The sequence below is a fragment of the Pilosibacter rotomagensis genome (genome assembly GCF_045062245.2).
GTDB lineage: Bacteria > Bacillota > Clostridia > Lachnospirales > Lachnospiraceae > Pilosibacter.
In genome coordinates this window covers 1,060,172-1,175,514 of the sequence record NZ_CM170323.1, presented here as the reverse complement: position 1 = coordinate 1,175,514, position 115,343 = coordinate 1,060,172, and the positions used below count along the sequence as shown (strand labels likewise).

Sequence of the window (115,343 nt, the reverse complement as noted above, 5' to 3'; positions counted from 1 at the left end):
TCCCTGCCTGTCTGCCATCTTCATCCGGCCGGCGATCCCGGACCGGAAAAACTTCGCGATCATGCCGGGTGACACCAGGCGGACCGCATCCGGCTGCATTCTCTTTTCAGAGAGAACCCGGTCAAATTCTTTTTTCACATCCTCATACCCGGAAATATCCGAAAAATGGATCAGTTCCAGCATCCGGTGGCAGGCGGTACCGCGGTCTGTTGCCTGTTTCTGACGTGCCCTCTTCTCAGCGGCAGACAGACGTTCTTCCGCTTCCGGAGATTTCTCCGGCTCTCCCTCTGGCCCCCGTTCCGTTTCTTCCGCCGGATCTTCCCGCTCCGAACGGACCAGGAACGCGCTTTCCGCATCATCCGTGAACTGTCCCTGCATCTTCAGTTCCGAGACGGACATCTTCGCATGCAGGGAAAGATCTGTCTCAAACGGATACGGTTTCCGAATCAGTTCCGGAATTTTTTCCGGCTTTTCCCCGCGGAGTTGTTCCAGTTCCAGGTAAAGTTTTGCCTTCTCTTCCTGATTTTTTTCTTCCTCCACAAGGAGATCCTTCATCGGGACATTTTTCACATCGATCGTTCTTTTTGCGCCCCCGGCTGCCATCAAGATCCAGTCCAGATAGGAGGACGCCGCGCTCAGCACGGTAAACGGCAGTGCTCCCACTGATCCGGTCATTCCCCATTTTTCGATCTTGTTCTCCAGGTACTTGTCCCCCGCCGTGATGATGAGCTTTTCTTTTGCACGCGTCATCGCGACATAGAGGATTCTCAGCTCCTCCCCCATGTTTTCGAGGTTGGAGCGCCTTGCGAGCACATTTTTCTTTAAAGTAGGCGCCTTGACTTTCTTCACCGGATCCAGAAAATCTGCCGCGATCCCGAGCTCTTCGTCGATCAGGATCCGCCCTCTTGCATCCTGGCGGTTAAATTTTTTTCCGCATCCGGCGAGGAATACGACCGGGAACTCCAGTCCTTTACTTTTGTGGATGCTCATGATCCGCACCGCATCATCATGTTCCCCGGACCGGGATGCCTCTCCGAAATCCGTGTTGTATTTCTTCAGTTTTTCGATATAGCGGATAAAGTCAAACAGCCCCTGATAGCTTGTTTTCTCATAATCTTCCGCCTTCTGTACCAGCATGGCAAGGTTTGCCTGCCGAGTCTTCCCGGCCGGCATGGCAGCCGCATATTTGTCGTATCCTGTCCGATCAAAGATACGGCCGATCAGTCTGGAGACCGGAAGATACAGGGATTCTCTCCGAAGCTCCGCAAGCAGATCCATAAAGGTCTGCAGCTTCCGGAAGATTGTCTCTTCTTCGCTCTCTTCCCCGGTCCGGACCGATGCCATCGTTTCATCATGTTTCCCATGTTTTTCCAGATAGTGCTTCACTGCCCCATAGAATCCGATATCTTCCCCGCGGTCCGGATCCCGCTTAAAGTCCGCCATCACAATGGCAAGCTCCCGGTCCTTCATTCCGCCGATCGGAGATTTCAGCACTCCGGCTAACGGGATGTCCTGCATCGGATTGTCGATGAGCGCCAGCATATTTAACATCGTCTCAACTTCCACCGCTGTAAAATACCCGGTCCTGGACTCCGCATACGCCGGGATTCCTGCTGCACCGAGAACACTTAAAAATTCCTCCGACCATCCGGAAAGACTCCGCAGAAGGATCACGATATCCTTTTTCTTTAATCGTTCATACTGCCCGGTCTTTCCGTTATAGATCTGCATTCCGGATTCCGGATCAGTCAGCTCTCGGATCTTTGCAGCTATCAGTCTCGCCTCCGCTTCCCGTGCTGTGTAATCCGCTTTTTCCTCATCCATGCCGTCAAAAAGAGGATCTCCCGTATTTAAGAGCAGGACCTCCGTCTTTGCCTGGCCTTCTTTGGGCGTTTCCGGAAATTTTGCTCCCGCATACAGGGCCGCATCGTCCGTGTAGCAGATATTTCCCAACTGCTTTGTCATGATCTGATAAAACACATCATTGATGCTTTCAAGGACCTCCCGTCGGCTCCGGAAATTTTTATGGAGCTCGATCTTCTGGTACAGATCATCCTCATCCCCGTAAGATTCATATTTTTCCAGAAAAAGCTCCGGCTTCGCCAGTCGGAACTTATAGATGCTCTGCTTCACATCGCCGACCATAAAAACATTCGGTGTCCCGAACCGTTCTCTGGATACACAGCGGATCAGTGTCTCCTGGACCTCATTGCTGTCCTGATACTCATCTACGAGAATTTCTTCATAGATTCCCGAAAGTTCATCCGCCACTGCTCCCGGTCTGTGATCCGGACTGCCGCCTGTAAGGATTTCGAGTGCAAAATGTTCCAGGTCATTGAAATCCACCAGATTCTTTTCTTCTTTTGCCTCCTGGAACCTGGCGGAAAACTCTTCCGCAAGTTCCAGAAGCATCCGGATCGGTCCCCGGCAGGCATCCATGTCGGAAAACACAGAATCCACATCACCCGGAAGATAAAGGGCTTTCATCTTTTTGATGCCGTCCTTTGCGGCATTTCTGAGCGCTACCGCCCGCTCTTTCTTCTCCGGATCCACCTGTTTTCCCCTGACAGCCGCCAGACGTCCGAATTTCAGTCCGGCAATCCCATCTGCGATCTCCCGGTAAGTCTCCGCTTCTTTCAGTATTTCCATTGCCCGGATATCTTCCGCCAGCATCGGGGCATACGCCTGCGGTCCGTCCTCCTCAGCGGCAAGTTCTGCTGCCTCATAAAGACCATCCAGAAATTCCTCCGCCTGGCGTCCCACATCCCGGATCAGGAATTTCATCCAGGCCGGTTCCTTTCCGCCTTTTTCCCCGGAACTTTCCTCACTGCTCTCCGAAAGCTCGTCCCGGCAGGCGGCGATCCACTCTCCCGGCCACGGATTACTCTGTGAAAACTCCCATACTTTTAAAATATAGTCCTCGAGACCTCCGTCCGTCCGCCCTGACGCATAAGTGTCCACAAACTGCAGGAACCGCTCATCTTCTCTCCCGTAATATTCCTCCAGGAGCTCTTTCATCACATCGGCTTTTAAGAGCAGAAGTTCGCCTTCGTCCGCCACCCGGAATCCCGGATCCAGATCCAGCTCGTGGAAATGTTCCCTCAGTAGATTCAGGCAAAAGCTGTCGATCGTGGTGATCTTCGCATGGTGGATCAGCGTGCTCTGCCGTTCCAGATTTTTATTTCCCGGGTCTTCGTCGATAAGTGATCCGAGAGCCGTCTCCACACGCTCCCGCATCTCCGCGGCCGCCGCGTTGGTGAACGTCATGACGAGCAGTCTGTCAATGTCCACCGGCTGATCCGGATCTGTGATCATGCGGATGATTCTCTCAACGAGGACCGCAGTCTTTCCGCTTCCTGCGGCCGCAGAGACAAGAAGATTCTTATGCCTCGTCTCAATGACCTGTAACTGTTCATCCGTCCATGTTGTCGCCATCACATCTTCTCCTCTCCGTCCTTGCGTCTCCCCGGTTCCGGTTTTCTGTTTCCGCTTTCCTGTTCCTCTGTCTCATTTTCATCTGATTCCTCCGGATCGATCTCCTTCCAGATCTCCTCCGCCTTCATCGGGCGGAAACGGCGGAATCCATATCCGTCTGTCTTCAGATCAAATCCGCAGACACTGTGGTATGGACAATAGTCACATGCTGTCCTGTTTCCCTGTTTATACGGATTGACCGCCACATTTCCGTCCAGGATCTCACCTCCCATAGTCTTCAGCTGTCCGTTCACAAAATCTGCAAGTCTGGCAAACCGCTTTCCCCCGGCAACAGAGGACTTTACCTCCTGGACATATCCGTCCTTTAACGCAACCGGGATCACATCGGATTCCTTTTCGATGTCCCGGTCCATATGGCGGATCACATCCAGACTGCTGTTCACGAGTCCGTTCATTCTGAGCCTGCGCAGGATCCCGGCTTCGATCTCCTCGTCCGTCATCCCGTCCTCGCGGTCGATCACAGGGTCATCGATATGATAATAAAAGATCCCGGCCGGGACCGCCTGCTTCCCCGGATGCCGGTTTTCCTGCATTTTCAGCGCCGCATCCATATAGACCACGAGCTGAAGCTGCAGTCCGTGATATAAAAGCGCCAGATCAAAGGATGTGCTTCCCGATTTGTAATCCATGATCTTCACATAGACCTTATCCTCATCCTCAAACACATCCATCCGGTCGATCCTTCCCCGGAGATTCAGCGCCTCCCCATCTTTCAGCGGGATCCTCGTGCTGACATCTACCTCGAACTCTTCCGGCTCAAAATCGCCCTTCCGGATCTGGTAGATCAGTGCCCGCACGGTCCGGTCCGTGATCCTCTCCACTTTCTTTTCGAGATATGCATTTCTCGCAGAGCTTTTCATGATCGTATTCCGGTACTTTGCAGAAACCTCCTCCACCGCTTTTCTTACCAGAGTCCGCCGCTCCGCATCCGTGATCGTTCTGAAATCCTTCCCGTGATCCCGGATATTTCTGAAAAACGTATCGAGCGACTGGTGAAACAGATTTCCCATATCGGAAAGATCAAGCTCATACTCTTTTCCTGCACGCAGTCCAAGTCCGTGATTCAGGAAGTGGGAATAGGCACATGCCGCATATCCCTCCATTCTCGTGACACTTCCCCGAAGCAGCGTCCCATAGAGTTCCCGCGCAGCCGTTCTGCCGATCTCTCCTTTTTTATAAGAATAGGCGACAGCTTTTGCAAGATTTTCCATCTCGGCCTCCGTCTCTTTCTCCGAGGAGAGAAAGCGGTAAAGCACTCTCGGCTCTTCCTGCGCCGGATCCATCATTTTCTCCGGCTCCTGCAGCCAGGAAAGCACGGATTTTTTTGCTGCCGTCACGGATACATCCGGACATTTCTCCTCCCCGCTCTCATGGATCACAAGATCCGGGAATCTCTTTTTCATCTCCCCGATCATGCCGGATGGACGGATCTCTTTTCCTTCCGCCGTCACCGCCGGCCAGGAGAGGATCAGCTGGTCGGACGGCTTTGTCATCATGAGATACAGATAAAACCGCTCCATAAAGCCCTCTTCCCTGGCGGTCGGTGCAAGCTCCATGGAATTCTTTTTTAAGATCTCCCTCTCATTGTCGCTAAATAGTCCGCCCTTTGAATGGTCCGCCGGAACAATTCCCTGGCTGACTCCGAGGAAAAAGAGGACTTTGATCTTGTCGAGACGTGTTCTCTTTAAGTCTCCGCAGACCACACGGTCCGCGCCTGCAGGGATCATCCCGACAGAAAGTTCTGAAAAACCGGCGGAGAGGATCTCCGCGTACTCTCTTCTGGCCACATATTCGTCCCCCAGGAGACTTTTAAATTTCTCAAAGAGTTCCGTGACAAGACCGAAAATTTCCTCATACTCTCTCGCCTCGCGGTCCATACCGCAAGTTTTAAACTGCTCCGACAGTTTTTCCAGCTTTTCCTCCGCGCCGAGCATCTCCAGAAGCTCCGCCAGTGCATCCGTGACTGTCTTTACCGGAACTCCCCGGCCGCCGCACTGTTCCCGGAGCAGCCGCAGTGGCGCCATGATCTCCTCTTTAAAAGCATTCATTTCAAGAAGATTCAGATTTTCTCCGCCATCAAACGTCCGGTCCCAGACTGCATCCCATTTGGCAAAGCCGCGGATTCCCATCGCACGCACATAGATTTCCATCCGGTCCACTTTCTCAGTCTGATCTGTTACAAGTCCCGTTCGGAGATATCGGAACATGCTCTCGTAATCAAATCCTTTCTGCAGGATATCGAGAGCACTCTGGATCAGGCGGATCAGTGGATTTCCGGAGACATCCCGGTTCTCATCGAGGAAAAGCGGGATCCCGTTTTCCTCAAAGCTCTTGGTGATCTCACGGCTGTATCCTGGAAGATCCCCGCATACCAGAGCAATATCGCGATACCGGTATCCGTTCTTTTTTACAAGAGTCTCGATCCTGTTTGTTATAAAGTCTGCCTCGTCCTCAGGATTTTTCGCCTGCACGAGAAGGATTTCTTCCGTGCCGCCGCGGTATCTGGGATACGGATAACGGAAAAACGTCCGTTCCAGATGGTCGAGCGCAGGACTGTTCCGGAAGCGCACCAGCGGACGTTTGTAAAAGATCAGATCGCGGTAGATTTTTATGCCGTTTTCTTCCGCCAGTTTTTTCAGTTTTCCGGTCATCTTCCTGCTCATATCAAAGAGATCGGTCTCATCGGACTCCGCAGAAAGATCCAGTCCCGGCTCCATTGTCGCAGAAACCGTCACAAAGAGATCCCGGCAGATTTTTAACAGGATTCCGATCAGCCGGTACTGGATCGGGGTAAAACCTGTATACCCGTCGAGAACCATAACACTGTCCTTTAAAAGCTCCGACCGCTCCGCCACCTGACAGAGCACATCCAAAAGTTCCTCCAGAGTAATGTACTTTTCCTTTGTGAACTCCCGGAATGCCTCAAAGATCACCTCCATGTCGGAGAGCTTTGCCGAAAGGATCTGACCGACACCGTCTCCTGCCGACTGGATCTTAAGGTCTTCCGGAGTTGCCCCGTACTGGTAGAGTTCCGAGAGCATGGACTTGATCTCCCCGATAAACCCCGGGCGGTTCAGATGAGACGAAAACATGGTAAGTTCGTCCTTCTTCTCCCCCGCAAGTTTCCGCAGGATCATATTTTTTCCCGTATCGTCCAGGACCTCCGGCTGCGGAATCGACAGTTCTGAAAAAATCCGGTAAGCCAGACGTTCAAAGCTCACAACATCAATGTTCATCGTTCCATGATTCGGATGCAGTCTCACGATCTCCTTCTGGGCCTGCATCGTCGCCTGTTCAGGCGTCACCACAAAAAAACGGCCATCCGGCTCCTTCATGGACAGCTCGATGATCTTCCTATAGATATATTCTGTTTTCCCGGCTCCGGAACCGCCCATCACCATGCACAATCCCATTCTATGTCCTCCTGCTCCCTGACCGCATTTCCGCCGGTCAGGCATTATTCAATTTCAGATATGTAAACCGTATATGTTCCGGACAAAAATGTCAAGTTTTTTGTCCGGCTTCCGGCCCATGCTCCGGGCCATGCAAAAGGAATGCCATGTATTTTTTCTCATCCGCTCTCATATGATTAATACAAACCATCCCCAAAAGGATCTATTATTCTATGAGTTCAAAAACAAAGATCATCGTCCTCAGGATGAAGGAGATCATCTACACGGCTCTTTTTATCGGCTTCGCCATCGTCCTCATCATGCTGTTTCTCTTTATGTTCCGCCCTAAAAAGGACAACATCTCCCATGATGCTCCTGATCAGGCATCGGAGAGCTCCTCACAGGCCGCTCCCGCCTCTGTTACATATGTTCCGGGACTTTATTCATCTCCCATCGTTTTAGGCAGCGAGAACGTCAATGTGGAGGTCGCTGTGGATCACACGGGGATCCGCTCCGTGTCCCTTGTCCCTTTAAGCGACTCCGTTGAGACTATGTATCCTCTAATGGCTCCTGCCATGGATCTCATCTCAGAACAGATCCTCGAAAACCAGAGTCTGGAAGGTCTGGAATACCCCGCCGGTTCCCAGTACACCTCCATGGCGCTCGTATCGGCGGTGAAAACGGCGCTCTCCAAGGCATCCGCGAAGTAGATCTCAAATTTTTTTTAATAACCCACTTGACAAATCTCTTTTCCTCCTGTATACTCTTCACCATGATAACAATTTACCACGCTAAATCAAAAGTTCATTAGCATGTTGAATCAAGAGCATACAAGGAGGAACCATCCATGAAGAAATTCAATCAGCTTTTCATCTTAGGTACGTCACTTTTATTATCCGCTGCGGCACTCACCGGATGTTCCGGTTCCTCCGCGATGGGCGCTACGATCCCGCAGACAACGGCATCTGAGACAACAACTCCGCAGACAGACGCAGGTCTGGTAGCAGCAGAGACGACCGGTTCCGGCAATCGTTTAAACGACATTCTGGAGCGCGGATACATCGAGATCGCGACCGAGCCGTACTTCGCTCCGAACGAGTTCATCGATCCGACAAAGAGCGGAGATGACGCCTATGTAGGCTCCGATATCGAGCTTGCGAACTATATCGGCGAATCCCTCGGCGTTGAGGTCCGCATCAAACCGATGGACTTCACAAGCGTTCTCGGAAGCATCACGACCGGCAAATATGATCTCGCGATCTCCGCTCTGGCTTACACACCGGCAAGAGCTGAGACCATGAACCTCTCCAAAGGTTATTACTTCGGAGACGAAGATCCGCAGACTGCTTACGGTATCCTGGTCCGCAAGGAAGATGTCGACAGCATCAAATCCTTCAATGATCTCTCGGACAAGGTTGTCGTTGCACAGAACGGTTCCCTTCAGGAACAGTTCGTACAGGAACAGATCCCGAGCTATAAAAAATACAACCGTGTTTCTTCCACAAACGATGGTTTCCTGATGGTCCAGACCGGCAAAGCCGATGTCATGGTCGCTGCTCTCAGAATGGCAAGATTATATCTGGAATCCAACCCGGACAGCAACCTCGTGATCGTTCCGAACCTCTACTTTAAAGTTGATCCGGAGACACAGGGAACAAGAATCGGTATCCCGAAAGGGGAAGATGCCCTGACAGACAGGATCAACGAGATCATCGATGAAGTTGTTGATCAGAATCTCTACAATGAATGGTACGACGAGTATACGGAGTACGCTAAGAGCCTTGGCATTATCGAATAATTCGATCCTTTGATATAACCCCGCGGCCGCGGTCAGGCCGTACCCCTTCACCGGCGTCTTCCCCAGATGCCGGAAGTCATCTCATGAGAGTTCCCCCAGAACTCCCGTGACGAAAAAAGGCGATCCGCAAATTACCTGGCGGATCGTCTTTTTCGTTTCTTTATTTTTTACACTTCCCAGTCAGAATCAAGGAATCCTTCCCCGTAGACTTCCTGAGCCTCGGATACGATCATGAATGCGGTCGGATCGATCCCGTAGACGATCTTCTTCGCACGGTAGAACTGTTTTTTATCAAGCACGCAGATCACCGTCTCGCCTTCCTCTTCCCGGTAGGCACCGCGGCTCTTTAGCAGTGTGCAGCCGCGCTCCAGATTCCTCATCAGCTCCTTTGCGATCTCCCCGGATCTCGGGCTGATCACCGTGATCATCGTGCTCTTATTCATACCATAGAGGATCACATCGATCACATACGTTCCGACTACCATATTGATCAGTCCGTAAAGACCCGATTCAATATTCCGGAACACCGCCATGGACAGGAGAATGATCACGAGATCCGTAGCCATGACAGCTTTTCCGGTCTGCATGTGCGGGCGGAACTTCTGTAAAAGCTTCGCGGCGATATCGCCGCCACCCGTTGTGGAACCGCGCATAAATACGACCGCCAGGCTGATCCCCATGAGCACTCCCCCGAAAAGGCAGGACACCATCTTGTCCCCCGAATACACCGGGAAATACGGCGTCACCAGTCCATCAAGGATCACCGTCATGATCGCCACGGTTTTCAATGTCTTGATCGTCTTTTCCTTCCCCAGATAGATCCAGGACGCGATCAGAAGCGGGATGTTGATCAAAAATGTCAGTGTACCGATCGGCAGGCTCGTCAGACGGTTGAGCAGGATCGCCATACCGCTGGCGCCTCCCGGCGCGATATCAATGTTGTCGATAAAGCAGTGCAGCGCAACAGCCTGGATAAAACCGCCCGCCACATCTGCCAGAAAATCCAGGGCAAATTCTTTTCCACGTGTCTTCCCCATAAGATTACCCCCTCATATCAAATGCTGCAAAGTCCGATTTTCCGGCATTCCCCACATGCCGGAGCGTGTCTGTCCGCCCTGTCAGCGTTCTCTGTCTTCCGGCTTTCTGCCCGTCCGGACAGAAAGTTCCCGATGCTGACCGGCCGGTCCGCTAGTCCTTATACAGCTCTTCAAACAGTTCCACAGGAACATATGCCTTCACATGGATCCCGTCGTCCTGGTATTCCTCCGAGAGAAGCTGTCCGCTCTTCCGGATCGTCTGGATCCGCCCGGCATTTTTGTATGCAAAGACCTTCTCAAAATAGATCCTGCGGTTTCTTAAGATCACGGCAAAAAGATCGAGCAGTTCCCCGATGCCCTCTCCTGTCTTTGCCGATAACCGTACCTTATAGTCCGCAGACATGTCCCGGCAGGCAGTGTCCGCATCCGGACGGTCCACCTTGTTGAACACGGTGATGATCTCTTTGTCCTTGATGTCCAGTCGGCGCAGCGTCTCGTAGACTACATGCATCTGCATGTCCATCTGCGGATTCGAGCAGTCCACCACATGGAGGATCACATCACAGTACCTCGCTTCTTCAAGCGTACTCTTGAATGCCTCGACAAGGTGATGCGGAAGCTTCCGGATAAATCCGACCGTATCCGTCAGAAGGACCTTCTCCCCACCCGGAAGCACAAGCGCTCTCGTCGTCGGATCCAGAGTTGCAAAGAGCTTATCCTCCGCCAGGATCCCGGCGCCGGTGAGCTTATTTAAGAGTGTGGACTTTCCTGCATTCGTATAGCCGACAATGGCCGCCGTCAGAGTTCCGCTCTGCTCTCTCTGTTTCCGAACCACATCCCTGTGGCGCTCCACATCATGAAGCTCCGATTTTAACTGGCTGATCCGCTCATGGATCCGTCTGCGGTCCACCTCGAGTTTCGTCTCACCAGGCCCCCTCGTGCCGATTCCGCCGCCGAGTCTCGACAGAGAATTTCTGAGTCCGACAAGACGGACGGCACGGTATCTGAGCTGCGCCAGCTCGACCTGGATCTTTCCTTCCCTGGTCTTCGCGCGGGCCGCAAAGATATCAAGAATGATCATCGTCCGGTCCATGACCTTTGTGTCCAGGGCATCCTCCAGGTTTTTGAGCTGTGCCGGGGAGAGCTCATCGTCACAGACAACTCCGGTCGCTCCGCTCTCCCAGACCATCTCCTTCAGTTCCTGGATCTTTCCCTTTCCAAGGTAGGTTCCCGGATGGATATTTTCCCGGTTCTGGATCACGGTCCCGACGGTCTCCGCTCCCGCGGTCTTTACAAGCTCTTTCAGCTCCTCCACGGATTCTTCCGTGTCATCGGAGTCGTTCGTGCTGGCGGCAAACAGGATCACCCGCTCCTGCTGCTCACCGATCTCTATCAATTCTGCCATTCTTTCTCCTATCTCGTCACAAGAAACGCGATCTCATGATCCGCTTTCTCATCCTGTCCGTACTGTTCCTCATAGCTCCGGAACAGCTCCAGCGCTTTCTCATACTGCCCCAGGTACTCGTAACACACCGCCTGGTTGAAGGCGATCTCCTTCTTCGCCCTGTCATCGGAGAGTGCAAGTCCCGCTTCCCCGTGCTGCAGTGCTTCCTCGTAATCGCCTTTTTTCATCGCCGCCATCATCCAGCGGTTATAGACTTCCGTGCTGGAAAATCCTTCTTCCACCAGCGTCTGGTAGATCTCATCTGCCTTCGTCTCATCTCCGGCCGTCATATAAGCCGCCCCAAGAGCTTCCATCGCTTCAGCATAGCCGGCAGCTGCATGTTTTTCGTCCGCCTTTGTTCCGGACTCCAGACGGTTTTCAGCGCCTTCCGCATCGCCGGAATTTGCGAGACTCACCGCGCCCAGATAATAGTATTCCGCTCTCGGTTTATCCACCTTCACCAGCGTATCATATGTGTACGCCGCGGCACCGTAATCTCCCAGCATAAATTCTGCCTCACCGCGGTATTTTAATACATCGATCTCAAAGGATGAGACATGCTTTGTCTGATCGATCAGGCTGTCAAACTCCGCGACAGCGCTCTCATAATCGCCGTTCTCCATGAGAGCGATCCCGTTTTCCTTCCCCGCCTTCATCTCCTCTGTCACATGACCGCAGCCGGTAAGGAGAAAAAGCATGCCAGCGATGAGAAGAGCTGATGCGATATGCTTTCGAACTTTCGCATGGAACTGCCGGTCTTCACAGACGACCGCAGCCGGCGCGTAGTTCAAATTCAGTACATCTTTTTTTGATTTTTCTCTTTTTTCTGATTTTTGATAATATTTATACATTTTCAATTATATGTTTAATTTTGTTCTTTCTGTGATACTTCTGATTCTTCATCCTCCGCGCCTTCGGAAATATGCTCTGTCTCCTACGCGCGTGTCGTACTTCCGAATCCACCGTTTCTCACTTCATCGGCCTCGTCATCCACCGTGATGCCGTACTCCACAAAAATTCCCTGGGAAAAACCGGTTCCGGCTTCCACTTCCACAGTCTTTCCTTCACGGCTGTCGTTGGTGAGCTTCACCTGGATGTGGCCCTCGTTGTCGGATCCGTAGTAATCGCTGTCGATGATCCCGACGGTATTGTTTAACTGCAGGCGGAACTTAAATCCAAGTCCGCTTCTCGGATAGAGCTTTAACACCCAGCCATCGTCGATCCGTGCGCGGATCCCGGTAAGGATCTTTGTCATCTGACCAGGTTTCAGTGTGAATGCGGCCGGTGCGAAGAAATCATATCCGGCGGAACCTGCGGTCGCCCGTTTCGGGAGACGGATCCCGTCATAGATCTCCTTTATCATATCGTCTGTATCCTGCGGGTGTTCCCCCTGCCAGTCTTTTTTAAACTGCTCAAAGCTTACTTTTTCAAATTTCGCGATTCTCTGCATGTTGTCTCCTCTTACTCTCATTCTGACGCCCCGCTCTTCCTTTCCGGATCGGCGTGCGCTCCCGGATCATTTCTCCTGTCGGACCATCCGGATGTCTCCCACTACTATACCAAGAGCCCGGTCCCATTTCAAGCATTTCAAACGAAAAATCCGGCAGAACATACCACGTTATCGCGGCAGTGTGTCCACTGCCCGCAGTATATTCTGCCGGATCAATCCGTCTGTGACGTACAAAATCATCTTAAACTCAGATTCTCCGCTGCTATTGCAGCTATCGTGATCGGCATTCGCCGTTCGCCATAAATCTGCAAGCAGTTTTCTGGCTCTCTTGCGCTCATTTCATCATATACGACAGCATCTCCATCCCGAAAATGATCACATAGAAAAGAAATCCGGGATTCAGATACACATATTTTTTATACGATGTCGGCACTCCGTTCTGCTGCCCCATCTGCCACCAGTAACGGCGTCCGTCCCGGAAGAAGAAATAGATCCCTGCCGCGATGAGGAGCAGGACCATAAGAAAACTGGCAAACGAAAACGCCGCTGCCGCCCAGGAAAGCCCCAGCGCATAGAGCCCGTCCTCCACCATCACGAGCAGCATCGAAAACGAATTCACTGCCATATGGAGCAGGACATTGTAAAGGATCCGGTTCGTCCGCACCGCGAGATAACCGAGTACCAGTCCGATCACCACCGCATACAGGAACTGGTTCAGATTCCCATGCATCAGCCCGAACATGACCGCCGTGAATACGACCGCCGTCCGGTCTCCAAATCGTCTCGCTTTTCTTAACAGCACTCCCCTGAAGAGCAGTTCCTCCATAAACGGAGCCACCAGGCAGGTATAGATCACCATTCCCGGCGTCAGTGCATCCAGTGCGTCCATCACCGGGTTCATATCTCCAGCCGGAACACCGGTAAATATGGAAATAAACGAGTCAAGAAAGACTCCCAGGAAGTTAAAGATATAGCCGAGTCCCAGCGCCATGAACAGCGCAGAAACCCATACTTCCGCCGAAAGTTTCTGGGCCGGTCTCCGGTCTGACCGCAGAAACCAGGTCATCGGGATCACCGCAAGGAACGGAAGTCCGATGCTGAAGACATACTGCACGAGGACTCCGGTCCACGGGGACGAAAAGAGCCCGGAGAGCAGACGACCCCCGCCGCTCTCCAGGCTGAACACCCAGTGCCGCACCATGAGATAGAACGCACTGCCCAGGTACTGAAGACCTGAGCAGGCACACATGGCCAGACATAAAACTGTAAATGTGATCAGAAAATCTCTTCTCTTATGCACCATATTCTTCCTTCATGATCTCACTGCTTCTCGCAATGAACTTTGTCATACGCTCCGGAGAAAGACTTCCGTGAGCAAGTTTCGCAAGGTCATAGAGCTGTTCGCAGAGCATCGGTGTCTTCTCTCCGTCCTTGTTGGCAAGAACGTATTTTACAAGACCGTTGTTTGCGTTGATGACTAATGTCTCCTCAGCCGGGAACATATCGGAACCGCCGCCGTACATGCTGTACATCTTCATCATATCCTGCATTCTTCGGCTCTCCTCGGAGACTGTGATCATGGAAGCGAGACCTTCATTTTTCAGCTTCTCGACTTTCACGTTCAGCTTGTCGTTTCCGATCGCCTTCTTAAATACCTCAGCGAGAGTCTCGGCGTCCTTCTTCTCCTGCTCCTTCGCGGCCTCATCGGTCTCCTCCGTCTCTTTGAATGTCTCGTTGACATCCGCATCGATACGCAGGAACTTTAAGCCCTCATTCTTCTGCTCCACATGCTGCATGAACGGGGAATCGATCGGGTTCGGAAGGATCACAGCGTCGATCCCGGCTTCCTTGAACATGTTGATGTACTGGCTCTGCTCTTTCTCGTCCGTTACATAGAAGATCTTGTTCTCGTGTTTCTCCTTGTTCTCCTCAAGGCAGTCAGCGAGTGTCAGATATTTGCCGTCCAAGTTCTTATAGAGGATGTAATCTTTCATCTTCTCATCGAACTTCTCGTCCTTTAAGCAGCCGAATTTGATGAACGGATTGATATCATCCCAGTATTTCTCGTAGTTCTCGCGATCTGTCTTGCACATGCCGGAGAGCTTATCAGCAACTTTCTTTGTAATGTAATCGGAGATCTTCTTTACAAATCCATCGTTCTGAAGAGCACTTCTGGATACGTTGAGCGGAAGATCCGGGCAGTCGATCACGCCTTTTAACAGCATCAGGAATTCCGGAATAACTTCTTTGATGTTATCCGCGATGAATACCTGGTTGTTGTAGAGTTTGATCTTTCCTTCGATGCTCTCGTACTCCATGTTGATCTTCGGGAAGTAGAGGATTCCTTTTAAGTTGAACGGATAGTCCATATTCAGATGGATCCAGAATAACGGCTCCTTGAAGTCCTGGAATACCTTGCGGTAGAACTCCTTGTACTCCTCATCGGTGCACTCGTTCGGATGCTTGTTCCAGAGCGGGTTCGTATCATTGACCGGAACCGGGCGTCTTGCGATCTTATATTTCTCTTTCGCAGGGCTCACCTCAACAGTCTCCTTCGATCCGTCCTCTTTTTCCTTCTCCTCGGTCTTTGCCGGCTCAACGATCGTCTCGATGATCGTATCCTTGTCGGTCAGTTCCTCTTTCTCGATCGTATCGTACTGCGGCTCAGCAGTCTCATCGTTTAAGTAGATCTCGACCGGCATAAATGCACAGTACTTGTCGAGGATCTCTCTTGCGCGGTACTCATTCGCAAACTCAGCGCTGTCCTCATTTAAGTACAGGGTGATCAGGGTTCCGTGGCCTTCCTTAGTGCCTTCCTTCATATCAAACTCGGTACCGCCCTCAGACTCCCAGTGGACCGGTTTTGCGTCCTTCTTGTAGGATAAGGTATCGATCGTTACTTTGTCCGCTACCATAAATGAGGAATAGAAACCGAGTCCGAAATGACCGATGATCTGGTCTTCATTCGCTTTATCCTTGTACTTGTTCAGGAAATCCTGGGCGCCGGAGAAAGCGATCTGGTTGATATACTCGTCAACCTCATCCTCTGTCATACCGAGACCGTTATCTTCGATCTTGATCGTCTTTTCCTTCGGATTTACAGTAACCTGAACTTTATACGTTTCATCGTCCGGGGTCTCATACTCGCCCATCAGAGCCAGTTTCTTTAATTTTGTGATGGCATCGCAGCCATTGCTGACTAACTCACGATAAAAGATATCATGATCGGAATACAGCCACTTTTTGATGATCGGGAATATATTCTCACTGTTGATTGAAAGACTTCCGCTTTTTGCCATGTTAAACCACTCCTTATTTCCATTCGCGCGTCGGGGGACGATCTGTATTGCCGCCCGACGGACCGCTTTTTTTTATTTTCTCTGTAACCGTTCCATTCTTAAACAGCTACTTTTTTCTTCTTTCAGGACAGCCGGTATCGCCCCGGATCTCAGGGATTTTTAACAGCTGTTCGATTCAACATGACATATTTTAATACCAGAAAATCAAAATGTCAATAAAATTAGCACTCATTTTTGATGAGTGCTAATAAAATTTTTATAAACTTTTTGATTTTTCTCTGTCAGTCACGGAGCTGCACTTCTGCTGCCCACTTTTACAGCCGCTCGCGGATCAGTTTTCACTCTCGATCGGAATAAACACGCGGGCCTGTTCGTCCTGCTGTTTTTTCTTCCGCTCCTCTTTCGCAGCATTGACTGCCATCTCGCAGAGTGCCATCTGGGAGCCGACCGGAAGTTTTCCTCGGCGATCCGGCTTTTCATATGTCCCGTCCGGCTGAAGCACATGGGCCTTTAAGTTGTCCTCCAGCTCCAGCTCCATATATCTGCGAATCCTGTCTTTGAGTTCCTCTCTCAATACCGGGAACATAATCTCGACACGGCGGTCCAGGTTTCTCGGCATCCAGTCGGCACTTCCCATGTAGATCTCTTCACTTCCGTCGTTCTCAAAGATAAAGATCCTCGCATGTTCGAGGAATTCTCCGACGATCGAGCGGACCTCAATGTTCTCGGAAAGTCCCGGGATCCCCGCCTTCAGACAGCAGATGCCGCGGACAACCAGGCGGATCTTCACCCCTGCGCAGGACGCCTCATACAGCGCGGCGATGATCTCCTTGTCACAGAGGGAATTCATCTTCGCGATGATCGATGCCGGCTTTCCGTCTTTTGCATGCTTCGTCTCCCGGTTGATCAGATGCAGGAATTTCGTTCTGAGCCACAGCGGGGCAACCGAAAGCATGTTCCAGTTTAACGGCTCGGAATATCCGGAGAGCATGTTGAAGACCGCAGTCGCATCCTCTCCGATCATCGGATTGCAGGTCATGATTCCGCAGTCTGTGTAAAGTTTTGCAGTGGAATCGTTGTAGTTTCCGGTTCCAAGATGGACATATCTCCGGATCCCGTCTTCCTCCCTGCGGACCACGAGTGTGATCTTTGAGTGCGTCTTTAAGCCGACGAGTCCGTAAATAACATGACATCCGGCTTTTTCCAGCTTTTTCGCCCAGATGATGTTGTTCTCCTCGTCAAATCTCGCCTTCAGCTCGACGAGAACCGATACCTGCTTTCCGTTCTCGGCTGCCGCCGCCAGAGCCGCGATGATCGGGGAGTTGCCGCTGACACGGTATAACGTCTGCTTGATCGCCAGAACTTCCGGATCCTTTGCCGCGCTCCGCACGAAGTCCACGACAGGATCAAAAGTCTCATACGGATGCATCAGAAGGATATCGCCCTTCCGGATGTTCGTAAAGATATCATCGTCATTCATCAGAGCCGGAACCGGCTGCGGCGTATATTTCGGGGTCTTTAAGTGGTCGTACCCGTCAAGCCCGTACATTTTCATCAGGACCGTCAGGTCGAGCGCACCCGGGATCTCAAAGATGTCTTCCTCGTTGACCTCCAGCTCTCTCTTTAAGATCTTTAAAAGTCTTTGGTCCGCCTTGTCCTCGATCTCCAGACGGATGACTTCGCCCCACTGTCTGCGCTTTAACTGCTTTTCGATCTCCTCGAGAAGATCCACAGCTTCCTCCTCGTCCAGGGAGAAATCGGCGTTTCTCATGATACGGAACGGATGGGACGTCACGATATCATAGTTTAAGAACAGCTGCTGCATGTTCCGCTCGATGATCTCCTCCAGGAAGATCACATTCCGCATCTCACGGTTGTTCTCATCGGTCGTCACCGGGAGGCTGATGATCCTCGGAAGGACAGCCGGGACCTGCACCATCGCGAACTCCAGCTCCTTGCCGCCCTCTTTTTTCTTTAAGAGCGCCGCAATATTCAGGGACTTGTTTCTGACAAGCGGAAACGGCCTTGAGGAATCCACCGCCATCGGCGTCAGGACCGGATAGACCTCCTCACGGAAATAGCGGTCCACAAATTCGCCCTGCTCCGGGGTCAGGTCCTCGTGATTCTCGATGAGGTTCAGTCCGATGCTCCGAAGAGCCGGGAGCAGCGACCGGTTATATGTGTTGTACTGCTGAGTGACAAGCTCATGGGTCCGCACACTGATCTTTTCCAGCTGCTCCGACGCGGTCATCCCCGCGATATCCGGCTTTTTATATCCCGCATGGACCATATCCTTTAAGGATGCGACCCGGACCATGAAAAACTCGTCCAGGTTCGATGCCGTGATGCTTAAGAATTTCAGCCGGTCAAAGAGCGGTGTCGTCTTATCTCTTGCCTCTTCGAGAACACGGCAGTCAAATTCCAGCCAGCTGAGTTCTCGGTTTACATAATTTTTCGGATCATTGAAGCGTGCCGGATCCTGCTCCTTCCGTTCTTTCTGAGCATTCCCCTTTTTTAACTCTTTTTTCATTTCTCTGCCTTCCTGTATCCGGCCGGTCCACGGTTCACGCTGTGCGCAGACGAAAACCGGCTCCGGACACCCTTTCACATCCTGAATTCATCGTGTTTCGCAGCAATATCCCTGTCTGCACTCCGGCATCTAGCTGTATTTTTTATGCCGCAGGACCGGCCGGATCCCGAAGATCTCCTCGAAGAATGCCGCCTTCTGTTCAAAGGATACCGCCTCCAGCGTGATATCGCCCGGATAATCCGTCGTGATCATGAGCTTTCCATCTTTTACTGCCATCTTGCAGTCCGCAAGTTTGTCCCCGTGGCCGCGGTCCATGGAATTTGCCAGACGCAGGATCGCCGTCAGCTTCGCGATCAGGAGCATGACCTCATTCTGCCCGCCGAAGCTGTCTGTCACAGCGTCCAGCTCGGTCTCCATCCGGACCATGTTGTAATCGAAATCCCGGATGTTGTAGCGGACCACATTTGCGATGATCTCACGTTCCAGGTGCGAGATCCCGATGATCTCCGTCGACATGATGATATTGTAGGCGCACTCGTTGGAGTTGCGGACGCTGATAAATTTTCCGCAGGCGTGGATCAGCACGGCAATCTGTAACAGAAGCCGCTCTCTCTGCCCCATTCCATGGTATCTCCGCATCGTGTCAAAGATCTGGAGCACATATTTTTCCACTGTCTCCGTATGACGGCTCATGCACTGGTAGCGCTTCGCCATCGTGCGCGAGGTGCTGATGATGTCATTGTCAAAATTGTGCCGGAATTTCAAGAGTTTCTTGTCCGCCGCGTACTCGGCCGCGATCCCGTCGCAGAGGCGGATCCCCGGGATCCAGATCATCTCCGCTCCTGTCATCTCAAGGAACTTTTTATAGATCACCACGCACGGAAGAAGCAGAGATGCATACTCCCGGCTCACACCGAATGCCTCCTCGATCTGTGTCTCATTCATCGTGACAAGGCGCGCATAGAACTCGTCAAAGCGCTCTCTCGTGACTCTGCGGAGCGGTTTTCCGTGATCCTCATACCGGAACAGATAGAGGATATTTTCTCCGATCCCGATCAGATGTTTGATCTTCTTATCCTTCAGGTACATCTTTTTATAGTTTTCCAGCTCATTGTCCACCATCTCTCCGATGAGATCCCGGTACTGCTCCACCGTCGTATTGACGTCCTGAAGAGTGCCGCGGATCCTCAAAACACCGAGCGGCAGATTTTCCGTGGTCACAAGAAGGTTCCTGTCGAAAAGCGAGATCTGCATGCTTCCAAATCCCACATCCACGATCGCGGTCCCCTGCTGGATATTCTCATCAAACTCATCATCCGAGACGGCGATCGCCTTGTATCCCAGGAATCGCTGCTCCGAGTTGCTGATGATACGGACCTGGATGCCGGTGCGGACGCGGATCTGATCGAGAACGATCCGGTTGTTTCTCGCCTCACGCATCGCACTCGTCGCATAGGCACGGTATTCCGTGACCTTGTAGGATTTCATGATCCCGGCAAACCCCGCAAGTACATCGCAGAGCTCTTCCACCATCTCATAGCTGATCTTTCCGTTGTTGTAAGTATCGCTCCCAAGCGCCGTGACATGGCGGATATGGTCCAGTTTCCGGATCCTGTTCCTGTTTGAGATCTCATAGATCCCCATCTCAACCTCAAACGATCCCACATCGATGGCTGCAAATGTAAGGGCTGCCATAGCTTTTCCTCCTCTTATAAGAATCGGTCCGGAAAATACCGGACCGTCTTTCATCAATAATTTCCTAAAATTCTCATGACGGAAGCTTCCGCCGCGATCCCCGTCAGGGCGTTGCGGACTCCCGCGTCGCTTAAATTTCCTTCAAAATCCACGAAGAAACGATATTCAAAGCTCTTCTCCGGGATCGGTCTGGACTCGATCATCATCATATTGACATTGTTGAAGATGAAGCTTCCGAGAATGTTGTAAAGAGATCCGCTCTTGTGCGGAATCTCAAACGCCACACTGATCTTTCCGGCTTTCTTTGCGTAGACCGGCTCTTTCCCGAGGATCAGGAAGCGTGTCGTATTTCCCTTTACGTTATTGACCTCCTCCGCGAGGACCTCCATTCCGTAGAGTTCCCCCGCAGTGCGGCTCGCAACAGCTGCCTGGGACGGATCCTGCTCCTCCATGACCTTCTTCGCGGCAACGGCTGTGTTTAAGACTGCGATCTGTTTCCATTCCTTATGGGCGGAGAGGAAATCAGAGCTCTGGGCCAGCGCCTGGGCGTGGGAATAGACTGTCTTGATATCGGAGAGCTTTGCACCCGGAACGCCGAGAAGCATGTGGGCAACCGGAACATAGATCTCGCCTACTATGTAATTCTTATATTTTAAGAGCAGGTCATAATTGTTGATCACGAAACCGGCCGTGGAATTTTCGATCGGGAGTACCGCGTAATCGGCGCGTCCTTCCTCGACCTCCTTCATGGTATCTTCAAACTCCGGAACATGGTAGAGATCCGCATCCTCACCAAAGTATGCTTTGGCCGCTGCATGGCTGTATGCGCCCTCAACGCCCTGGAATACGATCCGTTTTCCTTTTTTGGCGATCTCTTCTACCTCGGAAAAACCGGTATCCATTCCCATTCCATGGGCGGATAACAGACCATACTGATACCGGCGGCTGATCGACATCAGCTGGGAGAAGATCTCCTTCACTGCCTCTCTGTTAAAATCGCTGTGCGCCAGATCCTGGACTGCCGCGATCTTCTGCGCCTCTCTCGTCGCATCATAAACGGCTTTTCCCGTTCCGATCTTATATTCTGCAACATCTCCGCAGACGGACATGCGCTCTTCAAACAGGCGGACGATCTCTTTATCGATCACATCCAGCTTGTCCCTGCATTCTTTTAAGTCAAGATTCTTCATGTATTTCTATTGCCTCTGCTTTCTGTCATTTTACAGCACGCGGACCCTTTTTTCCTTAAACGTGATCCGCTCTTTTTCTTCCGGAATTTGTGAAGTGATCGACCGGTATGGTCTTTTATCACTTTTCTTCCTGCATCTCCTTCAGCATCCCGATCAGCACATTTCTCGTATATGCACCCGGATGTTTCCTGTCTTCCGGATCCAGCTCTTTAATATTGATCGGTTTTCCGTAATAAACGGTGATATGGGACGGAGTGATGAACGGAAAATGCTTTTCCAGAACTTCCGCAGTACCTGTCATCGCCACCGGGATCACCGGACAGCCGGATTTTTCCGCGATCTTCAGGCTTCCCTCTTTAAACGGAAGAAGCTCCGTGATATCTTCGTTCGTATTTCTCGTTCCTTCCGGGAAGATCCAGATGGAGATACCATTTTTCACCTTCTCGATCCCCTGAAGGATCGTCTTTAAACCTTCCTTGATATTTTTTCTGTCCAGGAAGAGACAGTTCACGTTGGCCATCCAGGTTCTGAGGATCGGGATCTTCTCCATCTCCTTTTTCGCCACAAATCCGAGCAGCGTCGGAACCGTCGTATAACCGGTCAGAATGTCAAAATAGCTTCTGTGGTTTCCCACATAGAGGACTGCTGTGTCCTTTGGAATATTCTCCTCACCCTTTACGGTGATCGTCACACCCGCAAGCTTTAACAGACACCGGAACACTGCCCGGACAACCCGGATCGACTCCAGATCTCTCGCATGCGGATCTTTTTTTCCAAGTGAAACCTGGGCCACCAGGAACGGATAACTGACGATCAGAAATCCGACCAGAACGACCAGGACCATAATCAATCGAATCATAAGTACAAACCTCCCTTGTCTGATCACAGCCGTCATTTTCCGCGGCTGTCTCTTGTTTCTTACTCTTTTCTGTCTTTTGCGCGCCCCGGAAATTCCGCGGACGTTCACACAGAACGGCGTGTGTTCCGGGTCACATTCCCGGGCACATTCTTTTATCCGGGACTCCCTTTTTTTCGTACACTTTAAAGAGTTACTGTGTTGAGGTTCATATGGATTTATTATACCGAATATGACCTTCATTTGCAACTCAAATACAGGTGAAATCCATCTCAAATCCATCTCAAATTGTAACTGTTCCGTACACTTCGGCCGGTGCTGAACGTGTGCCACTGGCACACAGCCCCTACGGCAACGGGCTTTTTGTCTTCCGGCCTGTCAGATACTCAAACAGGAGACCGGTCCCGAACCAGAACGGAGCGAAGTCCAGGCGGATCACCCCGTTGATCTGAAGCATTCTTCCGGTATAGTCCCATGGGCAGATCCCGAATCTTCTTAAAAGTGATCCGGTGAGATACTCCGTCAGAAAGATCAGCACCATATCAAGGATCCCATGGCGAATGATCCAGTCCCGCACAGAGATTTCCCCGAAGTCCCCGATCCACGCGTCCACTCCTCTTCCGATCGGTCCAAGCAGCACTCCCAGCCCATAGATCGGAAACATGTAGAGGGATGTTCTTCCCATCATTTTCCAGTCCCCGGCCGCAAGACTCTCCGCGGATGTGAGCAGGATCTCGAGTCCCCATCCGGTCAGCCCGCAGATGATAAAATTCTCCACATATTTTCTCCGGATCCCTGTCCGGGATCTCCCTATTTTTTTCGGTTTTCTCCGGCATTTCTGATTCCATTTATTCATGGAATCAGTATTGGTGATTTAAAGATGGACTATGCAGATTGTCTGTTGCTTTTCACAGGCAGAATTTTCCGGAGTGAAAGTTTGCCGATGCTGACGCTTTTCCCGCCTGCGGTTCATCTTCCTGCTGGTTTCTCACACATACTGGTTTTTCGCGCTGTCATATGCGTAATCGATCGACGCCATCGCCTCGTCCACCGTCTTCCGGTCCAGATCGAGAGCCCGGCAGAGCTCATCCATGTCCGGATAAAAGTCCCGCAGCTGGGTGTTCAGGTAACTCAAGAGCATCACGGGATCTTTTGGAATATTTGCCATCTGACTCTTCTCCTTCCTTTACTTTCTGATTCCTCCTGTGTTATACTATAACCCATATGTGAGATGATTGCAAACGAAAGGGGATTTTAAAATCATGAAACACCTTCTGCTGCTCGGAACAGGGGGAACCATCGCCTGCAAGAGAGGCGAAAACGGTCTGACACCGCTTCTTACCGGTGATGAACTGTTGTCTTATGTACCGGATGCAAAAAAGTTCTGTGAGGTGGAGACCATCCAGGTCTTAAACATTGACAGCACAAATATGCACCCGAAGCACTGGCTGAAGCTTGCTCAGGTTCTGGAAGAGAATTACGACAATTACGACGGCTTCGTGATCTGCCACGGAACGGACACGATGGCGTACACAGCTGCCGCCATGTCCTACCTCGTCCAGCACTCCAGCAAGCCGATCGTCATCACAGGCGCCCAGAAGCCGATCGACCTTGATGTGACGGATGCGAGGACCAACCTTTTAGACAGCCTGCGATTTGCCGCTTCCGACCGTGCTCACGGCGTTACGATCGTATTTGACGGAAAAGTGATCGCCGGAACCCGCGGAAAGAAAGAGCGCAGCAAGAGCTACAACGCGTTCTCCAGCATCAATTTCCCGTATCTCGCTGTGATCCAGGACGAGCACATTTTATACTATATCGACGATAAATGGCAGGACCGCGAGAGCGTCCGCTTCTACCACGAGATGGACAGCCAGGTCAGCCTCTTAAAGCTGATCCCGTCCATGGACTCCAGCCTGCTCGACTATATGGCGGAACATTACGACGCAGTCGTCATCGAATCCTTCGGTGTCGGCGGACTTCCGTCCTATGAATCCGGCGATTTCTACAGCTCCATCGAAAAATGGATCTCCATGGGAAAAGTCATTGTCATGACCACCCAGGTCACCCAGGAAGGCAGCAACATGTCTGTCTACGAAGTCGGCCAGAAGATCAAAAACGCCTTCGGTCTCATCGAATCCTACGATATGACCCTGGAAGCCACAGTCACCAAACTCATGTGGATCCTCGGCCAGACAAAAGACCACGACAAAGTCCGCGAAATGTTCTACGAGACGATCAACCATGATATTTTGTGGAATACAGGGAGACGGTAGATTACCGTGACTTTAAAAATGTATTTTAAAAGGGCATATCGGACAGGATTTTCTCCCATCCGATATGCCCTTCACTTATCACTTTCTCTTCCCGTTCAATATCTTTGAATTTCTTACAGCCTCTTATACCCCAATCTGGGGCAAAACATCCTATCATCCTCATAAAATTAAGGTGCTTCTGTGTTTTATTCCGCATCCTCCGCCAACGTATACGGAGTAACCTGGTAAACATAATAATTCAGCCAGTTCGTATACAGCGTGTTCGCCATATTTCTCCACAGGAGCGGCGGAACCGAGAACGGATCGTCGTGCTCGTAGTAGTGGAGCGGAAGTGCCGGATTCAGACCTTTGTTGAGGTCACGGTGATACTCATTGTTTAAGGTCATGCGGTCGTACTCCGGATGGCCCTGGACGAAGATCTGGCTGCCGTCCTGGTTCATCACGAGGAATACGCCTGCCTCGTCGGATTTCGCGAGGATCCGGAGTTCCGGATGCTTTAAGATATCCTCCTCGCGGACTTCCGTGTAACGGGAATGCGGGCACTTGAAGTAATCATCAAAACTTCTCAGGAGCGGAACCCGCTTGTCCAGCGCCTTCTGGGTAAAGATACCGGAAAGCTTCTTTTTCATCAGGTGCTTCGGGATTCCGTAATGATAATATAAGCCCGCCTGCGCGCCCCAGCAGAGATGCATCGTGGAGGTCACATGCGTCTTGCTCCACTCCATGATCTGCGTCAGCTCCGGCCAGTAGTTGACCTCCTCATACTCCATCAGTTCCACCGGTGCTCCGGTGATGATCATTCCATCGAAATGTTTCTTGCGGATCTCCGGGAAAGTCACATAGAATTTATTTAAGTGGCTCGCGGAGGTATGCGTCGACTCATGGGTCGACATCGTCATGTACGTACATTCCACCTGCAGCGGGGTGTTGGACAGCGCTCTGAGAAGCTGTGTCTCAGTGTCCTCCTTTAACGGCATGAGGTTTAAGATCAGGATCTCCAGCGGACGGATATCCTGGCTCTGGGCACGATCCTCATCCATGATAAATACGTTCTCACTCTCAAGGATCGCTCTTGCCGGCAATCCATTCTGTATTTTAATCGGCATTTTTTTCCTCTCCTATCATCTTCAGGAAATCCTCTTCGGAAAGGATCGGAATGCCAAGTTCTCTTGCCTTCTTATTCTTTGACGAATTGGATGTCACATCATTATTGATCAGATAACTGGTCTTCGCAGACACGGAGCCTGCGGCTTTTCCGCCGAGAGACTCGATCTTCTCCTGCAGTTCCTTGCGGTTCGCAAAATGTTCAACGGAGCCTGTGATCACGAAAGTCTTTCCGGCCAGCGTCTGTTCCTCATTTTTCACTTCATTTTCAAAAGTCAGATCCGCCAGCAGATGATCCAGTATCTCATTGTTCTTATCATTCTTAAAGTACTTCACCCACGCATCCGCGAGCACACCGCCGATCCCGTCGATGGAGCAAAGCTCCTCCGCGTCGGCCCCGCGCATGGCGTTCAGGTCAAACTCGAAATGGCGGCAGATCACTTTCGCATTCGCAAGACCGATCCCCGCGATCCCGAGTCCAAAGATCAGCCGCGGCAGCGTCGTATGGGACGCAGTCTTCGCCGCCTGAATAAGATTCTCATAGGATTTCTCCCCGAATCCCTCCATCGTCACGATGGCATCGCGGTGACGGTCCAGATGGAAGATATCATCGAATTCATGGATGAATCCCGCTGCGATAAACTTCTCCAGCGTCATCTCGGAAAGTCCGTCGATATTCAGCGCATCCCTGCTCACAAACAGGTCAAAGCTCTTGATCTTTTTCGCCTGACACTCCGGATTTGTGCAGTAGAGGGACTTCACATCATTCACACTGCGGATCTCCGTCGCCCCGCCGCAGACCGGACAGATCTTCGGGATATCACGGACGCCGCTTCTTGTCAGGTTGTCCGAGATCTGTGGGATGATCATGTTCGCCTTGTAGACCGTAATCCTGTCCCCGGCCCCCAGCTCCAGTCCTTCCATGATACTGATGTTATGGACACTGGCGCGGCTCACCGTCGTTCCCTCAAGCTCCACCGGTTCGAACACGGCGACCGGATTGATGAGTCCTGTTCTCGACGCACTCCACTCGATGTAGGAAAGCGTTGTCTCCTGGATCTCGTCCGCCCATTTGAAAGCGATGGAATCCCTCGGGAATTTCGCCGTCCGCCCAAGCGACTGTCCATAGGCGATATCATCATAAAGCAGTACAAGACCATCCGACGGGATATCGTAATGTTCGATCTTCTCCGCAAATCCGCGGACTGCATCGGAGAGTGTCTCCGCCGTCACCTCCACGAACTCGACCGTCTCAAATCCCAGGCCAGAGAGCCACAAAAACTGCTCTTTTCTCGAATTTTTAAAGTCAACGCCCTCCGCCCGCACCAGTGCAAACGCCATAAAACGGACGTTTCTGGATGCCGTGATCTCACTGTTCAGCTGGCGCACGGAACCGCTGCAGAGATTTCGCGGATTCTTGTACTTCGCATCCACATCTGCGATGGAATCGTTTAACTTTTCAAAATCTGAATAGCTGATGACCGCTTCCCCGCGCAGGATCAGCTGACCCTTATACGGGATCGAGGTCGGAATATTGATAAACGTCCGGGCATTCGGCGTGATCACCTCGCCGATCTCGCCGTTTCCGCGTGTAACCGCCTTCGCAAGGACCCCGTCCTCATATGTCAGGACCACAGTCAGCCCGTCCATCTTCCAGGACAAAAGTCCTTTCTGTCCGCCGAGCCATTCCCGGAGCTCGTCAACGCTTTTCGTCTTATTCAGAGAAAGCATCGGCCGCTCATGGCGCTCTTTCGGAAGTTCACTTAAGACTTCATATCCGACTTTCTGGGTCGGACTTCCGGCAAACACCGTCCCTGTCTCCTGTTCCAGTTTCAGGAGTTCGTCGTAAAGCCTGTCATATTCGAAGTTGCTCATGATCTCGCGGCTCTCCTGATAATAGGCTTTCGATGCCTCAGAGAGAAGCGGGATCAGCTCCTTCATCCTCTTGATCTTGTCGTCCATATTTTATGCTCCTTGCGCTCCGGCGCACCCGGTTTCCAGCTTTCCGGGGATGCGGGGGCTTTCTTTTCCGGCTTCTTTTCGCTGTCCTCGCGGACATTTCTCCAGACCTTTCCGGTTCCGCTCTTTTTCTCGAACGGCTTTCTCTCACCATTTTTTACAAACGGTTTCCTGTCGTTCTTCTTTCCCTGATATCCGGAGCGGGCTGTTTTTCCGGCCGCTTTTGCCGGATCCACCAGTTTTCCGATCTTCGCAGCTTCTCTCGCCGGAAGATTCGTCGAACCTTCCACCAGTTTCATCAGATCGCTCAGCTCTTTTTCCGTCAGCTCCCGGTACTCCCCGCGCTTTAATGTACCCAGCTGGATGTTCATGATACGCACGCGTTTCAGATTCATCACATGATAATCGAGCGCACGGCACATCCGGCGGATCTGTCGGTTTAATCCCTGCGTCAGGACGATATGGAACGTGTGGCTTCCGGTCTTCCACGCGCGGCATGGCTTTGTCGTCACGTCGAGATCCTCAATGCGGACGCCTTCGCACATCTGCTTTAAAAATTCTTCCGTCACCGGATGATCGACAGCCACCGCGTACTCTTTTTCATGCGCATTTCCGCCGCGCAGGATCTTGTTGACGATATCTCCCTGATTTGTCATCAGGAGAAGTCCCTCGGAATCCTTATCAAGACGTCCGACCGGATAGATCCTCTGGGGATAGTTTAAAAACTCGACGATATTTTCTGCATGATCCTTATCCGAAGTCGTGCAGACGATCCCACGGGGCTTATTTACGATCAGGAATACCGGTTTTTCCTTCTCTCCCACCGGCTTTCCGTCACAGACCACCTTCTGTCCCGGGCGGATCTGCATTCCCATCACAGCAACTTCACCATCCACCATGACTTTTCCATTCTCCACAAGCCGGTCTGCCTCTCTTCTCGAGCAGACGCCTGCATCACTCAGATATTTATTTAAACGAATCGTTCCTTCCAATCTACTTCTCCCTTTTATTCATAATTTATGATCCAAAATTTATCCTTTCGCCCATTATATCGTTTCTGAGGGGCGAATGCAAGAAAAAAACGCCTGTCAGTCCGGGACATTTCCCAGATCTGGCAGACGCTTTCCTGTCTCACTGCCCCGGTATCCCAGGACATCAGAAAATGCATCTGATAGGAATCGAACCACTGATATATAACCTACAACCACCGATAAATGCTGTGTTTTTAGACCACTGGTGTTGATTTGACCATAAATTTGACCATAACAACGTCAAACTGAATGGAAAAGAGGTGAATTATCAGATGCGAATCAAAAAAAATACCGATACACATCTAAGCAGATGCTGCCAGACCAGTCAACTGCTTCTCAACATTGTGATCCTCTTATTTTTAGCTCCCCTATTATGTAATACGCTGTACGATCTGCGGCAGATAGCCGCCGATTTTCCGGCACAGCTGCGCACCGCAGTCCGCCATTACATTTATAGCGAATAGCCACAACTACATCGCAGGCAAGGGTGATATCCCCGTCCAGTCAGCCCACACAGGCTCACGCCGTGCTCCGCGCACGAGTGATCCTGTCCGGGCATCCTTCCCGGGGAGGCGCTCCAAAGTCCTGCTCATTTTAGAGGGTGACCATGACTTTGCACCGCCAGGCCAGATACGTCGCCGGTAAAACCTGCAACCATCTGGCCAAGGGCGGAAACCGCCCTATGGAACCCACCCTTGCCTGCGATCAATGCATAATATGAGAGGTATCACATGAAATCTAAAACTAAAACCACCTACATCGGATTTAAGTGCGCGCCGGAGCAGAAAGAACAGATTATCTCCAAATGCAGAAAATATGGTCTCTCCATGTCCGAATTTATCCGGGTCTCCTGCGTCCGCAGCTCCATCAATATCATAAGTGGAATCCCAGAGCTTACGATTGAACTTTCACGCATTGGAAAAAATTTTAACCAGATCGTGCGAGCCGTCTATCTGCATCCGCAATCTCTGGAAGCAAGTGAGCTTGCCAGGATCGCCGATGATCTGGACGCAATCAAAGATCTTATCACAGAATTGAAGGAGAATACGATCCATGCCGATCATTAAGATCTATCCCAGTAAGCGACCAGTCCGGGGAATCCTGCAATACATTACCCGCGGTGATACTGTCCCGGAGGAACTGATCCGCACAAACGGCTGTGACATTCTGGATGCTGAACAGGAATTTTCCGATATCGCGCGTTACTACAATAAACCCACAGGTGCCGGAAACCGCACCTACTACCATATGATCGTCAGCTATAACACGACATATGAGAAAATCAGTCCCGAGGAAGTCCGCGACATGGTTAAGGACTTATGTCAGCGCACAAAAATTGACTGTTATCAATGGTATCTTGCGGTACATACTGACCGCCCAGATCACATGCATGCGCATGTTGTCATCAATAACGTCAGCTACCGCGGCGATCGTAAACAGCATGTTAAGGCTGGGAAAAGCTTTCAATCAACGGGAAAACTACGCCATGAACTGATGGAAAAAGGGAATGTCATCTGTAAAGAACACGGATATGAACACAGCCTGGTCAACACCAAAAGCAAAGCCCAGGAACGTCTGACACGGGCGGAGCTTGCACTTGCGGCTAAAGGGGAAATCAGTTGGAAAGACAAGCTGAGAAACCAGATTGAATACGCAAAGGAACAGGCATCCAGTAGCAGCGAATTTATCTGGCTTATGAAAGATAATTTTGGTGTCACAGTACAGGAACACAAAAATGCATACCGATATATCCCGGAATTTTTTACACGGAAAAATGCAGCATCGCCCAAGCCATGTCACGAGCGGCGTCTGGGTGGAGACTACACGAAAGAAACAATTGTCAACTATATCGAAAGAAAGGCTAAACATTATGACAACTATAAAAAAGAAAAGAGCCTCGTTCGCGGAGACCTTGCAAAAGCAGATGAACGCACCGTCAGCCGAACCTATGAACAAGATGACAGCAGAGAGCGATAATTCTTCGCCCTGCATCCGGCTGCGCAAAAATTTTGATGACCTTGATCCGCCCCAGACACCGGAGCAGATCCGCCAGACTGCTAAACGAGACAGGCTTAAGAGTGCTATGCTTTTAAATCTCAATAAAAATGCTGAGCATGCCAAAATCATGAAAGATCTTGAGACCCCTGTTTCAAAAAAGCAAGAAAACATTCCTATCTCAAAAATTGTGATTCCTGCACGTTTTCCCGCCGAAAGCCCTCTACCAGAAGAACGGAAGTCATTGCTGAATTGCTTTTTTGACTTTTCCGCATTTACAGGACTTTGGATCAGTGCCTCATTGATGGTCTCTTGTAGAATCCTTTTGCTGCCAACAAAACTACATGTAAACGCTCTTTTAGATCTGGCTGCCTTAGTGCCATCTGGTATGATTACCATACAAAATATCCGTAATCTAATTGCCGGAGAACGTGACTTTACATTTCTGTCACCATTTGATCCGAAACGCCGAAACGAGCGTTCTCTCCCTCTCGTAGAACGTAAGGAATTACGACCAGCACCAAATGCTCATCTCTATCTTAACGGGAACCCAGGGTTTTTATTTGGTCGTTACGGACGGCGTTATGTTGGTAAACAGCAGAATATGGACGGACATATTATTTGCATCGGAACACCCGGAAGCGGGAAGTCCGCAGCTGTCGCAATCCCTACGTTGCACATGTGGACAGGCGCACTTTTGGCCATTGATATCAAAGGAGAGTTGTTAAAAAATGCTCCCGTACGATATAACCGCCGTGTGATGGATCCGTATAATCCGGACAGTTATGGATATGACCCATTTGAATTGTTGTATCTTGCGCCAAAGTCAGAATTTACTCATGCGCTCAATGATATCCTGTATGCGATTATTCCTGATCGGGATACTGAGGATCCATTTTGGGAACAGGCAGCGCGTCACTATCTGGCTGGTGTCTATACCTGGGCTTATCATGCATCTAAAACATTTATCGAAGCCAATCGGATCATTTACAGCACTCCCGCAGAGGAACTTGTGGATAAAATTATAAGTACCACAGAGGGTGACGCAAGAGATCACATGCAGCATTTCAAGGGTCTCTCAGATAAAACTCTCTCATCCATCATGGAAACCGTACACAATGCGATAGAGCTGTTTGCCACTGATCCGGTCGTGCAGGAGTTTTTAACACGAGAACGTACAATATTGCCGCGTGATCTATTGGAAGGTTATCAGATCTATTATGAATTGCCGGAATCCAGACTGCAAAACTGGTCTCCTCTAACTGCCATGATTATCAACCAATTTTTGCATGCGATGACCGAATTTCCAGATAACAATCCTATTCGCACGCTTGTTCTATTGGATGAATTTCCGCAATTAGGGAAAGCGACTGCTGTGATTGATGGAATGGCAACACTGCGAAGTAAAGGCTGTACAATATGCTTACTGATGCAGTCATACAGTCAGTTAGACCGCACCTATGGACAAACTGCCAGAAGAGTCATTACCGACAATGCTGCTTATAAGCTTATCCTATCCGTGATGGATCCACAGACAGCGCAGGAAATATCATCCATGGTAGGACAACATTATCAGACCCAGGCTAGTGTCAGTACGCATGGATTATTATCCGACCGCCAGTATAGCAGCAGCGAACATAAACAATTAACCAATTTAATCCGACCGGAGGAATTACAAAATCTTGGGAATGAAGCGTTATTATTATCGCCTTATAGCTTTTGTAGACTTCAAAAAACATATTATTTTAGGGAGGGTTTTACGAATGTATCGGAAAATACATCTGCGCACTAATCCATATCTGATTAAAGATGGGAAATATTATCCCGAGACTAGAGACGATATCCATTTTAACTTTGCGAAAGACGAATGCTGCAAGTGCCATAATGGCACTTGCCCAATTGAAGGTCTTACGCTTGCTGATCTCTATTTTGTCAATGTCTCACCAAATCGAATCATGCCAAAAGAGTATGAACCAGACTATTGTATTGGAATGGCGAAAAAGTTGATTTGTGGAGATTATCAGTTTCCAGTAGATATACAGCTTTCAAGTCTGGACGGACATATTATCTGCTACGATGGGAGACATAGAATCTGTATCGCGCAGAAATTAAATGGAGAACATGAATTTAAAGTACCTGTGAAGGTAAACTTTATTGTAGGCTGATGATAAACGCAAAAGGGAGATGGAATCTGTTCTTCTCCCTTTTTAACATTTGATACGTTTTAATTTTATTGTTTTTGCAAAGCAGAAGAAATAAGCATTATATGGACAGCCCAAACTATACATGATATAATTTATATGTTAAAAAGACTTTTCACTTCGATATACATGCAAAAGGAGAAAATAGTATGAAGAATAAAAAACATAAGTTTATGCGTGTAGCGTCTCTTGCGCTTGCTGCAAGTCTTTCCTTCTCTACGATGACTGCGTTTGCAGACTGGAAGCAGGAGGGAAACACCTGGAAGTATCAGAATAGTGATGGCAAATATGCGACTTCGACATGGCAGTGGATCAATGGCAAAAGTTACTGCTTTGATTCCAATGGAAATATGTATGCCAATACCACAACTCCGGACGGCTATACAGTAAATACGGATGGCGCATGGACTGTAAACGGTGTTGTACAGACAAAGAATGAAACATCGAAGAAAACCTATTCTGATAATGATCAGTATCCGCTGGCACATTTGAAAGACTGGTTTGTATTAAATAGTAGGGGTAAACTGGTCTCAAAGTGGTCCATGGAATATATGTACGAGCAGCATCCAGAACTGGATGGAAAATGGAATGATAAATACAATTATAATGGGTATGCTGATTATATATATAGCAAAGCCGCAGAGTATCATAATGTTTCTCTCGCAAATAAGGGAGATATTATTGGAAAACCGTTTTACGCCGTAGCAAGATTAGCAGGGGTTGCAATGCCGGGATATGAAGCGGCGGAAAGCTCTGCTGAAACATTAGCAATTGAAAAGGAAATTAGAGACTTTTTAAACAGTTTTGACTGGAAAAATGCGTCTGATTATGAAAAAGCAGTACATATTGCAAGACGTGTAAACAAGGCTGAATATGACAACACAACGAACTCGTGCAACCTTGCATATGGATGTTTAGTTGAAGGAAAAGCATTATGTGATGGATTTGTAAATGCTGCTAATTTGCTAGCATGGTGTGTTGATTTGCCCTCAACTCCTGTGGTGGCAATTTCTGCGAACCACACATATATGGCATATTGTATCAATGGTGTGTGGTTAAGTCATGAGGCGACATCACATGATGAGTCATTTAGTATAGCAGATCCGCAAAAAGATATATATATGATTGGATCATTAAAAAAATATGGTTTGCTTGCAGATTATTGCGATCGCACCGGATACACAGTTCCGAGTAATGATGTGATCTTATCAAAACTTGCAGGACACGCAAGAGTCATCGATAATTTAGGGCGGATCACAGTAGATTTTAATTAGATTAGCGAAAAAAAAGAGAGCCTTATTTGGCTCTCTTTTTACATTAACTATTACAAAATTTTCAAATAAAAAATAAGTTAAGATATATTTATTTTCTTTCTTTTTTGATTGGCTTTTATCTTTTACTGATACGTTTAATTAATAATTTTATTAATATTATTCTTATTTAATTTTCCTTTATTTCCCTACAAAAAAACATATGTTATTTACTTAATTTTATTGTTATCTCATCAATATAGACATCCGGATCAATTGCTACATTTGCATCTAATTTATATTTTGCATTACTGGGTACTCTGATATTAATAGGTATTCCATTTAGATGTAGCAGTATAAGCAGATTTACATTTACTGGATTAATCAGTTTTGAATTAAACAACTGTGAAATGGTATCTTTACGCATATCATATCCTAAAAAATCCGAAATACAAAACGCATAAATATTATTGTTTAGTTGTTTTTCCAAATTTGCAATATATTTTCTTATAATTGCGTTTTCTTTATTCCTTAAATACGTAACACAAGCCACATATATCTTATATGTTAATTCCGAATCATCTTTCCCGTTGTAATATTCTTGAGTCCTACGTTTGGGTAATAATAACATATCTATCATAATTTTCACCTCCTTTGTTTTTAACGCTCTAAATGTGCTTGTTATAGCTTCTTGCAGACTATCTGTCAGTTCTCTCAATTCCATATGTTTTCTCCATGGAAACATATGTTAATTATTGATTCGGGATCCGGTATATTGAAAAGGGAAACAACAAAAAAGGCCATAATGCTTCCTTTCAGCACTATGACCCATACTCCATTTACACAACGAACAATAAACTATAATTAGTATAGCATATATCTTATCATTTGTCATGCATTTTTTTGCGTTTTTTTCAATATTTTTCTGCATTTTTTTACATCCTTTTTTGAGGTAAAACATATATACTAACATCATAAGCAATGCATTGTTTATAAAAAAAAGGAGAAAACGATAACGTTATCCAAAAAACAAAATGCAATTTATAATGAATAATAGACTTTACGATTCCGCATCATCAACAATGATCGGCGAGAACTGGAACGGTAAGACTGGCTTAACCTGCTATTGCGAAACCTTATATCGTAAGGATAACGGTGAATACTGGTTACATATTGTCGGCGGAGCTATGACAAGTCTTGCTCGACCTACCGGTATTAACAATCTGACCGGCGGTGAAAAAATTGTATCCCTTACTCGAGAAGAGGCACGTCAATGGTGTGAGCATAACCTGGATGCTGAGACCTATATCTCTATCTGGGGTACACCAGAGGAGTAATTTGCTAAACCGTCCCGGATACGCCATCCGGGACACCTCCAAGGAGGAATTTTTTGTGAAGAATAACTCTTTAACTAAAGATGCCCCAGATATCCCCCAATATCTGAACCAACATGATCTCCAACATATTTTCGGGTATGGCAGAGATAAAATGCGGCGTTTTCTCAACTCTGGTCTCCTCCCCGCTGTCAAGATCGGTAACAACTACTATATCTCTAAACAGCAGTTAGATGACTGGATGACAAAAAACGCCGGAAAAGAGTTAAACTTTTAGTTGCTTGAAGTGATGCGAAAATGCTATAATGACCACAATCAATACAGTGGTCTGATACATGGCATTATCGCATCATCGAAAGCGAGGACAACCATGAGCAAATCAGCAACCACAAATAACACAACAAAAAGATATGATGGAGAGGGCACGATCAACCAGCGCAAAGATGGTCGTTGGGAATACCGGGTATCACTCGGAAAAGTCAATGGGAGGTATGCTTATAAGAGCTTCTACGCGCCGACTGAACGCGAGTTAAAGAAACTAATTAAGCAGTATAACTCTGATCGTCAGAAATACCTCTGCGAGGCAGATAAGACGCCATTTTGGCAGCACGCTGAGCATTGGATGCGCGTTTATAAGTTTCCCAACCTTCGCGGCAACTCAATCGACCGCCTTGAAACGACCTATGAAGTGCATATTAAACCAGCCTTAGGCTTTCTCCCTCTCACGCAGATCAACAGTGATGATATCCAGATGCTGATCAACGCAAAAGCTCAGGAGCTGAGCTACTCGTATATTAAAAAGATCTACGAATTTCTCAACGGATTTTTCAAGTATGCGAAGCAGCGCGGTATCATCACCACGAATCCCTGTGACGCTGTCATCGTCCCAAAAGAGGAACATGTTGCCGTTAAGACACGCGAGATTGATATTTTGACTCCAAAGGAAATATCAAAGTTCTACGCCTTTAACAACAAGATTTTCAAGAATGACAATCAGTTTTATAAACATGTCCCAGCCTATCTCTTTCTCCTCAACACCGGGATCCGGTGCGGAGAAGCGATCGCGCTTGAATGGAGTGACATTGATTTTGAGAACCGCATATGTCGGATCAATAAAAATTTCACACTTGTAAAGAGCCGTGATAAAAATTGGAATGCTGGAAAGCGTCAAAAACTGGTCAGTGAGACAAAGACCGCCGCAGGTGTCCGGGAGATTCCATTAAACGACAGAGCTGTTGAGATGCTGGAACAGATCCAGAACTACAACAGGAAACGAGGAATCGAAACTCCTTATGTGATCTCCACCGACTCCGGTGCACAGATCTCCGAGCGATCACTATTCCAATCTCTGGAATACGCCCTGGGAGCCGCTGAGATCCATCATATCGGACTGCATGGACTTCGCCATACATTTGCTTCTACTCTGCTCCGTAAGGGCGTAGATATCGCCGTTGTGAGTAAGTTATTAGGTCATCGTAACGTGACCACAACTTACAACACCTATATTCACATCATTGAAGAGCAGAAACGAAACGCAATCAAAGCGATACCATCCATTTAAACATGCGGGTTTCGGGCAAAAAGTTTGACCCAAATTTGACCCAAAAGTTGACCATGAATCTGACCACAAAAAGTGCAGTCAGAACCAGTCAAAAACAGTCTATATCAGTCTATTCCGGTTTCCATGTGGATGCATAGAAAAATCCCGCAAACCCTTATTTCAAAAGGTTTACAGGATTCTAACCGCCCTGGCTTCCCAGGGCATAAAAAAATGCATCTGATAGGAATCGAACCTACGCACGCGGCTCCGGAGGCCACTGCTCTATCCACTGAGCTACAGATGCATCTCTAATAGTATACAATAATTTTTTGATTCATGCAAGGGGATGAGAATTATTTTTTTGTATATTTTTTCACTCAATTTTTCTAAACTAAGGATGCATGCGTCCTGGCACCTTCCGGAGTCCCGCGCGGTCGCTTACGATGATCTGCATCTTCGCATGAATGCGCGGCAGTTCCAGGTGCACTGCTTTTCCATTTCCCGGCTGCCGCGCTTTTCATATTTTTAATGCTTTCTTGAAAACAGATAGTAGGACGGAGTACGGTTTGCGCAGTCCTCTGCAAGAACTTTCAGGCTGCAGTAAACAAAGCCATCTACGGCTCTCGCTTTTCCATCCCTGCCCGGCTCCTCATATTTTCCTTCTTTATAGGACGGATCCAGAATGCACGCCTCATTGTCATCGGCCGATACAACGAGGATGTAATGTCCTCCATGAGTGAACACCCCGGTATACCCTTCCCGGTCTCCGCCGGAATTTGCGATGGCGAGTCCGCCTTTTGCCAGGTGCGCCTTCAGTTCATTCAGATCACTCGTTTCCCCATAATTCAGGTTAAACCTTTCCGCAACGACGGGGCCCAGGATCTTCAGGCTCGTTCCGATCTCACGGTTCGCGCCAACCTCATTGGATAATTTCAGGCAGTCTGTGAGTTCATAGGTTGACAGAGTCAGCGCATCCACCATCATGCACAGACAGCTCGGTCCGCAGCCTGCTGCAGCCACATTCCGCTTCTCCTCCGGCACTCCGCCGTGGTCCAAATTATGTTCATAGGGGATATCTCTGTGTTCTAACTGATTGATATATTTCATTACAACTGCTCCTTCCGATTGCCGCATGCACCATGCTTTTGATTTTCCTATCGTACCACCATAACCTTAAAACAACAAGATATATTTTTATTTCCCGGCTGATGTCCGAGCCTTTTGCAGATGATCACCGATTTTCCCCATATTCCTTCGCGCCTCATTGATTTTTCTTCCCGATTCTGCTACAATGGCATGGAACTTTTTGATAAAGATGCCAGACAGGAGATAGAGAAATGAATGTAACAGATTTTAACTTTGAACTGCCGCCGGAACTGATCGCACAGGATCCGCTTGAGGACCGTTCTGCTTCCCGGCTGCTTGTATTAGATAAAAAGACCGGAGAAATGGAACACCGTCATTTCCGCGATATTCTGCATTACCTGAAAAAGGGCGACTGCCTTGTTATCAACGATACAAAAGTTATCCCGGCGCGTCTCATGGGACATAAGGTCGGAACAGATGCCGGAATCGAAGTTCTTCTTTTAAAGAGAAAATCCGACAATGTCTGGGAAACTCTTGTAAAGCCAGGTAAAAAGATGAAGGTCGGTGCAGAAGTATCCTTCGGTGACGGACTTTTAAAAGGAAAAGTCATCGATGTCGTCGATGAAGGGAACCGCTTGATCCAGTTTGAATATGACGGGATCTTCGAGGAGATCCTCGATAAGCTTGGCCAGATGCCGCTCCCCCCGTACATCACGCACCAGTTAAAAGATAAGAACCGCTATCAGACTGTATACGCGAAGCATGAGGGCTCCGCAGCCGCCCCGACAGCCGGTCTGCATTTCACAAAGGAGCTTTTACAGGAGATCGAGGACATGGGAGTTAAGATCGCTCATGTAACACTTCACGTGGGTCTCGGAACCTTCCGCCCGGTAAAGGTCGATACCATCGAAGATCATCACATGCACTCTGAATTCTATATCGTAGAGGAGTCCGAGGCAAAGAAGATCAACGATACCAAGGCAGACGGCGGACGTGTGATCTGCGTTGGAACCACAAGCTGCCGTACCCTGGAATCTGCAACCGGCGATGACGGGATCTTAAAGGCTGGAAGCGGCTGGACCGAGATCTTCATCTACCCGGGATACAAGTTTAAGATCCTGGACTGCCTGATCACAAACTTCCATCTTCCGGAGTCCACGCTTGTTATGCTCGTATCCGCTCTCGCAGGACGCGAGCATATCCTGAATGCGTACCAGGAAGCGATCAAAGAACGGTATCGTTTCTTCAGTTTCGGAGATGCAATGTTTATTCATTGACCAATGATGTCAAAGATCCCTGTGTGACTTTCCGATCACACAGGGATCTTTTTGGGTTACAGCAACCTTTTTTGTTCTCCGGAAAATTTTCCTGCTCTCCTGCTGCAGGGCACCCGGCTCTGTCAGAGCACATCCTTTTTCCAGAGAATCCAGAATAACGATCAATCCAACGGAAATACCACAGTAAGCAGCATCTTGAAATCTTCTTTTGCAAACACTGCATGCGGTTTCTTCGCCGGCATAACGAGAACATCTCCGGCTTTGCAGATATGTTCCACACCGTCTACGGTGAACTGACCGACGCCTTCGATCACATGAACCATCGCATCGCCGGTAGAATCGTGCGTGCTGATCTCCTCACCTTTGGAGAACGCAAACAATGTCAGACTAACTGCCTTATTCTGGGCAAGTGTCTTGCTGACGATCTGTCCCGGTGCTGCTGTGATCTGAGAAGCAAGGTTTAAAACTTTTTCATGGTCGATATTTTTGATAAAAGCCATTTTTCTTTTTCCTTTCCGTCCGGATCTTACCATGATCCGTCTCTTAAACTGGATCAGTCTTGCCGGATTCCAGGGGCAAAGATCTTTCTGTGGGCAGACTTGCATCAGAGTTCTAACTTTTGCCCCCTGGGATTATATTATTGCTATTTTACCACGATATCTTCCTTTTGTATGTTGTAAATACAACATTTTTTCGTTCGAGTGTCAATTTCAGGGGGCAATTCTTGTGAATCATCACGATTGATTTTCGAACTGGATTTCGATAGAATACACCTATCCTTTTATTTACGCGAACAACGAGCCAAAGTCCGCGCTTACGCGAGACCTTGGCGACTGTCGCGATAACAAGTGAAAACTCGCGAAGCGTGTTTTCACTTGTTTTACATCCGTAACGGTCCAATCCTTTCCTTACAGAAATTTCCATCGGCAGCTTCTTCCCGATGTCTGGCCACCAACCTGTAAACTCCGGGACCAGCTTCATCCCCTGGATCCGTCCGGCTGGATCGTTACACACATTCTATTCTTACACGTCACAAATATCAAATCTATGAATCTGAAAACACATCAGGAGGTATTACAATGAACTACGAAGAATTCTGTGCTGCACTGCGGGAAGAGCTTTTTAACATGCTTGACACCGGCTATTCCATTCACCGGGAACACGTTCTGAAAAACAACGGGGTCGTCCTCGACTCCCTGGCTCTCTTAAAAGCAGGAAAACACTGCTCTCCCGTGATCTCCCTTGAGATGCTGTACGAACAGTTTGAAAAAGGACATTCTATGTCCGAGCTCTGCGATTACATGGTATCGATCACTGATACGGAACTTCCGCTCTCCGTGGCGGGTCTAACTTCCCTGAACCATTTTGAAGATTTCCGGGACCGGATCACCTGTCGTCTCGTCGCCCAGGATAAAAACGAGGAACTTTTAAAGACGATTCCCTGGATCCCCTGCCTTGATCTCGCGGTCATCTTCTCCCTGGTCATAGAATCTGAAGGGGAAACTCAGATCAGCTCCGTCATCACAAACGTGGTGTCCGCGTCCTGGAACTTGACGCCGGAAGATCTTTTTTCGCTTGCAGCGGAAAATACTCCCCGAATCTATCCGGCAAATTTCCGGCGCCTTGAGACAGTGATCGAGGAATACTTCCCCGGTTCCATCGATTTTGTTCCGGAAGACTGCCCGGTTCCGACGCTCTATGTCCTTACCAACAGTTCCGCTCACCACGGAGCCGCCTGCGTACTCTATCCGGACAAATTAAAAGACCTCGCGGATGCGTTTGGGAAAGATCTTCTCATCCTTCCCTCCAGCATCCACGAGGTCCTGATCATTGCTGATTCTGAAGCTTTTACGGAACGTGATTACCATGTCTTCTGCAATACGATCCAGAATGTCAACCGCGAGTCGATCCTGCCGGAAGACTTTCTCTCTGACCATCTGTACCGCTACCGCAGAGAAACCGACCGGATGGAGATCTACGCTGACAACTCCGAAGCTCTTTTGTAGATCCCGCCTGCCGCACGCCTCCCACAAAGCTTCCAACAAGCTCACCGCCTAATTTCTTCTCGCATGACTTCCTTCATGATAGAGATGTACGAGATTTACGACAGAATCTGTAATAAAGATCGCCAGGGCGATCGCTCCTGCGGTATGAAGTGTTGAGATCAGGTAATGCGTGGAAAGCGCCTGATCTCCCTGGATCAGATAATATACAGTCCGGTAAATCCCTGCTCCCGGAACTGTCGGAAGGATTCCCGCGATCAGGAAAACCGTCACCGGAGCTTTCTTGATCCTTGCCAGGATATGACTTAAAAATGCCATTGCAAGGATCGAAAAAAACGTTGCCTGAAGAGTGGAATGTGTCAGGTTATTGATCACCAAATACGCCCACCAGGCGAAACCGCCGGAAAATGCGGCATATGGTAAAAATCGCTTTGGAGTTTCCGTCAGGATCGAGAACATCGCGATCGCCCAGAACGCACTGAATACCTGTATGATCATAAAAGTCCTCCTTCCAGACTGCGTGCAGCGACAAGTCCTGCTCCGACTCCAAATGCTACCGCAAGTCCCACAACGATCGCCTCGAGGATCCGCGCAGAACCGGCAGCATAATCGCCGTTCAATGTATCACGAATCGCCGTCGTAAACGTCACCCCGGGGACAAGAGGCATAACAGCGCTGACAATGATCGTATCAGAATTCAGCCCCGGATAGGAATGACAGACCGTCATGGCTGAAAATGCCAGCACAAAGGCGCCAAAGGCATTAAAACAGAAATCGTTGAATTTCAGCGCCTTTCCGATCCAGGCCGCGACCGCAAGGCAGACACCGACTACGATCGATGCCAGAAAGTCTCCAAAGGATCCGCCGAACATGGGGGCAAAAAACGCCGAAACCCCAACGTACCCCAGTCCCTGTGTCAGCCAGTCATACTGGATCGTCTTCGGTGACTGGATCTCACGCAGCTGTCTCAGCGCCTCCTCCACGGTGATCTTTCCCTCACAGAAATGGCGCGACACATCATTCACCAGACAGATCCGGTTGATACTTGTACACCGGTCCGCGACACGTTTGACCCGGGTCAGCGGTTCCTTATTCGGATCGCTTAACGTGACAAAGATTCCTGTTCCATATACGATCGTCTCCGTCTGCTCATACTCGGAGCGTTTCAACATATGGTTCATAGTATCTTCCACTCTGTAGATCTCCGCGCCGCTGACAAGCATGAGCTCACCTGCCAGCACCACGGCCTCAAGCAAAGTTTTTTCGTTCATCTGTTACCCCTTTTACCCCTTCAGATTCTTGTTCCGATCCACGGTCAGTAATTTCACAGAGTCTGACATATCAGCGCAAACCTGACCGTGATTTGTTGCACTGTTCTCTTTTCACCCACTTATTCTTCTAATGACTGCTTCCTTTGAGTGCTCGTCAGAAGATGGGAGCTTCTCAATATTTTTGCTCTGTCAAAGATCACAGACGGCTTCCGATCTGGAATACGACAAATGCCGCCATCCAGGCGAGTACCAGCTGGAATACGACCATCCCCAGGGTCCATTTCCAGGACTGTGTCTCACGTTTGATCGTGGCGATCGTGGCGATACACGGTGTATAGAGAAGGCAGAATACCATCAGTGCATACGCGTTGACAGCCGTGAATCCCGTTCCCCCAAGGATTCCGGAAAGTTCTGCCATTCCTGCTGCCGAGTTGATGTTTGTGATCCCGTAGAGTACGGACATACTTGAAACAACAACCTCCTTAGCGGAAATTCCTGAGATCAGCGCTACCGCGATCTGCCAGCTTCCGAGTCCGACCGGTTTTAATACCGGCACCAGGATCTGACCGAATTTTGCAGCAAAGCTGTCCGCAACGTTTGTGATGAATCCGGTCGGTCCCACATTCATGACAAACCATAAAATGATCGATGCGAGAAAGATCGTTGTTCCTGCCTTTGTCAGATAATCCTTTACTTTCTCCCATACGTAGATCGCTACAGTTCTCAAGTTCGGGATCTTGTATTCCGGAAGCTCGATCAAAAGGGCATTTTCCGTCTTGCTGTCTGTCGTTTTGTGTACGATCAGCGCAATGATGATCGCCATCGCAACTCCGACAAGGTACAGGGAATATGCCACTAACATCGCCGACTTCGGAAAAAACATATCAGCAAGGAGTACATAGATCGTCAGCCTTGCTGAACATGACATAAATGGCGTGATGAGGATCGTCTTTAAACGGTCTCTCTGGTTTTCCAACGCTCTTGTCGCCATGACTGCCGGAACCGTACAGCCAAATCCTAACAGCATCGGAAGGAACGCACGACCGGAAAGTCCGACCATTCCCATCGTCTCATTCATGACATATGCCACTCTCGCCATATATCCGCTGTCCTCAAGGAATGCAAGTGCGAGAAAAAGAATAAAAATATTCGGCAGAAATGTCAGGATTCCTCCGACTCCAGCAAGTGCACCATCAACAACAAGGGAGATCACCCAGTCGGAGGCACCCGCAGCCTGCAGCCCTGAAAGTACACTCGACGATAAAAGTTCCAGTCCCTGTTCAAAGTAACCTTTCAGGAAATCTCCGACGGTAAACGTCAGGAAAAATACAAGTGCCATGATCCCGAAAAATACCGGAATTCCAAGAACCGGATGCGTCAAAAGACGATCCACCCGATCCGTCATCTGTGATTTTTCTTCTTTGTTAAAGAGACATTCGTTGACAACCGATTCCACATAGTCATACTTTTCATTGATGATCTCTTTTTCCAGAGTTTCCGGAACGATACTCTCAAATTCGATCGGATGGTCCTTCATGACCTCCTTATCGTACTCGAGCATCTTGATCGCATGCCAGCGAAGGTTCGTCAGGTCCGGATATTTTTCACGGAGAAGGTCCTCTACTCTCTGGATCCGGTCTTCGATCGTCCTGTCATAGTGAACGATCACCCCCTGCGGTCCTTCCTCATAATGATGTACCACTGCATGCATCAGAACATCGAGTCCTGTCCTCTTTCTCGCTGATACCGGAACGACCGGGATCGAGCCCAGCATCTCCGGGAGACGGTGAAGATCGATCTCCATTCCGCGCTCTTCGATGATATCCATCATGTTGAGTGCCAGAATTACTGGTTTCTTTAATTCCAGAAGCTGCAGCGTCAGATACAGATTTCGTTCCAGTGAGGACGCGTCAACGACGTTGATGATCACATCCACATCGTCCTCCTCGATACAGCGCCTTGTGACGAGTTCTTCCATTGTATAGGAAGTCAGGCTGTAGATACCCGGCGTATCGATCACATGGATCTTTCTGCCCTTATAGCTCGTCTCTCCTTCCACCCGCTCTACCGTAACGCCGGGCCAGTTTGCCACTTTTAATTTTGCACCGGTAAATGCATTGAACAAGGTTGTCTTTCCGCAGTTCGGGTTTCCCACAAAACAGACATTGATCGGTCTTTCTGTTCCACTCATGATGCCGCCTCCTCTTTAACTTCGATCCCGCCTGTGATCCGCCTTCCAAGCGCCAGACGGGTTCCGCGGACTTTGATGATCATCGTTCCGCTGTTTTTCTTGTTCATCACAAGAAGAGGAGTATTCTCATTTACACCCAGCGCCTCCAGACGCCGGTTGATCGCATCTTCCACATGAACCGATTCGACCAGGTACGTTGTGCCAATCTTTCCTTCATAAAGTTTCATCCTGTGTCCATCCTTCATTATCATAGTCGATAGCAGTCTTCCTGTCATCTGGAAATATTGTATTCTTATTGAGAATAATTGTCAATAATCGTATTCCGGTACATTCGTCCGCCCGGTGCGGGCAAAGGCATGTGTGCACATATCAAAAAGACTGAGAGCTTCTGTCTCCCAGTCCTTTTTCCTTTTTTATAGCAGTCACATACCTTCGTCTGTAAAATCCTTCCACAGCATTTCCCCGGAATACAAAATATTTCTTCTTCCTGCTGTGCGTTCTAATGATCCTCCAGTTCCAGCAGCATCTGTTTCACTTCCTTCATCCGGTCACGCAGCTTAGCTGCTTCCTCAAAGTTCAGTTCCGCTGCCGCCTGGCGCATCTTCTTTGTAAGTTCCTTTACAAGTTTCTCCAGTTCCCTTGCATCCATAGACTCCGGATCTTTCTTAAATTCTTCCTCATTCGCGCTGACTGCCTTTGAAATCGCGATCAGATCACGGACTGCTTTTTTGATCGTCTGCGGGGTAATTCCATGTTCCTCATTGTACTTCTGCTGGATCTCCCGGCGGCGATTCGTCTCGTCGATGGCGGCCCGCATGGAATCTGTGATCGTATCTGCATACATGATGACATGACCTTCCGCGTTTCTGGCCGCACGCCCGATCGTCTGGATCAGGGATGTCTCTGAACGAAGAAATCCTTCTTTATCCGCATCCAGGATCGCAACAAGCGTGATCTCCGGGATATCGAGTCCCTCTCTGAGAAGGTTAATTCCGACAAGGACATCAAAGACGTCCAGACGCATATCCCGGATGATCTCCGCACGCTCCAGCGTATCAATATCCGAGTGCAGATATTTTACACGAATTCCGGCTTCCCTGATATAATCCGTCAGGTCCTCCGCCATACGCTTTGTGAGCGTCGTGATGAGAACTTTATTGTGCTTTTCCACTTCTTTATTGATCTCGCCCACCAGATCATCGATCTGTCCTTCCACCGGACGGACAGAGATTTCGGGGTCCAGAAGCCCTGTCGGGCGGATGATCTGCTCCGCACGCAGGAGTTCATGTTCCGCCTCATAAGTGGACGGCGTCGCCGACACGAACATCATCTGGTTGATATGTGTCTCAAACTCCTCAAAATTCAGCGGACGGTTATCAAGTGCGGACGGCAGACGGAAGCCATAATCCACCAGTGTCTTTTTTCGCGATCGGTCACCAAAATACATGCCGCGGACCTGCGGAAGCGTAATATGGGACTCGTCCACGATGATCAGAAAATCATCCGGAAAATAGTCGAGCAGCGTGCACGGCGGCTGCCCCGGTGCGGAACCCACGAGATGGCGGGAATAGTTCTCGATCCCGGAGCAGAATCCAGTCTCCCTCATCATCTCCACGTCAAAGTTTGTCCGCTCAGCGATCCTCTGTGCCTCCAGAAGCTTATCCTCACTTTTAAAGAAGGTTACCTGCTCCTTCATCTCTGCAAGAATATTCTCAGTCGCACGCATCATCTTTTCCTTCGGAACGACATAGTGGGATGCCGGGAAGATCGCCACATGTTCCAACTGTGCCTTCACCTCTCCGGTCAGCGCCTCGATCTCTATGATCCGGTCCACCTCGTCCCCGAAGAACTCGATCCTGTACGCCTCACTTCCGGAGTATGCCGGAAATACTTCCAGCACATCTCCTCGCACACGGAAACTTCCTCGTTTAAAATCCATCTCATTTCTTGTATACTGGATATCGATCAGTTTGTGGATCACTTCATCTCTGTCTTTTTCCATTCCAGGGCGCAGCGAGATCACCATGTTCTTATAATCGATCGGGCTTCCCAGACCATAGATACACGATACCGAAGCTACAATGATCACATCATTCCGCTCAGAAAGGGCCGCTGTCGCAGAATGACGCAGCTTATCGATCTCATCGTTGATCGCGGAGTCCTTTTCAATATAAGTATCCGTCGACGGCACATAGGCCTCCGGCTGATAGTAGTCGTAATAGGATACAAAATATTCCACCGCATTATTTGGGAAAAACTCCTTCATCTCCGAATAAAGCTGTGCTGCCAGCGTCTTATTGTGCGCGATCACAAGTGTTGGTTTATTCAACTGCTGGATCACGTTCGCCATCGTAAATGTTTTACCGGATCCAGTCACACCGAGCAGTGTCTCAAACTGATTGCCTTCCCTGAAGCCTTTTACCAGCTGTTCGATTGCCTGCGGCTGGTCACCGGTCGGCTGATATTCTGATACAAGTTCAAAATGATCCATGGTTTCCTCCTGATTCGGTCTATTTCATCTTTTTTAGTTTCATGCTTCTTTCATATTATTCCGGTCTCGCATCCTGGAATTAAAAATATATTTAACTGCTTTTAAGTATACCATGTCTATATAGAAATGTACAGTTATTTTCGAACTTATGTTCTATTTTCCATTTGCTCCCGCTATCCTACGCCCCGCACGTATATTGCACGTAAAAAGGCGGCGTCCCCATTCTCCCTCTATCGGAAGTCGGAAACGCCGCCTTAGCGGTTCATATTATGGGAAACTGCTGTTTCTCATTTTTTAAATCAGTCGTCCAGCTCGTCCTCGCCTACAATCTCGTCGTACTCTTCAGTGTCGAGAAGTTCATCGAACGCATCAGCAACGATCTCGTACTCCTCGTCGCTCTCGATGTTCTGGATATCCGGAGTTCCATTGATCTCTGTGTAGCGGTATAAGTATACCTCGCCATCCTCAGCCTCATTTCCGTCTAACGGAAGAAGCGCGATATATTCCTTATCAGCCGCCTCAAAGATCGTAAGGACCACGCACTCTAACTCGGTTCCGTCATCCAGTGTCAGAGTCACGGTCATCTCTTCATCGTTTGCAGCATCCTGATTCATATTTTTGTCCTTTGCCATAAGCTCAAATTCCTCTCATTTCCGGCATCCTGCCGTTTCTTGCAGCGGTTCTTTTCTGTCACGGCTGCCATTTTTTATAGGATACCAGTAAACTGCCATAAAATCAATAGAAAGAATTGCTACTTTTAAAAAGAAGCGATCAGTACGTTACTGTACACGGTAGGAATTTTCTGAACTGAAAATTCCGTACAATACAGTTGTGACAGCAGATTTTGCCGATTCGGAATGCGAAGCATCGGCAAAATCCTGTTACAGTGCGCGGGCATGGAGTGCCCGTGTACTGTAACGTCAGTACTCAACTCCCCGTCTCGCCATGATCCCGCGGTCAAACGGATGCTTTCTCTTACAGATCTCCGAGACATAATCCGCTGCCGCGATCAGCTTCTCCGACGGATCTCTCCCAGTGAGAACGATCTCCAGCCCGTCCGTCTGATCTCTTCCGGGGCGGTTTTCAAGAAATTCTAGGACATCGCGTTCCGGAACCATCCCGTAATTTACAGCCGCCATGATCTCATCAAACACCACCAGATCCGCATGTTCCGCGAGTTTCACCGCTTCGCCAAACAGCTCTCTGTGGTATGACGCACATTCCCTTTTCGTCTCTTCATCCATCGACCGGACAAAGCCAAATGTTTTCCGGCACGGGATCAGCGTAACCTCCGGGATTTTCTTTAAAATTTCCACTTCCCCGGAATTGTCCGTCTTTAAAAATCTCGCGATCACCACGCGTTTTCCGCATCCTGCCGCCCGGACGGCCAGTCCGACCGCCGCGCTCGTTTTTCCTTTTCCATCTCCGCAGTAAATATGAACAAGTCCCATGTTTCTCCTCGCTTTTTAAAACAGAGTGCAAAGTGCAGTAATTCCGTGAGGAATTTGTCAACTTGCGCTGACCAGAATTGCTTACCAGGTCCCACGTACATTCGACTTGATCACAGTCCTGCTTCCTCCACAAACCGGGAAACATCCGTCTTCCTGTGATACCGCTCCTTCACCGCCGCTACATGAAGCCGGTCCTTCGCACGTGTCAGGGCGACATAGAACAGCCGTCTCTCCTCCTCGATATCCGCCGGCAGACCCGCTTTATGGTGTGGAACGATCCCCTCATTCGCATCAACCACAAAGACGACCGGATATTCCAGTCCCTTTGCACTGTGCATCGTTGACAGAGTCACGCGGTCTTTCGTCTCCTCGCGCTCTTCCTGATTCTGCTTCTTTAATTCTTCCTCATACCGGGCCGCATGTTCCTTCCACTCCACAAAGGTTACAAATTCCGCCGCGCTCTCCGCGAGCTTATCTGCCGTCTCGAAAAGTTCCTCCGGCTTCATTCGCCTGAATTCTGCATAGGACCGCAGATAGTCATCGTATCCGATCGCCTTCCGGATATAGTTGACTGCCGACACAGGCTTTAACGGCGCCATTGCGCGAAGATCCGCCTCCAGGTCACAGATCCGCTCCTCCATCCAGTCCCTATCCTGGTAAAAGGATTTCAGGCGGTCAAAGGATACGATCGGCGTATCAAAGGCATCCCTGCTGAAATACCGGTTTGGCCGGTTCATGATCCTGTAAAAATCGGATCTTTTCCTGCTGCCCGCCGCGATCTCCATGTAGGCGAAGAGATCCTTCGCGATCCAGTGGCTGTAAAGATTCGGGATCACATCCCGCAGCTTAAACGGAATATTATAGCCCATCAGCCGCTCCGCCATCAGGCCGGAATTTGCCCCTGTTCGGAACAGTACCGCGATCTCGCTCCACTGATACCCGGCATCATGGTACGCGCGGATACTCTGCGCCACCGTGTCCATCTCATGTCCGGGATTATCGAAAACCCGGAAATCCACCAGACGTCCGGATCCCCGGAACGGCTCCAGCTTCTTCTCAAACCGGACCTTATTGTGCTCAATAAGGCGAAGAGAGGTCTCCACGATTTCCTTTGTAGACCTGTAATTCGTTCCCAGAAGCACCCGTTTTGTCCCCGGAAAATCCTTTTCAAAGCCGAGCATGATCTCCGGCTTCGCCCCGCGGAACCGGTAGATCGACTGGTCATCATCTCCGACGATAAAGAGATTGTTCTCCGGCAGTGCCAGCATCCGGACAACCTGATACTGAAGAAGGTTAATATCCTGGAACTCATCCACGAGAATATACTTAAACTTCTTCTGCCATGCTGCCAGGATGTCCTTCCGCTCCGTAAACAGCTCATGGCACATGACGAGCATATCGTCGAAGTCGATCTTTCCCGTCGTTTTCAGCATCTCATCGTACCCGTCATAAAGCTTTTTAAACCACTCTTCCGGGCAGTTCTGGGAATAGTAGTACTTCAGATCCAGGCGCTCGCCTTTTACGTAGCTGATCTCATTGATGATGGAGGAGATAAATTCCGCCTCGTCCTCGACCTCCATCTCTGATTCATCGAGAAACTTCTTAAAATACTGGCGTTTTTCCTCCCCGCTGATCACATTTCCGGCAGGGAAACGGTACGCCCACTTTAAAATATGGTAAAAGACCGAGTGAAAGGTTCCAAAGCTCACACGGGAACCTGCCGCCTCCAGAGACGTCCCGCAGGCTTCGCGCCTCCGGGGACCAGGATCAGCAGTTCCAAAAAAGGGCTTTTCCGCCCCCGTCCGGCTCCCGCCTGCTCTCTGCTCCGCCTGTTTCCGCTTTTCGTCTTCTTCCCTCGCCAGTCTCAGAAACCGTTCCTTCATCTCCGTGGCCGCCGCTTTTGTGAACGTAATGACAAGAATGCCGGAGGGGTCAACGCCCGCCTCCAGCAGTCTCTTGATTCTGTGTGTAATTACTGTCGTTTTTCCGGACCCCGGACCCGCGAGGACCATCATCGGTCCATCCCGGTGTTCCAGGGCCGTCATCTGTGCCTGATTAAAATCCATTATTCTGCTGCTTCCAGAAGTTCGATTCCCTTCTTAATACGAGCCAGAGACTCCTCTTTTCCGATGATCTCCATGATCTCAGTAGCGCCTGCCGGAGTCATCTGCTTTCCGGACACTGCGGTACGGATCGGCCACATTACGAAGCCTGTCTTTACGCCCTTATCAGCAACGTATTTGGAAAGAGCCTCAAAGAGAGCGTCATTGCTGAAGTCATCCTGCGCCTCAAGGATCGGAAGAACTTCCTTCAATGTCTCTAAGGAGTTCTCTTTTGTTGTCTTCATCTTCTTATGAACATACATATCTGCGCTGTATTCCGGCATTTCCTCGAAGAAATCGATCTGATCCGCGATATCGAGCAGAGTCTCAATTCTTGTCTTTACCATTCCGGCGATCTTCTTTAAATTCAGCGGTTTCTTGATCACAGCCTCAAGGTACGGTTTTGCGATCTCGAAGAACTTGTCATCATCCATCTTCTTGATGTACTCACCGTTCATCCAGCGAAGCTTTGTCATATCAAAGACAGCCGGAGACTTGCTCATGTTGTGGTAATCGAACTCTTTTACAAGCTCCTCAAGTGTAAAGAACTCCTGATTGTTTGCCGGAGACCATCCTAAAAGGGCAACGAAGTTTACGATCGCCTCTGTTAAGAATCCCTGCTCAAGAAGATCCTCAAAGGAGGAATGTCCGCTTCTCTTACTTAATTTCTTGTGCTCCTCGTTTGTGATGGTCGGGCAGTGTACATAGATCGGAACCTGCCAGCCAAATGCCTCGTAGAGACGGTTGTATTTCGGAGAGGAGGAAAGGTACTCATTTCCGCGGACAACGTGTGTGATCTTCATCAGATGGTCGTCCACAACGTTTGCAAAGTTGTAGGTCGGATATCCATCGGATTTGATGAGGACCATGTCGTCGAGTTCTGCGTTGTCTACTGTGATATCTCCGTAGATCTCGTCATGGAATGTGGTGGTTCCCTCTTTCGGGTTGTTCTGGCGGATGACGAACGGCATTCCCGCCTTTAAGTTTGCCTCTACCTCTTCTTTGGAGAGATGCAGGCAATGCTTATCGTAAACCATGATCTCCTCACCGTTTACGGTCTTCTTTAATGTATTTAAGCGCTCCTGGGTACAGAAGCAGTAGTAAGCCTCACCTTTTTCCACAAGTTTTTTCGCATATTCCATGTAGATCCCGGCTTTCTGACGTTCACTCTGAACGTACGGACCGTAGCCGCCGTCCTTATCCGGACCTTCGTCATGGACCAGGCCTGTCTCTGCCAGTGTGCGATAGATAATGTCCTCGGCGCCCTCAACGTGGCGCTCCTGGTCTGTATCCTCGATACGGAGAATGAAATCTCCGCCCTCGTGCTTCGCGATCAGGTATGTGTAAAGAGCTGTTCTTAAATTACCTACATGCATCCGGCCGGTCGGGCTCGGCGCAAATCTTGTTCTTACTTTTTCCATAATCCATACTCCTGTTAATATATATTTATCCGCGGATAAGTCCGCAGACAGACATTCTTATCATTTCCATCCTCTACACCGTCATATCCAGCAGATGGCACGCCAGATTAAAGTACACCATCAGGCTCACCGCATCCACGATCGTCGTGATCATCGGCGACGCCATGATCGCCGGGTCAAGTTTTAATACTTTCGCCCCGATCGGCAGCGTGCATCCGATCGTCTTCGCGACGATAACGGTACAGAAAAGACTCATCACAACCGTCAGACAGATCATCGTATTTCCCGGGTACTGGATCATCAGGCGGATAAAATTGACCACCGCCAGCACAAATCCGACGATCAGACCGACCCGTACTTCCTTCCACACGACTTTCAGGATATCCTTCGGCTCGATATCACCGACAGCCATACCACGGATGATCATCGTGCTGCTCTGGCTTCCGGAGTTTCCGCCGGTATCCATTAACATCGGGATAAAGCTCACGAGAAGCGGGATCGCCGCAAAGGCATTCTCGTATTTTACAAGGATCCCACCTGTGATCGTACTGGAAAGCATCAAGATCAGAAGCCACGGGATCCTGTTCTTTGCCAGCGTGAATACGCCCGTCTTTAAATACGGCTTTTCACTCGGCAGCATCGCCGCCATCTTCTCGAAGTCCTCGGTCGCCTCTTCCTCCATGACTTCCATGACATCGTCGACCGTGATGATCCCGACCAGACGGTCCTCACTGTCCACGACCGGCATGGAGAGAAGTCCGTACTTGTTCATCGTATCGGCCACAAGCTCCTGGTCATCGGTCGTCTTCGCTTTGATGACGTGCGTGTCCATGATATCGCCGACCTGGCGCTCATACGGCTGAAGGAGAAGGTCCTTTACCGTGATCACACCGTCCAACATCCTTTTTTCGTCCATCACATAGCAGGTGTAGATTGTCTCGGAATCTACTGCGTGATGGCGGATGTAGGCGAAACACTGCTCCACCGTCATGTTCTTTTTCAGTCCGATATACTCGGCTGTCATGATACTTCCGGCACTGTTCTCCGGATAGTTTAAGAACTGGTTGATGAGCTTTCTCGTCTCCGGCTTCGTGTTCTGTAAAACACGGCGGACCACCGTCGCCGGGAGTTCTTCCACCAGGTCAACGGCATCATCCACATAGAGCTCATCCACGATCTCGGAAAGCTCCTTATCTGTGATGCTGTTGATGATGTGGCTCTGCTTGTCCACCGGAAGCTCGGCAAATACCTCGGTCGCCAGCGCCTTCGGCAGCATCCGGAACACGATTACGGTGCGCTCAGAGTCCAGTTCTTCGATGAACGATGCGATATCCACCTCGTTCAGTTCCACAAGCTCTTCCTTCAGCAGGCGGTATTTTTTTTCCTCTGCCAGCTCCAGAAGATGCTCCATGTCAAATGTTTCATTTCCATCATTCGGCATTTTCTTTTCCCCCACAATCTGTTATTTCTGCCCGGAATTTCCGGCAAAGATTCATGCGATCATGGAGACAAAGCCATTGCATCCGGTAAATCCAAAGACACCGGTTACAACTGAACAGATTGATTTCGGCAACACACATAACAGCAGCCCCCGGTCATGCGTATTGCCACCGGTTCAGGGTGTGCGTCTGCCTCCATCGTATGACTTCGACCTTCCATTATGTGTTCACTTCCTTTCTCTGTCCTTTCCATTATAAGAAAATTTTACCCAATTGGCAACCTGTTACGCAATTTTTCGCACAAAAAAGGGTAAAAAAAGTCCCAGGAAACACCTGGTTCCCTGGGATTCTGAAACTTGTTTTTGCAGATTAAGCTCTGGAAAGGTACTCACCAGTACGTGTATCGATCTTAACGCGATCACCCTGGTTTACGAATAACGGAACGTTGATCTGAGCGCCTGTCTCAAGAGTAGCCGGCTTTGTTGCGCCTGTAGCTGTATCGCCCTTGAAGCCCGGCTCTGTATCTGTTACTTCAAGCTCTACGAATAACGGAGCCTCAACAGAGAATACCTTGCCGTTGTAGGAGCAGACTTTAACAGTCTCGTTCTCTTTTACGAACTTTAATGCATCGCCAACAACATCTGTGGATAATGCGATCTGCTCGTATGTGTTAACATCCATGAAGTTATAAAGGTCGCCGTCTGCATACAAATACTGCATGTCCACACGGTCGATTCTTGCTGCCGGGAATTTCTCGGTCGGACGGAAAGTTCTCTCAACAACACCGCCGTTGATCACGTTTTTTAATTTTGTTCTAACGAAAGCAGCGCCTTTACCCGGTTTTACATGCTGGAACTCTAAGATCTGTACGACCTGTCCATCAATTTCGAGTGTAACGCCATTTCTGAAATCACCTGCTGATACCATAAATGATAATCCTCCTTAAAACTGTTTCCAATTATTTTATTTCACATTTCACGCTAATAGCTGATTCTATCCTATTCTATACTATTCTACTGCGGTTTTCAACTATTTTTTGCAAAAATCCCCGGCTGTCTGCCCCATTTTTTTCAATCGTTTCCTGTAAAACGCGAGAACTATCGCCTCGAGATAGCGTTTCAGGACGATCTGGATCTCCTCTTTGGGATTGATCGGCTTTACGAGGATCGAGTAGAGGCCTGTCCGGTTTGCGCCCCAGACATCCGTAAAAATCTGATCCCCGACGAACAATGTCGTGTCGCGGTCTGTTTTCATCCGTTCCATGGCCCGCTCATATCCTTTTCTCGACGGTTTTCCGCCCTTAAAAATATAGGGACTCCCCACCTTGTCAGCGAACGGAGATACCCGCGGCTCTTTATTGTTGGAAAGGATGCAGGTCGAAAACCCGATCGCGCGGAGCCGCTCAAACAATTCGATCGCCCGCGCATCTGCCGGTGCACCGTGGGGAACCAGCGTGTTGTCCACATCAAAGATGATCCCGCGATATCCTCTCTCATAAAGTTTTTCGTATGGGATCTCATATGCACTGTCCACATAGTTTCCCGGATAAAATGTCTCAAACATACTGCTGCCCTGCGTTCGGCTTGAATTTTTCAGCCCTTTGCAGTTTTCTCCCCATCTCTTATTTATTGTTCAGGAACTTCGCGAGCTCCTCCATAAATGCGTTCACATCCTTAAACTCCCGGTAGACGGACGCGAAACGGACATAGGCAACCTCGTCCACCATCTTTAACTTTTTCATGACAAGCTCACCGATCGTCACGGACGGGATCTCCCGCTCCTCCATACTGAAGATCTGTTTTTCGATCTCATCGATCATCTTCGTGATCTGTTCCGAAGAGACCGGGCGCTTATGACAGGAAAGAAGGATTCCATTCTCGATCTTCTCCCGGTTGTACGGTTCTCTGGAGTCGTCTTTCTTGATGATCATAAGCGGCATTGTCTCTAATTTTTCATACGTCGTAAAACGTTTCCCGCACTCTTCGCACTGACGGCGGCGTCTGATCGAACTGTTGTCATCCGCCGGGCGCGAATCGATGACTTTTGTATCCTGTGCACCACAAAATGGACATTTCATGGGATTTCCTCCTTTGTGCGGCTGTCTGTTATATTCCGGTCACAGCCGCATTTTTATATCATATCTTATCATATAACAATCCTGTTCTGCAAGCCTGTACACTCATTATTTTTCAGGCACCCGGATAAACATGTTACAGTACACGGACACTCCATGCCCGCACACTGTAACAGGATTTTGCCGATGCTCCGCATTCCGAATCGGCAAAATCCGCGACTCCAACGGTATCATACGGAATTTTCGGTTCCGAAAATTCCCAACTAGGAAAAAAAGCGGATAAACTTCTCGCGCATCTTCTGCTGTGCCTCCAGTTTTTTGATCTTCTCCGTGCTCTTCGCAGGCACCCAGGCCTTGTTGGCATTGTAATAAAAATTGATCTGCTTCCAGTATTTCTCCGGATACCGGAACAGATAGTAAAGCACCTGCCGTTCCAGCTCCGTGATCGGCAGCACGCGCTCATACGTCTCCATGATCTGTCTCCCCAGGCGCTCATTCCATTCATGTTTTTCCATGATCTTTCTGAGAAAATAGTACAGGTCCTCCATCTGCACACCCAGGTGCATCTGGTTGAATTCCGTCACTGCCGTATATCCGTTTCCGATCAGAATATGGTGGTAGTCCGGCTCCCCGTGGCAGACCGCATATCCGTTCATGATCTCCTCACCATGTTTTTCATACAGCCGTTCCATTCCCTGCTCCGCTTCCTCTGCCTGCACCGCGAAACACTCAAAATTCCTGATCACGCAGAGCTCAAACTCATTTTTCTTCCGCTTTCCCCGGATAAACGTTCTCGCCCTCCTGAGCTCCCGGTTATGGCGTCGCATCGCTTCAAAAAGCGGCGGCGAGACCATGGATCTCATATTCCATTCAGCCTGCCTCTTTACTTCGCGAAACTGCCGGTGCAGGAGCGCCAGCGCCCGGGCCGCCGAGAGGAGCTCCTTCTCATCTTTCAGATCACATTCCCGGTCCGCATACCATTGTTTCACAATATACCGGCTTCCATCCTCCGCCGAAGATAAAAGTTCTCCCTCGGAGTTTCTCACATACTGATCTGCCTTTACCGTCTCCATCCCGTCCAGAGACTGCAAAACCGCCTCCTCGAACTCCAGACGGTTCACGCTTCCCCGATATTCCTTTAAAAGCCGCAGCCCCTGATCCGTCTCCAGGATCCAGGACCCGCGTCCCCGCCGCAGTGTATTCACCTGAAATCCATACGTTTTCTCTGCCTCTTCTTTCCAGTCGATCACGATTTGATCCCCCCATATCCCGTTCTGACCTTTTCCAGCTTTCTGCACAAGATATGAGAAAACCATGGTGATTATTCCCACAAGCATACATCCGCAACAGCAAAAGACACCTGTCGGATTCCCGGCAGATGTCCTTCATACAATGTTCTTCTGGTATTATTTGAATTGGCTAATTTTTTCTAATAATATATCTTTTTTATTCAGTTCTGGATGTTCGATCACAATGTTCAAAAGATACAGGAGTCCGTCTCCGATCTCTTTTCCATGTTCCAGTCCCATCGCAAGAAGATCACCGCCATTGACCGCAAGCTGTTTCAGACTTACGCAGTCCCCCGCTTCCCTGATCTCCTCAAAAAGATGCAGGATCTCCGGGACATTCTGGTCTCCGTCCATTTTCTTTAACTGCATGGCACCGAGGAACTGGTACTCCGTAACCTTACTCAGGGCTCTTCTGATCTCGATCTTATCCGCACCAGGAGGTGTCTGAAAAACATTCAGCATGTTTTTCACGTTCCCGATCGTATCATTATCAAGTTTCAGGCCTCGTAAGATCTTCACCGCTTCTTCCGGCTTCATATGACGCAGAAATCCGGCCCACCGGTGGGACTTATCCGCCGTGAGGGAGGAAACGCCCTTCCAGCATGTTTTAAGGATCTCCCGGTCATTCCGTTTTTCCTGCATCATGCTTCCGCTTTCTGGCTCATTCTCCCGGAGTTTCCGCTCAAAGACCTCCGGAAATCCCGGGGCCACATACGATGCGATCCCGGTCTCCTCCACCATCCAGATCTTCTCAGGATGATCCGAGAGCAGGAGTTTCGTGAGCTCCACCTGGATCCTCTCCTTGCTGACATGGACCAGGTTCGGCGCGATCTCGGCGATCGCCCGGTATGTCTCATCATCGATCACAAAATCAAGCTGGGCGGCAAACCGGACAGCCCTTAGGATCCTCAGCGCGTCCTCCGTAAAGCGGTCCCTCGCACAGCCGACGCACCGGATCACCCGGCGTTTCAGATCTTCCATGCCCTCAAATTCATCCACGATCCCCGTCTCATGGCTGTATGCCATGGCGTTGATCGTAAAATCCCGGCGTTTCAGATCTTCCCTCAAATCCGGCGTAAATTCCACGGTCTCCGGATGTCTCCCATCCAGATATTCCCCATCGATCCGGTATGTCGTCACCTCATAGCCTTTTCCATGCTTGATGATCGTCACCGTGCCGTGCTTTAAGCCCGTATCGACCGTCTTTCCGAAGATCTCCTTCACCTGCTCCGGCTTTGCAGAGGTTGTGATATCCCAGTCCCCCGGGATCCTTCCGAGAACGGCGTCCCGGACACAGCCGCCGACGATAAACGCCTCATATCCGTGGCTTCGTATATTGTCAATGATCCATTCCGCCTCATAAGGCATCTCAATTCTCACTGGTCCGGTACCTCCTTTTTCTTTATCGGAAATTTCATTTCGAAACTCCACAAGGTTCTGTCTGCACTGCCTGCCCTGCCGAACCGTTGCTCAAAAGACCGACCCGGATTTTCTTCTTACTTTGCAAGCTTCCCTAGGATCGGGATCAGCCGTTTTGCAAGCACAGCCGCCAGAATACATAAAATAAAATCCTCACCGACCGTCAGGAGGAAACAGTTGATAAACACAAGCTTCCAGCCGACACTCACGCCGAGGACAAAATTGCTGCACACATAAAAATAGATCATTCCGCAGGCATAATCCGCGAGAAGTCCCCAGAACGCGGAAAACAACAGCCAGAAGAATGATGTGCTCTTTCTGATCTCATATACACGTCCGGTCACAAAAGCAGCCGCCGCAAAGCCGATCAGGAATCCGAACGTCGGTTTTAACAGATACGCCGGTCCGCCGCCCGTCGCAAAGATTGGAAGTCCGCAGAGTCCGATCACAAGATATGTGATCACACTCGCAAACGCCCGCTTTGATCCCAGGATCAGAGCCGCCAGCAGGACAAAGAAAAACTGCAGCGTAAAATGCATCGGCACCGGCTGGACAGGGATCGTGATCTTAAGAAAAGCCCCGACGGCGATGAGGGCTGTAAACAGCCCCCCGAGCGTCAGGTCTTTGATATCCCATCGTTTCATTAATATGCTTTGCCCCAGTAAACCATCTTGGTTGCCGGTTTGCCGCAGCATACGCAGGTATCAGCAAGCTTTTCCTGCTTGAACGGCATACATCTGGATGTAACGCCTACCTGCTCTTTTAACTTGTCCTCACACTCCTGGCAGCCGCACCACATTGCACGGATGAAGCCCGGCTTGTTGTCTGCGATGTCCTTCATCTCTTCCATGTTGTGGGCATCGTAAGTATGCGCGTCACGATGTGCTTTCGCACGCTCGTACATATCGTGCTGGATCGTCTTTAAGAGCTCGTCAACCTTCTCTGCGATCTCGCTTAATGCAACTGTGATCTTCTCGTGAGTATCACGGCGGACAAGAACTGCCTGTCCTGCCTCGATATCCTTCGGTCCGAGTTCTACACGAACCGGGATTCCTCTCATCTCGGACTCAGAGAACTTCCAGCCCGGGCTCTTGTCGGAATCATCAACTTTTACGCGGAAGTTGGAGAGAACCTCTTCCACTTCTCTTGCCTTCTCGAGAACGCCCTCCTGCTGCTGGCGGATCGGAACGATCACAACCTGTGTCGGAGCTACGTTCGGCGGAAGTACAAGACCTTCGTTGTCACCATGTACCATGATGATCGCACCGATCATACGGGTTGTCATACCCCAGGATGTCTGGTGAACATATTTTAACTGGTTATCTTTATCAGAATACTGGATTCCGAATGCCTTCGCAAAACCATCCCCGAAGTTGTGGCTGGTTCCGGACTGAAGTGCCTTACCGTCATGCATTAAGGACTCGATCGTGTAGGTTGCCTCTGCACCTGCGAACTTCTCCTTGTCTGTCTTCTGTCCGCGGACAACCGGGATCGCAAGGAAATCCTCACAGAAGTCAGCATAGAGATTTAACATCTGGATCGTTCTCTCCTGAGCTTCCTCAGCAGTCGCATGAGCTGTGTGGCCCTCCTGCCATAAGAACTCTCTGGAACGAAGGAACGGTCTTGTCGTCTTCTCCCATCTCACAACGGAACACCACTGGTTGTAAACCTTCGGAAGATCACGGTAGGAGTGGATGTCTTTCTGGTAGAAATCACAGAACAGAGTCTCGGATGTCGGGCGGACACAGAGACGCTCCTGAAGCGGCTCAAGACCTCCCTGAGTCACCCATGCTACCTCCGGTGCGAAACCTTCGACATGGTCTTTCTCTTTATCAAGTAAGCTCTCCGGAATGAATAACGGCATGTAAACATTCTTTACGCCTGCTTTTTTAAAGCGCTTATCAAGCTCATGCTGGATATTCTCCCAGATCGCATATCCGTCCGGTTTGATGACCATGCAGCCCTTTACGCTCGCATAATCACATAATTCTGCCTTTTTTACAACGTCTGTGTACCACTGCGCGAAATCGTCTTCCATGGAAGTGATGGATTCCACAAGTTTCTTGTCTCTTGCCATTGTTTTCTCCTTTATATAAAAATTCATTGTCTGCATGTCTCTCTGTTTCAGATGCGGAGAATTTCCTGTTAAAAAGGAATGTGTCCTGGCACATTCAGGCGTCTCGCGCGGTCGCTTGCGACAGCCTTCATCTTCGCGCGAGTGCGCATCTTAGGCACGCAGTGCCTTTTTGTTTCACAGGAAGTTCCATCGGAATTTCCTGTGAAACAAAAAAGGCTGCCGCTCCCCACGCAAGGGACCGACAGCCGGCGTTACCACCCAAATTAGCTTCCGCCTGTCGCGGAAACTCTCCTCTGATATCCGTTAACGCCGGATCTACGCTGTACTTAACGATGCAGTCGTTCCGCAGCAATCCCGATCTCCGTGATCTTAGCTGTCCATTACGACATTTTCCATCTCTCGCACAAAGCTCCGAGGCCGGTTCAACAACGCGCACATAAAAGCTCTCACCATCCGCTTTCTCTCTGGAATGCCGCCCTTCATCTACTTTCCCTCTTCAATGCCTGTCTGATATGCATATATGATGGATTTTAATGGATTTTCTCCCGTTTGTCAAGACTCCGCCGCGGATTTTACCGGTTCAGCAAAACTCTAAAAGATCAGCTTGATCAAAAGCCATACTGCCGCGATGCATAACAGCACCAGCGCAAACGCCGTAGAAAGTCCGAACACAACAGCTCCGATCGCGATCGATACGATAAATCCAAACAGACTGAGGACCGCACCAAGAAGCTTTCCGCAGACTCCGAGGACAAGACCGACACATTTAAAGATCAACACAAGGAATACAATTGCAAATAAAATTGACATTTTTTACCTCCCGCCAGACCGCCCTGCCAGGAAAGTCCCCTCCGGAACCAACGATTCCCGAATGCAAACCTGACAAAAAGCGGTATTTTTCTTCGGCTTATTATATTCCCGTTTCCTTAATTTGTAAATGAAAAGTGACATACTCCCTAGATGTGGGAGAATTCTTGCTGATTCTTGTTAAATCTCCAAATACCTGATCCTCTCCCCCGCATCTCTCTGATAAACCCGATGCGAGATTGAGATCACCGTCCGCCCCTCAGACGCACTCTTCAGCGCCCGGAGCACCATCTCCTCCGTATCTGCATCCAGATTCGCCGTGATCTCATCGAGAAGCAGGATCCTCGGTTCTCCGGCAACTGCTCTTGCGATAGACAAAAGCTGCCACTGTCCCTGAGAGAAGATTTCCGGTTTACATAACGTGTCATATCCCTGATCCAGCCCCATGATCGTCTCGTGAAGCCCCACAAGCTCTGCAGCTGCCTGAACCTCCGCATCCCCGATCGCCGCATCAAACAGCGTAATCTGGTCGCGCACCGTCCCCGGGACCATGTGGAACGACTGCTCCACATAACCAAACTTCGTCCGCTTCTCCCTGTCCGGGATCCGGTATGCCTCCTCGCCCTCGATCAGCGCCTCACCGGAATTCGGCCGGTAAAGTCCCAAAAGCAGCTTAAAGATCGTACTCTTTCCAGCGCCGGTGCGCCCCGTCAGCGTCACCTGCTCGCCTGGGTAAATTGCGAAACTTAAATTTTTCAAAACAACATGGTCATCGTAGCCGAAAGTAATATTCTTAAATTCTACACAGGGTTCTTCTTTCGATCCCCCGTGATCCATGCACGTTTCTCCCTCTGTGTTCTTCTTTTCCTTCCGCTTATCTCCGGTATCAGTCTCTCCGTCCTTTTCCTTTCCCGGCTCCGATTTTCCGGCATGGTCCGGCATGGTCTCCTTCATGTTCTCCCTCTCCGTTTTCGCCAGGAACTCATTGATCCTGTATACACCGGCAACCGCCGACTGGATCGTCTGGATCTCCATTCCGAGATTCTCGATCGGGGAGAACACCTGGGAAATATAATTGATGACTGCAACCGACGTTCCCACGGACATACCGAACAAAGCCAGGACCTTCGCATTTCCGGACGCGGCGAGCAGCATCACGGCCGCAACGGCGACCGCGTTGAGAAACAGGATCACCGGTGAGTAGACTGCATCATAGAAGTTTGTCTTCTCGATTGCAGAATAACTCTCCCCGATATAGTCATCATACCGTTTCTCCATGTACGTCTCTTTTCCCAGCGTGTGGATCGTCCGGATACAGCGGATCGTCTCCGGAACATGGTTTGTGACACGACTCACCGCCACACGGTTTGCAAGCTGCGCCGTGAGCATCCGCTTCTGTACGATCCTCGTGAACACAAAGATCACCGGGATCAGAATGATCAAGAGCAGTGCGAGTCCGCGGTTCTGGAACCAGATCACCGCAAAAATGCTGACGACTCTGCATGCATCCGCGAACATGCTGATGATCCCGGAGGTAAACAGCGCTTCCACGGTGTCAACATCGCCGACAAATCTGGAAACCACAGCTCCCGGTTCTTCCTTATTTAATGTGTCTGCACTCAGTCGGACAAGCTTATCGGAGAGCTCGCTCCTGAACGCATGCGTCATCTTCTGACCAAAGACAGTGAGGAAACTCTCTCTCAGGGACTCCAGCGCCCCGGTCAGGAAGATCAGCAGAAAATACTCCGCCGCCATGGAAAATCCCGAAAAATTTCCGCCGGCGATCCGGTCAATGATTTTTCCGAGAACAAGAGGCGGAAGCAGAGAAATGGCAACCGCTCCCGTCACCGTCAGAACGATCCCGATGGAAAGCCATTTTTCCCGCGTGACCGTTTTTCCGATGATCGATGCCGCACTGATATTCTTCTTTCCACTCATTGCTTTTTCCTCCTTTCCCCACCGTTTTCATTCCCATCAGACGATGATCTCCTGTTTTTCCGAATTTCTCCTGACGCCTTGTTTTCAGCTCCACATTCCTTTTTCTGCATCTCTTCTGCATCATTCGCAGACTCTTTCTCCGCAGCCTGCGCGTGATACAACTCGGCATACTGTTTATTTTCTGCCATCAGCTTCTCATGCGTGCTGCATGTTCCCGTCCCGTGTTCCATCCAGATCACCTGGTCGAACTCCGGGAACAGATACAGTCTGTGGGAGATCAGGAATACGATCCGGTCCTTCGAGAGCTCCTTCAGATGTTCAAACACCTGTTTCTCCGTGCTCCTGTCCAGAGCCGAGAACGGATCATCCAGGATCATCACCGGCTTTCCATGGCAAAGCATTCTCGCCAGAGCAAGGCGCGCCGCCTGACCGCCGGAGAGACGGACGCCGCTGTTTCCGACAACCGTATCTTCCCGGTCCTCCATCTCCCGGACCTCCTCATCAAAGCATACAGCACGCAGCCATGTCCAGACATCACTGTCATCTCCCAAAAGAACATTATTTCTGATGCTGTCGCCCAAAAGTTCCGGATCATGTCCGAGATATCCGATGAGTCTGCTCCGCTCCTGTTCCGTACAGGAGGAGAGTTCTCTGCCGCCATATGTCAGATGGCCTTCATACGGATATTCGCAGAGAAATGTCTTTCCGAGCGTCGATTTTCCGCACGCCACCGGACCCGTGATTCCGATGATCTGTCCAGGTTTCGCGGTGAAGGAAAGATCCTCAAAGATCGGCGCACTGCCCGGATAGCTGAATGTCAGATGATCTGCGGAAATGACGCCGTGTTCCGTATGACTTTCGCCTGTTTTTGCACTGAATTTTTCAGTCTGCTCTGCGATCTCATCCTCCTCCTCAGCCTGAGCAGCCCGCTCCATATACGGATGGATCCGCTTCCAGGACACCTGTGCCTTGTGGACCGCGTTGAAGAGTTTCGCCGCCTTCGAGGACTTGCCGGAAAGCTTCGTATAGCACGCGAGGAAGGTCGTAAATGCTGCGACATCCCAGCTCGTCCAGCCGCTTCCAAGGATGTTCTTAGAGCCAAAATACAGGATCATCACGGTTCCCGCCATCGCGATCACCTTGTAGACCGGCGGCAGGGCCGCGTTCCAGATATTGGCCCTGACTGCCGCACGCTCATACTCTTTCAGATGGACCTCATAATCTTCTCCCCGCTCCTTCTCACATCCGAACACCCGGTATGTGATCGCGTTTGTGATCCGGTCCAGTGTCGCTGCATTGAGTTTTCCGGTCTGTTCCTTGTAAGCAGCCCCCGTTCTCTGGACGATCCGTTTCATCTTCTCCGCGATAATATAGGAAAACGGCGGAAAGATCAGTGAACAGAGTGCAAGTCTCCAGTCGTAGTAAAACAGCATTCCCATATAGCCGAGAAGCGCCACGCCCGTGTCAAAGATCTCCGTCGTGAACTTTCTCATGCCTTCCACGCAGTCGTCCACATCGGAGATCGCCTTCGTGATGACATTTCCCGCGCCCTCTTTCTCCAGCTCCACACGCGATTTATGTACCAGCGTCCGGTAGAGGATCCTCTTCATTCTCCTGTTCACATTGTTGGCAAACCGGCGCACATAAAACCGCTTGATGTATCTGGCCAGCTGCACCAGCCCGATCACGATCACGTAAGCAGACGCCAGCCGGAGCATTGCCGGGAGCCGCTCCGCCCCGCTCAGGATCCTCATCAGGCAGCCCGCCATTTTTCCTTCAAACCATGGTCCCGCCATGAGACCCAGATTGTAGATCAGTCCAGACACCGTGATCAGCGCCAGGACCTTCCATTCCTCCCGGAAATAATCCAGGATCCGGTCCGGATGAAGTTTCTTTTTATTCATGATGATCGTTTCCTCTTTTGTCATGCTTCACTGCTTGTTCCTTCTGATGGTCTGTATACCGGCCGCAGGATTCCTCTTTCTGCCGCTCTGCGACGAGCTTAGAGACCGTTTCAAACCCCGCACGCCTCTCATTTTTCGAACGCCAGTAAAGCTTATCCAGTGTCTCGCAGAATCTGTTCCTCTCGTCCTCCGGAAGTTCGGATAAAAGCCATTCATAAAAGATCGTCTCGATCTCCGCCTTTGAATTTTTTAGCTCCTCCGCCTTCTTCGTCGCAAAAAGCAGCTGACTCCGGCCGTCCGCCGGATTCGGCTTCCGTTCCAGATAGCCTTTCGCCTCGAGACTCGCCGCCCGTCTTGCCGCGGCTCCCTTATCGATCTTTAACTTTTCCCGGACCTCCGTCTGGGTGATCCCCGGATTGTGGCGGACAAGATGGATAAAATCAAATTCCGCCGTTCCGATCCCCTCTTCTTTCATCGTCTGCACCGTAAATTTTCCGACCTCACGGGCGATCTTCGTCATCTTTCTCTCCGTCTGATCCATATATGATCTCCTTTCTGGCAGAATTCTTTCCGTCAAACCTTTCCGCCTGTTCAAAACGCGCTCTATGAGCTTCTCCTGCTGTTGCAGCCGTCTCCGGTCCCACCCGCAGATATGTACTTTTTAGTTGTACCATCAACCAATTTGGATGATGGTACAACTATCTAATTTTGTCAACTGCAATTTGTTTCTTTTCCTTCGAAAATAACGTCTTTCCTTTATTTTCTTAGAATTTCAGTGCAAGAAACGTATCGCAGCAAAAGAATGATATTATTTTAACAAAGTTTGCTATTTTGTTGTTGATTTTGTCCAATTTTCATGTATAATGGAATTGAAAGATATCATTATTGCCTGTAAAAATTCCAGGTAATGGTACCTGTTCAAATCTGAACATGTACAAAATTTTCATCAAATTTATGAAAAGAGGTTAGATAAGCGATGGCAAAGATTGATTTAAGCAAGTATGGCATCACCGGAACCACAGAGATCGTCTACAACCCGTCTTATGAAATGTTATTCGAGGAGGAAATGAAACCGGAACTCGAAGGCTATGAAAAAGGACAGGTCAGCGAACTCGGAGCAGTTAATGTTATGACCGGTATCTACACCGGCCGTTCACCGAAAGATAAATTTATCGTTGTGGATGAAAATTCCAAAGATACTGTATGGTGGACATCTGACGAATACAAGAACGACAACCATCCGGCTTCTCAGGAAACCTGGAAGGCAGTAAAAGATATCGCATTAAAAGAACTTTCCAATAAGAGACTCTTCGTTGTCGACGCATTCTGCGGCGCAAACAAAGATACCCGCATGGCGATCCGTTTCATCGTTGAGGTCGCATGGCAGGCACACTTCGTAAAGAACATGTTCATCAAACCGACTGCTGAAGAACTCGAGAACTTCGAGCCGGATTTCGTTGTTTACAACGCATCCAAGGCAAAAGTTGAGAACTACAAGGAACTCGGCTTAAACTCCGAGACAGCCGTTGTCTTCAATATCACAAGCCGCGAGCAGGTTATCATCAATACCTGGTACGGCGGAGAAATGAAGAAAGGTATGTTCTCCATGATGAACTACTACCTTCCGTTAAAGGGCATCGCTTCCATGCACTGCTCTGCAAACACCGATATGGAAGGCAAGAACACCGCGATCTTCTTCGGTCTCTCCGGAACCGGTAAGACAACTCTTTCCACAGATCCGAAACGTCTCCTGATCGGTGATGACGAGCACGGCTGGGACGACAACGGAGTATTCAACTTCGAGGGCGGCTGCTACGCGAAGGTTATCAACCTCGATAAAGATTCCGAGCCGGATATCTACAATGCGATCAAGCGCAACGCTCTTCTTGAGAACGTAACTCTCGACAAGGACGGCGTGATCGATTTCACTGACAAGAGCGTAACTGAGAATACCCGTGTCTCCTATCCGATCGACCATATTAAAAATATCGTCCGCCCGATCTCCGCAGGTCCGGCAGCAAAGAACGTGATCTTCCTCTCCGCAGATGCATTCGGCGTACTTCCGCCGGTATCCATCCTGACTCCGGAGCAGACAAAATACTACTTCCTGTCCGGTTTCACAGCAAAACTTGCCGGAACCGAGCGCGGAATTACAGAGCCGACACCGACCTTCTCCGCTTGCTTTGGTCAGGCATTCCTCGAACTCCATCCGACAAAATATGCGGAAGAGCTCGTTAAGAAGATGGAAAAGAGCGGCGCTAAGGCATACCTCGTAAATACAGGCTGGAACGGAACCGGAAAACGTATCTCCATCAAAGATACCCGTGGAATCATCGATGCGATCTTAAACGGCGATATTTTAAACGCTCCGACAAAGAAGATCCCGTACTTCAACTTCGAAGTTCCGACCGAGCTTCCGGGCGTTGACTCCAAGATTCTCGACCCACGCGATACATACGCAAACGTTGCTGACTGGGAAGAGAAAGCAAAAGACCTCTCCGGAAGATTCATCAAGAACTTCGCAAAATACGAGAGCAACGAAGCCGGCAAAGCACTTGTTGCCGCTGGCCCGCAGATCTGATCTTAAATTTATTGGAACTGCTTCCATTTCGCAATTTCAAAGGACGCTGCAAAATCTGCAGCGTCCTTTTTTTAATCTCAGCCGGACAAAACTCCCTCTCCTGTCCCAAGCTCTTTTTCCCGTTCCCAGCACTTCTTTTTATTGATCCTTTCTCCAGTTTTCCACTCTGTACTCTCACATAGCCCGGAAAATCCACGGTGTGATCCTGTAGCCAGATTTTCCTGTGTTTTGCTGCTGTGGCTTTCCATAAATCATAAGCCTGTAAATTTATTCTTCTGACTCCCAACAAATACAGACTGAAAGCTAAAAATCTTATTCTGTTTTTTAAATAATCCTTGCAATATGGTATTTCTTATGGTATTATATCAGTAACAGTTACTATTATTATTTTAGATTATTCACAAGGAGGTCCTCTATGAGCGTAAAATTCTATATCTGCAATCACTGCAAGAATATCATCACAAAAATGAACGATTCCGGCGTCCCGGTTGTCTGTTGCGGAGAGAAAATGACGGAACTGATCCCCGGCACTTCGGACGGTGCACACGAAAAACATGTCCCGGCCTTCGAAGTAAACGGAAATAAAGTTTCCGTAAAAGTCGGCTCTGTGGAACATCCGATGATGGAAAAACACTATATCCAGTGGATCCTGATCGAGACAAATTTCGGAACCCACTGCCGTTCTCTTACTCCGGAAGATAAACCAGAAGCAGAGTTCTTCCTCGCTGACGGTGAAAAGCTGATCGCAGTTTATGAGTACTGCAATCTTCATGGACTCTGGAAAGCGGAAGCATAACTCCCGCACTGCCCGAAGCTACTCTCTCATAAAAACAACGGAAGCTGCCCCGGCAGTCCTCAAAAATGCGCGTTTTAAAAAGCAGCAGCTGATATTTGATCTGCTGCTGCTTTTTTTATCCATCTTAACTTTTTCTCCCTTAATCCACCTTCAGCGCATTCGGATAGATCTTTTTCAACACGTCATCCCCATAATGCTCATCCATCTCCTGCTGCCAGGACGATGTCGCCGGGATTCCCTTTTCCCGTTCACTGCTCCGGATCAACGCCAGTCCGGAAACCGCCATATCCACACAGAAAAAGACAAGGAGCAGCCATGTCGCGATCTTTCCAAAGCGGATCGGGATCTTCTCGATCCAGGCGGACATCACCGGGTAAACACCTTTGATCCAGACAACCGCCGCGATCCCCCAGAAAAAACAGTACAGAAGGTTGATGCGCCCGCCAAGGTTAAACGGGATCTTACTGTAGTCCCAGAATACTTTTCCGAACATGATCTCCGTCATGACGCTGCAGGTATATTCATACGCGCCTCCTAAAAATGTGCCCATAAAGAACAGAAAGCGGTCCGAATATTTCCGGTAGCGGTACAAAAGCATCGTCGCCGCCGCGAGAGCCACTCCCCAGACGATACTGAACGGTCCCCAGACAAAACTGCTCCGGCTCATCCAGATTCCTGCCGTCAGCCGGCAGAAGATCGTCTCCACGATATCTCCCAAAAATGCGCCGACAACAAGCAAAAGTGCGATCTTATAGAAACAGAGTCCGTAGGCAAAGACGGTCTTTCTCTGCTCGGCCTCGGCCTGAAGCTCCCTGCGGTAAGCCGCTTCCGGGTACGCATTCTGGATCCTTCGGTCCACCCAGCCGTAGATCCTGCGCTCAAGTCTGGAACTCACACCGGTCAGCCAGGAGTCAACGCCCTGCCACTGGCGGATCCTCCGGCTTCTTCCGGACAGGATGCACAGAGTTGCCGCGACATCCAGGATCAGGATCCCGCTGAGGATCCAGATCACAAGATGGGCCGGAGTCATCGGGATCATCCGGAATACGCCAATCAGAAGCGGCGCTCCCCATCGCATGGTGACAAATCCCAGAACGCCCCAGATCACGGAGACCGGAAAGCAGATATAGCCATCCAGATTCCATTTCACATGAGAATAGTCCCACCAGCGCTCATGGTACATTTTTTCGATCACATGACCGGCGATCCATTCCGCCAGCGTGGAAAAGATCATACTTCCAAGAAACAGCCAGATCCCCCTGAGGTCTCTGCATACCAGCATCAGTGCAGATCCGGTAATTCCATAGATCACACAGAGCGGTCCGTTTACAAGGCCTCTGTTTACAAAGCGTTTCTGCCTCACCGCCGCTGTCACGGTCTCAAGAACCCAGCCGGAAAAGCTGTAGGCAAAAAACAGCCACAGCCACTCATATCCGGAATATCCCATCCTTCATCACCTGTCCTCTCTGTAATTTCACGGCTCCCACCGCATCAATAATATCCCGCAGACTTTTTCATTCCCTCATAGTCTTCCTCTTCTTTCTCCCATCCGATCCGCCTCTCCGGCTTCGTCTGAATAGATATTTTACTATTTTACCACATAATCAGAAAACCGGAAATCCAATTTCCACAAAATAATCCCTGCATCCGCAGTTACAGTTTTCTTTTATTCTGTTTCTTTCCTATTTACCTACCAAAATAAAGGATATTTTTGTAATATTTTCTCCTCCGGGATGGATCCGTCGGGAAATTTCTGATGGTATTCCGCATCCATTTCCGATTTTTCCGCCAGTATTTCACATTTGTCCGTATAGTAAAGACATTCAGATCTTGTTCTCTCTTACTTTTTCGCTCCCCTTTTGTAATCTCCCTTTTATTTTTCCGGAATCCTGTTTTTTCCTTTATAATCTCATCTGAACTCTGCATTTTTTCACGTTGTATCCAGTTTTCGCAGAATTTTATTAACCGAATCTCATTTATTTCCTTATAATAAATGGTTCATCTTTTCAAAAATTTATGTTATACTAAACAAGTTCGTGTCAAACGGACAAATACAATTTTATATCAAAGGAAGGTCTCTTATGGAAAACACCAAGAAAATCGACTGGTACACCCTGGCCTTCATGGCATTCTCCACGGTTTGGGGATTCGGAAACGTGCTGAATGGCTTCGTTTACTTCAACGGAGTACAGGTAATCTTCAGCTGGATTCTGATGTTCGCTCTCTATTTCGTGCCTTATGCCCTGATGGTAGGTGAGCTCGGCTCCGCGTTCAAACAGTCCGGCGGCGGCGTGAGCTCCTGGATCCACGAAACGATCGGCCCGAAATGCGCTTATTACGCTGGCTGGACTTACTGGGCTTGCCATGTAACTTACATCGCAAGTAAAGGAAGCGGCGGATTAAAGGCATTAAGCTGGATGGTATTCCAGAACGGCTCCACTTACGACACATTCCCGACGATCGCTGTACAGATGGCAACACTCGCTGTCTTCCTGTTCTTCTGCTGGGTTGCAAGCCGCGGCTTAAACCCGTTAAAGAAATTAGCGACGATCGCTGGTTCCAGTATGTTCGTAATGTCCATCCTGTTCATCTTAATGATGTTCGCAGCACCGGTCATCAACCCGAACGGCGGTTTCGTATCTGCTGATTACACAGTAAAAGGTCTGATCCCGCAGTTCAACGTGAACTACTTCACATCCCTTTCTATCCTTGTATTCGCAGTCGGCGGATGCGAGAAGATCTCCCCTTATGTAAATAAGGTAAAAGATCCGTCCAAGGGATTCCCGAAGGGTATGATCATGTTAGCCGTTATGGTTATGGTCTGCGCGATCCTCGGAAGTATCGCAATGGGCATGATGTTTGATCCTGCTGTCATCAACGAGAGCAACGACAGCTTCAAGTCCTACGTTTCCAACGGCGCTTACTGGTCCTTCCAGAAGCTCGGTGAGTACTACCATGTTGGCAACCTCCTGCTCGTTATCTACGCAGCATGCAACGCCATCGGTCAGTTCTCCACACTTGTATTAAGTATCGACGCTCCGCTTCGTATACTTCTTGACAACGAGGACGCAAGACAGTTCGTTCCGTCCGGCCTCTTAAAGAAGAATGAGCATGGCGCATACATCAACGGTATCAAGATGGTTATCTGCTTATCCGGCAGCATCATCCTGATCCAGTCCTTCGTACCGGGTGCTGCATCCGTTCTGACTCAGTTAAACAAACTGAACTCTGTAACCATGCCGCTTCGTTACTTGTGGGTATTCGCAGCATACATTGCTCTCAGAAAATCCCTCAACAAGTTCAACCCGGAGTACAAATTTACAAAGAACCAGACAGTTGCCCTTGTTGCAGGCGGCTGGTGCTTCTTCGTAACCGCAGCTTGCTGTCTCCTCGGAATGTATGTTGAAGGCGATATCGCTTCCACAGCATTAAATGTAATCACACCGGTAGTGCTCACAGCACTTGGTCTGATCTTACCGGAGATCAAAAAGCAGGAAACTGCGAAAGCAAAATAAGTTTCATCTAAAAAAACGTGTGAAAATGAGTAATCATTCTTCACACGTTTTTTATTTACACAAACAACGAGCCAAAATCCACGCTTGCGCGATACCTTGGCGACTGTCTCTTTTTTCACACCTCTTCGATCCGGTGCAGCTCCCACACTCTCACATTCACCGGCTCAACAGCGCCTCCACAGTACGGGCAGACACGGTCTCCAAGTCCCGCGATCGGAGCCCCGCAATGCGGACAGCTGACGCCGATCGCAGTCTCTCCGCCCCTGATCTTTGTGATATCCTGGATATAGACGAGTTCCATATTAAAGCGGTGCTGCTCTTTTTCCCGCTCCACATTTTTCTTTTTATCCGGCGTCCTTAATGTATGCAGATACTCCACAGAGGACTGGATCCTGATCCTGCACTTTCCCGGGTTTTTGTCATATCTGGAGATCTCTGTCTGATGGACATGGATCGCATCAAATTCTTCCCGGATCTCCTTCTCCTCCATCTCCTCGATCTTCAGGCGAACCTGATCTTTCAATGACAGGGACACGTTTCCAAGATAAGAAAGATCCCGGTGCTCCAAGGCCTCCAGATAGCCTTTTAGCTGATTTTCACACCTCTGTTTCCACTCCGGCCAGTGAAACTCCGGGAAATCCTTCTCGATCCGCGGAAGTTCCACCCTCGTCATTCCGGACACCGACTTCGGTGTATCGTCCTCCAGCGCTTCCTGACGTTTCAGCCCTTCGATCAGACTCGAGGTTCCGAAAAATTCCCGCGAAATCTGCCGTATCTTAAACATCACAAAAAAGAGAGCTCCGATCAGACCCAGCCCAGTCACGATCGCGACGATGAGGATCGCGTTTCCTGCTGTCATATCGTTTCCTCCTACTGTAAGGAATCCTCCAAACAGACCCCTTTCGTTATCGTGGTTTCACCATGTATTTTCAACTGCTGACCACATAGACAAAACAGGGCAGCCTGCCAGAGTTTCACTCCAACCGCCGCCCTGAAATCACTTATTATTTATTTAAATAATCAATCGCAGTCTGCGCTAACAGAGAAGAACCTCTCCAGAGGATATCCTCGTCCACATCAAAACGGCTGTTATGTAACGGCCATACCGGATCCTGATCCTGTTTAGCGGTACCGAGCCATACAAACGCGCCTTTCTTCTCTTTCAGATAGAAGGAGAAGTCCTCCGCCGGCATAGCCGGGAGTTTTACATCCACAACATCATCTTTGCCGAAGAGCTTGATTGCTGTATTGCGGATCAGCTCAGCGTCCTCCTCATGATTTACAAGTGCCGGATAGCCGTGGCCATAGTTGATATCAGCAGTTGCGCCGGACTGTAAGCAGAGACCATCGAGAGTCTTTCTCATAGAATCCTCGATCATCGCGCGGGTGTCCTCATTTAATGTACGAACGGTTCCGTCCAGTGTACAGTCACCTGCGATAATGTTGTATCTTGTTCCTGCGTTAAAAATACCGAATGTCACAACAGCATTGTCAAGCGGATCAACTTTTCTGCTGACGATGGTCTGTGCGGCCATAACGAACTGGGAACCGAGAACAACAGCGTCAATACCCTGATTCGGTTTTGCGCCATGGGCAGTCTTACCATGGATATTGATCGTAAAGTGGTCTGTTGCAGCCATTAACGGGCCTGCCTTCACCCCGATCTTGCCGTGCGGAAGATCCGGCCATACATGAAGACCGAATACAGCTTCCACATCATCCATATATCCGGAATGGAGCATTCCTCTGGATCCGCCAACCGGAGACATCTCCTCCGCAGGCTGGAAGATCAGTTTCACCGTTCCGGCGATCTCTTCTCTTCTCTCACAGAGAAGCATTGCAGCACCAAGAAGACCCGTCATATGGTTGTCATGTCCGCAGGCATGCATAACACCGTCATTCTGGGACTTATAAGGAACCTCATTCATCTCCTGGATCTGTAATGCGTCCATATCCGCACGGAGAGCAACGACTTTACCCGGTTTCTTTCCCTTGATAACTCCGACTACACCGTATCCGCCGACATTTTCATATACTTCGTCGCATCCCATCTCCTTCAGATACTCTGCAACCTTCTTTCCGGTTCTTTCCTCATGCTGGGAAACCTCCGGGTGCATGTGAAAATCTCTTCTGATTTCAGATAATTTCGGCATGAAAGCCTTTGCTGACTCCGTAATTGTGCCCATTTTTATGTCCTCCTTATTTTTGAAGTCTTAATGAAAAGAACCCGGCGACAGTCCGTCTCCGGGTTCTTCTGAGTTCTCTGAATTATAAACCAAGAGCCTCTTTAACTTTAGCAACGATATGAACACCGATGTCCTTAGAAGCATCTACAGACTGAGCACCGATGTGCGGGGATACGATGAAGTTATCGCACTCGAACAGTGGGCTTGCGAATGTATCATTACCTGTTAAGCCGCTGCCTGCAAGTTCGTTCTCCATAACGTCTGCTGCGTAGCCGCCGATTCTGCCCTCTTTCAGAGCTTCATACATATCAGCCTCGTTTACGATACCGCCACGGCTCATGTTAAGAACAACAGCGCCGTCTTTCATCTCAGCGATGGATTTCTTATTGAAGAGATTCTTTGTCTCCGGTGTCAGCGGTACATGGATAGAGATGAAATCAGCAACCTTGATCAGCTCGTCGATAGAAGCCTTTGTTGCGCACTGCTGCTTAAATACGTCGTCCGGAAGGAACGGATCGTAAGCAACGATGTTCATCTTGAATGCACGGCCAAGCTCACCTACACGCTGACCGATACGGCCAAAGCCCATGATACCAAGAGTCTTGCCTCTCAGCTCGCGGCCTTCGAATTTATATTTATCCCACTCGTGTTTTACTTTTACATCGTAGTTTGCTACGAATGTTCCACGGGAGATATCTAACATCTTGGAGAATGTCAGCTCAGCAACTGCGTTTGCATTTAAGCCCGGTGCGTTGAATACCTGGATTCCTTTGGATTTTGCGTAATCCATATCGATGTGGTTTAAACCAACAGAGCAAACACCGATAACCTTTAAGTTCTTTGCAGCATCGATGATCTCTTTGTCGATCTTCGGGTCTACACGCATGATCAGGACATCAACATCACCGATCTCTGCAATAAGCTCCTCTTTGCTGCACGGAAGATTAGCAGCTGTCTTAACATTCATAACTTTGCTGAGTTCCTCAGCGATTCCACCCCATACTTTGTCGATAATAAGACAATTCATAATAAAAAACTCTCCTTTCAGGACAATGTTCCTTTCCTCCATCAACCACATGGAGGATCATACCCCGTACTCATCTATCTTACTTGAAGTACATTATTTTGTAAAGTATTTTCGCGAATTTGATTTATTTTCTTAATAAAGAATATTTTATTCCCATTGAGCATTTTGTGAATAAAATGTTCTTTTTCCCCGCTTCTGCTTTACTGTTTTTCTCTCACAGACAAATATCCGGAATCTGCACCAAACATTCCCATATATTTCATTTTTCTGCAAAAACAAACAGTAAATTCTCTCATCAGCAGTAATTCTGATCCATTTTCCAATAAATCAGAAAAGGGATGCCGTCGGGCACACTCCCCGACAGCATCCCCTATATTCAGTACCTAGTGCCCTTATGCAGTTTTTAGAAACCGCGGGCTTCGATATCCGAGGTTCGCTTCAAACTACCAAGCGATACCCTGAGCCATCATAGCATCTGCAACCTTCTGGAAACCAACCATGTTAGCACCTGCAACCAGGTTGTAACCAAGGCCGTACTTCTCAGCGCACTCAGCAGAACCATCATGGATCTCTGTCATGATCTGATGAAGCTTATCATCAACTTCCTTAGCTGTCCAGGAGATTCTCTCGCTGTTCTGGCTCATCTCGAGAGCGGATACAAGAACACCACCAGCGTTAACAGCCTTAGACGGAGCAACAACCATGTTCTTCTGATCCATTAAGAATCTAAGAGCTTCGTTTGTTGTCGGCATGTTAGCAACTTCGATGTAGTACTTGATGTTGTTAGCAACGATTCTCTTAGCCTGTGTAAGGTCTACATCGTTCTGTGTAGCACACGGCATGATGATATCAACTTTCTCGCCCCACGGCTTGTCTCCAGCTACGAACTTGCAGCCGAACTTATCAGCGTAGTCCTGAACTTTGTTACGTCCAGAAGCTCTCATCTCAAGCATGAAGTCGAATTTCTCTTTTGTTGTAATTCCGTCCGGATCGTAAATGTATCCATCCGGGCCAGAAAGTGTAACAGGCTTAGCACCTAACTCAGATAATTTCTGTACAACGCCCCAAGCTACGTTACCGAAACCAGCAACTGCAACTGTCTTACCCTCTAATGTGTCATGCTCATGTTTCATAACAGACTCAAGGTAGTAAACAGCGCCGAAACCTGTAGCTTCCGGACGAATTAAGGAACCACCGAAGGAACGAGCCTTACCTGTTAATACGCCGTTCTCGTAAGCTCCTCTAAGTTTTCTGTACTGACCGAACAGATAACCGATCTCACGTCCGCCAACACCAAGGTCACCAGCCGGAACATCGACATCCGGACCGATGTGACGATATAACTCTGTCATGAATGCCTGGCAGAATCTCATAACTTCTCTATCGCTCTTGCCGTTCGGATCGAAGTCGGAACCACCCTTAGCGCCGCCGATCGGAAGTGTTGTTAAGCTGTCTTTGAATGTCTGCTCGAAACCTAAGAATTTCATGATGGAAAGGTTTACGCTCGGTGCGAATCTTAAACCTCCCTTGTACGGTCCAATTGCTCCGTTGAACTGTACACGGTAACCTGTATTTACATGAATGTTTCCGTTGTCATCCTCCCACGGAACACGGAACTCGATAACTCTCTCCGGGATTACCATTCTCTCAAGAAGGGCAACCTTCTCATACTCCGGATGTGCATCTACAACCGGACCTAAGGAAGATAATACTTCTTCTACAGTCTGGCAGAACTCCGGCTCGTTAGCGTATTTAGTTTTTACGTCCTCAATTACCCTCTCAACATACTTGCTCATCTCGCAAATACCTCCTTAAATGTTGGTTCTTAAACCCCTGTGCCATTTTGCACTAATAAAAGACTTTCCTTTGCTCGTGAGTCTCAACCAAGTCCTTAATTGGATTTCCGAGAAAACTTTTGTATCTTTTGTATATACAGTTTAAATACCATATATAATACGTTGTTTTCACTATGTATACAGGATTTCTCGCTGCATCACGCGATCCGAAAGCTTCTGTATTTCCCTCAATACGGATCTTTCGAATCCCTTGATTTATTTAAGACTCATTTTGCTTACGTCCTTTATTTGTCTTTATTCTAACATACCCTTTTGACTTTGTCAACAATCTGTGGTACGATTCTTACAAAAGCCGATTTATCGACATAGCTGTCGTTAATAGCATGTCTTTATATCATTTTTTCATATATAAAAGGAGGTTCGGCCATGATCAGTATCAGCATCATAAGTCCTTTAAAATCAATGGCTGTCATCGATAAAGCGATCGAACACAACGATTTCGGATGCGTATTTCACAAGTATGTCTACGAGAGTCTGGAGGAAATTAAGGACATATATGACCAGTGTAAAGACATCTCGGATGTCCTCTTCTTCTCCGGTGAGCTCGGATATTCCTATATTCTGACGCATGTGGACGACCTGAAAGTCCCCTGCACCTTTATTTCCTATACGGAGAAGACGCTCCTGTCCATTCTTTTAAATTTCGTGATCCATTACCCTGATGTTCCGCTGAACAGACTTTATATCGATTTTCTGACTCCGGTCAATGATTTCATGAATCTGAAAAAATACCTGGATCCGGAGCACATGCCCTACTGCTTTGAAAATCCCGTCTATAATTATGAGACATTAAAGGAACGCGCCGTAGAGCTGTGGAAAGAGAAAAAGATCGATATGATGTTTACGAGAACGACCAATCAGCTGGAGGTCCTCAATAAGCTCCAGATCCCGTACATCCACTTTCTTCCGACCGAGGAGATGGTCCGCGACTCGATCCGCCACGCGGTAAACTCCATCCGCTTAAAGCAGAAAAGCCAGCTCAACAAGCTCGTGATCCTCATAAAGCTTGTCTATCCGGATAATATTTCTTCCCAGGACAGGGAATATCTGGAGATCACGCTGCACAAATATCTCCTAGATTTCCGGAAGGAATACAATTACGATTTCGCCATTCACGCCGTCTCTAACCGGTTCGAGCTCGCTCTCGACAGTGATCTCTATAAGAGCAGTTTCAGCAGGATCCAAGATCTCATCGCTTTCCTGGACCAGAAGGGCGACCTCGAATTCCGTCTCGGTGCCGGATTCGGAAAATCACTGGGCGAAAGCCATTATCAGGCAGATCTCGCACTGCAGGAAGCAGTCAAATACGGAAAGAACGATGGTTTCGTCATCTCCGGCGAGGACAACGCTCTCACAGGACCGCTCTCCCTCACCAGATCCTTAAACTACAGTTATTCCAACACGAAAGCGCTTGATTACTCCCAGAAGAATGGGATCAATGAGAGTAATCTCTTAAAGATCGTCGGTCTCTTCCAGATGGATAAAGACACGGTCATGACAGCCGCCTCCCTCTCCCAGTGGCTCAATATCACAAGCCGCAGCTGCAACCGGATCCTTCAGCAGCTTCTCGACTCCAATTTAATAGAAGAGATCGAGTCGCAGAAGCAGGAGGGAAAAGGCCGTCCGACAAGGCAGTACCGGTTCTGCAAGGGCAATTTTATACGGACGTTTTTCTGATCTTCATGCCAAATGCATGGAAACAAAAAAAGACACAGCCGGGACTGCATCCTCTCCCGGCTGTGTCTTTTTATCTTCCTATTAGAATATTTCCCGGCACACTTCTTTGCAGTTGCTCTCTTATGCTAATGCAGCGAGCTCTTTTCCAAGTGCCTTGCAGTTTGCAAGTGCATCGTCATCCGGTGTTTCCTGGCAGATCACGCCCTCACCACCGACAACAGTTGCGCCTGCAGCTTTCATTCTGTCTTCCCAGTCTCTCATCCACTGGCCGTCTCCCCAACCATAGGAACCGAACAGACCGATCTTCTTGCCAGCTGCGAAAGCCTCAACTTCTGTTACGAACGGCTCCATCTCGCCTTCCTCAAGAACCTCAGCTCCCATTGCCGGGCATCCGAGTGCGAAAGCGGAAGCTTCCTTTAAGTCATCCATGGAAACGGAAGAGATATCTGTGACAACAGCCTCTTTTCCTGCCTCTGTGATTCCTTCGCCGACTGCTGCAGCCATAGCAGCTGTATTTCCTGTCTGGGACCAGTATGCAACAATAACCTTATCCATTTTTGATTTCCTCCTGAAATTTGTTTTGCGGTAACCCGGACCTCGCCGTCCGCCGCTTTTATAATTGGAACCGGCGGTATTTAAGATGCCGCCAGGATATCCCTGATTTCATTCCCGTTTCCGGTCATGCCGATCACATAATCTCTCGCCTGATCGTAAGCTTCAAATGTTTTTAATGTATCTTCCAGATTTCCATATACTTTCCAGTATCCGGAGTACAGAAAATCTCTGCCTTCTTTTTCGATAAATCCTTCCACATCCACCGGCGGATAGCCGAGGACAAGTCCGATCTCATGCGGAAATCCGCGCTTTCCGTTCATATGATCCTGATAAGCATCCGCGATCCTGTTCAAAGTTTCTTCCAGATCCGGATTTTCATACCCGAAAGATGTCATCAGTTTTTTTACATCTTCGCGCTCCAGGTATGCCGCAAGCATTCCCGGACGATATAAAAGGATGGACAATCTTCCCTGAAATTCGTAGAGCACTCTGCAGCAGACCGGTGATCCTTCAAAGATCCGGAGCACTTCCTCTTTCTGATCTGAGCGCACATTCAGGAGATTTGATAATTTGATCCCTGTGAGAAGCGGCGCGCACTGCAAAACAACCTGCTTCTTCGTTCCGTTCACCGGGAGCTTCTGTACTGCCCCGAAGATCTCTTCGCTCATGCGTATACCGCCTTTCTGAACATCACGCGCTATGCTTTTCGAGGATTTCAGCCAGTGCTGTTCCGCTGCTCGTATGACAGCGGACGATATCGGTACGGTCCTCATCCACCTCGTCCAGTACGCAGCGTACCATCTTGTGGGATACCGTATTTGTAAACAGGATCAGAAGATCCGGTCTTCCGATCAGCTTATCGAGTCCTGTCTTCATCTGGGTAAAAACTTTCGCTTTATATTTATGATTTTCACAAATTTCTTTATACTGTCTGACCATGCGGTCATGTCCGCCGATAATAACAACGCTCATGTAATATTCCTCCTTTGCTTAAAGGTTAGCTCCGTCTAACTGATGATATAAGGTTAGCATAAGCTAACTTTAATGTCAATATCTGCTATTGAGAGTTTTTCTCATTAGTTAGTTTTAGCTAATCGTATGGTCCTATCGCATTTATCCCGCCACGCGAAATGGCAGCGAACAGCCCGATCACTCATGCTGCCGATCCGGACTTTTCGGTTCAAAAATCTTTATAGATTTTCAAAAACAAGTGGAATTAACTTTGACTCAGTCCATATCTTGTGTTATAGTAGAAGGACGAATTATAACTGTTCAACAGGTCTGCACTCGTTACAGTACACGGGCACTCCATGCCCGTGAAAAGGCAACCTTGCACACACGTTATACTGACTGTGATAAGACATGAACAGGAAGATAAAGAATCCTGTAAACTTCGTTTAACTGACTGACACCTGCAGACGCAGCTCTGTTTAATCCGGAGATTTCCGGCACAAAGCTGCATGATGTTCCAATATATGGGGGTAATTATTTGAAAATCCAGGAATCCGCTGAAAACTATCTTGAGACAATTTTAATGTTAAGTGAAAAACAGCCGTATGTGCGTTCTATCGATATCGCGACCGAGCTCGGCTTCTCGAAACCAAGCGTCAGTGTCGCAATGAAAAATCTCCGGGTCAACAATCTGATCCTGGTAAATGACGAGGGACACATTACACTGACCGACGAAGGCCGCCGGATCGCCGAGACGATCTATGAGCGCCACACGGCCCTCTCCAAATGGCTGATGGACCTCGGAGTCAGTGAAAAGACAGCTCTCGAGGACGCGTGCCGCATCGAGCACGATATCAGTGCTGAGAGCTTTGCGGCGATCAAGGAACATATTAAGAAATATTCTTCTGAAGCGAAGAATTGAGTAATGTAAAACTTCTCTCGAAAGTTCCATTTTCATTATGAACGTCCTTAAAAATGTCTGAAATGCAATTCAACAAAAAAGCGCAGCGATCACAGACTCCAATAAGTCCATGATCCTGCGCTTTTTATTGCCGCGCGCGATTTCCCGCACACTTTTCTTTTTATTGCTCCTCAGTCCTTATAAGCGAATCCCGCAAAGGACAGCTCGCATCCGCCTGCCACGCGGCGGAAAATATTTACAACCGTACTCATCACATCGATAAACACATTGTCCTTCGTCTCAACTCTGACCCGGCTGCGGTCATCAATGATCTCGGCATCCCGGATATCCGGAAGTTCCAGGACTTCCCGCATGATCTCCGATGCCTCCTGCTCCGAAATCTTCTTTGAAAGCTGATAAAATCTTCCCATGATCTGCTCCATTTCCCTCCCGCAGGAGTTGCGTTAAAAGCGGCCGTTCCCATCGGAAGTTTTTCATGTGATCCGGGTGGATCGCGAGCCGTTTGTTAGGTGCTGCTAACTATTTTTATCATACACCTTTTTGCAGAAAATGGAAGATTCTTATTGAGAACTTTTCTCATTTAAGTAAATTATCATTTATGACATGCAATTTTTTACACACACACTATGGCGACATTTTACCGATATTTCGCATTTCAGATCCGTAGAATATCTGAACACAGGGCTTTTCCTGCCATGACTTTTCCAGAATCTTTATAGTGCAGTACTATTTCACCCACACACCACTTGCATTGACCTTATATCCATCCGGAGTTGTCGTATTCGTCAGCATATATCCGTCAGAGCCCATATAGTACCAGAGTCCGCTCACCGGCGACTGGAACCAGGCATTTGTGAGGTAGCCGCCGGACTTTTTGTCCACCCACCAGCCTTTGGAATTGCTCTTCCACTGGTAGAGAGCACCTTTGCTGTAGAGGTACATATTGGAGAGCACACCTGACGCGCAGACATTATTGATCACAAATCTCTGTCTCCATGTCTTTCCGTCGGAATCCTTCGCCTGGATTTCAAAGGCACCGGCCTGTCCTGTGTAGGAGGACTTTCCTTCCGACTTTCTCGCGTTCCAGTCCAGTGTATACTGGAGAGTACCGCCTTTCTTTACCGTTCCGAGAGACGCGCTGAAATCCCGGATCGGATTTCCCATCCCATCATATGCCCTTACCGTATAAGTCGCACTCGCTGCCGCCTCCGTAAACGTCACGACGGTTCCTCTCTTCACGATCGGCGCATCCTCCGTCTCTTTCTTTCCCGATGTATTTGTCACAGTCACATTCGTCGTCCCCACATAGGAACTGTCCGCGCTCTCAACTCTCCAGGTAAATCCGGCAAACGCCGTGATCTGGAATGCTGCCGCAAAGATGCATGCGAAGATAGCTGTCTTGATCGATTTTTTCATAGCGATCCACCTCACTTAAATTTAGCACTCATTCCATTATAGCTTATCTCCGAACGAAATGCAACTTGACGAGTCTTACGCTTCTCTTATGGAAAAGTGGCAAAATGAGGGCGGAAAGAAATGACATGAGAAAATATTCTTTGAATCTTGAAACCACTTTCGTCGGGAGTTTGACACTTGTCTAAACTCCCGTTCTGTCAGATTTTTTATTTCATTTTATCGTATTTTCCAAACTTTACCAGTCAATCATAACATACTTTCCTTTTCGCTTCAAGTTCGCAGGTTTCCCCATAAAATCCTGCAAAATGCCCTTTCTCCCGCCCTTTCACATTGACATCCCCTCTCAGTATGCGATATAATTCTTATTAACTATCTTCAAAGATTTTAAAGGGCAAAATCATCATTTTTTTGCCCCCAGACATCTTTTAAACGCTTACTTGAGGGGGTATTTTTAGTTATTATGAATGGTGCAGAAGCTATGGTCAAATGCCTCGAGGAAGAGGGCGTAACCAGGATCTTCGGATATCCGGGCGTTGCGATCTCCCCGTTTTATGAGGCCTTATATAATGCCGGAACCATCGAGCATGTCCTCGTCCGCCAGGAACAGGCTGCCGGACACGCCGCAAGCGGCTACGCCCGCATCTCCAGAAAAGCTGCGGTCTGCGTAACGTCCTCCGGCCCAGGCGCGACAAACCTGATCACGGCACTGGCGACAGCTTACGCCGACAGTATTCCGCTTATCGCGATCACCGGGCAGGTAAACTCCAATCTCCTTGGACGTGATGTATTCCAGGAAGCCGACATGCGTGGTTCCACAGAATCTTTTGTTAAGTACAGCTATCTTGTAAAAAGCGCCGATGATATTCCGCGTATCTTTAAGGAAGCTTTCTATATCGCCTCCACCGGACGAAAGGGACCGGTCCTTATCGATATTCCCTGCGATGTCCAGATGGACCTCTTAAAGAAATCCTTCGACTACACATCTGAGGTCAATATCCGCGGATACAAGCCGAATACAAAGGGAAACAACCCACAGATGCACAAGGTAGTCGCAGCGATCAACAAGGCGAAAAAGCCGTTGATCTGTGCCGGCGGCGGCGTGATCCTCGGAAATGGTGAGGAATGTGTCCGCCAGTTCTGCGAGAAAAACAATATCCCGCTTGTCACAACGATGATGGGAATCGGTGTCATGCCGAAGAACCACCCGCTCTACTTCGGTATGCTCGGAAACAACGGAAAACCTTACGCAAACCGCGCGGTCGCAAACAGTGACCTTCTGATCATCGCGGGCGCAAGGATCGCAGACCGCGCCGTTCCGAAGCCGGAAAACCTGGAACAGCAGGTCAACATCATCCACATCGATATCGATACCGCTGAGATCGGCAAAAACCTTGGACCGACGATCCCACTGGTCGGCGATATCAAGAATATTTTCGACCGCCTCCTGCAGGAGAATATCTCCATCGACACGACACAGTGGATCGAGACACTCCACGATATCAAGAAGAGTACCGTTGACCACCGTGTTTTCAGTGACAAGCTCGTAAATCCGATGCTCTTAGTCCAGCATCTCTCCGAGAAAATGGATGATGACGCGATCTATGTTGCCGATGTCGGACAGAACCAGCTCTGGTCCGCCGACAACTATGTGATGAAAAACGGCCGTTTCCTCACGAGCGGCGGTATGGGAACTATGGGCTACTCGATCCCGGCTGGAATCGGAGCGAAGATGTGTACTCCGGACAAGCAGGTCGTCGTTGTCTGCGGTGACGGTTCCTTCCAGATGTCCATGTACGAGCTTGGAACCATCGCAGTAAACAAGGTCCCGATAAAGATCCTTGTCATGAGAAACCACTATCTCGGTCTCGTCCGTGAGCATCAGGAAAAGACTTACGAGGAACATTATTTCGGTGTCCAGCTCTACGATTATCCGAAATATGCCGAAATCGCCGCTGCCTACGATATGGAATATTTCCACTGCGACAGCAACGAAACTCTTGACGCGGAGCTCGACCGTTTCCTCGCCTGCGACAAAGCATGCCTCATGGTCTGCGAAGTCGACAGCCACAATAATACGAAATAAGGAGAACGCAAGATGAAAGGTATTTTTTCTGTACTTGTAGAAAATAAAGACGGTGTTCTCTCCCAGATATCCGGTCTCTTTGCGAGAAGAGGCTTCAACATCGACAGCCTTGCCGTAGGTGAGACCGAACGCCACGATATTTCCAGCATGACGATCGTCTCCACCGGCGACCAGCGCACGGTCGATCAGATCGAGAAACACTTAAACAAAAAGCTTGACGTGATCAAGGTGCGCCGCCTTGAAGAGAACCGCAGCGTCCTTCTCGAGATGATGCTCATCAAGGTCTCCTACTCTGCGGCAAACCGCAGTTCCCTGATCGAGCTCTGCAGCGTCATGGGTGCAAAGATCGTCCACGTCTCCCCGAAGAGCATGGTCATTGAGTTCCATGCCGCTCCGGATGTGATCACGGACTTTATCGAGCTTGTGAGAAGCTTCGGGATCCTGGAGCTCCAGAGGACTGGAACGATCTGTATGTCAAAAGACTGATTCCCCATTATCGCGACAGCCGTCAGGGTCTCGCGCAGACGCGGATTTTGGCTCGTTGTTCACGTAAATCAAAAAATGTCATGAACGGAAGCTTTTTACTCAATGCTTTCTTTCATGACATTTTTTATAGCTCTTCAGCTGATTGCTGCAAACAGTGATACCGCTATTTATAACTTTCTGACGATACCGGATATTTTCGATGCCAACATCCGAATGCAGCTGTCAATGACAGATCCGTAAGTCCCTTTTAGCTGCGCTCTGCCATAAATTTCTCGACTTCTTCATATGTAGGGATGCTCGGCGCCGCTCCACTCCTGCTGACCGCGATCGCGCTTGCCGCACTCGCCGTTTTTAGGATTTCCGGGATCTCTTTTCCTTTTGTGAGTCCCGAAAGGAAATATCCACAGAACGTATCCCCTGCCGCGGTCGTATCCACTGCTTTTACCTTATAGATTTCCTGTTTAAAGCACCGGGTTTCATCAAAATACCAGGAACCTTTTTCTCCCAACGTCAGGACAAAAGCTGCTTTCGGATATTTTTCCTTTAATTTTCCCATGATCGTTTCCGGCTCTTCACTCTCTGCACCGGAAATTTCTTTCCCCTCGATCTCGTTGAGAATAAAATAATCGATAAGATCCATCGGGATCGTCTTCAGATTCTCATTGATTGGTGATGGATTCAGGGCAATCTTTGCCCCGGCTTTCTTCGCCTGCTCCACGGCATATCCCACATTGGAGATCTCATTCTGGAGAAGGACGATATCTCCTTCACTGATTTCCCTTAGAGCATCGTCGATCATGCCCATTGAGACAGCATCATTTGCTCCCCCGCAGATAATGATATTGTTCTGCCCGTTTTTGTCCACCTGGATCACGGCATGACCGCTTGCTCCTGAAAGAATCTTCGTTTTTCCTGTATGAACTCCGGAAATTCTAAGAATTTCCAGAAGCATTCCTCCGTCAGATCCCACAGCACCTGCATGGTGTACCTCCGCTCCGGAACGCGCAGCGGCGATCGACTGATTCAATCCCTTACCTCCGCAGGCCTCAGAATATGTATGCACTTTGATCGTCTCCCCCGGCTGGACAAAATGTTCCACACCGTAAATCCGATCGATGTTTAAAGAACCGATATTGATAATTTTCATAACATTCTCCCCGGGATCTCCCGAAAACTCTTTTGTCAAAAATCCCCCAGAATCGCTTCCGGGGGATTTTATCTTTTCATTTATAATGATACAGATTTTCGTTCTGCGTCAGTCAGATCCTATTTGTAACCTTTCTCATGAAGAGCAGCCTGTGCAGCAGCAAGTCTTGCGATCGGTACACGGAACGGTGAGCAGCTTACGTAGTTTAAGCCAACCTTGTGGCAGAACTCTACGGAAGACGGATCTCCACCGTGCTCGCCACAGATACCGCACTTTAACTCCGGACGTGTTGCGCGTCCTTCTTTAACAGCGAGTTCTACGAGACGGCCAACACCAGTCTGGTCAAGTCTTGCGAACGGATCAGACTCGTAGATCTTTGCTTTGTAGTAAGAATCAAGGAACTTACCGGCATCATCACGGGAGAAGCCGAATGTCATCTGTGTCAGGTCGTTTGTACCGAAGGAGAAGAACTCAGCTTCCTCAGCGATCTGGCCTGCAGTAAGAGCTGCACGCGGGATCTCGATCATTGTACCGATGTGGTACTGCATATCGGAGCCTTTCTCTTTCTTAACCTGCTCAGCAACTTCAACAACGATATCTTTCACGAATTTGAGCTCTTTCTTCTCGCCAACGAGCGGGATCATGATCTCCGGAATGATATCATATCCATCTTCTTCTTTTACTTCGATCGCAGCTTCCATGATCGCACGTGTCTGCATCTTTGCAAGCTCCGGATAGGTAACTGCAAGACGGCATCCACGATGACCCATCATCGGGTTGAACTCATGAAGCTCATCGCATTTCTTCTTGATCTCGTCAACAGTCTTGCCCATATCTTTTGCAAGCTCTGCCATCTCTTCCTCTGTCTTAGGAGTGAACTCATGCAGCGGCGGATCTAAGTAGCGGACTGTCATTGGTCTGCCCTCGAGTGCCTTGTACATAGCCTTGAAGTCGCCCTTCTGGTACGGAAGGAGTTTGCTTAAAGCTTCCTCTCTTGCCTCAACAGTATCAGAAACGATCATTCTTCTTAAGTTGTGGATTCTCTCCGGATCGAAGAACATATGCTCAGTACGGCAAAGGCCGATGCCCTCTGCGCCAAGCTTAACTGCGTTCTTTGTATCAGCCGGTGTATCAGCGTTTGTGCGGACACCAAGTTTTCTGAAGGAGTCAGCCCAATCCATGATTCTCTTGAAGTTTCCGCCTACGGATGCTTCCTGAGTCTTGATATCACCGTTGTAGATCTTACCTGTTGTACCGTCTAAGGAGATGTAATCGCCCTCGTGGAAGGTATGTCCGCCGAGTGTGAATTCCTTCTTCTCCTCGTCGATCTTGATCTCGCCGCAGCCGGATACACAGCAGGTACCCATACCACGTGCAACTACTGCAGCGTGAGACGTCATACCACCACGAACTGTTAAGATGCCCTGGGCCGCATGCATGCCCTCAATGTCCTCTGGAGAAGTTTCAAGACGAACTAAGATAACTCTCTCGCCCTTGCCGCCGATACCAGCTGCCTTAGCGTCATCTGCTGTGAAGCAGACTTTACCAGCTGCAGCACCCGGGGAAGCCGGAAGAGCCTGTCCGATAACCTCGCCTGCCTTTAATGCAGCCGGATCGAAGGTCGGATGTAATAACTGATCAAGGGATTTCGCTTCGATTCTACAAACAGCTTCCTCAGGAGTGATCTGTCCCTCATCTACTAAATCGCATGCGATCTGGATTGCAGCCGGAGCAGTTCTCTTACCATTACGTGTCTGTAAGAAGTAGAGCTTGCCTTCCTCGATCGTGAACTCCATATCCTGCATGTCGTGGAAATGATTCTCAAGTTTCATAGCCAGTTCCATGAACTGCTTGTAGCACTCCGGAAGATCTTTCTCAAGCTGGGTGATCGGCTGCGGTGTACGAACACCGGCAACAACGTCCTCGCCCTGTGCATTGATCAGATACTCACCGAAGATGCCCTTTGCACCTGTGGATGGGTTACGGGTGAACGCAACGCCTGTACCGGAGGTATTTCCCTTATTACCGAATACCATGGTCTGTACGTTTACTGCGGTACCCCAGTCACCCGGAATATCATTCATACGACGGTAAACGATCGCACGCGGGTTGTCCCAGGAACGGAATACTGCTTTTACAGCGCCCATTAACTGTTCCTTCGGATCCTGCGGGAACTCTTCGCCGTTCATAGCCTCTTTGTATACAGCTTTGAACTTCTCAGCGAGTTCCTTTAAATCGTTAGCGTCTAACTCTGTATCATAGTGAACGCCTTTTGCTTCCTTCATCTCATCGATGATCTTCTCGAAGTAGGACTTCGGAACTTCCATAACAACGTCGGAATACATCTGGATGAATCTTCTGTAGGAGTCATATGCGAAACGCGGATTTCCTGTCTTCTTTGCGAAGCCCTCAACCGCTACATCGTTTAAACCAAGGTTTAAGATGGTGTCCATCATACCCGGCATGGATGCACGCGCACCGGAACGTACAGATACGAGCAACGGATCTTCTGTATCACCGAATTTCTTTCCATTTACGCCCTCGAGCCATGTAAGAGCTTCGAAGATCTGGTCCTGGATCTCTTTTGTGATCTGCTTTCCGCTGTTATAGTAATCTGTGCAGGCTTCTGTTGTTACTGTGAATCCCTGCGGAATCGGCATACCGAGATTTGTCATCTCAGCAAGGTTACAACCTTTGCCGCCGAGAAGATTTCTCATAGCTGCACTGCCTTCTTCAAACTTATAAACCCACTTTGCCATAAGTTGTTATTCCTCCTAGAATTAGATTTAGCTTAGACTTAAGATGTCTGTGGCTGCCCTCATTTCTTTGCTCCCCTTGCGGTACCCCCATGCCCCATCACACGATCTCTGGTTTTAGAGATTTCGCACAAAAAAATTGAGTGTCGGAAAAAAGGTCTGTACATATTATAAGGGATGTTGCCAAAATTTGCAACATCCCTTTGTAAATCTTTCGTGATTTTTTCACATATTTTCGTGTTTTTTCGCAATACTCTTTAGACATAATTGTGTATATTTTATATTCAATTTAGTACAATTAACCAATGAGCACTGCGATCAGGATCCCCAGGATCGCCCCGGCAACTACCTGCAGCGGCGTATGTCCCACGTATTCCTTTAATTTTTCCTGGAGAAATACTCCATCAAGGTTCAGAATATTCTCAAAAAATACACTATTCAGCAGCTTCGCCTGTTTTCCCGTCTCCCGTCTCACGCCCATCGCATCGTACATTACGATCATCGCAAGGACAAAGCTGACGGCAAACTCAAAACTTCCGACTCCGTATTTCATTCCGGAAGCTGTTGTGAGCGCGCAGACGGTAGCCGAATGGGAGCTCGGCATTCCGCCTGACCCGAAGATCCGTTCAGGATTAAAAGACCGGTTCAGGACCATATCGATCACGGTCTTTAAAAACTGCGCGACCGTCCACCCCAGCACAGCACTGATCAGCACCTGGTTTCCCAGAAGTTCATTCCATATCGTCATGTTTTCCTCTTTTCTGTAAGATCATTATCAGGCGGCTATTCAGACAAGTGAAAGCACGCTTCGCGGGTCTCCCCTTGTTATCGCGACAGTCGCCAGGGTCTCGCGCAAGCGCGGACTCTGGCTCGTTGTTCGCGTAAATGACATTCCCGCCCACATGGATGCGTGGGCGGGAATGGATTGTGTGAACAACTTAATATCCGATCAGCCAGTCGTATAATTCCTGATATTTCTTTGCGGAGCTATTCCATGAAAAATCTACAGCCATAGCCCGGTCAATGATCTTGTTCCACTCCCGCTTCTTATCGTAGAAGATATGTTTCGCGTAGCGGATGATGTTTAACATTTCGTGGGCATTGTAGTTTGCAAAGGAGAATCCCGTTCCTGTTCCCTCAAACTCGTTGTACGGCCACACCGTATCCTTTAAGCCGCCGGTCTCACGGACGATCGGCACCGTGCCGTACCGGAGCGCCATGAGCTGGCTCAGTCCGCACGGTTCAAATAAGGAAGGCATCAGGAAGGCATCGCAGGCCGCATAGATCTTGTGGGACAGCGGCTCGGAATAATAGATCTGCGCCGATACCCTGTCGTGATACTTCCAGTCATAATGGCGGAACATATTTTCATAGTTCTCATCGCCGGTTCCGAGGACCACTAACTGGACATCGTCTGTACAGATCTCGTCCATAACGCACTGGATCAAGTCGAGACCTTTCTGGCTCGTGAGTCTCGAGACGATACCGATCATAAATTTCTTATCATCTCTGGCAAGTCCGAGCTCTTCCTGGAGTGCGCGTTTATTTTTGACTTTTTCTTTTCGGAAGTTCTTCGCATTATAATTCTGAACGATATCCCGGTCCGTCTCCGGGTTGAATACATCGTAGTCGATTCCGTTTACGATACCGCGGAGATCATTGGCGCGGGCGCGCATGAGTCCGTCCAGTCCTTCCCCGTAGAACGGAGTCTTGATCTCCTCCGCGTAAGTATTGCTGACCGTCGTGATCGCATCCGCGTACACGAGACCGCCCTTTAACATATTTCCGTCTTTATAAGCTTCCAGCTTATCAGGAGTAAAGAAATAGTCCGGAAGACCGGAAAATCTCTGAATCGTCTTCACATCCCAAACGCCCTGGAATTTCAGGTTGTGGATCGTCATAACGGATTTGATCCCGCGGAAGAATTCGCCCTCGCCGAATCTGCCTTTCAGATATACCGGGATCAGTCCGGTCTGCCAGTCGTGGCAGTGGATCACATCCGGTCTCCAACCGATTACCGGGAGTGCGGATAAGGCCGCCTGGGAGAAGAATGAGAATTTTTCCAGATCGTAATACCAGTCTCCATACGGCTTATCTCCCCAGAAATAGCTCTCGTTGTCGATAAAATAGAAGGTGATCCCCTCATAAACATATTCAAGGATCCCGACATAACGGCTCTGTCCCAGATAGTCCATATAGAAATGATTTACATAAGTAAGGTTGCTCAAAAATTTATCTTTGATGCAGAGATATTTCGGGATCATGACCCGAACATCAAAATATTCTTTATCAAAACATTTCGGTAAGGAACCCACAACATCGGCAAGTCCGCCCGTCTTGATAAAAGGTACAGCTTCGGAAGCGACAAACAATATTTTTTTCATGATAACCCATCCTTCCACTTTTCTTGCGTTACCGTTCACCGATTTGGACCCGGTAACGTGATCCCGTCGGTCTTTCCATCCCCTGTCGGCAGGATCCGCAGCCAGAACTGCATCATACGGGATCTTCCGTTCAAAAGATCCCTGCCAGTGAACAGCGCTCTGTGCCCCGCTATTAGATTCAGTATAACACATCCCTGTAAAATTAGAAAGTGGGTCTTTTTTGTTTTTTCAGATTTTTCAGATTCGTTTATAATCCAGTCGGATTTTGTCTGCAATCAATGCAATAAATTCTGAATTTGTCGGTTTGCCTTTGCCGCCGTTTACCGTATATCCGAAGAGGCTGTTCAGTGTGTCGAGCTCTCCTCTTCCCCAGGCCACTTCGATCGCATGGCGGATGGCGCGCTCCACGCGGCTCGGCGTCGTTTTATGGGTCTTCGCGATCGTCGGATATAAGATCTTCGTGACCGATGACAGCATCTCGGTATCCCGGACCGACATGATGATAGCATCTCTCAGGTACTGATATCCCTTAATATGTGCCGGGATCCCGATCTCATGCAGCATCTGGGTCACATCCGTCTCCAGATTCTGTTCCATGTAGTTCTCCTTGTCGAGATAAGGCTGTACCCGTTTCATTTCCGTATGTACATTGCCCGCCGCTTTCGCCCGTCCGCGGCAGACTCTGCGGATCTTGTCCAGGATCACGTCGCGGTTGAACGGTTTCATGATATAATAATTCGCTCCGAGGCGGAACGCATCCTCTGTCACATCCTGACTGCTGGCTGCCGTCACCATGATAAACGAAGGGTGGTTCTTCATCTGTGTGTTATTCTTTATCTTTTCCATGACAGAAATTCCGTCAAGTCTCGGCATGATCACATCCATGAGGACAATATCCGGATTTGTTCGGACGATCATATTGTATGCGTCCTCGCCATTATCTGCTTTTCCAACCACATGGATCCCGTCCTCTTTCTCCAGGATCTCGCCAAGTAAATTCAAAGTCTGTCTGTTGTCATCCGCGATCGCAATTGATAATTCTGCCATAATGTTCCTCCTGTTACACTCTGCGTTCTTTTTCTTTCATTTCCCCTGATCCTTTCGGATAGCCGCCGCGATCTTTCACGTTTTGATCTTCTCCGGTAGGAATGTAGAAATTATACGATTTTCTTTCTGTCGAATTCAAGGTTAAACAGGTGTGATTTCGGGTTTTTGCTCGTCATTTTCTGACTATATTCTATTATTTTGTAAATATCTAAATATTTTTCAGCATTCTCTTAGCGGATCTTAGCGAATTTTCGAGTCGAAACAGTTATACAAAAGAATGTGCCTCGGCACATTCTCGCGCCGAGCGCGGTCGCTTGCGACAATCTTCATCTTCGCGCGAGTGTGCATCTTAGGCACGTAGCGCCTTTTTGTTTAACAGGAAGTTCCTTCGGAATTTCCTGTTAAACAAAAAAGGCCCCGGCATGTCTCCATACCAGGGCTTCGTACTCTGTAAGTATTCTTATTTGATCGTGAGCAGGTAATTCGCAAACTGCTGGGCAGTACGGCCGGAAAGTCCGCCGCCGCGCATCTCGAAGCGGTTCGCCTCGTAGCAGATCTCCTCGTCCGTCATGATATCCGGAGTGATGCCTGCACGTCTCGCAAGTGCGATCGCCATCTCGTTGAAGCCTTCCTTGTTCGGCTTCGCATAGTAGATGGAAAGTCCAAAACGGTTGACCAGGGAGAGTTTTTCTTCCATAGTGTCGGAACGGTGCAGATCTTCGCTGTGCTCCATATCCTCTCTGTCCTTCCATGTCTCCTTGATCAAATGACGGCGGTTTGATGTCGCATAGATCAGGACATTGTCCGGCTTCGTCTCAACGCCGCCTTCGATAACGGCCTTTAAGAACTTGTACTCGATCTCAAATTCTTCGAAAGAAAGATCATCCATGTAGATGATGAACTTGTAATTGCGGTTCTTGATCTGGGCGATGATCGTCGAGAGATCCTTAAACTGGTGCTTGTAGATCTCGATCATGCGCAGGCCCTGCGGATAGAACTGGTTGACGATCGCCTTGATGCTCGTGGATTTACCGGTACCGCTGTCGCCGAACAACAGGACGTTGTTCGCCGCTTTTCCGTCGCAGAACGCCTGGGTATTCTCCACAAGTTTCTTCTTCTGAAGCTCATATCCGATGAGGTCGTCCAGCATCACGGCATCCATGTTGTTGATCGGGAGGAAGCGGACGGAGCCGTCTCCATTCTCAGCAATGCGGAACGCCTTGTTGAGACCGAACATGCCGACACCGAAGTCCTTGTAGAATTCCGTCACATATTTGAAGAAATCAGCTCCGGACTCAGCCGTCTCAAGCTGTTCACTTAAATTTCTCACCTTTTCGCTGACATTTTTATTGTACATCAGCTCTTTTTTGCGGATCGCCTTATAGTGAGTCAGCTGGGTGAAGCAGTCGATGGAAAGTTCTTTTTCCATCCAGGAGAAATCATAGTCGAACAGCTTTTTAAACATCTCAAAGTCATGAGTCACAAAGTTGTTGACCGTTCCGTCCTGAGCCCCCATCTTTTCACAGACGAGGCTGAACGGATTCTCGTTCGTGATCAGCAGGAAGGTCAGGTAATTATGCCATAAATTTTTATCAAATGCATAGTCTGTTGCAACCGTCAGAAGATTTTTTACCTGATGGAATACGCGTCCGCGCAGTGCGTCTTTGGACTCTGTCTGATTTTTTAATTTTTCGCAGATATCCGCAAGCTGCCAGAGGATCGAGTCTTCCGGCAGGCTGCCGTATACGAGCAGGTTTGATACGATCTCATTCATATGGTTTCCTCTCTTGATGCAAAGGACGGCGCAGCTTCTCAACAAGCCCGCCGCCCTTTTTCATTTTCTTCAATTTCGATGTACATCTTCTTGTCTGCTTTCGCGGTCAGGAAGCTTCGGGCATCTGCCCTATGAATCCTTCGCCTACTCTACGATCGCACCTTTATCTGCGGAGGATACGTTCTTTGCGTAGCGTTTTAAGTATCCGGTCAGCTTCTTCGGCTCACGGATCTTCATGGTCTTCTTTCTCTCTTCCATCTCTTCATCAGAAACGAGAAGCTTTAAGCTGTAGTTTGGGATGTCGATCGCGATCTTGTCGCCGTCCTTGATGTAAGCGATCGGGCCGCCTGCAGCTGCCTCCGGAGAGATATGTCCGATTGCTGCACCACAGGATGCACCGGAGAAACGGCCATCTGTCAGGAGAGCAACGGTCGTATCGAGTTTCATGCCAACGATCGCGGATGTCGGGGAGAGCATCTCTCTCATTCCCGGGCCGCCTGCCGGTCCCTCGTAACGGATGACAACGATGTCGCCCGGAACGATCTTTCCTGCGTAGATCGCAGCGATCGCCTCTTCCTCGGAGTCAAAGCACTTTGCAGTACCGGTGTTGACTAACATCTCCGGTTTTACAGCGGAACGTTTTACGATCGCGCCGTTCGGAGCAAGGTTTCCGAAAAGAACGGCAAGTCCGCCTGTCTTTGTGTACGGATTGTCGATCGGACGGATAACTTCCGGATTGCGGTTTACTGCATGTGCAACGTTCTCAGCAACCGTCTTTCCTGTTACAGTCTTGCACTGTCCCTGGATCATTCCTGCATCGAGAAGCTCTTTTAATACTGCGGAGATTCCGCCTGCTTCCATCAGATCCTGCATGTGGTGATGTCCGGCCGGTGCAAGATGGCACAGGTTCGGAGTATGCTCACTGATGTCGTTGATCATATGAAGGTCAAGAGCGATATCAGCCTCGTGAGCGATCGCAAGAAGATGAAGTGCGGAGTTTGTGGAGCAGCCGAGAGCCATATCGGTTGTCAGCGCGTTCTCAAATGCTGCCGGTGTTACGATATCACGCGGACGGATATCATCGGCAAGCAGCTTCATAACCTGCATACCAGCTGTCTTTGCAAGGCGGATACGCTCTGCGTATACAGCCGGGATCGTACCATTTCCCGGAAGGCCGAGACCAAGAACTTCTGTTAAGCAGTTCATGGAGTTTGCGGTGAACATACCGGAACAGGAACCGCAGCCCGGGCAGGAGCTTCCTTCGATCTCAGCGAGTTCCTCATCGTTGATCAGGTTTGCTTTTCTTGCGCCGACAGCCTCAAATACAGTATTTAAGTCTCTCTGGTTGATGGAGAGCATCGGACCGCCGGACACGAAGATACACGGAAGGTTCAGACGCATTGCTGCCATTAACATACCCGGAACGATCTTATCACAGTTCGGGATAAATACGAGAGCATCAAAGCAGTGTGCCTTTACCATACATTCGATGGTATCAGCGATCAGCTCGCGGGAGCTTAAAGAGAAATGCATTCCGTCATGTCCCATGGCGATACCGTCACAGACACCGATCGTATCGAACTCCATCGGGGTTCCGCCTGCAGCGAGAACACCGTCCTTTACGGCACGTGCGATGTTCTGTAAGTGCATATGACCCGGAGCGATCTCGTTGAAAGAGTTTACGACGCCGACGAACGGGCGGCGCATCTGCTCATCGTTGTATCCGTCTGCCTTTAACAGGGAACGGTGCGGCGCATGTTCTACGCCTGCTTTTACTTTATCTGAATTCATTGTTTTTCTCCTTATGAAATCCAGAGCCAGGCGGTGATGCCTGGCCCTGAAGAATTTTTTTAGGGTTTCGCTGCCCCGCAGTGCCACACTCGCGGACTTGCGTCCGTTCGTGCGCGGGCATTCGCCCTATAAAGCCGTCGGCAAAGATTCACTTATGTGCAAGCACAACGTGAATCTTTCCCCGCCGCCTTTGCACTGCTCATTTTCCTACGCGACTATTTAGCCTCGTCAAGATCCTGTGTCTGCTTCCAGCCCATCTTTGCTCTTAACTCGCGGCCTGTCTTAGCTGCAAGTGTATCAGCGTGTGCTGCTCTTGCTGCGTTGAAGGTTGTTCTGCCAACCTGGTTCTCAAGGATCCAGTTCTTAGCGAATGTACCATCCTGGATCTCTGTTAATACCTGCTTCATAGCCTTCTTAGCTTCGTCGCCGATGATTCTCTTACCGCTTACATAGTCACCATACTCAGCAGTATCGGAGATGGAGTATCTCATTCCCTCGAAACCAGCGTTGAAGATCAGGTCTACGATCAGTTTCATCTCGTGGATGCACTCGAAGTATGCGTTCTCCGGCTTGTAACCAGCTTCTACAAGTGTGTTGAAACCAGCTTCCATTAATGCGCAAACGCCGCCGCAGAGAACTGCCTGCTCACCGAAGAGGTCTGTCTCTGTCTCTTCCTTGAATGTTGTCTCGAGGATACCGCCTCTTGCTCCGCCGATGCCTGCAGCGTATGCTTTTGCGATCTCCATGGAGTTTCCAGCCGGGTCCTGCTCAACAGCTACGAGGCACGGAACGCCCTTGCCGCCAACATACTGGGAACGAACGGTGTGTCCCGGTCCCTTCGGAGCGATCATGATAACGTTTACATCTGCCGGCGGAACGATCTGTTTGAAGTGGATGTTGAAGCCGTGAGCGAATGCAAGTGTCTTGCCTGCTGTCAGGTTATCTTTGATGTCTTTCTTGTAGAGAGCTGCCTGCTTCTCATCGTTTACAAGGATCATGATGATGTCTGCTGCCTTAACAGCGTCTGCTGTGAGCATAACTGTGAAGCCATCCTCTTTTGCCTTTGCAGCAGATTTGGAGCCCTCGTAAAGACCTACTACTACGTCAACGCCGGAATCTCTTAAGTTCAGAGCATGTGCATGACCCTGAGAACCGTAGCCGATAACAGCTACTTTCTTTCCGTCAAGAAGTGATAAGTTACAATCTCTCTCATAATACATGGTTGCCATAGTTTTCTTCTCCTTATTCTTCATTGTGATCGACACATAATGTGTTGTCTATTCCTAAACCGATCGCGATCTCTCCCGACCGGCTAAGTTCTAATATACCAAAATCTCTGACTTTTTCAATAAAAGATTCAACTTTTTTGCTGTCTCCGGTAATCTCGGCTGTCAGATGCTCTTCACCGAAGTCTACGACTTTTCCGCCGTACTCGTTGATCAGATCCAGTACCTGATGCTTACTGGAACCTCTGTGGGTCCCTGTCAGGTGCATTTTAATGTACATGTGCTGGGCAAAAACGGTGTTCTCCGGCTCCAAAAGGGTTACCGCGCGGACATCGATGAGTTTTTCCAGCTGACGGACCACCTGGTCCTTCATATATTCATCTCCTGTGGAGACGATCGTGATCCGCGTATAGTTCGGATCATCAAGTGTTCCTGCGGAGATATTATCGATATTATAGCAGCGCTTTGCGTAAAGACCGGCGATGCGGTTTAAAACGCCGAAGCGGTTGTTTACGATCATGGCGACCGCAAACTTTTCAACTTTGTTTTCCATGGTCACCTTATCCTTCCACAATCATGTCTTTGATGGATCGTCCCGGCGGAATCATCGGCAGGACTTTCTCATCCATATCAATGTGACAGTCGATCAGAACCGGTCCCTGGGATTTGTCAGCTACATCAAGGGCTTTCTTTAGATCCTCCATCGTGTAGACCGCGTATCCGTCAGCACCGAAGGCTTTCGCCAGAGCCGGGAAGTCCGTCTTTCTGTCCAGGATCGTCTGGGAATAGTGACAGTCGTAGAAAATTGTCTGCCACTGTCTTACCATTCCGAGGACATCATTGTCGAAAATGACGATGGTGATCGGGAGTTCCTGACTCACCGCCGTCGCCATCTCGTTTAAGTTCATTCCGAAGCTTCCGTCTCCGGTGAAGAGAACGGTTCTTCTGCCCCTTGCGGCGATGCAGCCGCCGATGGCTGCTCCGAGACCGTATCCCATGGTTCCGAGACCGCCGGAAGTGAGAAGCGTATGCGGCTTTTCAAACGGGTAGAACTGCATGGTCCACATCTGGTGCTGTCCGACGTCGGTAGCGACCACTGTGTCCTCGGTACAATGTCTGTGAACTTCCTCGATGATGGCTTCCGGTCCGTAAGGTTTCGGTGCCGGGAGGATCATCTCGTTCTTATAGCCCTCAAGCTCACTCACCCACTCCGGATGCCGTTCTTCCGGGAGCGCTTCCAGAATCTTCGTAAGGATCTCCTTCACATCGCCCCAGAGGCTCACATCAGGACTGACATTCTTTCCGATCTCCGCGCGGTCGATATCGATATGGACCGTCATACATTTTTTTGTGTACTCGTTCAGGTCGCCTGTCGCGCGGTCAGAGAATCTGACGCCGACTGCCAGAAGCAGATCACATTCGGACTGGGCCTTGATGGACGGATATTTTCCGTGCATGCCGCACATTCCAAGATTCAGCGGATAGGAGGCCGGAACGGCGGTGATCCCCATCATCGAAAGACCGATCGCCGCGTCGACCCGTTTTGAGAGCTCAAGAACTTCTTCCTGGGCTCCTGCTGCCACAACACCGCCGCCTGCGTAGATAAACGGCTTTTTCGCCTTTTTGATCATCTCAACAACTTCACCAATGTCTCCGCACTCGGACTTTCTCGGTTTTTTTACAACACTTGGGACTTTTAAGTCCTCCACATACTCGTATTCCGCAGACTGGACGTTCTTCGGAATATCAATGAGAACCGGTCCCTTACGTCCGGAATTCGCGATCTCGAAGGCTTCAATAATCGTCTTCTGAAGATCCTTGATGTCCCGGACCATGAAGTTGTGTTTTACTACCGGCTGTGTGATCCCGACGATATCCACCTCCTGGAAAGAATCCTTTCCGAGACTGTTTACCGCGACGTTTCCTGTGATCGCGACCATCGGTACGGAATCGAGGTAGGCATTCGCGATCCCTGTCACCAGATTTGTAGCACCGGGACCGCTTGTCGCCAGGACCACGCCGGTCTTTCCGCTTGCTCTCGCATATCCGTCAGCGGCATGGGCAGCTCCCTGCTCATGGGCCGCTAAGACATGTCCGATACGGTCAGACGCAAGATAGAGTTCGTTATAGATATCAAGCACTGCGCCCCCCGGATATCCGAAGACCACTCTCACGCCCTGATGGATCAGCTCTTCCACCAGGATCCGCGCTCCGTTCATTTTCATAGCTGTTTTTCCCCTCATCTTATTTCTTTCAGAATGTCCGACTCTGTCAGACATTCCCGTCTTTTCTTTTTTCGGTACGGACAAATGTCCGTATCAAAATTCAGGTATAAAAAAGCCTTACAGCGTTACACTGTAAGGCTTTGCTTTCTTTCGTAACTTGTTCTTTCAAGTTTCTATCAGGCAATCCCAGATTCAGTATAACGCAAATAAGCATTCCCGTTCACGACGATAATGCTGACGATAATTCGAATCACGACTGCGAGTAGAATAAGATTCGTCATATCTTTGCGTCTCCTTTCCAGTTGCCCTTCAGCAATGTTGCTATGTTTTATTATAAGCACTTTGTCAAAAATTGCAAGTAGTTTCTTTTTATAGCTTGTATGAACCAGAGTTATGCAACATTACCCGATCGTAAATGCCTTTTTGTTTAACAGGGAATTCCGCAGAGTTTCCTGTTAAAAGAAAAAGCTCTGCAGACACCGGGATTTTCCCCGGCCTGCAGAGCTGCTTCTATTTCAAATTATTTTTACAGTTTTGAATATCCATACGGATTGATCAGCGCATCCAGTTTCTTTCCTTCCTTACATAACGGACAGTTCCTGTAATCGCTGTACTGGTAATCCGGAACATCTTTTAATCCGAATACCGACTTGATCGGAATCCCATTGACATTCTCAAGCGCGCTGAATACTGCGGAGATCCCCTGAATAATTCCTCCATAGTACTGGACACCCTCGATCGCCTTGTTGATCGTCAAGCCTGTTGTCACAGTCGCAGTGAGGATCAGCACATTCTTTCCGTTGATCATTGCGCGGTAATTGTCCTTAAACACAATCTGGCTGTTGCTGTTGAACTCCGGTTTGATAACGTAGATCGTCTTGTGGGCGTTCTTCGACATGAAACCGCCTTTTGTCAGCTCCTGCGCAAGAAGTGTTCCGATCACTTCGGTCCCTTCCATGCATACGATCGTATCGACGATCATATCGTACAGATACATATGTACGAGTGCCTGGGCAATTCCTCCCGCCTCACTCAGACGGCTCTTTACCGTCGTTAGGTCAAAATAGTAATTCGTGTGGGCATGATTCGTTGCAAAATGTCCCTTTACGATTTTTAACGGGGTATCTGTACCGGTCGTCTGAATTTTGTCATACTTTAACTCCATACACGATCCTCCTTATTCAAATCTCACGTTTACTGTTATTTGACTATATTATACCGAATTTTCAGATACTATTCAAGGAATTTTCCTGTTTTTCATCAGGTTTTTCGTCACTGTTTACGCCTTGCGCAAACAGTAACGGTTTTTCTCCCTGTTTTTTCTACCACGCAAGGACCTCATGTCCGGTCTCTGTCACGAGTACCATGATCTCCCTCTGGGCGGACGGAAGCCTGTCATCGGTATAGATCGTCCAGCCGTTGCTGTCATCCACAAAGATATCCGGGCGGCCCATGTTGATCATCGGCTCGATGGTAAAGATCATCCCCGGTGCCATAAGCATCTCCTCGCCCCGTCTTGTCACATAGCTTACAAACGGATCCTCATGGAACTCAAGACCGACACCATGACCGCCGACTTCCTCGACAACAGTGTAACCGTTCTGCTTCGCATAGTCATGGACAGCCTGACCCATATCTCCTAAGAATCCCCACGGTTTTACCTGCTCGAGCCCCTTTTCCACAGCTTCGTTCGTGACGCGGACAAGTTTTTCCTTCTCCGGGTCCACATTGCCGATCAGGAACATTCTGGACGAATCAGAGAAATATCCGTGAAGGATCGTGGAGACATCCACGTTAATGATATCACCGTCTTTTAAGACAACATCCTTGGACGGAATTCCGTGGCATACCTGATCATTGATGGAGGTGCACACGCTCTTTGGGAATCCCTCATAATTTAACGGTGCAGGAATCCCGCCATGTTTTGTCGTAAAGTCGTATACCCACTGATCGATCTCCTCTGTGGTGATTCCCGCCTTGATGTGCTCCGCCACATAGTCAAGGACTGCCACATTCAGTTTTCCGCTCTCACGAATCCCCTCGATCTGTGCCGGTGTCTTGATGATCTTGTGGGACGGAACCTCGTGGCCTGCAAAACGAGCACGACTGATCTTCTGGTCAAATGCCATATGGCACTCACAATATGGCTTCCCGCTTCCACACCAGCATGGATCATTTTTTCCGATTCTGCGAAACATAATTTTTCCTCTTTTCTATCTGTTTTTGCATTTCTGCATCGCACAGGATTTTCAACAAAAAATGTGCCTGGCACATTCTCGCGCCTCACGCAGTCGTGTGCGGCAATCTATATCTTCGCGTGATTGCACATTAGAAAATTCCTGTCCGTGTACAGGAATTGCGTTTGCGAATTCTTTTATTTTCCTGTATAATATCCTTATCTATCATAACGTCGGAGACTCTGTTTGTCAAATAAGTCTCCTGAGAAAATATGCCGTTAATATCACGGCGTGGATTTTCCGGACTGAAAATCCCCCGCGTTGCAGAGGCGGCTTTAAAGAAAGTGAGGAATTTACATGAACGTACTGATCACCGGGTTCGACCCCTTCGGCGGAGAACCGATCAATCCGGCATGGGAAGCCGTAAAAGCCATGAAAAACGAGATCGCCGGGGCAACGATCACAAAGCTGCAGATCCCGACCGTAGTCGCTAAATCCATTGCGAAAGTCCATGAAAAAATGCAGGAGCTCCACCCGGATATCGTTATCAGCATCGGCCAGGCCGGCGGACGGTTCGGCGTGACTCCGGAGCGTGTTGCGATCAATGTAACAGATGCAAGAATCCCGGATAACGAAGGAAACCAGCCCATCGATGAGCCGATCTTTGCAGATGGGGATGCTGCCTATTTCTCCAATCTTCCCGTGAAGGCGATGGTTCAGGAGATCAGGAACGCCGGTTATCCTTCTACCCTCTCCAACACCGCAGGAACCTATATCTGCAACCATGTCATGTATGGAATTTTATACTATATCCAAAAGGAATTTCCAAATGTACGCGGCGGCTTTATCCACGTTCCGTATGCCGTTTCTCAGGTTGTCAATAAACCGGCGACCCCGTCTATGGCTATTGCGGATATTACGGCTGCATTGGAAGCGGCTGTGAAGGCCGCTGTTGAATATGAGCAGGATATCAAAGTGGTCGGAGGAGAGACGCACTAAAAGTCACTTCTGTCGCACAAAAAAACTTCATCTCCGGAATTTTTTCAGGCTGTGATATCAGTCTGAAGGTTTCCAGAGATGAAGTTTTTCTGTAACTGTTCAGTAGGTCTGCGCACTTGCTGCGCTGACCGTAAGAAAACATAGGCTGGAGGGCAAAAATCCCATCAGCGAAGCTGATCTGGAATGGATTTTTGCGTGTAACTATGAAGGTACTGAATAGTTACGTTTTTCTTTTATCCGGGTTCCGGACTGCCTTTCGAGGCACCCGCCCGGAATCCGGTTTTCTGATTATTCTTTTGTTCCTCTCTCCGCAGACGCATTGAGTTTTCCGTCGACCACGTCGATCTTGATCGTATCTCCGGTATGGACACCATCCGACAGGATCAGGCGGGCTGCCAGAGTCTCCACATTCTTCTGCAGATATCTCTTAAGCGGTCTTGCGCCGTATACCGGATCATAACCGTTGTCCACGATAAACTGCTTTGCAGAATCGGAAAGTGCAACCACAAGCTCTTTATCTGCCAGACGCTTGTTGATATCGGCAACAAGCAGATCGATGATGCTTCCGATGTTGTTCTTTGTGAGCGGCTTGAAGAGGATCGTCTCATCAAGACGATTTAAGAACTCCGGACGGAAGTGTGATCGCAGATCGTTCATGACCTCAGCCTTTGCCTCCGGCTTAATATCACCGTTCTCATCGATGCCGTCAAGCAGGTACTGGGAACCGATATTGGAGGTCAGGATAATGATCGTATTCTTGAAATCCACGGTCTTGCCCATGGAATCTGTGATACGTCCGTCATCGAGGACCTGAAGCAGAACATTGAATACATCCGGATGTGCCTTCTCGATCTCATCAAACAAAACGACACAATACGGTTTTCTGCGGACTGCCTCTGTGAGCTGACCGCCCTCATCGTATCCGACATATCCTGGCGGCGCTCCGATCAGACGGGATACGGAGTATTTCTCCATGTATTCACTCATATCGATCCGGACCATGTTGTTCTCATCATCGAACAGACTTGCCGCAAGTGTCTTTGCAAGCTCTGTCTTGCCGACACCGGTAGGTCCGAGGAACAGGAAGGAACCGATCGGCTTTGTCGGATCCTTGATCCCGGCCTTGGAACGGATGATCGCGTCTGTAACCTTCTCAACTGCCTCATCCTGACCGACAACACGTTTGTGGAGCTCATCGTCCAGATGAAGAGTCTTGTTTCTCTCGCTCTCCGTGAGCTTTGCAACCGGGATACCGGTCCAACGGGAGATGATCCTTGCGATCTCATCTTCGGTAACGCTCTCATGGACAAGGCTCAGATCTGCGTTCTTTACCTTCTCCTCCTCTTCCTTCAGCTCTTTTTCAAGCTGCGGAAGCTTACCGTACTGGAGCTCTGCTGCCTTATTCAGATCATATTTCTGCTGTGCATCCTGGATCTGACGATGGACTGCCTCGATCTCCTCACGGATGGAGGAAAGCTTATCAACCGTCGCCTTCTCATTCTGCCACTGGGCCTTCTGAGTCGCAAACTGGTCATGAAGCTCCGCAAGCTCCTTCTGAAGATCCGCAAGACGCTCCTGACTTAAATGATCTGTCTCTTTCTTGAGAGCCGCCTCCTCGATCTCCAGCTGCATGATCTTTCTGGAGAGTTCATCCAGCTCCGTCGGCATGGAATCAAGCTCCGTCTTGATCATTGCGCACGCTTCATCCACCAGGTCAATGGCCTTATCCGGAAGGAAACGGTCGCTGATATAACGGTTGGAAAGAGTTGCCGCCGCTACAAGCGCGGAATCGGTGATCTTTACGCCGTGATAAACCTCATAACGGTCCTTCAGTCCACGAAGGATTGAAATCGTATCCTCAACCGTCGGCTCATCAACCATAACCGGCTGGAAACGACGTTCCAGAGCCGGATCCTTCTCAATATATTTCCGGTACTCGTCCAGAGTTGTCGCACCGATACAGTGCAGCTCACCACGAGCAAGCATCGGCTTTAACATATTGCCGGCATCCATGGAGCCTTCCGTCTTTCCGGCTCCGACGATGGTGTGAAGCTCATCGATGAACAAAATAATCTGTCCCTCGCTCTTTCTCACCTCATCGAGAACGGCTTTTAAACGTTCCTCAAACTCACCACGGTATTTCGCACCCGCAACAAGGGCACCCATATCCAGTGAGAATAATTTCTTATCTTTTAAGCCCTCTGGCACATCGCCGCGGACGATACGCTGTGCAAGACCTTCTACAACGGCGGTCTTGCCAACACCAGGTTCACCGATCAGAACCGGGTTGTTTTTCGTTTTTCTGGAAAGGATCCGGATCACATTCCGGATCTCGGCGTCACGGCCGATCACCGGGTCCATCTTCTGATCTCTTGCCTTTTCTACAAGGTCGGAACCGTATTTATTCAAGGTATCGTAGGTTGCCTCCGGATTATCACTGGTAACTCTCTGGTTGCCGCGGACTGTGGACAATGCCTGTAAGAATTTATTCCGGTCGATCCCATAAGTACGGAACAGTTCCTTTATTGCCCTGTTCGGTTCTTTTAACAGGCATAAGAACAGATGCTCGACGGAAACATATTCGTCTCCCATCGCCTTTGCCTCGTCCTCGGCGTCAATCAGGACTTTATTGAGGTCCTGAGTAAGATAGACCTGTCCGCCTCCGGATACCTTCGGCAGCTTCTTAAGTGCTGCTTCTGCCTCATCTGTAAACTGCTCACCGGAGATTCCCATCTTTGTGATCAGCTTTAAGATCAGGCTGTCATCTAACTTTAACAGACTCACCAGGAGATGTTCCTGGTCGATCTGCTGATTTCCATATTCATAAGCCAGCTTCTCGCAGTTCTGGACTGCTTCCACTGATTTCTGTGTAAATTTGCTGATATTCATGATCGCAAGCCTCCCTTCAATTCTGAAGTACTTGTTGTGTTTGTTGTCAGTAATACCGCCCAGCGAAATTTTCATCCGCCGGGCGGCTTAATCTTTCAGATACGTGGCAGCTTCGCACACGTTTCTGTATCGTTACCGCTCGGGACTGTCAGATCACCCTTCGATGGAAATGTGCTTCGGACCTTCAACCTTCTTCTCTTCCTCTTTCGGAATCGATACACTCAGGATACCGTTTTCGAATTTCGCCTTAATCTCCTCTTCCCGAATCTCCTCGCCAAGATAGAAGGTTCTGCTCAGAGCACCTGCATAACGTTCCTTGCGGATGTATTTGCCTTTCTTATCTTCCTCGTCCTTATCAAGACCTTTCTCGGCACTGACGGTCAGATAGCCATCCTTCAGTTCGATCTGGATCTCATCTTTCTTAAATCCCGGAAGATCTATATCAAGCTCATACGTCTTTTCTGTCTCTCTGACATCTGTCTTCATCAGTCTGGATACATTCTTACCATACAGCGGATCCTTCTTTTCTGTAAAGAACTTCTCATCAAACGGGAACATATTATCAAATAAACTTTCTCCAAAAATACTCGGCATATACATAAATCATTCCTCCAATCAGAATTCCTGTTTTCTTGTTTGTCATCTATCTGAAAGAACTTCAGAAGATTTTCCAATCTTGGGAACTCCTTGAGATCCTTTGATTTTTCTCTCTTCCTTTGTTCTGCATGTAATATAACACATATTATTAGCACTGTCAATAGGTGAGTGCTAATTATTTTGTGAAGATTTTGTGAAGCCTTGATTTTACGGGCTTCACAGGGATTTTTCACTTACTTTCGCACTCGATTTTCTTGATTTGACCACATTTTTACCACAAATTCTTGGAAAAATATATTCGTCTGATTTTCTTACCACATTTTACGACAACGACTTCTGGTTTATACCACAGCAGGTACGGTTTCTGGCAGATTCATTTTAGACATCTCGTTCTCCACATGAGACTTTTCTGCAATATGATTGTAGACATTCATTGTGATCTGTGCATCCGAATGGCCCATGACATACTGCATAACTTTAGGATTGACATTGTTCTCACCCAATCTGGTACATCCCGTATGACGAAGGGTATGCGATGAAATGGGAGGCATCAGCTCCGGCTCTCGTTTCTCTTCTTCTGCCAGTTTGCTTTCTTTCTTATTATAGGCATTGACAATATTTTTCAGAAAGCTGTTCACTCCCGCTGGCATAATCGGACGTCCATGCTTTGTATTGAAGATGAATCCACTGCGTCCACCAATCTCTACATTACTCTGCAAACCAAGCATCAGGTTCAGCTCTCTCTGTTTACGGAACGCATCATATACCATCTGTGTCATAGGAATGTCTCTGATTCCTGCATCCGTTTTGGTTTCTGAATCATGGAAACAATATCCTTCATCACCTTCATAATATACAAGCTGTCCACCTACATGGATCTCCCGATTCTTCATATCCACATCCGACCAGGTTAAGCCGATGGTTTCACTCACTCTCAGGCAAGCCCCAAACATAACCTGCATCATTGGAAGATGAGGCTTATACACATTACTCTGTTCAACAAACTTCAGAAGTTTTTCCTGCTGTTCCAGTGTCAGTGCTTCTTTCTCCTTTGCTGGAGCCCCATAATCTCCAAGTGTTCCTGTTACCGGATTCTTGCGGATAATCCCATCATCCACTGCCAGTTCAAAACTGGGATTCAATAAGCCATAAAGACCTTTGATCGTACTGTGTGCCAGTCCTTCATCTGACAATGCGGAAAAGAACATCCTTACGTGAGATGTCTTAAAATCTACAACACGAATGTTTCCCAAAGTATTTCGTATCCGGTAGTCCCACATACGGATATAATTCTTTTTCGTTCTTTCCTTGATATTCTTTGTTGCCATGTATCGCTCAAACAACGTATTTACAGTCAGCTTCTTGACTGATGCGTCTGTAATAAGCAGATCCTCCATATCCTTATTGATCTTCTTTTCCATTTCTCGCAGACTCGCCAGATCAGCTGCATAAACCGAATTACGCTTTCCGGTAATTTCATCCTTGTAACGATACTCATAACGTCCATCCGGCCGCTGGTATTCACCTGTTTTTAAATTTCTGCCTTTATTATCTTTTCTTGCCATATCAATCATTCCTTTCACTTCATTTTTCGTTATTCGGAATGATTTTTGTCCTGTCGGTATCAGCCATTTACTGCCTGATATCTGCTCACAGATTAACATAATATTTTATGATTTCCAAGGGTAAATCCCTGCAAAATGCTAATTTTTATTTGCCTGTTTCGCAGGAATATTTTACCCTTTTCCCTTTTCATTCCGAAGGAAAGTTGTTGTATTTTATCCTTTTATCTTTCATTACACTGCCATTGCATCAAGATATTTTTTTATCTTATCCACGTTATAGAGAACACGTCTTCCAACAATCACTCTTGCTTCTGCATAGTCTGCAATTTTCTTTGCAGTTACTTCTCCGCAGGATAACATTGCCATTAATCCTTCAATATCTACCGTCAGACGGTTCTCAGCCTTATACTCTGTTGTTTTTCTCATGATGCACATACCTCCTTTCCTCCGTATTCTTCTGCATCACCTCCCAGACAGCGGTTATGCCCGTTGTCAGTACATCTACTTTTTATTTGGACTTCTTACGATGATTTTCCATTCCGTTCGGCGTGTTGGCTTCCATTTGTATATAGCGGTGTCAACGTTACATTTGACCTCTATCAGAAATCTTTCTGAATACTGGCAGCTTCTTCTCAAGCATACCAGCCGTTGCCGGAGTATCTTCGGTTTCCACATACTACTCTCTGATACAGCGGTGGAATCCTGTGTTACCTTTAAGCCCCGAAAGGCACCCATACAGCTCATTCAATTTTCAAGGTTCAACAATCAAAAGTTTTGTAGGTATACATTTTTGTACCTATTTCGATTTAATGCCATTATATCCCCCGTTACTGCTAATGTCAATACCACTTCATGTGTTTTAGGTTCTTTTTTGTACTCTTTTTTATTGATTTTCTGCCAGCTTGTGTTATAATATGGACAAATAGTTATTCATTTCTTGATTTTACTGTCTTTAATGGATGTTTATCAGGACTAATGCAGAGGTGACTTTATGAATTTTAATCTGAAACTAAAAAAAATTCGGACATTCCGGAAAATGACACAAAAAGAACTGTCAGAGAAGATTGGACTGACCGATCAACATAGAATTGTACAATATGAAAAAGGCGTTCGTGTTCCAAAAAAAGATCTGGTCGATAAAATGGCTAAGGCTCTGGATGTCAATCCTTATACCCTCTATGATACCGCTGGACGTGACGCTTCCGAAATGATGGAACTGCTTTTCTGGCTGGATGAATTTAATCCATCTGCATTGCATCTGTTTCTCCCTAAGAAATTTCCCGGTGAAAAATGTAATGAAGTAGCAGACACTTCCGTTTACTATCATGACAATGATGGCTGGCCGGCTCATGCACCTGTCTGTATGTGGTTTGACTATGGGGTTCTGAATGATTTTCTGAAAGAATGGGTAATTCGAATGGATGAACTAAAATCCGGTGAGATTACCAGAGATGAATATTTTGAATGGAAAATCAACTGGCCACAGACTTGTGACGGGTGTGGGAAATATGAGCCTAAGAAACAATGGCGGTCTGTAAAATCAGAACTCAGTGAAACTTAGCAAAACTTAAATTCACTGCTTTTTTTCTCTTTAGTAAAAGAAAAAGCACTGTAAAACCAATAATCAAACGGTTTTCAGTGCTTTTTTTCATGTTTTAACTATCGAATTTCCCTCAGACACCTACATAAGCGAAACTTAGCGAAACTTAGCGAAACTTAGCGAAACTTAGATTATGCCCAATACACAGTATTATTACTTATAACAACTAAATTACTTCTTGTCGTGTAATCTATTATTTATTCCAATACATCAGGTGTCCACTTTGTTCCAATATCGTTAGTTGGAAGTCGTTTTGTCTTGTATACAAAAGCCACACTATACCGTGCTCTCGTCACTGCAACATAAAACTTAGAAAGACTTTCATCCTTCATGTCTTTGGACTTTCCTGACAACCAATCCAGCATTGGTTTCGTCGGGTAAATCAAGACTCTATTAAAAGTAAGTCCCTTGGACAATCCAAAATTCATCGTTTTTGGGATGGGATTTACCTTTGTTCTTTTATCATACCGCAACTGAACAGGATTATATATATCTACATATTTATCAATATCATTCTCGTGAACCCAAAATATTCCATCATGTCCCGTTTTTTCATTCATGGCAGAATCGCATGGCTTCATATCAGGATACATCTGATTTGCAAGATCACATATAATCTGATTATTTCTATGAGATGTCGATAATGTTGTGGTATCAATATTCATTCCGGCAATATTATCCTGCACAAAAATTACTATTTTCCCACCTGCATATTTTTTATATTTTGCTTCGTAATGAGTTCGATACGTCGTCTGACGAGGATCTCCTACTAAAGTCATGTTGCAACCAACCTCATGCAACTTTTTTATAACTTCTAAATCATATCCGACAAAATCTTGTATTTCATCTACAAAAACATAAGAAAAAATTTTTCGTATTCTGCGAAATACACATCCATTCGATAATTCGTCCAAAACACAGGGCAATTTTGAAATCATATTTGAATATACATTACCGGAAGCCGTGACATATTTTTTCTCATTTGTATCCTTTAGTCTCAACAAATTTTTATCTGCCTTATTCACTAATAACACACCGGATACCCTATTATTTATAAGATAGCTTTGGTAAGGTCGTATACCATGCTTGATTAACAGCGAAAACCACGGCATAATAGTTACATTGGATGGAATACAACCATTTATTTCGTAAAATTTGTCTCTAATGCTTTGTTCATTAGCATCGGTATAAGTTGTTATCAAAACATTTTCAGAAATCTCTAATGCCTTCTTTACAAGAAATGTTGTTTTTCCTGCCCCTGCCGCCGCAATAATTAGACTACTCATTTTTTATCGCCCTCATTATATACTCAGGATATTTAATTTTCGTAGCCGATTCAAAAATTGCTATGGCACAATCCGTCTTATGAGCGTGCATATATTTGTGCATCTCATCATCCGTATCGTAGTTAGTTCCAAAAATATTGTTCATTGCTTCTCGTCCATTTTCTTTTAATATTTTCGGTTCTAAGGTATTATAATTAAAATCCTTACCTGACAGTTTCAAATCACCTGTATCCACTACCTCATCAACACATATATGAATACATTGTATTTCTTCATATTCTTTGTACTTTTTCTTAACAGCTTCAATATTTCCATCATTATCCGTAACAACAGCTGTTTCTTTGTTTAGTGTCTGTGCAATTTCAAGATACCGCTTAAATGTCACCCCACCTACGGTCATTACATCTATTCCATCTTGGATAGGAAGCCGCCCCTCATGAGTATCCATATATGCCCGCTGAACAACCAGCTCATCTGAATCGCCCTCTACTAAGATTGATTTTTTACAAAGAATCAATCGCAGTGTATCATAACCTGCCACTTTTTTGAAAAATTCAAAAGTTTCCTTTTTGAGCGATTGCATCGAGCAACAATTATCGCCTGAAAGCAAAATTAAATTTTCCAGTCCGAGTTTATTAGCGACAAAGCTACTATGCGTTGATGCTATAATTTGTCTACCAGATGCAGCCTTTTCAATAACTCCCATTAGTTCGCTTAATCGAGAAAAAGACAAATGACTTTCAGGTTCTTCAATCAAAATAATACTTGCTTTTTCTGCCTGTTTATGACTTAAAGCTAATTGTGTTTTTATGATACATTGTGCACCTTTTCCAGCATGAGCAAACGGGATTCCATCCACCTGCGTAACCAAACTTGACTCCCAAGAATTTTGAACTCCCTGATCGGCACTCAATGATAATTTCCCATTCATAACAGTAGACGCTGCACTAATTTTCTCATTGATTGACTGAATTGCTTCATTTTGTGCAAACTCATCTATCATATTTCTATGGGCTTGTGTTATTGCTGTTATGTCCTCTGGTTCAAGGAAATCCTTTACTACTCTGGAAATATATACATCAGACCCATTTTGGTATCTGTAATTTGACGAATCAATCATTACAGACTTTATTGGTATGAATCTGGGCATTTTTTCATCTCGGCTAAAAGAAAACCATTTAGCTTCATAAAATTCAATAGGCAAACTTGTAATTTTTTCTGTTTTCAGCAAACTTTCATATTCTGAATTAAATTTATCAGAAAAACTAATTGTGAATCTGATTCCCTCTATACCATCACTTTTTTCGGAATTACCATTTCCTTCATATTCAGGCAATGTTCCACTTTTGAAATATAACTCAATCATTATTTCTGGAGGTGCAATCGGTTGTCCATTTTCCACTGATGCCAGGTATTCCTCAACTGCTTCTCTATTAAATAAATATGTTGATAGCTGATTTCTAATATTTCGACCAGCATACATACCCGTTAAAGCCACATGAATGGCTTCAAGAATAGTAGATTTTCCAGATTCATTATCACCAACCAGAAGATTGATATTTTCATTAAATTTTACTTCAAACGGATTTTTAAACTTCTTAAAATTTTGAATGATTACCTTCTCAATAGCCATTCGTAGCCTCCTATCTTCGATTTTACTCTACCCCCAACGCCTTAAACACCGCATCTTCCGCACTCTGATACGGAATCAGCTGAAATGCACTCATCAGCTCAGCCGGAACGCTTGCAAAATCAACAAATGAGGTACTTGGAATCAGCACCTTCTTTGCGCCGCTATCCAGACACACCTGAAGTGTATTGGCAAGTTCATCCACCTTTATCATTGTGCCACTAATTGTTATATCTCCCAACACTGCCAAGTTGCTGACAACAGGCTTTCCAAGGGCAATCGAACAAAGTGCAATCAATGTTGGAAGTGCCAGTTTATCTGTCATGCCGATACCCTGCAAATCCTGATAATTGATGATGTAATCCTTAGTTGAGGTACTGATAGATCCACTGATCCGATTGCCGTTGGCTTTCAGATAATTAAATGCCGTGTTCACCGCTTCCTTGCATTTAGAATCACTGCCTAAGCCAGTCCGTTCAATTTTGCCATTGCCTGGAAGCATCTGACTTTCCAAACGGAATACACCAATCATGCCACTTTTTCCTCTGGATACGGTATAAACCTGTCCCGGATTACACATTCCATCCGGTATCAGCTTACCGCCACCCTGTTCTGGTACGGAAACATAATGTTCTGACATATCTTCTAGATCTATATAAGAGAAGTTTACATCATAAAATTCCATACCGCCCAGTTTCTTCAATTGCTCCTTGACACGGCGACGCATTTCCAATGCAATCTGAATAATTTCTTCCAGTTCTTCTTTGGTAAACTCACCATTTGGGTACATCAACTTCAGATAACCGTCTATCATACGACGAACCGCAATTGTATCACGCTGATTCAGATTTCTCCCCAAGCGGAAGTAGTGATCAAGCGCATCTCCATACTGCTCCTTGCGAAGCTCTCGGATAAACTCTGCCAAATAGTCACTGATAAAACCATAATCATTAGTAAAATGCTCCGGTCTGAACTTCGGTATCTCCCATCCTGGAAGATAGCAGTGCATACGATCAAGAAATGCTGTATCTGTTCCCATTTCCTGCGGGAAAGGTGCAAACAGACTGGATGTTTTCAACAGCACATCCACACTCTGATTAATATTTCCCACAAATACCATGGACGCAGTAGCAGCTTTTTCTTCTTTGCCACGGGCAAAAGAGCCGGATGCCATGTAATCCTTCATAATCTGAATGCCATCTTTATCTTTAAACTTGATACCTGCCACTTCATCAAAGGCTACACAGTCCCATAAGCCGACCAATCCGACCGTTTTGCGTCCCATATTGTAAAACAGGTTTGCAACCGTCGTCTGTCCACCGGAAATTAAAATACTGTTCGGTGAAATCTCTTTGTAAAGATGAGATTTACCGGTACTTCTCGGTCCCAACTCACAAAGATTAAAGTTATTTTCAACTAATGGAATCATACGGGTTAAAAGTAACCATTTCTCACGATATGTAAATTCATCTGGCTCCATGCCGATAGAACGAAGAAGAATATCCAGCCATTCATCTTTCGTAAAAGCCTTTCGTCCCTGCTTTAGTTCATCAATATCAATGTGCGGCATCTGGATCGGTGTCAGCTTACGGATACTGATTGGTGAAATATCTTTCTGCTTTTTCTGTTTGGGACGAAGCGGATTTCCATCAATGTCCTCAATACCAAAATTATTGTCGCCTTCAACCTCATAATCCAGCTGAACAATACACCAGATACCGCCACAGAGCAGGCGATCAAATTTTTCTGGATATTCATCGGCAATCGGTACATTACCAACGCCCAAATTAGAAAACTCTGCAAAAAAGCAATCTTTTTTCATATCCAGTCGAACAGTCACCATATCAATGATTGTGTGACTGCCTTTTTTACGTAGCTGAGACAGAATTTTCTGTGATTCATCCGGGCGTACAAAGTTGTCAGCAAGAATACGCTTCACATTCTGTACGCCTTTCTCTATAACCGTCTCATCATCTGAACTGCAATACTGTCCCAACAAGAACTCAAGAACATACACTGGGACATTCGCCCCTTCTTTAATTTTCTTTGTCAGGTCTTTCCGAACAATCTTACCGTCAAAGTTCTGACGGAGCTTGTTCTTTATTTCTTCACGGGTACTTTCACCCTCTGTAAATTGCTCCATCTTTCTCTCCTCCTGCGGCATTAACTAAAAAAATCAAACTCGTCCACCGCAAAGGCGATGTCAATCTGGAATGGCTCCCGCTGTGGCAGCTGTAATCCCTGTTCATCTGCAATTACCAGATAATAAGTAGCTGTATTGCTGTATTTCAGAGATTTCAAATTAAACTGACAACGGAAAGTTCTTTCTGCACCGTTATCGCTGGTCTTATCTGCAATAATCTTCTGAATATCACTAATCTGTTTGCCGTCCTCATCTGTAAAATAAACTTGATAGGTTGCTGCTTCACGATTTGTACTGACCGCATCTTTTTGATAGAAGTTCAACGAAAAAATCATATTGCTGATTTTACGGTTTGCGGACAGTAAATTGACCGTTACCGGCTTAGTATCATATTTCTGCTTATTTCGCCTATATTCCATAGAATCATTGCGGAGATAATGATACTCAATCACCGGAACAATCATTTCCTGTAAACTGATACCACCATGCACAAAATTCATACCGCCGCCATTCATTTTGATACGAATACTTTCTCTCGGTGCAAATCCATCGAATTCCGTATTTCCGCCCAAGAATTTTACAGGCATCAAGTAATCTGGTTGCACACCCTTCTGCATAATTGCATATCTTCTGCCATATTCCACACATCGCTTGATACTTTCTTTTTTTGTAATGTCAGAGTTTGTTACATCCACATCAAAAAAGCCTCTTTTATCTACCTTATCCTCTTCCTTCAAAGGACTGTATGTATAAAGAAATCCATGGTCTGCCGTAATTAAAATATTCGTTCCACCAAATTCATTTACAATGATACGCACGAGGTTCTTCAATTCTGAAATCGCCTTGTCACACGCAGCAAAAACAGCAGTATCCGAAGTGTGGCTGGCTTCATCTATGGTATCGTGGTAAATATAGACCACATCCATACCTTTTACTAAAG

The 115,343-nt window shown here is 48.2% G+C and carries 92 protein-coding genes, 1 tRNA gene and 1 other annotated feature (2 of these 94 running past the window's edge); of the genes, 21 read left to right on the top strand and 72 right to left on the bottom strand.

What is annotated here, in order from left to right:
• Together addA and addB are read right to left on the bottom strand one after the other, a co-directional pair.
• Positions 1-3,435: the 5' portion of a helicase-exonuclease AddAB subunit AddA gene (addA, locus tag ACI3EW_RS05170; RefSeq protein WP_405580496.1), read on the bottom strand. It extends 312 nt beyond the left edge of the window; only the first 3,435 of its 3,747 coding nucleotides appear in the window; its start codon is at positions 3,433-3,435; its stop codon lies off the left edge, out of view.
• The gene (addB, locus tag ACI3EW_RS05165) at positions 3,435-6,908 is read right to left on the bottom strand and encodes a helicase-exonuclease AddAB subunit AddB (RefSeq protein WP_405580493.1); all 3,474 of its coding nucleotides are present in this window, start codon (positions 6,906-6,908) and stop codon (positions 3,435-3,437) included. Before addB ends, addA begins: the two co-directional genes overlap by 1 nt.
• A 212-nt stretch (positions 6,909-7,120) precedes the next feature.
• Between addB and ACI3EW_RS05160 the strand changes: the two genes are divergently transcribed.
• A complete protein-coding gene (locus ACI3EW_RS05160) occupies positions 7,121-7,597 on the top strand; it encodes a hypothetical protein (protein ID WP_118529387.1) in 477 nt (158 codons plus the stop codon).
• A 137-nt stretch (positions 7,598-7,734) separates the two neighbouring features.
• Entirely contained in the window at positions 7,735-8,685 is a 951-nt protein-coding gene (locus ACI3EW_RS05155) for a substrate-binding periplasmic protein (RefSeq protein ID WP_118529386.1), read from the top strand.
• 167 nt (positions 8,686-8,852) lie between these two features.
• Here the strand turns inward: ACI3EW_RS05155 and ACI3EW_RS05150 are convergent, their stop codons facing one another.
• The 12 genes from ACI3EW_RS05150 to ACI3EW_RS05095 all read right to left on the bottom strand — a co-directional run bounded on the left by ACI3EW_RS05150 (position 8,853) and on the right by ACI3EW_RS05095 (position 23,354).
• Positions 8,853-9,722, bottom strand: a complete 870-nt coding sequence (locus ACI3EW_RS05150; protein WP_215703134.1) for a YitT family protein — start codon at positions 9,720-9,722, stop codon at positions 8,853-8,855.
• A 151-nt stretch (positions 9,723-9,873) separates the two neighbouring features.
• Positions 9,874-11,127: a GTPase HflX gene (hflX, locus tag ACI3EW_RS05145; RefSeq protein WP_405580488.1), complete on the bottom strand. Its 1,254-nt coding sequence runs from the start codon at positions 11,125-11,127 to the stop codon at positions 9,874-9,876.
• Between the two features lie 8 nt (positions 11,128-11,135).
• Positions 11,136-11,957 carry a tetratricopeptide repeat protein gene (locus ACI3EW_RS05140; RefSeq protein ID WP_405580485.1) on the bottom strand — a complete coding sequence of 274 codons (822 nt, stop codon included), beginning with the start codon at positions 11,955-11,957 and terminating at the stop codon, positions 11,136-11,138.
• A gap of 143 nt (positions 11,958-12,100) precedes the next feature.
• Positions 12,101-12,616 (bottom strand): dCTP deaminase/dUTPase family protein, encoded by a 516-nt coding sequence (locus tag ACI3EW_RS05135; RefSeq protein ID WP_118298547.1) that lies wholly within the window; start codon positions 12,614-12,616, stop codon positions 12,101-12,103.
• 334 nt (positions 12,617-12,950) lie between these two features.
• Entirely contained in the window at positions 12,951-13,919 is a 969-nt protein-coding gene (locus tag ACI3EW_RS05130; RefSeq protein WP_118529382.1) for a CPBP family intramembrane glutamic endopeptidase, read from the bottom strand.
• Entirely contained in the window at positions 13,909-15,915 is a 2,007-nt protein-coding gene (htpG, locus tag ACI3EW_RS05125) for a molecular chaperone HtpG (RefSeq protein ID WP_118529381.1), read from the bottom strand. The genes ACI3EW_RS05130 and htpG overlap by 11 nt, the downstream gene beginning before the upstream one ends.
• Before the next feature lie 331 nt (positions 15,916-16,246).
• Positions 16,247-18,445 (bottom strand): RNA degradosome polyphosphate kinase, encoded by a 2,199-nt coding sequence (locus tag ACI3EW_RS05120; RefSeq protein WP_118321548.1) that lies wholly within the window; start codon positions 18,443-18,445, stop codon positions 16,247-16,249.
• 129 nt (positions 18,446-18,574) lie between these two features.
• Positions 18,575-20,140, bottom strand: coding sequence for a Ppx/GppA phosphatase family protein (locus ACI3EW_RS05115; protein WP_118529595.1), 1,566 nt, complete (start codon positions 20,138-20,140; stop codon positions 18,575-18,577).
• Between the two features lie 53 nt (positions 20,141-20,193).
• Entirely contained in the window at positions 20,194-21,330 is a 1,137-nt protein-coding gene (gene pheA / locus ACI3EW_RS05110; RefSeq protein ID WP_405580480.1) for a prephenate dehydratase, read from the bottom strand.
• Positions 21,331-21,448: 118 nt separating this feature from the next.
• A complete protein-coding gene (locus tag ACI3EW_RS05105) occupies positions 21,449-22,189 on the bottom strand; it encodes a lysophospholipid acyltransferase family protein (protein ID WP_405580477.1) in 741 nt (246 codons plus the stop codon).
• Between the two features lie 343 nt (positions 22,190-22,532).
• Positions 22,533-22,964 (bottom strand): putative ABC transporter permease, encoded by a 432-nt coding sequence (locus tag ACI3EW_RS05100; RefSeq protein WP_329751604.1) that lies wholly within the window; start codon positions 22,962-22,964, stop codon positions 22,533-22,535.
• Positions 22,965-23,174: 210 nt separating this feature from the next.
• A complete protein-coding gene (locus tag ACI3EW_RS05095) occupies positions 23,175-23,354 on the bottom strand; it encodes a DUF4250 domain-containing protein (RefSeq protein WP_118604958.1) in 180 nt (59 codons plus the stop codon).
• A 94-nt stretch (positions 23,355-23,448) separates the two neighbouring features.
• On the opposite strand from ACI3EW_RS05095, the gene ACI3EW_RS05090 reads away from it, so the two are divergent.
• Positions 23,449-24,462 carry an asparaginase gene (locus ACI3EW_RS05090; protein ID WP_118529377.1) on the top strand — a complete coding sequence of 338 codons (1,014 nt, stop codon included), beginning with the start codon at positions 23,449-23,451 and terminating at the stop codon, positions 24,460-24,462.
• A gap of 185 nt (positions 24,463-24,647) precedes the next feature.
• Here the strand turns inward: ACI3EW_RS05090 and metA are convergent, their stop codons facing one another.
• The 3 genes from metA to ACI3EW_RS05075 are packed head-to-tail and all read right to left on the bottom strand — an operon-like array spanning position 24,648 to position 28,517.
• Positions 24,648-25,568 carry a homoserine O-acetyltransferase MetA gene (gene metA, locus ACI3EW_RS05085; protein ID WP_118529376.1) on the bottom strand — a complete coding sequence of 307 codons (921 nt, stop codon included), beginning with the start codon at positions 25,566-25,568 and terminating at the stop codon, positions 24,648-24,650.
• Positions 25,558-27,528, bottom strand: coding sequence for an NAD-dependent DNA ligase LigA (gene ligA, locus ACI3EW_RS05080; protein ID WP_405580472.1), 1,971 nt, complete (start codon positions 27,526-27,528; stop codon positions 25,558-25,560). Before ligA ends, metA begins: the two co-directional genes overlap by 11 nt.
• Complete coding sequence (locus tag ACI3EW_RS05075) at positions 27,504-28,517, bottom strand: pseudouridine synthase (RefSeq protein WP_346011257.1); 1,014 nt, start codon at positions 28,515-28,517, stop codon at positions 27,504-27,506. The genes ligA and ACI3EW_RS05075 overlap by 25 nt, the downstream gene beginning before the upstream one ends.
• A 770-nt stretch (positions 28,518-29,287) precedes the next feature.
• Between ACI3EW_RS05075 and ACI3EW_RS05070 the strand changes: the two genes are divergently transcribed.
• From ACI3EW_RS05070 to ACI3EW_RS05050, 5 genes are all read left to right on the top strand, one after another.
• Complete coding sequence (locus ACI3EW_RS05070; protein WP_117515436.1) at positions 29,288-29,623, top strand: plasmid mobilization protein; 336 nt, start codon at positions 29,288-29,290, stop codon at positions 29,621-29,623.
• A complete protein-coding gene (locus tag ACI3EW_RS05065; protein WP_118529373.1) occupies positions 29,610-30,533 on the top strand; it encodes a relaxase/mobilization nuclease domain-containing protein in 924 nt (307 codons plus the stop codon). Before ACI3EW_RS05070 ends, ACI3EW_RS05065 begins: the two co-directional genes overlap by 14 nt.
• The gene (locus ACI3EW_RS05060; protein ID WP_182426710.1) at positions 30,505-32,343 is read left to right on the top strand and encodes a type IV secretory system conjugative DNA transfer family protein; all 1,839 of its coding nucleotides are present in this window, start codon (positions 30,505-30,507) and stop codon (positions 32,341-32,343) included. The genes ACI3EW_RS05065 and ACI3EW_RS05060 overlap by 29 nt, the downstream gene beginning before the upstream one ends.
• Positions 32,315-32,716: a hypothetical protein gene (locus ACI3EW_RS05055; RefSeq protein ID WP_117515430.1), complete on the top strand. Its 402-nt coding sequence runs from the start codon at positions 32,315-32,317 to the stop codon at positions 32,714-32,716. The genes ACI3EW_RS05060 and ACI3EW_RS05055 overlap by 29 nt, the downstream gene beginning before the upstream one ends.
• A gap of 185 nt (positions 32,717-32,901) precedes the next feature.
• Positions 32,902-34,026 (top strand): hypothetical protein, encoded by a 1,125-nt coding sequence (locus ACI3EW_RS05050; protein WP_405580465.1) that lies wholly within the window; start codon positions 32,902-32,904, stop codon positions 34,024-34,026.
• A 202-nt stretch (positions 34,027-34,228) separates the two neighbouring features.
• On the opposite strand, the gene ACI3EW_RS05045 is transcribed toward ACI3EW_RS05050, so the two are convergent.
• Positions 34,229-34,726 carry a hypothetical protein gene (locus ACI3EW_RS05045; RefSeq protein ID WP_405580462.1) on the bottom strand — a complete coding sequence of 166 codons (498 nt, stop codon included), beginning with the start codon at positions 34,724-34,726 and terminating at the stop codon, positions 34,229-34,231.
• A 668-nt stretch (positions 34,727-35,394) separates the two neighbouring features.
• Here ACI3EW_RS05045 and ACI3EW_RS05040 point away from each other — a divergent pair.
• Positions 35,395-35,613: a helix-turn-helix domain-containing protein gene (locus ACI3EW_RS05040; protein ID WP_243022180.1), complete on the top strand. Its 219-nt coding sequence runs from the start codon at positions 35,395-35,397 to the stop codon at positions 35,611-35,613.
• A gap of 93 nt (positions 35,614-35,706) precedes the next feature.
• Positions 35,707-36,897 (top strand): tyrosine-type recombinase/integrase, encoded by a 1,191-nt coding sequence (locus ACI3EW_RS05035; RefSeq protein WP_182426709.1) that lies wholly within the window; start codon positions 35,707-35,709, stop codon positions 36,895-36,897.
• Positions 36,898-37,108: 211 nt separating this feature from the next.
• Here the strand turns inward: ACI3EW_RS05035 and ACI3EW_RS05030 are convergent.
• Positions 37,109-37,180 (bottom strand) — tRNA-Arg (locus ACI3EW_RS05030).
• A 221-nt stretch (positions 37,181-37,401) separates the two neighbouring features.
• Positions 37,402-37,983, bottom strand: a complete 582-nt coding sequence (locus ACI3EW_RS05025; protein ID WP_117503506.1) for a cysteine peptidase family C39 domain-containing protein — start codon at positions 37,981-37,983, stop codon at positions 37,402-37,404.
• A gap of 230 nt (positions 37,984-38,213) precedes the next feature.
• Between ACI3EW_RS05025 and queA the strand changes: the two genes are divergently transcribed.
• The gene (gene queA, locus ACI3EW_RS05020) at positions 38,214-39,239 is read left to right on the top strand and encodes a tRNA preQ1(34) S-adenosylmethionine ribosyltransferase-isomerase QueA (protein ID WP_118529368.1); all 1,026 of its coding nucleotides are present in this window, start codon (positions 38,214-38,216) and stop codon (positions 39,237-39,239) included.
• Between the two features lie 161 nt (positions 39,240-39,400).
• On the opposite strand, the gene ACI3EW_RS05015 is transcribed toward queA, so the two are convergent.
• On the bottom strand, positions 39,401-39,739 hold the full coding sequence (locus ACI3EW_RS05015; protein ID WP_118529594.1) for a cupin domain-containing protein: 339 nt from the start codon (positions 39,737-39,739) through the stop codon (positions 39,401-39,403).
• Positions 39,740-40,318: 579 nt separating this feature from the next.
• Between ACI3EW_RS05015 and ACI3EW_RS05010 the strand changes: the two genes are divergently transcribed.
• On the top strand, positions 40,319-41,245 hold the full coding sequence (locus ACI3EW_RS05010; RefSeq protein ID WP_405580455.1) for a DUF5688 family protein: 927 nt from the start codon (positions 40,319-40,321) through the stop codon (positions 41,243-41,245).
• A gap of 48 nt (positions 41,246-41,293) precedes the next feature.
• On the opposite strand, the gene ACI3EW_RS05005 is transcribed toward ACI3EW_RS05010, so the two are convergent.
• From ACI3EW_RS05005 to ACI3EW_RS04905, 21 genes are all read right to left on the bottom strand, one after another.
• Entirely contained in the window at positions 41,294-41,740 is a 447-nt protein-coding gene (locus ACI3EW_RS05005) for a threonine/serine exporter family protein (protein WP_118298788.1), read from the bottom strand.
• Positions 41,737-42,513, bottom strand: a complete 777-nt coding sequence (locus ACI3EW_RS05000; protein ID WP_118529365.1) for a threonine/serine exporter family protein — start codon at positions 42,511-42,513, stop codon at positions 41,737-41,739. Before ACI3EW_RS05000 ends, ACI3EW_RS05005 begins: the two co-directional genes overlap by 4 nt.
• Positions 42,514-42,709: 196 nt before the next feature.
• Entirely contained in the window at positions 42,710-44,704 is a 1,995-nt protein-coding gene (gene feoB, locus ACI3EW_RS04995) for a ferrous iron transport protein B (RefSeq protein WP_118529364.1), read from the bottom strand.
• Positions 44,701-44,931 (bottom strand): FeoA family protein, encoded by a 231-nt coding sequence (locus ACI3EW_RS04990; protein ID WP_118298846.1) that lies wholly within the window; start codon positions 44,929-44,931, stop codon positions 44,701-44,703. Before ACI3EW_RS04990 ends, feoB begins: the two co-directional genes overlap by 4 nt.
• A gap of 272 nt (positions 44,932-45,203) precedes the next feature.
• A complete protein-coding gene (uvrB, locus tag ACI3EW_RS04985) occupies positions 45,204-47,195 on the bottom strand; it encodes an excinuclease ABC subunit UvrB (RefSeq protein ID WP_329751608.1) in 1,992 nt (663 codons plus the stop codon).
• Positions 47,196-47,494: 299 nt separating this feature from the next.
• Positions 47,495-47,827: a DUF1292 domain-containing protein gene (locus ACI3EW_RS04980; protein WP_118298792.1), complete on the bottom strand. Its 333-nt coding sequence runs from the start codon at positions 47,825-47,827 to the stop codon at positions 47,495-47,497.
• A gap of 288 nt (positions 47,828-48,115) precedes the next feature.
• Positions 48,116-48,646: a cob(I)yrinic acid a,c-diamide adenosyltransferase gene (locus ACI3EW_RS04975; RefSeq protein WP_405580448.1), complete on the bottom strand. Its 531-nt coding sequence runs from the start codon at positions 48,644-48,646 to the stop codon at positions 48,116-48,118.
• Positions 48,647-48,756: 110 nt separating this feature from the next.
• Positions 48,757-50,712: an ATP-dependent helicase gene (locus ACI3EW_RS04970; RefSeq protein ID WP_405580445.1), complete on the bottom strand. Its 1,956-nt coding sequence runs from the start codon at positions 50,710-50,712 to the stop codon at positions 48,757-48,759.
• Positions 50,712-52,169, bottom strand: a complete 1,458-nt coding sequence (gene gltX, locus ACI3EW_RS04965; RefSeq protein ID WP_118513876.1) for a glutamate--tRNA ligase — start codon at positions 52,167-52,169, stop codon at positions 50,712-50,714. Before gltX ends, ACI3EW_RS04970 begins: the two co-directional genes overlap by 1 nt.
• A gap of 73 nt (positions 52,170-52,242) precedes the next feature.
• Complete coding sequence (mgtE, locus tag ACI3EW_RS04960; protein ID WP_405580503.1) at positions 52,243-53,580, bottom strand: magnesium transporter; 1,338 nt, start codon at positions 53,578-53,580, stop codon at positions 52,243-52,245.
• A gap of 397 nt (positions 53,581-53,977) precedes the next feature.
• Positions 53,978-54,535 (bottom strand): elongation factor P, encoded by a 558-nt coding sequence (efp, locus tag ACI3EW_RS04955; RefSeq protein ID WP_118298797.1) that lies wholly within the window; start codon positions 54,533-54,535, stop codon positions 53,978-53,980.
• Positions 54,536-54,637: 102 nt separating this feature from the next.
• Positions 54,638-55,171, bottom strand: a complete 534-nt coding sequence (locus ACI3EW_RS04950) for a YqeG family HAD IIIA-type phosphatase (RefSeq protein WP_405580440.1) — start codon at positions 55,169-55,171, stop codon at positions 54,638-54,640.
• A 58-nt stretch (positions 55,172-55,229) separates the two neighbouring features.
• On the bottom strand, positions 55,230-55,685 hold the full coding sequence (gene nrdR, locus ACI3EW_RS04945; RefSeq protein WP_118298799.1) for a transcriptional regulator NrdR: 456 nt from the start codon (positions 55,683-55,685) through the stop codon (positions 55,230-55,232).
• Positions 55,686-55,945: 260 nt separating this feature from the next.
• Entirely contained in the window at positions 55,946-56,998 is a 1,053-nt protein-coding gene (locus ACI3EW_RS04940) for a spore coat protein CotS (protein WP_485663313.1), read from the bottom strand.
• A 90-nt stretch (positions 56,999-57,088) separates the two neighbouring features.
• Positions 57,089-58,351: a CCA tRNA nucleotidyltransferase gene (locus tag ACI3EW_RS04935; RefSeq protein WP_405580434.1), complete on the bottom strand. Its 1,263-nt coding sequence runs from the start codon at positions 58,349-58,351 to the stop codon at positions 57,089-57,091.
• A gap of 116 nt (positions 58,352-58,467) precedes the next feature.
• Positions 58,468-59,034, bottom strand: a complete 567-nt coding sequence (locus ACI3EW_RS04930; protein WP_118529356.1) for a biotin transporter BioY — start codon at positions 59,032-59,034, stop codon at positions 58,468-58,470.
• Complete coding sequence (gene proS / locus ACI3EW_RS04925) at positions 59,034-60,467, bottom strand: proline--tRNA ligase (protein WP_118321528.1); 1,434 nt, start codon at positions 60,465-60,467, stop codon at positions 59,034-59,036. Before proS ends, ACI3EW_RS04930 begins: the two co-directional genes overlap by 1 nt.
• Before the next feature lie 230 nt (positions 60,468-60,697).
• Positions 60,698-60,976: a binding site (T-box leader), on the bottom strand.
• A gap of 82 nt (positions 60,977-61,058) precedes the next feature.
• Positions 61,059-61,277, bottom strand: a complete 219-nt coding sequence (locus ACI3EW_RS04920) for a hypothetical protein (RefSeq protein WP_118529354.1) — start codon at positions 61,275-61,277, stop codon at positions 61,059-61,061.
• A gap of 177 nt (positions 61,278-61,454) precedes the next feature.
• A complete protein-coding gene (locus tag ACI3EW_RS04915) occupies positions 61,455-63,212 on the bottom strand; it encodes an ABC transporter ATP-binding protein (RefSeq protein WP_118529353.1) in 1,758 nt (585 codons plus the stop codon).
• Positions 63,209-65,140, bottom strand: a complete 1,932-nt coding sequence (locus ACI3EW_RS04910) for an ABC transporter ATP-binding protein (RefSeq protein WP_405580428.1) — start codon at positions 65,138-65,140, stop codon at positions 63,209-63,211. The genes ACI3EW_RS04915 and ACI3EW_RS04910 overlap by 4 nt, the downstream gene beginning before the upstream one ends.
• The gene (locus tag ACI3EW_RS04905; protein WP_405580425.1) at positions 65,109-65,657 is read right to left on the bottom strand and encodes a MarR family winged helix-turn-helix transcriptional regulator; all 549 of its coding nucleotides are present in this window, start codon (positions 65,655-65,657) and stop codon (positions 65,109-65,111) included. The genes ACI3EW_RS04910 and ACI3EW_RS04905 overlap by 32 nt, the downstream gene beginning before the upstream one ends.
• Positions 65,658-66,092: 435 nt before the next feature.
• Between ACI3EW_RS04905 and pckA the strand changes: the two genes are divergently transcribed.
• Positions 66,093-67,697, top strand: coding sequence for a phosphoenolpyruvate carboxykinase (ATP) (pckA, locus tag ACI3EW_RS04900; RefSeq protein WP_118298810.1), 1,605 nt, complete (start codon positions 66,093-66,095; stop codon positions 67,695-67,697).
• A 415-nt stretch (positions 67,698-68,112) separates the two neighbouring features.
• The gene (locus tag ACI3EW_RS04895) at positions 68,113-68,493 is read left to right on the top strand and encodes a desulfoferrodoxin family protein (RefSeq protein WP_118298811.1); all 381 of its coding nucleotides are present in this window, start codon (positions 68,113-68,115) and stop codon (positions 68,491-68,493) included.
• Between the two features lie 139 nt (positions 68,494-68,632).
• Here the strand turns inward: ACI3EW_RS04895 and ACI3EW_RS04890 are convergent, their stop codons facing one another.
• Positions 68,633-69,940, bottom strand: coding sequence for a putative ABC transporter permease (locus ACI3EW_RS04890; protein ID WP_405580421.1), 1,308 nt, complete (start codon positions 69,938-69,940; stop codon positions 68,633-68,635).
• Positions 69,941-70,574: 634 nt separating this feature from the next.
• Here ACI3EW_RS04890 and ACI3EW_RS04885 point away from each other — a divergent pair.
• Positions 70,575-72,008 carry an amino acid permease gene (locus ACI3EW_RS04885; RefSeq protein ID WP_405580418.1) on the top strand — a complete coding sequence of 478 codons (1,434 nt, stop codon included), beginning with the start codon at positions 70,575-70,577 and terminating at the stop codon, positions 72,006-72,008.
• A gap of 115 nt (positions 72,009-72,123) precedes the next feature.
• Here the strand turns inward: ACI3EW_RS04885 and ACI3EW_RS04880 are convergent, their stop codons facing one another.
• The 4 genes from ACI3EW_RS04880 to gdhA form a co-directional block, all read right to left on the bottom strand.
• Positions 72,124-72,867 carry a zinc ribbon domain-containing protein gene (locus ACI3EW_RS04880; protein WP_485663311.1) on the bottom strand — a complete coding sequence of 248 codons (744 nt, stop codon included), beginning with the start codon at positions 72,865-72,867 and terminating at the stop codon, positions 72,124-72,126.
• Positions 72,868-73,012: 145 nt separating this feature from the next.
• Positions 73,013-74,194: a M20 metallopeptidase family protein gene (locus tag ACI3EW_RS04875; protein WP_117512827.1), complete on the bottom strand. Its 1,182-nt coding sequence runs from the start codon at positions 74,192-74,194 to the stop codon at positions 73,013-73,015.
• An 82-nt stretch (positions 74,195-74,276) separates the two neighbouring features.
• Complete coding sequence (locus tag ACI3EW_RS04870) at positions 74,277-75,221, bottom strand: D-2-hydroxyacid dehydrogenase (RefSeq protein ID WP_118529347.1); 945 nt, start codon at positions 75,219-75,221, stop codon at positions 74,277-74,279.
• A gap of 443 nt (positions 75,222-75,664) precedes the next feature.
• Positions 75,665-77,017, bottom strand: coding sequence for an NADP-specific glutamate dehydrogenase (gene gdhA, locus ACI3EW_RS04865; protein WP_015555083.1), 1,353 nt, complete (start codon positions 77,015-77,017; stop codon positions 75,665-75,667).
• Between the two features lie 426 nt (positions 77,018-77,443).
• On the opposite strand from gdhA, the gene ACI3EW_RS04860 reads away from it, so the two are divergent.
• Entirely contained in the window at positions 77,444-78,754 is a 1,311-nt protein-coding gene (locus ACI3EW_RS04860) for a hypothetical protein (RefSeq protein WP_405580407.1), read from the top strand.
• 120 nt (positions 78,755-78,874) lie between these two features.
• On the opposite strand, the gene ACI3EW_RS04855 is transcribed toward ACI3EW_RS04860, so the two are convergent.
• From ACI3EW_RS04855 to ACI3EW_RS04845, 3 genes are all read right to left on the bottom strand, one after another.
• Positions 78,875-79,309: a flavodoxin gene (locus ACI3EW_RS04855; RefSeq protein WP_118298820.1), complete on the bottom strand. Its 435-nt coding sequence runs from the start codon at positions 79,307-79,309 to the stop codon at positions 78,875-78,877.
• 80 nt (positions 79,310-79,389) lie between these two features.
• On the bottom strand, positions 79,390-79,977 hold the full coding sequence (locus ACI3EW_RS04850) for a DUF3793 family protein (protein ID WP_182426708.1): 588 nt from the start codon (positions 79,975-79,977) through the stop codon (positions 79,390-79,392).
• A gap of 22 nt (positions 79,978-79,999) precedes the next feature.
• Positions 80,000-80,281, bottom strand: a complete 282-nt coding sequence (locus tag ACI3EW_RS04845; protein ID WP_118298822.1) for a DUF2325 domain-containing protein — start codon at positions 80,279-80,281, stop codon at positions 80,000-80,002.
• A 517-nt stretch (positions 80,282-80,798) separates the two neighbouring features.
• Here ACI3EW_RS04845 and ACI3EW_RS04840 point away from each other — a divergent pair.
• Positions 80,799-81,182: a metal-dependent transcriptional regulator gene (locus ACI3EW_RS04840; protein ID WP_118298823.1), complete on the top strand. Its 384-nt coding sequence runs from the start codon at positions 80,799-80,801 to the stop codon at positions 81,180-81,182.
• A gap of 170 nt (positions 81,183-81,352) precedes the next feature.
• Here the strand turns inward: ACI3EW_RS04840 and ACI3EW_RS04835 are convergent, their stop codons facing one another.
• Both ACI3EW_RS04835 and ACI3EW_RS04830 read right to left on the bottom strand, forming a co-directional pair.
• Positions 81,353-81,604, bottom strand: coding sequence for a hypothetical protein (locus ACI3EW_RS04835; protein ID WP_405582461.1), 252 nt, complete (start codon positions 81,602-81,604; stop codon positions 81,353-81,355).
• 304 nt (positions 81,605-81,908) lie between these two features.
• Positions 81,909-82,598, bottom strand: a complete 690-nt coding sequence (locus tag ACI3EW_RS04830) for a hypothetical protein (RefSeq protein WP_215703116.1) — start codon at positions 82,596-82,598, stop codon at positions 81,909-81,911.
• 460 nt (positions 82,599-83,058) lie between these two features.
• On the opposite strand from ACI3EW_RS04830, the gene ilvB (ACI3EW_RS04825) reads away from it, so the two are divergent.
• Positions 83,059-84,681: a biosynthetic-type acetolactate synthase large subunit gene (gene ilvB, locus ACI3EW_RS04825; protein ID WP_405582457.1), complete on the top strand. Its 1,623-nt coding sequence runs from the start codon at positions 83,059-83,061 to the stop codon at positions 84,679-84,681.
• Positions 84,682-84,693: 12 nt separating this feature from the next.
• On the top strand, positions 84,694-85,167 hold the full coding sequence (gene ilvN, locus ACI3EW_RS04820) for an acetolactate synthase small subunit (RefSeq protein WP_118727895.1): 474 nt from the start codon (positions 84,694-84,696) through the stop codon (positions 85,165-85,167).
• 247 nt (positions 85,168-85,414) lie between these two features.
• On the opposite strand, the gene ACI3EW_RS04815 is transcribed toward ilvN (ACI3EW_RS04820), so the two are convergent.
• The 12 genes from ACI3EW_RS04815 to ACI3EW_RS04760 form a co-directional block, all read right to left on the bottom strand.
• Positions 85,415-86,314 (bottom strand): ribokinase, encoded by a 900-nt coding sequence (locus tag ACI3EW_RS04815; protein ID WP_118529340.1) that lies wholly within the window; start codon positions 86,312-86,314, stop codon positions 85,415-85,417.
• A gap of 119 nt (positions 86,315-86,433) precedes the next feature.
• A complete protein-coding gene (gene ppdK / locus ACI3EW_RS04810; protein WP_405582452.1) occupies positions 86,434-89,073 on the bottom strand; it encodes a pyruvate, phosphate dikinase in 2,640 nt (879 codons plus the stop codon).
• 295 nt (positions 89,074-89,368) lie between these two features.
• A complete protein-coding gene (locus tag ACI3EW_RS04805; RefSeq protein ID WP_118529338.1) occupies positions 89,369-89,818 on the bottom strand; it encodes a divergent PAP2 family protein in 450 nt (149 codons plus the stop codon).
• A gap of 190 nt (positions 89,819-90,008) precedes the next feature.
• Positions 90,009-91,454, bottom strand: a complete 1,446-nt coding sequence (glgA, locus tag ACI3EW_RS04800) for a glycogen synthase GlgA (RefSeq protein ID WP_405582449.1) — start codon at positions 91,452-91,454, stop codon at positions 90,009-90,011.
• Positions 91,455-91,691: 237 nt separating this feature from the next.
• A complete protein-coding gene (spo0A, locus tag ACI3EW_RS04795) occupies positions 91,692-92,501 on the bottom strand; it encodes a sporulation transcription factor Spo0A (protein WP_118298830.1) in 810 nt (269 codons plus the stop codon).
• A gap of 460 nt (positions 92,502-92,961) precedes the next feature.
• Positions 92,962-94,275 (bottom strand): ATP-binding protein, encoded by a 1,314-nt coding sequence (locus tag ACI3EW_RS04790; RefSeq protein WP_118298850.1) that lies wholly within the window; start codon positions 94,273-94,275, stop codon positions 92,962-92,964.
• Positions 94,276-94,419: 144 nt separating this feature from the next.
• On the bottom strand, positions 94,420-96,066 hold the full coding sequence (gene ilvD / locus ACI3EW_RS04785; protein WP_118322369.1) for a dihydroxy-acid dehydratase: 1,647 nt from the start codon (positions 96,064-96,066) through the stop codon (positions 94,420-94,422).
• A 215-nt stretch (positions 96,067-96,281) separates the two neighbouring features.
• On the bottom strand, positions 96,282-97,295 hold the full coding sequence (ilvC, locus tag ACI3EW_RS04780; RefSeq protein ID WP_485663310.1) for a ketol-acid reductoisomerase: 1,014 nt from the start codon (positions 97,293-97,295) through the stop codon (positions 96,282-96,284).
• A 13-nt stretch (positions 97,296-97,308) separates the two neighbouring features.
• A complete protein-coding gene (gene ilvN, locus ACI3EW_RS04775; protein ID WP_015555108.1) occupies positions 97,309-97,845 on the bottom strand; it encodes an acetolactate synthase small subunit in 537 nt (178 codons plus the stop codon).
• A gap of 7 nt (positions 97,846-97,852) precedes the next feature.
• Complete coding sequence (gene ilvB, locus ACI3EW_RS04770; protein WP_405581364.1) at positions 97,853-99,517, bottom strand: biosynthetic-type acetolactate synthase large subunit; 1,665 nt, start codon at positions 99,515-99,517, stop codon at positions 97,853-97,855.
• Positions 99,518-100,043: 526 nt separating this feature from the next.
• Complete coding sequence (locus tag ACI3EW_RS04765; protein WP_015555111.1) at positions 100,044-100,682, bottom strand: type I phosphoribosyltransferase; 639 nt, start codon at positions 100,680-100,682, stop codon at positions 100,044-100,046.
• A 157-nt stretch (positions 100,683-100,839) separates the two neighbouring features.
• A complete protein-coding gene (locus tag ACI3EW_RS04760; RefSeq protein ID WP_405581368.1) occupies positions 100,840-101,715 on the bottom strand; it encodes a methionyl aminopeptidase in 876 nt (291 codons plus the stop codon).
• A gap of 336 nt (positions 101,716-102,051) precedes the next feature.
• Between ACI3EW_RS04760 and pcp the strand changes: the two genes are divergently transcribed.
• Positions 102,052-102,693, top strand: a complete 642-nt coding sequence (gene pcp / locus ACI3EW_RS04755; RefSeq protein ID WP_405581371.1) for a pyroglutamyl-peptidase I — start codon at positions 102,052-102,054, stop codon at positions 102,691-102,693.
• A gap of 288 nt (positions 102,694-102,981) precedes the next feature.
• On the opposite strand, the gene clpB is transcribed toward pcp, so the two are convergent.
• From clpB to ACI3EW_RS04735, 4 genes are all read right to left on the bottom strand, one after another.
• Positions 102,982-105,582 carry an ATP-dependent chaperone ClpB gene (clpB, locus tag ACI3EW_RS04750; protein WP_405581374.1) on the bottom strand — a complete coding sequence of 867 codons (2,601 nt, stop codon included), beginning with the start codon at positions 105,580-105,582 and terminating at the stop codon, positions 102,982-102,984.
• Between the two features lie 153 nt (positions 105,583-105,735).
• Positions 105,736-106,182 (bottom strand): Hsp20/alpha crystallin family protein, encoded by a 447-nt coding sequence (locus ACI3EW_RS04745; protein ID WP_015555115.1) that lies wholly within the window; start codon positions 106,180-106,182, stop codon positions 105,736-105,738.
• A gap of 338 nt (positions 106,183-106,520) precedes the next feature.
• Complete coding sequence (locus tag ACI3EW_RS04740) at positions 106,521-107,843, bottom strand: tyrosine-type recombinase/integrase (protein WP_405581377.1); 1,323 nt, start codon at positions 107,841-107,843, stop codon at positions 106,521-106,523.
• Positions 107,844-107,975: 132 nt separating this feature from the next.
• A complete protein-coding gene (locus ACI3EW_RS04735; RefSeq protein ID WP_002578394.1) occupies positions 107,976-108,170 on the bottom strand; it encodes a hypothetical protein in 195 nt (64 codons plus the stop codon).
• Positions 108,171-108,735: 565 nt separating this feature from the next.
• On the opposite strand from ACI3EW_RS04735, the gene ACI3EW_RS04730 reads away from it, so the two are divergent.
• Entirely contained in the window at positions 108,736-109,305 is a 570-nt protein-coding gene (locus ACI3EW_RS04730; RefSeq protein WP_002578395.1) for a helix-turn-helix domain-containing protein, read from the top strand.
• 236 nt (positions 109,306-109,541) lie between these two features.
• Here the strand turns inward: ACI3EW_RS04730 and ACI3EW_RS04725 are convergent, their stop codons facing one another.
• The 4 genes in view from ACI3EW_RS04725 to pglZ are tightly spaced (at most 22 nt apart) and all read right to left on the bottom strand, a layout consistent with a single transcriptional unit that may run on beyond the window.
• Positions 109,542-110,630 (bottom strand): UvrD-helicase domain-containing protein, encoded by a 1,089-nt coding sequence (locus tag ACI3EW_RS04725; RefSeq protein ID WP_002578396.1) that lies wholly within the window; start codon positions 110,628-110,630, stop codon positions 109,542-109,544.
• The gene (locus ACI3EW_RS04720) at positions 110,623-112,263 is read right to left on the bottom strand and encodes an ATP-dependent nuclease (protein WP_002578397.1); all 1,641 of its coding nucleotides are present in this window, start codon (positions 112,261-112,263) and stop codon (positions 110,623-110,625) included. Before ACI3EW_RS04720 ends, ACI3EW_RS04725 begins: the two co-directional genes overlap by 8 nt.
• 22 nt (positions 112,264-112,285) lie before the next feature.
• Complete coding sequence (gene brxL, locus ACI3EW_RS04715; protein ID WP_485663309.1) at positions 112,286-114,403, bottom strand: protease Lon-related BREX system protein BrxL; 2,118 nt, start codon at positions 114,401-114,403, stop codon at positions 112,286-112,288.
• 20 nt (positions 114,404-114,423) lie between these two features.
• Positions 114,424-115,343 carry the 3' end of a BREX-1 system phosphatase PglZ type A gene (gene pglZ, locus ACI3EW_RS04710; protein WP_308452696.1) on the bottom strand. It continues 1,723 nt past the right edge of the window, so 920 of the gene's 2,643 nt are visible here — the last part of the coding sequence; its start codon lies beyond the right edge, outside the window — the gene reads right to left on this strand; the stop codon is at positions 114,424-114,426.

Excerpts from the sequence above, each read along its gene's own strand:
- ACI3EW_RS04905 (WP_405580425.1), bottom strand. The coding sequence starts at position 65,657 with ATGGATCAGACGGAGAGAAAGATGACGAAGATCGCCCGTGAGGTCGGA.
- ACI3EW_RS05000 (WP_118529365.1), bottom strand. The coding sequence starts at position 42,513 with ATGAACGAAAAAACTTTGCTTGAGGCCGTGGTGCTGGCAGGTGAGCTC.
- ACI3EW_RS05150 (WP_215703134.1), bottom strand. The coding sequence starts at position 9,722 with ATGGGGAAGACACGTGGAAAAGAATTTGCCCTGGATTTTCTGGCAGAT.
- ACI3EW_RS05095 (WP_118604958.1), bottom strand. The coding sequence starts at position 23,354 with ATGGCAAATATTCCAAAAGATCCCGTGATGCTCTTGAGTTACCTGAAC.
- ACI3EW_RS04740 (WP_405581377.1), bottom strand. The coding sequence starts at position 107,843 with ATGTTAATCTGTGAGCAGATATCAGGCAGTAAATGGCTGATACCGACA.
- ACI3EW_RS04875 (WP_117512827.1), bottom strand. The coding sequence starts at position 74,194 with ATGGGCACAATTACGGAGTCAGCAAAGGCTTTCATGCCGAAATTATCT.
- ACI3EW_RS04765 (WP_015555111.1), bottom strand. The coding sequence starts at position 100,682 with ATGGAGTTAAAGTATGACAAAATTCAGACGACCGGTACAGATACCCCG.
- ACI3EW_RS04950 (WP_405580440.1), bottom strand. The coding sequence starts at position 55,171 with ATGTTTGAGACATTTTATCCGGGAAACTATGTGGACAGTGCATATGAG.
- pheA (WP_405580480.1), bottom strand. The coding sequence starts at position 21,330 with ATGAAGAATCTTGACTTAAAAGAATGCAGGGACAAGCTGGATGTGATC.
- ACI3EW_RS04855 (WP_118298820.1), bottom strand. The coding sequence starts at position 79,309 with ATGGATAAGGTTATTGTTGCATACTGGTCCCAGACAGGAAATACAGCT.
- ACI3EW_RS04975 (WP_405580448.1), bottom strand. The coding sequence starts at position 48,646 with ATGGGACTTGTTCATATTTACTGCGGAGATGGAAAAGGAAAAACGAGC.
- ACI3EW_RS04760 (WP_405581368.1), bottom strand. The coding sequence starts at position 101,715 with ATGTTTCGCAGAATCGGAAAAAATGATCCATGCTGGTGTGGAAGCGGG.
- proS (WP_118321528.1), bottom strand. The coding sequence starts at position 60,467 with ATGGCAAGAGACAAGAAACTTGTGGAATCCATCACTTCCATGGAAGAC.
- ACI3EW_RS04830 (WP_215703116.1), bottom strand. The coding sequence starts at position 82,598 with ATGAAAAAATCGATCAAGACAGCTATCTTCGCATGCATCTTTGCGGCA.
- mgtE (WP_405580503.1), bottom strand. The coding sequence starts at position 53,580 with ATGGAGCATCTTCTGGAGCTGGCAGAGGAAAAAAAATACCGCCTGCTG.
- feoB (WP_118529364.1), bottom strand. The coding sequence starts at position 44,704 with ATGAGTGGAACAGAAAGACCGATCAATGTCTGTTTTGTGGGAAACCCG.
- hflX (WP_405580488.1), bottom strand. The coding sequence starts at position 11,127 with ATGGCAGAATTGATAGAGATCGGTGAGCAGCAGGAGCGGGTGATCCTG.
- efp (WP_118298797.1), bottom strand. The coding sequence starts at position 54,535 with ATGGTATCAGCAGGTGATTTCAGAAATGGCGTTACACTCGAAATTGAT.
- ACI3EW_RS05050 (WP_405580465.1), top strand. The coding sequence starts at position 32,902 with ATGAAGAATAAAAAACATAAGTTTATGCGTGTAGCGTCTCTTGCGCTT.
- ilvN (WP_015555108.1), bottom strand. The coding sequence starts at position 97,845 with ATGGAAAACAAAGTTGAAAAGTTTGCGGTCGCCATGATCGTAAACAAC.
- ACI3EW_RS04970 (WP_405580445.1), bottom strand. The coding sequence starts at position 50,712 with ATGGATTTTAATCAGGCACAGATGACGGCCCTGGAACACCGGGATGGA.
- ACI3EW_RS04720 (WP_002578397.1), bottom strand. The coding sequence starts at position 112,263 with ATGGCTATTGAGAAGGTAATCATTCAAAATTTTAAGAAGTTTAAAAAT.
- glgA (WP_405582449.1), bottom strand. The coding sequence starts at position 91,454 with ATGAAAAAAATATTGTTTGTCGCTTCCGAAGCTGTACCTTTTATCAAG.
- ppdK (WP_405582452.1), bottom strand. The coding sequence starts at position 89,073 with ATGGCAAAGTGGGTTTATAAGTTTGAAGAAGGCAGTGCAGCTATGAGA.
- ACI3EW_RS04915 (WP_118529353.1), bottom strand. The coding sequence starts at position 63,212 with ATGAGTGGAAAGAAGAATATCAGTGCGGCATCGATCATCGGAAAAACG.
- ilvB (WP_405581364.1), bottom strand. The coding sequence starts at position 99,517 with ATGAAAATGAACGGAGCGCGGATCCTGGTGGAAGAGCTGATCCATCAG.
- ACI3EW_RS05060 (WP_182426710.1), top strand. The coding sequence starts at position 30,505 with ATGAACAAGATGACAGCAGAGAGCGATAATTCTTCGCCCTGCATCCGG.
- ACI3EW_RS04860 (WP_405580407.1), top strand. The coding sequence starts at position 77,444 with ATGATCAGTATCAGCATCATAAGTCCTTTAAAATCAATGGCTGTCATC.
- ACI3EW_RS04835 (WP_405582461.1), bottom strand. The coding sequence starts at position 81,604 with ATGGAGCAGATCATGGGAAGATTTTATCAGCTTTCAAAGAAGATTTCG.
- ACI3EW_RS04895 (WP_118298811.1), top strand. The coding sequence starts at position 68,113 with ATGAGCGTAAAATTCTATATCTGCAATCACTGCAAGAATATCATCACA.
- ACI3EW_RS05010 (WP_405580455.1), top strand. The coding sequence starts at position 40,319 with ATGAACTACGAAGAATTCTGTGCTGCACTGCGGGAAGAGCTTTTTAAC.
- ACI3EW_RS04805 (WP_118529338.1), bottom strand. The coding sequence starts at position 89,818 with ATGACGATATGGAATGAACTTCTGGGAAACCAGGTGCTGATCAGTGCT.
- ACI3EW_RS05130 (WP_118529382.1), bottom strand. The coding sequence starts at position 13,919 with ATGGTGCATAAGAGAAGAGATTTTCTGATCACATTTACAGTTTTATGT.
- ACI3EW_RS04910 (WP_405580428.1), bottom strand. The coding sequence starts at position 65,140 with ATGACAAAAGAGGAAACGATCATCATGAATAAAAAGAAACTTCATCCG.
- clpB (WP_405581374.1), bottom strand. The coding sequence starts at position 105,582 with ATGAATATCAGCAAATTTACACAGAAATCAGTGGAAGCAGTCCAGAAC.
- ACI3EW_RS05035 (WP_182426709.1), top strand. The coding sequence starts at position 35,707 with ATGAGCAAATCAGCAACCACAAATAACACAACAAAAAGATATGATGGA.
- ACI3EW_RS04940 (WP_485663313.1), bottom strand. The coding sequence starts at position 56,998 with ATGGTTTTCTCATATCTTGTGCAGAAAGCTGGAAAAGGTCAGAACGGG.
- addB (WP_405580493.1), bottom strand. The coding sequence starts at position 6,908 with ATGGGATTGTGCATGGTGATGGGCGGTTCCGGAGCCGGGAAAACAGAA.
- ACI3EW_RS04815 (WP_118529340.1), bottom strand. The coding sequence starts at position 86,314 with ATGAAAATTATCAATATCGGTTCTTTAAACATCGATCGGATTTACGGT.
- ACI3EW_RS05045 (WP_405580462.1), bottom strand. The coding sequence starts at position 34,726 with ATGGAATTGAGAGAACTGACAGATAGTCTGCAAGAAGCTATAACAAGC.
- ACI3EW_RS04880 (WP_485663311.1), bottom strand. The coding sequence starts at position 72,867 with ATGACAGCAGGAAACGCGATCCTCATCGTCGCGATCGTGACTGGGCTG.
- ilvN (WP_118727895.1), top strand. The coding sequence starts at position 84,694 with ATGAAAGGTATTTTTTCTGTACTTGTAGAAAATAAAGACGGTGTTCTC.
- uvrB (WP_329751608.1), bottom strand. The coding sequence starts at position 47,195 with ATGGATCATTTTGAACTTGTATCAGAATATCAGCCGACCGGTGACCAG.
- pcp (WP_405581371.1), top strand. The coding sequence starts at position 102,052 with ATGAACGTACTGATCACCGGGTTCGACCCCTTCGGCGGAGAACCGATC.
- ACI3EW_RS05155 (WP_118529386.1), top strand. The coding sequence starts at position 7,735 with ATGAAGAAATTCAATCAGCTTTTCATCTTAGGTACGTCACTTTTATTA.
- ACI3EW_RS05120 (WP_118321548.1), bottom strand. The coding sequence starts at position 18,445 with ATGAAAAAAGAGTTAAAAAAGGGGAATGCTCAGAAAGAACGGAAGGAG.
- queA (WP_118529368.1), top strand. The coding sequence starts at position 38,214 with ATGAATGTAACAGATTTTAACTTTGAACTGCCGCCGGAACTGATCGCA.
- ACI3EW_RS05055 (WP_117515430.1), top strand. The coding sequence starts at position 32,315 with ATGTATCGGAAAATACATCTGCGCACTAATCCATATCTGATTAAAGAT.
- ACI3EW_RS04845 (WP_118298822.1), bottom strand. The coding sequence starts at position 80,281 with ATGAGCGTTGTTATTATCGGCGGACATGACCGCATGGTCAGACAGTAT.
- gltX (WP_118513876.1), bottom strand. The coding sequence starts at position 52,169 with ATGGAAAAAGTAAGAACAAGATTTGCGCCGAGCCCGACCGGCCGGATG.
- pckA (WP_118298810.1), top strand. The coding sequence starts at position 66,093 with ATGGCAAAGATTGATTTAAGCAAGTATGGCATCACCGGAACCACAGAG.
- ACI3EW_RS04930 (WP_118529356.1), bottom strand. The coding sequence starts at position 59,034 with ATGAAACGATGGGATATCAAAGACCTGACGCTCGGGGGGCTGTTTACA.
- spo0A (WP_118298830.1), bottom strand. The coding sequence starts at position 92,501 with ATGGCAGAATTATCAATTGCGATCGCGGATGACAACAGACAGACTTTG.
- metA (WP_118529376.1), bottom strand. The coding sequence starts at position 25,568 with ATGCCGATTAAAATACAGAATGGATTGCCGGCAAGAGCGATCCTTGAG.
- ilvB (WP_405582457.1), top strand. The coding sequence starts at position 83,059 with ATGAATGGTGCAGAAGCTATGGTCAAATGCCTCGAGGAAGAGGGCGTA.
- ACI3EW_RS04850 (WP_182426708.1), bottom strand. The coding sequence starts at position 79,977 with ATGAGCGAAGAGATCTTCGGGGCAGTACAGAAGCTCCCGGTGAACGGA.
- ACI3EW_RS05015 (WP_118529594.1), bottom strand. The coding sequence starts at position 39,739 with ATGGCTTTTATCAAAAATATCGACCATGAAAAAGTTTTAAACCTTGCT.
- ACI3EW_RS04870 (WP_118529347.1), bottom strand. The coding sequence starts at position 75,221 with ATGAATTGTCTTATTATCGACAAAGTATGGGGTGGAATCGCTGAGGAA.
- ACI3EW_RS05025 (WP_117503506.1), bottom strand. The coding sequence starts at position 37,983 with ATGAAATATATCAATCAGTTAGAACACAGAGATATCCCCTATGAACAT.
- ilvC (WP_485663310.1), bottom strand. The coding sequence starts at position 97,295 with ATGGCAACCATGTATTATGAGAGAGATTGTAACTTATCACTTCTTGAC.
- ACI3EW_RS04790 (WP_118298850.1), bottom strand. The coding sequence starts at position 94,275 with ATGAATGAGATCGTATCAAACCTGCTCGTATACGGCAGCCTGCCGGAA.
- ACI3EW_RS05070 (WP_117515436.1), top strand. The coding sequence starts at position 29,288 with ATGAAATCTAAAACTAAAACCACCTACATCGGATTTAAGTGCGCGCCG.
- ACI3EW_RS04745 (WP_015555115.1), bottom strand. The coding sequence starts at position 106,182 with ATGTATATGCCGAGTATTTTTGGAGAAAGTTTATTTGATAATATGTTC.
- ACI3EW_RS04735 (WP_002578394.1), bottom strand. The coding sequence starts at position 108,170 with ATGAGAAAAACAACAGAGTATAAGGCTGAGAACCGTCTGACGGTAGAT.
- ACI3EW_RS04725 (WP_002578396.1), bottom strand. The coding sequence starts at position 110,630 with ATGAGTAGTCTAATTATTGCGGCGGCAGGGGCAGGAAAAACAACATTT.
- ACI3EW_RS05160 (WP_118529387.1), top strand. The coding sequence starts at position 7,121 with ATGAGTTCAAAAACAAAGATCATCGTCCTCAGGATGAAGGAGATCATC.
- ACI3EW_RS05135 (WP_118298547.1), bottom strand. The coding sequence starts at position 12,616 with ATGCAGAGAATCGCGAAATTTGAAAAAGTAAGCTTTGAGCAGTTTAAA.
- ACI3EW_RS05115 (WP_118529595.1), bottom strand. The coding sequence starts at position 20,140 with ATGGCAGCCCTTACATTTGCAGCCATCGATGTGGGATCGTTTGAGGTT.
- ACI3EW_RS05090 (WP_118529377.1), top strand. The coding sequence starts at position 23,449 with ATGAAACACCTTCTGCTGCTCGGAACAGGGGGAACCATCGCCTGCAAG.
- ilvD (WP_118322369.1), bottom strand. The coding sequence starts at position 96,066 with ATGAATTCAGATAAAGTAAAAGCAGGCGTAGAACATGCGCCGCACCGT.
- ligA (WP_405580472.1), bottom strand. The coding sequence starts at position 27,528 with ATGGACGACAAGATCAAGAGGATGAAGGAGCTGATCCCGCTTCTCTCT.
- ACI3EW_RS04730 (WP_002578395.1), top strand. The coding sequence starts at position 108,736 with ATGAATTTTAATCTGAAACTAAAAAAAATTCGGACATTCCGGAAAATG.
- ACI3EW_RS04920 (WP_118529354.1), bottom strand. The coding sequence starts at position 61,277 with ATGTCAATTTTATTTGCAATTGTATTCCTTGTGTTGATCTTTAAATGT.
- htpG (WP_118529381.1), bottom strand. The coding sequence starts at position 15,915 with ATGGCAAAAAGCGGAAGTCTTTCAATCAACAGTGAGAATATATTCCCG.
- ACI3EW_RS04980 (WP_118298792.1), bottom strand. The coding sequence starts at position 47,827 with ATGGCAAAGGACAAAAATATGAATCAGGATGCTGCAAACGATGAAGAG.
- nrdR (WP_118298799.1), bottom strand. The coding sequence starts at position 55,685 with ATGAAATGTCCATTTTGTGGTGCACAGGATACAAAAGTCATCGATTCG.
- ACI3EW_RS05105 (WP_405580477.1), bottom strand. The coding sequence starts at position 22,189 with ATGATTCGATTGATTATGGTCCTGGTCGTTCTGGTCGGATTTCTGATC.
- ACI3EW_RS05005 (WP_118298788.1), bottom strand. The coding sequence starts at position 41,740 with ATGATCATACAGGTATTCAGTGCGTTCTGGGCGATCGCGATGTTCTCG.
- ACI3EW_RS05065 (WP_118529373.1), top strand. The coding sequence starts at position 29,610 with ATGCCGATCATTAAGATCTATCCCAGTAAGCGACCAGTCCGGGGAATC.
- ACI3EW_RS04890 (WP_405580421.1), bottom strand. The coding sequence starts at position 69,940 with ATGGGATATTCCGGATATGAGTGGCTGTGGCTGTTTTTTGCCTACAGC.
- brxL (WP_485663309.1), bottom strand. The coding sequence starts at position 114,403 with ATGGAGCAATTTACAGAGGGTGAAAGTACCCGTGAAGAAATAAAGAAC.
- ACI3EW_RS04990 (WP_118298846.1), bottom strand. The coding sequence starts at position 44,931 with ATGAAACTTTATGAAGGAAAGATTGGCACAACGTACCTGGTCGAATCG.
- ACI3EW_RS04885 (WP_405580418.1), top strand. The coding sequence starts at position 70,575 with ATGGAAAACACCAAGAAAATCGACTGGTACACCCTGGCCTTCATGGCA.
- gdhA (WP_015555083.1), bottom strand. The coding sequence starts at position 77,017 with ATGAGCAAGTATGTTGAGAGGGTAATTGAGGACGTAAAAACTAAATAC.